Origin of the sequence: Nostoc sp. LEGE 12447 (genome assembly GCF_015206985.1) — a bacterium.
GTDB lineage: Bacteria > Cyanobacteriota > Cyanobacteriia > Cyanobacteriales > Nostocaceae > Nostoc.
Window position 1 is genome coordinate 1 of the sequence record NZ_JADEXT010000034.1, and the last position, 87,567, is coordinate 87,567.

General features: G+C 41.2%; 67 protein-coding genes and 1 pseudogene. 33 read left to right on the forward strand and 35 right to left on the reverse strand.

The features are described 5' to 3' along the window. Positions 1-209 (forward strand): annotated as a pseudogene (locus IQ274_RS26590) (photosystem II q(b) protein); the annotation flags it as partial. A 296-nt stretch (positions 210-505) separates the two neighbouring features. Here IQ274_RS26590 and IQ274_RS26595 read toward each other — a convergent pair. Then, the gene (locus tag IQ274_RS26595; RefSeq protein WP_228058383.1) at positions 506-2,809 is read right to left on the reverse strand and encodes an FAD/NAD(P)-binding protein; all 2,304 of its coding nucleotides are present in this window, start codon (positions 2,807-2,809) and stop codon (positions 506-508) included. Positions 2,810-3,178: 369 nt separating this feature from the next. Between IQ274_RS26595 and IQ274_RS26600 the strand changes: the two genes are divergently transcribed. Next, positions 3,179-3,898 carry a hypothetical protein gene (locus IQ274_RS26600; RefSeq protein ID WP_190936242.1) on the forward strand — a complete coding sequence of 240 codons (720 nt, stop codon included), beginning with the start codon at positions 3,179-3,181 and terminating at the stop codon, positions 3,896-3,898. 133 nt (positions 3,899-4,031) lie between these two features. Here IQ274_RS26600 and IQ274_RS26605 read toward each other — a convergent pair whose 3' ends face one another. The 3 genes from IQ274_RS26605 to IQ274_RS26615 all read right to left on the reverse strand — a co-directional run bounded on the left by IQ274_RS26605 (position 4,032) and on the right by IQ274_RS26615 (position 6,234). Beyond that, positions 4,032-4,919 carry a hypothetical protein gene (locus tag IQ274_RS26605; RefSeq protein ID WP_163938027.1) on the reverse strand — a complete coding sequence of 296 codons (888 nt, stop codon included), beginning with the start codon at positions 4,917-4,919 and terminating at the stop codon, positions 4,032-4,034. Positions 4,920-4,968: 49 nt separating this feature from the next. Continuing rightward, a complete protein-coding gene (locus tag IQ274_RS26610; protein WP_163938024.1) occupies positions 4,969-5,478 on the reverse strand; it encodes a hypothetical protein in 510 nt (169 codons plus the stop codon). 405 nt (positions 5,479-5,883) lie between these two features. Continuing rightward, complete coding sequence (locus IQ274_RS26615) at positions 5,884-6,234, reverse strand: histidine triad nucleotide-binding protein (protein ID WP_012408957.1); 351 nt, start codon at positions 6,232-6,234, stop codon at positions 5,884-5,886. Between the two features lie 500 nt (positions 6,235-6,734). Here IQ274_RS26615 and IQ274_RS26620 point away from each other — a divergent pair, with 500 nt between their 5' ends. The 3 genes from IQ274_RS26620 to IQ274_RS26630 all read left to right on the forward strand — a co-directional run bounded on the left by IQ274_RS26620 (position 6,735) and on the right by IQ274_RS26630 (position 9,574). Next, positions 6,735-8,681 (forward strand): amino acid transporter, encoded by a 1,947-nt coding sequence (locus IQ274_RS26620; RefSeq protein WP_194143971.1) that lies wholly within the window; start codon positions 6,735-6,737, stop codon positions 8,679-8,681. A 29-nt stretch (positions 8,682-8,710) separates the two neighbouring features. Then, positions 8,711-9,316, forward strand: coding sequence for a Uma2 family endonuclease (locus IQ274_RS26625; RefSeq protein ID WP_194143972.1), 606 nt, complete (start codon positions 8,711-8,713; stop codon positions 9,314-9,316). A 78-nt stretch (positions 9,317-9,394) separates the two neighbouring features. Continuing rightward, on the forward strand, positions 9,395-9,574 hold the full coding sequence (locus IQ274_RS26630; RefSeq protein WP_194143973.1) for a hypothetical protein: 180 nt from the start codon (positions 9,395-9,397) through the stop codon (positions 9,572-9,574). Between the two features lie 73 nt (positions 9,575-9,647). On the opposite strand, the gene IQ274_RS26635 is transcribed toward IQ274_RS26630, so the two are convergent. The 7 genes from IQ274_RS26635 to IQ274_RS26665 form a co-directional block, all read right to left on the reverse strand. Continuing rightward, positions 9,648-10,997 carry a GTPase gene (locus IQ274_RS26635; RefSeq protein ID WP_194143974.1) on the reverse strand — a complete coding sequence of 450 codons (1,350 nt, stop codon included), beginning with the start codon at positions 10,995-10,997 and terminating at the stop codon, positions 9,648-9,650. Positions 10,998-11,217: 220 nt separating this feature from the next. Then, positions 11,218-12,882, reverse strand: a complete 1,665-nt coding sequence (locus IQ274_RS26640; protein ID WP_194143975.1) for a bifunctional serine/threonine-protein kinase/formylglycine-generating enzyme family protein — start codon at positions 12,880-12,882, stop codon at positions 11,218-11,220. A 95-nt stretch (positions 12,883-12,977) separates the two neighbouring features. Continuing rightward, entirely contained in the window at positions 12,978-14,117 is a 1,140-nt protein-coding gene (locus IQ274_RS26645) for a patatin-like phospholipase family protein (protein WP_194143976.1), read from the reverse strand. Between the two features lie 296 nt (positions 14,118-14,413). Further along, complete coding sequence (locus IQ274_RS26650) at positions 14,414-15,043, reverse strand: response regulator (RefSeq protein ID WP_228058384.1); 630 nt, start codon at positions 15,041-15,043, stop codon at positions 14,414-14,416. Between the two features lie 6 nt (positions 15,044-15,049). Beyond that, positions 15,050-17,836 (reverse strand): PAS domain S-box protein, encoded by a 2,787-nt coding sequence (locus tag IQ274_RS26655; protein ID WP_194143978.1) that lies wholly within the window; start codon positions 17,834-17,836, stop codon positions 15,050-15,052. Between the two features lie 796 nt (positions 17,837-18,632). Then, positions 18,633-19,412 carry an SDR family oxidoreductase gene (locus IQ274_RS26660; RefSeq protein ID WP_194143979.1) on the reverse strand — a complete coding sequence of 260 codons (780 nt, stop codon included), beginning with the start codon at positions 19,410-19,412 and terminating at the stop codon, positions 18,633-18,635. 397 nt (positions 19,413-19,809) lie between these two features. Continuing rightward, a complete protein-coding gene (locus IQ274_RS26665; RefSeq protein ID WP_163928812.1) occupies positions 19,810-20,649 on the reverse strand; it encodes a nuclear transport factor 2 family protein in 840 nt (279 codons plus the stop codon). An 84-nt stretch (positions 20,650-20,733) separates the two neighbouring features. On the opposite strand from IQ274_RS26665, the gene murG reads away from it, so the two are divergent. After that, positions 20,734-21,807 (forward strand): undecaprenyldiphospho-muramoylpentapeptide beta-N-acetylglucosaminyltransferase, encoded by a 1,074-nt coding sequence (gene murG / locus IQ274_RS26670; RefSeq protein WP_194143980.1) that lies wholly within the window; start codon positions 20,734-20,736, stop codon positions 21,805-21,807. 38 nt (positions 21,808-21,845) lie between these two features. Further along, positions 21,846-23,162 (forward strand): hypothetical protein, encoded by a 1,317-nt coding sequence (locus tag IQ274_RS26675; RefSeq protein ID WP_194143981.1) that lies wholly within the window; start codon positions 21,846-21,848, stop codon positions 23,160-23,162. Between the two features lie 152 nt (positions 23,163-23,314). On the opposite strand, the gene IQ274_RS26680 is transcribed toward IQ274_RS26675, so the two are convergent. Next, on the reverse strand, positions 23,315-23,968 hold the full coding sequence (locus IQ274_RS26680) for a response regulator (protein ID WP_194144009.1): 654 nt from the start codon (positions 23,966-23,968) through the stop codon (positions 23,315-23,317). Further along, positions 23,968-25,233: a sensor histidine kinase gene (locus tag IQ274_RS26685; protein WP_194143982.1), complete on the reverse strand. Its 1,266-nt coding sequence runs from the start codon at positions 25,231-25,233 to the stop codon at positions 23,968-23,970. Before IQ274_RS26685 ends, IQ274_RS26680 begins: the two co-directional genes overlap by 1 nt. 375 nt (positions 25,234-25,608) lie before the next feature. On the opposite strand from IQ274_RS26685, the gene IQ274_RS26690 reads away from it, so the two are divergent. From IQ274_RS26690 to IQ274_RS26705, 4 genes are all read left to right on the forward strand, one after another. Next, entirely contained in the window at positions 25,609-26,127 is a 519-nt protein-coding gene (locus IQ274_RS26690; protein ID WP_194144010.1) for a Spy/CpxP family protein refolding chaperone, read from the forward strand. Positions 26,128-26,190: 63 nt separating this feature from the next. After that, positions 26,191-26,712, forward strand: coding sequence for a Coq4 family protein (locus tag IQ274_RS26695; RefSeq protein WP_228058385.1), 522 nt, complete (start codon positions 26,191-26,193; stop codon positions 26,710-26,712). A gap of 199 nt (positions 26,713-26,911) precedes the next feature. Further along, positions 26,912-27,154 carry a regulatory protein SipA gene (gene sipA, locus IQ274_RS26700; protein WP_163928819.1) on the forward strand — a complete coding sequence of 81 codons (243 nt, stop codon included), beginning with the start codon at positions 26,912-26,914 and terminating at the stop codon, positions 27,152-27,154. Between the two features lie 57 nt (positions 27,155-27,211). Continuing rightward, positions 27,212-27,769 carry a peroxiredoxin gene (locus IQ274_RS26705; RefSeq protein ID WP_194143983.1) on the forward strand — a complete coding sequence of 186 codons (558 nt, stop codon included), beginning with the start codon at positions 27,212-27,214 and terminating at the stop codon, positions 27,767-27,769. Between the two features lie 101 nt (positions 27,770-27,870). On the opposite strand, the gene IQ274_RS26710 is transcribed toward IQ274_RS26705, so the two are convergent. After that, the gene (locus IQ274_RS26710) at positions 27,871-31,806 is read right to left on the reverse strand and encodes a DUF2157 domain-containing protein (RefSeq protein WP_194143984.1); all 3,936 of its coding nucleotides are present in this window, start codon (positions 31,804-31,806) and stop codon (positions 27,871-27,873) included. Positions 31,807-31,972: 166 nt separating this feature from the next. Next, positions 31,973-33,556, reverse strand: a complete 1,584-nt coding sequence (locus IQ274_RS26715) for a glycosyltransferase family 39 protein (RefSeq protein WP_194143985.1) — start codon at positions 33,554-33,556, stop codon at positions 31,973-31,975. Positions 33,557-34,843: 1,287 nt separating this feature from the next. Here IQ274_RS26715 and IQ274_RS26720 point away from each other — a divergent pair. Both IQ274_RS26720 and IQ274_RS26725 read left to right on the forward strand, forming a co-directional pair. Continuing rightward, complete coding sequence (locus IQ274_RS26720) at positions 34,844-36,955, forward strand: TIGR00300 family protein (RefSeq protein ID WP_163928804.1); 2,112 nt, start codon at positions 34,844-34,846, stop codon at positions 36,953-36,955. Positions 36,956-36,999: 44 nt separating this feature from the next. After that, on the forward strand, positions 37,000-37,524 hold the full coding sequence (locus tag IQ274_RS26725; RefSeq protein ID WP_194143986.1) for a DUF2085 domain-containing protein: 525 nt from the start codon (positions 37,000-37,002) through the stop codon (positions 37,522-37,524). A gap of 20 nt (positions 37,525-37,544) precedes the next feature. On the opposite strand, the gene IQ274_RS26730 is transcribed toward IQ274_RS26725, so the two are convergent. The 3 genes from IQ274_RS26730 to IQ274_RS26740 form a co-directional block, all read right to left on the reverse strand. Then, the gene (locus tag IQ274_RS26730) at positions 37,545-38,753 is read right to left on the reverse strand and encodes a NupC/NupG family nucleoside CNT transporter (protein WP_194143987.1); all 1,209 of its coding nucleotides are present in this window, start codon (positions 38,751-38,753) and stop codon (positions 37,545-37,547) included. Positions 38,754-38,977: 224 nt separating this feature from the next. Next, positions 38,978-39,835 (reverse strand): hypothetical protein, encoded by an 858-nt coding sequence (locus tag IQ274_RS26735; protein WP_194143988.1) that lies wholly within the window; start codon positions 39,833-39,835, stop codon positions 38,978-38,980. Between the two features lie 89 nt (positions 39,836-39,924). Then, on the reverse strand, positions 39,925-41,325 hold the full coding sequence (locus tag IQ274_RS26740) for an amidohydrolase (RefSeq protein ID WP_194143989.1): 1,401 nt from the start codon (positions 41,323-41,325) through the stop codon (positions 39,925-39,927). An 81-nt stretch (positions 41,326-41,406) separates the two neighbouring features. Between IQ274_RS26740 and IQ274_RS26745 the strand changes: the two genes are divergently transcribed. Next, entirely contained in the window at positions 41,407-42,186 is a 780-nt protein-coding gene (locus IQ274_RS26745; protein WP_194143990.1) for a cysteine hydrolase family protein, read from the forward strand. Positions 42,187-42,457: 271 nt separating this feature from the next. Beyond that, complete coding sequence (locus IQ274_RS26750) at positions 42,458-42,913, forward strand: cupin domain-containing protein (protein ID WP_179075012.1); 456 nt, start codon at positions 42,458-42,460, stop codon at positions 42,911-42,913. A 213-nt stretch (positions 42,914-43,126) separates the two neighbouring features. Here IQ274_RS26750 and IQ274_RS26755 read toward each other — a convergent pair whose 3' ends face one another. Continuing rightward, positions 43,127-44,782: a B12-binding domain-containing radical SAM protein gene (locus IQ274_RS26755; RefSeq protein ID WP_194143991.1), complete on the reverse strand. Its 1,656-nt coding sequence runs from the start codon at positions 44,780-44,782 to the stop codon at positions 43,127-43,129. Between the two features lie 328 nt (positions 44,783-45,110). Between IQ274_RS26755 and modA the strand changes: the two genes are divergently transcribed. Next, a complete protein-coding gene (modA, locus tag IQ274_RS26760) occupies positions 45,111-45,905 on the forward strand; it encodes a molybdate ABC transporter substrate-binding protein (RefSeq protein ID WP_194143992.1) in 795 nt (264 codons plus the stop codon). Between the two features lie 160 nt (positions 45,906-46,065). Here the strand turns inward: modA and IQ274_RS26765 are convergent, their stop codons facing one another. Next, positions 46,066-47,013, reverse strand: a complete 948-nt coding sequence (locus tag IQ274_RS26765; protein WP_194143993.1) for an NAD-dependent epimerase/dehydratase family protein — start codon at positions 47,011-47,013, stop codon at positions 46,066-46,068. Positions 47,014-47,584: 571 nt separating this feature from the next. On the opposite strand from IQ274_RS26765, the gene IQ274_RS26770 reads away from it, so the two are divergent. Beyond that, the gene (locus tag IQ274_RS26770; protein WP_163928794.1) at positions 47,585-48,082 is read left to right on the forward strand and encodes a quercetin 2,3-dioxygenase; all 498 of its coding nucleotides are present in this window, start codon (positions 47,585-47,587) and stop codon (positions 48,080-48,082) included. 93 nt (positions 48,083-48,175) lie between these two features. On the opposite strand, the gene IQ274_RS26775 is transcribed toward IQ274_RS26770, so the two are convergent. Beyond that, complete coding sequence (locus IQ274_RS26775) at positions 48,176-48,559, reverse strand: hypothetical protein (protein ID WP_163928793.1); 384 nt, start codon at positions 48,557-48,559, stop codon at positions 48,176-48,178. Between the two features lie 305 nt (positions 48,560-48,864). On the opposite strand from IQ274_RS26775, the gene IQ274_RS26780 reads away from it, so the two are divergent. From IQ274_RS26780 to IQ274_RS26800, 5 genes are all read left to right on the forward strand, one after another. Beyond that, positions 48,865-50,847 carry an amylo-alpha-1,6-glucosidase gene (locus tag IQ274_RS26780; protein ID WP_194143994.1) on the forward strand — a complete coding sequence of 661 codons (1,983 nt, stop codon included), beginning with the start codon at positions 48,865-48,867 and terminating at the stop codon, positions 50,845-50,847. A 137-nt stretch (positions 50,848-50,984) separates the two neighbouring features. Continuing rightward, positions 50,985-51,986, forward strand: coding sequence for a glutathione S-transferase family protein (locus IQ274_RS26785; protein WP_194143995.1), 1,002 nt, complete (start codon positions 50,985-50,987; stop codon positions 51,984-51,986). 34 nt (positions 51,987-52,020) lie between these two features. After that, the gene (locus IQ274_RS26790; RefSeq protein WP_194143996.1) at positions 52,021-52,476 is read left to right on the forward strand and encodes a VOC family protein; all 456 of its coding nucleotides are present in this window, start codon (positions 52,021-52,023) and stop codon (positions 52,474-52,476) included. Between the two features lie 139 nt (positions 52,477-52,615). Beyond that, a complete protein-coding gene (locus tag IQ274_RS26795; RefSeq protein WP_194143997.1) occupies positions 52,616-53,269 on the forward strand; it encodes a glutathione S-transferase family protein in 654 nt (217 codons plus the stop codon). Between the two features lie 487 nt (positions 53,270-53,756). After that, the gene (locus IQ274_RS26800; RefSeq protein WP_194143998.1) at positions 53,757-55,190 is read left to right on the forward strand and encodes a sensor histidine kinase; all 1,434 of its coding nucleotides are present in this window, start codon (positions 53,757-53,759) and stop codon (positions 55,188-55,190) included. 17 nt (positions 55,191-55,207) lie between these two features. Here the strand turns inward: IQ274_RS26800 and IQ274_RS26805 are convergent, their stop codons facing one another. The 3 genes from IQ274_RS26805 to IQ274_RS26815 all read right to left on the reverse strand — a co-directional run bounded on the left by IQ274_RS26805 (position 55,208) and on the right by IQ274_RS26815 (position 58,051). Next, entirely contained in the window at positions 55,208-55,435 is a 228-nt protein-coding gene (locus tag IQ274_RS26805) for a hypothetical protein (protein WP_163928787.1), read from the reverse strand. A 19-nt stretch (positions 55,436-55,454) separates the two neighbouring features. Then, on the reverse strand, positions 55,455-57,737 hold the full coding sequence (locus IQ274_RS26810) for a heavy metal translocating P-type ATPase (RefSeq protein WP_194143999.1): 2,283 nt from the start codon (positions 57,735-57,737) through the stop codon (positions 55,455-55,457). A 119-nt stretch (positions 57,738-57,856) separates the two neighbouring features. Continuing rightward, on the reverse strand, positions 57,857-58,051 hold the full coding sequence (locus IQ274_RS26815) for a heavy-metal-associated domain-containing protein (RefSeq protein ID WP_114084902.1): 195 nt from the start codon (positions 58,049-58,051) through the stop codon (positions 57,857-57,859). A 389-nt stretch (positions 58,052-58,440) separates the two neighbouring features. Here IQ274_RS26815 and IQ274_RS26820 point away from each other — a divergent pair, with 389 nt between their 5' ends. Both IQ274_RS26820 and IQ274_RS26825 read left to right on the forward strand, forming a co-directional pair. Further along, positions 58,441-59,880, forward strand: a complete 1,440-nt coding sequence (locus tag IQ274_RS26820; RefSeq protein WP_194144000.1) for an RtcB family protein — start codon at positions 58,441-58,443, stop codon at positions 59,878-59,880. A 3,263-nt stretch (positions 59,881-63,143) separates the two neighbouring features. Then, on the forward strand, positions 63,144-63,599 hold the full coding sequence (locus IQ274_RS26825) for a response regulator (RefSeq protein ID WP_163929837.1): 456 nt from the start codon (positions 63,144-63,146) through the stop codon (positions 63,597-63,599). Positions 63,600-63,631: 32 nt separating this feature from the next. Here IQ274_RS26825 and IQ274_RS26830 read toward each other — a convergent pair whose 3' ends face one another. Beyond that, positions 63,632-64,756, reverse strand: a complete 1,125-nt coding sequence (locus IQ274_RS26830) for a hybrid sensor histidine kinase/response regulator (protein WP_163929836.1) — start codon at positions 64,754-64,756, stop codon at positions 63,632-63,634. 34 nt (positions 64,757-64,790) lie between these two features. Next, positions 64,791-66,125, reverse strand: a complete 1,335-nt coding sequence (locus IQ274_RS26835; protein ID WP_194144001.1) for an ATP-binding protein — start codon at positions 66,123-66,125, stop codon at positions 64,791-64,793. Positions 66,126-67,498: 1,373 nt separating this feature from the next. On the opposite strand from IQ274_RS26835, the gene IQ274_RS26840 reads away from it, so the two are divergent. Further along, on the forward strand, positions 67,499-68,221 hold the full coding sequence (locus IQ274_RS26840) for a response regulator transcription factor (protein WP_174710515.1): 723 nt from the start codon (positions 67,499-67,501) through the stop codon (positions 68,219-68,221). Between the two features lie 136 nt (positions 68,222-68,357). Here IQ274_RS26840 and IQ274_RS26845 read toward each other — a convergent pair whose 3' ends face one another. Then, the gene (locus tag IQ274_RS26845; protein WP_194144002.1) at positions 68,358-69,722 is read right to left on the reverse strand and encodes a lipid-A-disaccharide synthase-related protein; all 1,365 of its coding nucleotides are present in this window, start codon (positions 69,720-69,722) and stop codon (positions 68,358-68,360) included. Between the two features lie 234 nt (positions 69,723-69,956). On the opposite strand from IQ274_RS26845, the gene IQ274_RS26850 reads away from it, so the two are divergent. The 3 genes from IQ274_RS26850 (at position 69,957) to IQ274_RS26860 (ending at position 74,924) form a co-directional block, all read left to right on the forward strand. Further along, the gene (locus tag IQ274_RS26850) at positions 69,957-72,017 is read left to right on the forward strand and encodes a BamA/OMP85 family outer membrane protein (protein ID WP_194144003.1); all 2,061 of its coding nucleotides are present in this window, start codon (positions 69,957-69,959) and stop codon (positions 72,015-72,017) included. A gap of 402 nt (positions 72,018-72,419) precedes the next feature. Beyond that, positions 72,420-73,442 (forward strand): NADP-dependent oxidoreductase, encoded by a 1,023-nt coding sequence (locus IQ274_RS26855; RefSeq protein WP_194144004.1) that lies wholly within the window; start codon positions 72,420-72,422, stop codon positions 73,440-73,442. An 87-nt stretch (positions 73,443-73,529) separates the two neighbouring features. After that, the gene (locus IQ274_RS26860; RefSeq protein WP_194144005.1) at positions 73,530-74,924 is read left to right on the forward strand and encodes a collagen-like protein; all 1,395 of its coding nucleotides are present in this window, start codon (positions 73,530-73,532) and stop codon (positions 74,922-74,924) included. 3 nt (positions 74,925-74,927) lie between these two features. Here the strand turns inward: IQ274_RS26860 and IQ274_RS26865 are convergent, their stop codons facing one another. The 3 genes from IQ274_RS26865 to IQ274_RS26875 form a co-directional block, all read right to left on the reverse strand. Next, entirely contained in the window at positions 74,928-75,488 is a 561-nt protein-coding gene (locus IQ274_RS26865) for a nitrate transporter (RefSeq protein ID WP_163929830.1), read from the reverse strand. A 376-nt stretch (positions 75,489-75,864) separates the two neighbouring features. Further along, positions 75,865-76,065 carry a hypothetical protein gene (locus IQ274_RS26870; protein WP_194144006.1) on the reverse strand — a complete coding sequence of 67 codons (201 nt, stop codon included), beginning with the start codon at positions 76,063-76,065 and terminating at the stop codon, positions 75,865-75,867. Between the two features lie 222 nt (positions 76,066-76,287). Then, a complete protein-coding gene (locus IQ274_RS26875) occupies positions 76,288-76,863 on the reverse strand; it encodes a TIGR04376 family protein (RefSeq protein ID WP_163929828.1) in 576 nt (191 codons plus the stop codon). Between the two features lie 149 nt (positions 76,864-77,012). On the opposite strand from IQ274_RS26875, the gene IQ274_RS26880 reads away from it, so the two are divergent. Continuing rightward, a complete protein-coding gene (locus IQ274_RS26880; RefSeq protein WP_194144007.1) occupies positions 77,013-78,530 on the forward strand; it encodes a DUF3131 domain-containing protein in 1,518 nt (505 codons plus the stop codon). Between the two features lie 252 nt (positions 78,531-78,782). On the opposite strand, the gene IQ274_RS26885 is transcribed toward IQ274_RS26880, so the two are convergent. From IQ274_RS26885 to IQ274_RS26895, 3 genes are all read right to left on the reverse strand, one after another. After that, on the reverse strand, positions 78,783-79,325 hold the full coding sequence (locus tag IQ274_RS26885) for a Uma2 family endonuclease (protein ID WP_163929838.1): 543 nt from the start codon (positions 79,323-79,325) through the stop codon (positions 78,783-78,785). A 123-nt stretch (positions 79,326-79,448) separates the two neighbouring features. Continuing rightward, positions 79,449-79,877, reverse strand: coding sequence for a type II toxin-antitoxin system VapC family toxin (locus tag IQ274_RS26890; protein WP_163929827.1), 429 nt, complete (start codon positions 79,875-79,877; stop codon positions 79,449-79,451). After that, on the reverse strand, positions 79,877-80,104 hold the full coding sequence (locus IQ274_RS26895; protein WP_163929826.1) for a hypothetical protein: 228 nt from the start codon (positions 80,102-80,104) through the stop codon (positions 79,877-79,879). The genes IQ274_RS26890 and IQ274_RS26895 overlap by 1 nt, the downstream gene beginning before the upstream one ends. Before the next feature lie 230 nt (positions 80,105-80,334). On the opposite strand from IQ274_RS26895, the gene IQ274_RS26900 reads away from it, so the two are divergent. The 3 genes from IQ274_RS26900 (at position 80,335) to IQ274_RS26910 (ending at position 86,392) form a co-directional block, all read left to right on the forward strand. Further along, positions 80,335-83,109, forward strand: coding sequence for a DUF3131 domain-containing protein (locus tag IQ274_RS26900; RefSeq protein ID WP_163929825.1), 2,775 nt, complete (start codon positions 80,335-80,337; stop codon positions 83,107-83,109). A gap of 497 nt (positions 83,110-83,606) precedes the next feature. After that, positions 83,607-85,616: a glycosyltransferase gene (locus tag IQ274_RS26905; protein ID WP_194144008.1), complete on the forward strand. Its 2,010-nt coding sequence runs from the start codon at positions 83,607-83,609 to the stop codon at positions 85,614-85,616. A 68-nt stretch (positions 85,617-85,684) separates the two neighbouring features. Then, positions 85,685-86,392, forward strand: a complete 708-nt coding sequence (locus tag IQ274_RS26910; RefSeq protein ID WP_163929823.1) for a PIG-L deacetylase family protein — start codon at positions 85,685-85,687, stop codon at positions 86,390-86,392. Positions 86,393-86,431: 39 nt separating this feature from the next. Here the strand turns inward: IQ274_RS26910 and IQ274_RS26915 are convergent, their stop codons facing one another. Then, positions 86,432-86,797, reverse strand: coding sequence for a Lin0512 family protein (locus IQ274_RS26915; protein ID WP_175586713.1), 366 nt, complete (start codon positions 86,795-86,797; stop codon positions 86,432-86,434). A gap of 158 nt (positions 86,798-86,955) precedes the next feature. After that, positions 86,956-87,324 carry a cyclic nucleotide-binding domain-containing protein gene (locus IQ274_RS26920; RefSeq protein WP_194144012.1) on the reverse strand — a complete coding sequence of 123 codons (369 nt, stop codon included), beginning with the start codon at positions 87,322-87,324 and terminating at the stop codon, positions 86,956-86,958. Between the two features lie 155 nt (positions 87,325-87,479). Between IQ274_RS26920 and IQ274_RS26925 the strand changes: the two genes are divergently transcribed. Further along, positions 87,480-87,567 (forward strand): transposase-like zinc-binding domain-containing protein (locus tag IQ274_RS26925; RefSeq protein ID WP_416209853.1); only part of this gene is annotated, 88 nt, incomplete at its 3' end.

Genomic DNA, 87,567 nt, shown 5'->3' on the forward strand with positions numbered 1-87,567 from the left:
CAATGGCGTTCAACTTGAACGGTTTCAACTTCAACCAATCAATCATTGACTCTGAAGGTCGTGTGATTGCAACTTGGGCTGATGTAATCAACCGCGCTAACCTGGGTATGGAAGTAATGCACGAGCGTAACGCTCACAACTTCCCTCTAGATTTGGCTGCTGGTGATGTTGCTCCTGTAGCTCTTACCGCTCCTGCTATCAACGGTTAATTCTCAAGCATTAACTCAATTAGCTAAATAAGAAAGCGCTCTCCCACTTCGGGAGGGCGCTTTTAATTTAAGTTAGCAACAGAGGAGGTATTTACTAGATACCTCTCTAAGAATTACGGAAGTTCATCGGAAAATACTAAAAGCTGAAACCATGAGCGGGATATCAAATTAGCGAACAACTTTACAATGGTTCAAGAACCCTGGTTTATCGCGGATATAAAGAGACTGACCAACAGCCTGTAGTCATCAAGCTGCTGAAAAAGCCTTATCCCAGCTTCACAGAACTCTTGTTGGTTCTAGATATACATAGCAAAGTAATCATTGTAGATTTCCGTATTAGTCATAACTGTGATTTCTATTTGTTTCTTTTCTTCATCTGTAGCCAGACTCATGGCCGGGCTTAAGCTATCTTGGGGGATAAAATCACCACAGTATTCATTGGCCGGTACTGTTGCATTCATCTTTTGAGGATAACTCAATTTGAGATTATTCATGATTGTAATGAATTGACTACGGCTGCGTTCGCGCAGCGCTCCGTAGGAATCGTTAAATCTAGGATTAAAACGCTTTTCTTCGCCAATGGTGGAAACTGTACGTCCTTTGTAATCATGGGCGGGATATACCAAGGTATCATCTGGCAAGGTGAATAAGCGTTGTGTCACCACATCGTATAGGGTTCCAGGATCGCCACCTTGAAAATCTGTGCGTCCACAACCACGAATAAATAAGGCATCACCAGTTAATAAGTGGGTTTTGTTTACCAAATATGCTATGTGACTAGCACTGTGACCTGGTGTGAAAATTGCTTCGATCGCTACCGATCCCACATCGATGATTTCGCCACCGACAAGAGAGCGATCGGCTTTCGTGACAGCAGGATTCTGGGGAACGATCACCTGACAGCCTGTTTGTTGCCTAAGTTTGCCTGCCCCTGTGATGTGATCGGCATGAAGATGAGTTTCTAGACAATAGCGTAGCTTTAATCCTAATTCATCTAATGATTGCAAATCGCGGTCAACTTGCTCTAATACAGGGTCAACTAGAACAGCATCTCCTGTCTGTCGATCGGCAATCAGGTAAGTATAACTACTAGTTTCAGGGTCAAAGAATTGCCGAAATAGTAAGCTTGACTGGGGTATTTGTGAGCCACCATCGCCTGTTTCCTTATTTAACAGCATTGTGGGAATCGGACGCACACGTACTGGCAGCGACTGCAATAACGCTTGAGATAATTCCTGCGCCTGCACCCGTAATTCTGGAACAGCAATAGTTTCCCACAAGTCGCCTTTGCGAGGAGTTCCCAAGGTATACAGCAGTGTCGAAACATTACTGTCTGCCGTATATAAAGCACCGTGGGGATCTGCATCTAATCCTAAGCCGATGGCATTGGGGCGAATTAATCCTTGCGATCGCAAATCAGCAATTAGGGGGTGAGGCGATCGGCGATAATCTGCTGCTACCCCGGTACAATTCACTACACGGTGGACGTGTAAGACAGTATTAGCATGGGTTTTGCGCTGGCATACAGTTACGGCTACACCGTCCGGCAAAGCTTGATATTCCCGAATCCGTCCGGCAGAAATGTTAAGTTGACCAGAATCCAACATTTCAGTGACAACATCCGCCACTTTGGGGGCAATGCGGTGACGATGTACGTCCCAATAGGCTGTTAGATGACGCAAAAAGCGCTGCTGTTCCTTGGTCGGTAGTTTTTGCCAAATTTTCTGAATTATGGGACGCAGAGAATCAATTACCGATCGCCAGTCATAGCCTTGGGCAGCTGCAACTTCCACCTCGGAACGCAGCCGCCGTAACCAGCCGCGCACACTTTTTGGTGAAGTCTCTGGGGTCAAAAAGCTAGGATAAGGTTTAGCTGCTTGATGTTTTTGGGGAAATAACCCTCGTCGAGATATAGCATAAATTTTGCCCCGATGTTGGCGATCGTGCAGAGATAAAACCATATCCACCATCGTTAGTCCTGTACCAATTAGCAGCACAGGCGCATCAAGATCGAGGTCTGCTAGGGCATCGGCTGACCAAGCATTCCGCAGATAACTTTCATTATTGCTGTCTGCGCTTTTGATTGCGGGTGGTGTAGAAGGCGAGTTTCCCAACGCCAACACAACTTTATCTGCGGCAAAACAGCGACCACTACGCAGAGAGACGCTCGTGCCTTTTTCTTCAGGCTGTATCCCCACGACTTCATCAGTCAAACGTTCTAGTCGTACATCACTAGGTGCTGTGGCTTCTGCTTCTGCCAAAATCGACTGAATGTACAAACCATAGACCTTGCGGGGAATGAAGGTACTAGCATTGACTTCTTCAGGAAAAAATGACGCTAATTCGTTGCGATTGTACTGAAGCCAACGCAGCAGATGTCCGGGATCGTGAGGAAATGCACTCATGTTTCCGGCTGATACATTCAGCAAATGACAGTTGGTATTCGTGCTGTAGGCAATTCCCTTCCCCATTTGATGACTGCGCTCAATCAGCTTAATGGTGAGAGGTTGGCTGGCAGTTTTCAATAAGTGGGTAGCAACTAGAGAACCACTAAAGCCTCCGCCAACAATAGCGATCGTGGTTGAAGTCTGATCAGTCAAAAAACTAGGGTTCATGGCGATTTCACTTAAAATCGATAATCCCGCCGATTGAATAAAGTCTATTTACTAAGATTAAAGGTATTTATTTCCAACTCAGATGAAATAATTAGACTTTACTTAACTTTACTTAGTATTATTCTCTATAATAATACCTTGCTTTCAGGTATTTAACGCCTGGTTGACTGACAAAAGTCTGAGGTCAAGAAATTGAAGCAGAGAAAAAAGGAGGCGCAGACTTCCAGAAAAAATAATTTCGTCGGACTCTAACTGTTAGCTAAACACAGATAGAGGAATACAAGCGACCTCCCCCTGTTTAACGTATTGTAGATATCGTTAGTCTGCCATCTTTGACTCCGGATAATCAATAAAATGTTAAGACTTTATCATTTATTACTAGGTTCTATTTTGCTGGTGTCAATACCACTGGGAGCAAAATTTGTTCTTCCCCAATTTTCTCCACCCAAAGAGGTAAAATCCCCTGCCGTTGGAAAACTTCCCGCCTCTAATGAGGGTAATATCTGGCAGAAAATCCTGGGAAATACTGCTGCTCCCACTAACTGGCAAGTTGCCGCTTGTGAGGGAAATGCACCCCTGTTGTGTGTCTCTTCCAGAGGCAAACGTTTGGGTACAGTTGAGATTAACATTTACCCACTAACAAACAATGAGGATTTCCGAAAAAAACTCTTAGCAGCCGGTATTCCAAGTGGTTCCCAAGTAGACTACCAAAGTTCCCAATACCAAACCCAGGTATTACCAGTACTCAAGGCCTGGGTTGCAGACCACTATGCTGCATTTGCGAAAGATCGTCAGAGTCAATATGGAAAAGAGATTACTTTCTCAGCCTACCCACCGCAACCAGTACCGATTGGTAAACTTCAGGGAATCCGCTATGGCTTCGCCGGACTCAAGGAACAAGGTGGAGTAAAAGAGCAACATATCGGTCATGTTGCCTTTGATGGCAGTAAACTTTACGTAATTACTACTGCATTTGATCCAGGTACGCAGACAGGTAAGTTTGAGCAACTGGAAAATTTGGCTATTTTTCAACCTTACTTATATGCGATCGCATCCGATCTACGTTTACCCTAATGGTTATGGGGTATGGGCATTGAAAAGAGGCAGAAGGAATTGGGAATTGGGAATTGGGCATGGTTATTTTCCTTGTCCTTGTCTCCCCCTGCTTCTCCTGCCCCCTTCCTATTCCCCACCAGTCCCCATCAACCTAAATCTCAGCCACCGCCCGTTCAATCAAGCGACGTGCTAAAGTTTGCGTGCCAGTGTGTTCATAATAATTAGTAGATACATCCAAGAATGCAGCCAGGTAGTCTAACTTATCATCTGCAATATCGACAAAACTATGTAAGTTGCTAACTACCTTGTGTGGCGTTAAATTATTCGCACTGACAATACCACTCATCCAACCTTTAACTGAGTCAAAACTTTCGCCGATAAAGTTGAGTTTACTACCAGCATTGTTGCCTGGAATCACATCTTTGATATTTTGGAAAGTCGAGTTCTGTTCTAACTCATTGGGACTTGTTTGATTAATCCCAGATATGGCTTTGCTGATGAAGTCTGGGCCTAGAGGTATTAAACCATCAACACAAACTAATGCCACCATGCGGATGAGTGACTCACCACTATACTCACCTAAAGAGGCGACAAAATCGCCAATGCTGTCTCCAGGAATGCCGTTAATTTGACAGAAAGCTACCAACTCAGCCACTAACTTTAATGTCAAATCGATGGTTTGGGCTTTGTCTGGTTTGGGAGTGACAGAGTTTAAAAAACCCAATAAAGGAATTTTTTCGCCAACTTTGTTAGCTAAAGCGGCTGCACCGAGAGCTTTATCTGTACCATCAACGGTTTGATATAACCACAAAGCTGTTTGGTATCCTTGGGATTTGTCATTGAATAGATAAATCGCTCTTTCACCAATTTGTTGAATTAAATCTTCGTCGTCTTCGCCAGTGACGGTTTTAATGGTGTTGACAAAGCCGACGGTATTTTGCCACTCCCCAGGAGCAACAAAATCGAGGGACTTCAACATAGAAATAGTCAAGCCACCGGTTGGCAATTGATCGACTAAATCAACAATCGATTTGCTCACAAAAATCTCCTTACTTAGGTTTTGTTATCTTCAATCTTGGCAATCCGGCTTATTTCAGTTTAGCCAGACCATTAAGATTAAACTTCTCTAGCCAATCTGCGCGATCGCTAGCTGTAAATGACGAATCGCGGGAAAGTGCTTTTACTTGGTACTTGCCTACCAAAATTGCAGTTTGCGTCTTACCAACTTCTACTGCGGGATAACCGCCAATTTTCTTGGTGCTTTTCGAGAACTTTGCTGCTGTACTAGGTGTGCTGGTAGTATCAGAGATAGACAGCAATGCTACATCTTTACCACCTTTTTTCAACTTCGCTTCTGCAAAGCCTTTTTTCTCTTGGGTAAAGACACGCTGGTAGCCATCACCTGCACTAGGGAAAAGTTTATTAAACTCGCTACCCTGAGTTGCGTTCTTAGCCACGGCTTGACCGCGTTTTTGTTGAGTGCTTTCTTTTTGCGCCTGGTCAAAACGTCCAGGTGCTTTTGGGCTACAGGCTGTTGTCAGTAGTACCACTGACAGCAATAAAGCAGCTACCACCCTACGCCCACGATGTAAAATCATTCTTGGCTTCTCCCTATACTTGAACTTTGAGGCAATTATCTGCGCTGCTAGCAATTATTACTCGTAAAATTTACTTTTTGATAATTATTGCTTAAGTGCTTAACATACCAATAAACTCAACGCAAAAATGCCACCTTTTGGGCTACGGTGTACACGCATCTCTATACGAGATATGCAACAACGTTAGATCCTCCTAAATCCCCCGATAAATTGGGGGACTTTGACTCCTATTCCCCCCTTTTTAAGGGGAATCTAAATGCTGTGGGACAACTTTAAAAGACTTGTGTGTACACCGTAGCCCAAAGGGAGAGGCTAGCACCAAGCAGGTTTCCCCCATGAGCAAGTGGCGTGGATTTAGGAGGATCTAAATGCTGTGATTTTTTATAGATAAGCATTCAGGTTTGATCAACCAGGGGGCCAGTCTAATTGCCGTCCTCCCAAAATATGCAAATGTAAGTGATAGACAGTCTGACCACCATCATCACCAGTATTGATCACAACTCGATAACCGTTTTTCAGTCCAGCTTCTTCTGCAACACGTTTGGCTGTTAATAAAAGATGCCCCAACAGAGCATGATCCTGAGATTCAGCATCAGCTAGTGTGGGAATGGGTTTTTTAGGAATGACGAGAATGTGTACAGGCGCTTGGGGGTGGATGTCTTTGAAGGCCAGGGCTAAATTATCCTCATAAACAATATCAACGGGGATTTCCCGACGAATGATTTTGCTGAAAATCGTTTCTGTAGTTTCACTCATACCATCTACCTAATCATCTGCTAGAGATTTTAAAGGTTTTTTTCCCCAAAACCCGATAAGTATTGGTACAGTATCCACCTTTGCTCAGATGAAATTTTGCCTCGTTAAGCGTTAAGTAGAGAAAAAGACATCACCTTTACAAGAGTATGAATATAGCAATTTGGGCGCTGAAAAGCCGTAATTACACTGAGGCTAGCGCCTCAGTACTTTCTATCTTCGGTATTCGTAAATCCATCAGCACCCTTTTTGAGAACTGATGCAGATCAAAAATGCTAAGGGTACGAAAACTTTAATTCCAAAATGTCCGCATAGGATATTAATTTTTCCCAATACCGGAAGCTAAACTCGATCTTCATCCGCTAGACAACTTATATATTTTGTAAATCGGACAGGATGCTTAACCTACAATAATAATGCTATATATTTGTAGTTAAAAATTTTAATAAACCACGAAGGCTTAAAAATCACAAAGCCGGACTTTTGCAAAACAACCATATTTGATGAGTAAATCAATTGTTTCAACAAAACGGCTCGGCAGTCAGTTAATCCTCTGGTTGCTTGAAGAAGATCGACGAGAGAAGGAAGGGCCTTACCGCAAGGAAGAAGCACATCGCCAGCATCCTTGGTGGCAGGTAATGTGCTTGACTGGTGTAGATTATTTCTCCACCCTTGGCTATCAACCTGGGATTGCAGCACTGGCGGCTGGCGCTCTTTCTCCCATCGCTACCCTGATTCTAGTTTTGCTGACGCTTTTTGGAGCATTGCCAATCTATCGGCGGATTGCTGCCGAAAGCCCTCATGGTGAAGGGTCGATCGCAATGTTAGAGCGTTTGCTACCTTGGTGGCAAGGCAAATTACTTGTGTTATGTTTACTCGGCTTTGTGGCAACCGACTTTATTATTACCATTACGCTGTCGGCTGCTGATGCTACAGCCCATATTATTGAAAATCCCCTTACCCCAGACTGGTTTCACGGTCAGACGATCGCAATCACCCTAATATTAGTTGCATTACTAGGCGCAGTTTTCTTGAGAGGTTTCCGAGAAGCGATTGGGATTGCAGTAGTCTTGGTAGCAACTTATCTGCTGTTAAACTTCATTGTCGTTAGCGTCGGTGTATACCAAATTTTAACTCACCCAGGAGCGATCGCTAACTGGCAGACTGCACTTTTTGCCCGCCATTCCAATCCTTTTATCTTAATCGGTATATCTCTTTTGATATTTCCCAAGCTAGCACTGGGATTATCAGGCTTTGAGACTGGCGTAACCGTGATGCCCCTTGTTAAAGGTAACAGCAGTGACACTCGCCAATATTCCAAAGGGCGGATTCGGAATACACGCAAGTTGCTCACCAGTGCTGCTTTAATTATGAGCTTCTTTTTGCTCACCACTAGTTTTATAACCACTTTACTGATTCCAGTCGCAGAATTTGCTTCTGGGGGAAAAGCTAACGGACGCGCCCTTGCTTATTTAGCACATTTGCATCTAGGCAACGCCTTTGGCACAATTTACGATCTAAGTACTATTTCCATTTTGTGGTTTGCAGGTGCATCTGCAATGGCGGGGCTGCTGAATATTGTGCCTCGCTACCTACCACGCTATGGTATGGCTCCTAATTGGGCACGAGTAACACGACCTTTGGTGTTAGTCTACACTGCGATCGCATTTGTTGTCACAATTATCTTCAGGGCAAATGTGGAAGCCCAAGGTGGGGCTTATGCAACTGGTGTGCTTGTATTAATTACCTCAGCAGCCTTTGCAGTCACCTTATCAGCCCACCGTCACAGAGAGAAGCGGGCAAAACTGGTTTTTGCTACTATTACACTGTTATTTTTATATACCACTATTGTTAATATCATCGAAAGACCAGAGGGGATTAGGATCGCTGGGTTTTTCATTGGTGCGATCATTTTTACCTCGTTGGTTTCTCGTGTTTGGCGTTCAACGGAACTGCGAGCAGAGCGGATCGAAGTTGACGAACTTGCTGCCCAATTCCTTGCTGAAGAGAGCCAAGGAGCAATCCGACTGATTGCAAATCGGTTGAATACGGGTGATGTCCTAGAGTATTTTATGAAAGAGAAAGAGGTACGCGAGGATAACCATATTCCGCCCAACGATCCAATTCTTTTTCTAGAGATTCAGGTATCAGATGCTTCAGAATTTGCGGATATCATCAAAGTAAGAGGGGTGCAAGTTGGTGATTATCGCATCTTGCGGGCTGAGAGTGCAGCAGTCCCCAATGCGATCGCAGCTTTACTGCTGTATATTCGTGACCAAACAGGTAAGATTCCCCATGCCTACTTCGGTTGGGTTGAGGGAAATCCCATACAATATTTACTGCGTTTTATCTTGTTTGGTGAGGGCGATATTGCTGTAGTTACCCGTGAAGTACTCCGGCGGGCTGAAAAGAATCCCCAGAGGCGACCTGGTGTTCATGTCGGAGGTTGAGTAAGCATCTTGAATGATTGAAGAGGAAAATGACATATATTTCCCCAAAAACCCTTACATTGGCAGACTTTCTCTCCCAATACCGAGATAATCCCCGCTATGAGTTGGCTGATGGAGAACTAATTGACATGGAACCCACTGGGCCACACGAAACAGTGGGTGGCAAACTAGCAACCCAAATTGGTATCTACTTTGTTGCAGAACAACTCCCTTGGTTTATTCCCCGCACTTGTTTAATTTACCCCTTTGCAGATACAGCTACAGTTCGTCGCCCTGATATCGTAGTTCTTGATGAAACCGCTCTCAACCGTGAACCTCTTTGGGCGCGAGAGCCTGTAATTACGCTGGGACAATCCATTAAACTGGTGGTTGAAGTTGTTAGCAGCAACTGGGAAACTGACTATGCACGCAAGGTTGAGGAATATGCCCTCTTAGGCATTCCTGAATATTGGATTGTAGATTATCGAGGATTGGGCGGTGTGGCATTTATTGGTAAACCCAAACAACCTACTTTCATTGTCTGTCAATTGGTTGAAGACACATATACTCAACAAAAATATCGGCTAAATCAATCAATTAACTCACCGCTTTTGCCTAGTCTGCAACTTCGCTTAGATGACATCCTGCCTTGTTAACTGTAAGTGCAGAAGAACAGTGAAAAGCTTAGGTGTAGACCGTCGTAGACATCGCCTGCTTTAAAACTATCTGAATGAGTGCGATCACCTTTACGAGAGTATGAATATTCGTGGTGCGTAGGCGTAGCCCGTCGTAGACATCGCCTGTTTTTACACTATCACCAGAAGTGCGATCGCCTTTACAAGAGTATGATTAGGGATGTGATCGCCTGTTTTAAACCTATCACCAGAAGTGCGATCGCCTTTACGAGAATATGAATACTAAGGGTACGATTGCTTATTTGATACAGTTGCTAAGAATGAGATCGCTTGCTTTAATCCTATCAAAGGACTACTCACTAGCTGCTAGCTTATCAAGAATTTCTTCACAATAACTAATAACTTTGCCTGGGCTTATCGTTTTCCAATCTGACCACTGATATGAAGAATCGAAATTCTTAATTTTATCCTCTATGTTCTTCATTTCATCTTGGGAAAGCTTTCTTTCTCGACCATAACCATTGTTTGATAGTCCCCATATGATCGCTATAAATTTAATTGTAATATTTTTAATATCTGTAGACTCCATATGAATTTTTACAATGTCATCCCCATCATCAAGTGCACCTAAAGTACCTAAGAAAGCTCCTCCAGCAAGCCCACCTATTTGTGCACCGAATAATGCTCCTGCCCCTGCTCCAAGTCCTCCAGTGAGCAAACCTGTAATAGCACCGACTATGGCAGCCCCGGCAGCAGCTCCAAGTACACCACCAGTACTCGCAAGCCCTGCACCCCAACCTATCCTGGCTGCAATATTAGCTGATGATTCTATTGTTGTCTTTAACTCTTTTTTAGGTGCAGTTGGATACTCAGCAGCTACCTTATATAGTTCCTTAACATCGTGTACAAAGCCTACAATTATTGCCTGTAACTCTCTCACCATCTTATTCTTGGCTGTCTCCTGAGAGAAGGAATTCTTTTTAGTTGCTACCTGGAACTCTTGTATTTCAGTAATACAGTTAGCTAACATAGAAAGAGCTTCTGTGAGAATTTCTTTCTGTCTATTTTTAAATTCATTTAAACCTTTAGAAAATAAAGCCTGCTCTTCCGAATTTAAAACGCGGTAAATAGCGTCATAAATTTCATTTATCTTTGAAGGTTTATCCCAATGGGCATCGAAAACAATAGTATCCTCAACACCTTGTTTTTTTAACTCTTCTTTCCAGAGATTAATCCGGTTATCAACTATTTTTTGATTGCTAGCTTCTAACTGTTTGCTAGCTTGATTTAAAATTCCTATAACTTTAGGCTGAATATTTACAACCGCTTCAATTTCTTCGATATAAGTTTCATCAGGAACAACACTTAAATTTCCTACATAGAAGACGACGTTACTTTTTCCTATAGCCTGTATTGCATCTAGATCCAAATTCATTTTTTCTTCCCAAGCCTTAGGGAGTTTGTATTCAGGATTTTCATCTATTTGTTGCCGATACATATTGTATGTTTGAGCATAACGAAAACCAGGAGTGTCTATGAAATCAGCTTGAAGTCCTTGATAATAGTATGCAGTACTTTGTTTAGTAACATTTTTTTGATCGCTTACATCCCCAATAGTACTTTTCATTAAAGTTCTGATAAGAGTAGTTTTTCCCGTATTTGTGTGTCCAGCAATTGCAATGCTTATCTTTTGTGATGTCATATTTATCCTCTTGTTTTAATGAGAGATGAGTGAAATAGAAGCGTATTTCTAAAATGTCACTGGCAATTTTGAGAACTTGTAAGGATGGAAGTCTACCTAAAACAGCTTAATACTGGGGAAATTACAGCAGTGAAAAGGGTTGAAAGTCTTTTGTTATATGACTTTGTTCTGAAAATTTGTACCTCATTTACCTGCAATCTGTTGTAAAAACTGTTGGCGACTAAACGCGCACAACCCGAAAGCCGATGCAGTTTTTCTTGCTGTCGTGGGTGTCCCAATTGCGAGCAGCAGAACGGCACTTCATAGGTTCGTCCTTCCAAGAACCACCACGAAGCATTTGATTATTACTACCAACCCATGCACTGCCATCATTTGGCGCTCCCTCATAATTAAAGTGCAAATGGTCGGCACACCACTCCCAAATATTTCCGTGCATGTCATATAATCCAAAAGCATTAGGAGCAAAGCTTCCTACTGAAGTGGTTTCGTTTTGCTTTCGTCCTTTGGGTTCATCTGCAAAGGTTACGTTAGCATCGTAATTTGCTAAATCGCTGGTAATCGTTTCGCCAAAATAAAATGGTGTTGTAGTCCCCGCACGACAGGCATATTCCCATTCTGCTTCAGTGGGGAGACGGTATTTTCTTCCTGTTTTAGCAGAAAGTCTAGCACAAAATTCCATTGCTTCATCCCAGGAAACTGTATCTACAGGATGATCATTAAAGTCATGAAAATTGAAGCTAGAGGGATAGGGTTCAAGATCGCAATTAACTCTAGGTAGTTCTGCTACTAGTCTCCATTGTTCCTGGGTGATAGGGTATTTACTAATAAAGAATGGCTGAACCACTACTTCATGCAGAGGTTTTTCTTCATGGCCTCCTTCCCTTTCTGGTGAACCCATCATGAATTTGCCAGCAGGAATAGCGGCTATTTCTAAAGTGATACCATTTCCTAGATCCTCTACAAAATATTGGGCTTGACACTCTTCTAATTTGATTCTTTTTCCTTTAGTGTCAACGGTCACCACTTCATCAGGTACAAGTTTTAACAAACTTAGCCATTCTATCGGTGTCTGAAGACGTTCTTCCGGTTGTAGCTTCATCCCTGCAAGAATTGCTTGATTTACCCTGTTGCTAACACTGTGATTAAGATTTTGAGGAGGTGTGAGGGAATTTATTGATCTAGCATTTGCATGTTCTGGATCAGTTTTAGTCAACAAATAATAAAGTGTTGCAGCTAGGGCATAGACATCGGTATAACGTCCTTCTCTTTTATTCGCAGAAAACTGTTCGGGCGGGGCGTAACAGGCTGTTGCTGATTTTGTCAACTGGTTTGTTTTATTTGGAATAAAATGCCGTGCTAATCCAAAATCAATAAGTACTGCTTCATTAGTTTTAGCACGAAGCATAATGTTTTGTGGGTTGATATCCCTGTGTAGCCAGGAATTTTTATGAAGAATATTTACTGCTTTGGCAATCTGCTTGATATACCGCAATGCTTTAGTTTCTTCAAGGAAACCTTGTCTTTCAATGTGCTGTCTCAAGTTTTCCCCTTGAATGTATTCCATTACCATACATGGTACTTTGCCCCAGTTACCTCTTTCTTCCTTAAAGAAGTCTTTAAATTCAACGATATAACGTTTTATATAGAACCTATCGTCTTCTTGTATAAATGTACTCAATTCGTATAACTTCTGTATTTCATCCCAAAATCTTTTCTGATAATCATGATAATTTGCTGCTCTTAGTAATTCATCTTTTAAGGTTTTAATAACAACTTTATTATTCTGTTTGTCTCTGGCAAGATAGGTAATACCATAACCACCTTCTCCCAGTTGTTGTTCGATAATATAGCAGCCATTATTCAGTTCTTGTCCAGTTTTCCACATTATATTTACTTTAGATTATCCGACCTATTTAATAAAATAAAATTCTGATAAAATACATGTAAATAATATTTTATACATGATTATTGAAGGAATTTTTAGGTCAGTATTTTACTGATAAAATCTAATTTATTGTTTTCTATTCTCATAAATTTTCTTGCTATTTCTTGTAAATTTTCTATATTAGATTTACTGGCATCATCTAGAGCGTCATTAACATTCAATAAGTCAAGAGATACTTTTTTGTTATCTAAATCTATTTCTGGATATTGTATCTGAAATCGATAATATTGTCTGTTTTGAATACTGTTTTGCAATTTAGTTGACAATAATTGTTCCATTTGGTAATCTACAACTTCACTTTGTCCATTCAAGACCATATTAATCAGCGGGTCTATCCACTTAATTTGTCCCCAGTTATATATATCTTCAATATTCAATTTACGAGACTTTCTTCCTGTTCCTAGCGATACTACTAATATTTCATCTAAAGATATGCTTTCCCCTGTCTTCATCTTATAAGAATTTATTGTCTCTAGAATTGCAATAGAAGTTGGATTATTTGCAAATACTCCTCCATCAACTAATGTATATCTTGGCTCAGAATGATTATAGACATCAAGAGGATAAGGTTTAAAATATGTAGGTGCTGCTGAAGTTGCCAGCGCAGCCTCTTGCATTTTATAGCCTTCACATACTATACGAAAATTTTCAGAATTTTGATATTTTCGTTCTTTTTCTGGGTTACTTGTGAAGAAAAACGGTATTCTTAAGTTTGTAGCATAGCTAGGAATCAAAACTTCTGTCAATGCTTCACTTATATATGTTTCTCCTAAACACTCCTTAATGATTTCTTCTTTTCCTTTTATAGTGTATTTAGTTTGAAACAAATCCGTAGGATTTATATTTTGTATCCCTAGAATATTCAAGCCAGCTTGGACAGTTGATAATCCGATTTGATTTAGAAGATTTTTCTTTCTTCTTTGGAAGATTTTACTTCCTTGGTTTTTATATAGATCAACCAAATCTATAGCTGTAAATTGAGGTGTAGTTTTATCTTGTTTTGGTTTTGTAAGACCCAATGCCAATATACCTCCTGTTGAAGTTCCTGCAATTAAGTCAAATAACTTACATATTGGCTTTTTTGTTCTATCTTCAATTTCCGCTAAAATCATCGCTGGGACAATACCTTTAATTCCGCCGCCATCGATTGATAACACTTTAGCCTTGAAATTCATAGCATTACTCCTTAATATTTACGGTTAGTAAAATATAGTAGTTACATAATCCCAGTTTGCGAAGTTTCCCTTGCTTACACGGGCAACTTTAGCAAGTTAAGTTCAACTTCAGACTTTCGCAAACAAACGAGATCGATCGCCATCATCACTCAATCTAAATGAGTGCGATCGCCCCCTATGCATTTATGCAAATTAAAACTAAGTGATTCTACTAAGCCTAGAAAATAAGCCCAACATTGTCACTAGCGAAATGTTGGGTTTTAAACCTATCAAAATGTGAGGTCGCCAAGATGGGACTACAACCTGACAATCCCCCGATTCAGCGCGGTGACTAGGGCTTGAGTCCGATCGCTAACATTCAACTTACCGAAAATATTATTGGTATGGAACCTGACGGTACTCTCCGCAATATTAAGGACATTGCTAATCTGCTGGTTATTCTTGCCTTTGGCGATCAGGCGCAGTACCTCTAACTCACGATCGCTCAATTCCTCACTACCCATCCGCTCGGCTAGTTTGGCTGCTATAGTGGGCGGAATATATCTTTGACCTTTATGAACAGTGCGAATTGCATCCAAGAGTTCATTCGGTTCAGCGCCCTTGAGGAGATAGCCCTTTGCACCCGCCCGTAATCCCCGATAGATATCTTCATCACCATCAAAGGTAGTCAATACAACGATCCGGGCGTGTTTAAACTTAGCACAGATGGCTGCGATCGCATCAGCACCTTCCATCTTCGGCATTCGCAAATCCATCAACGCTACATCAGGTTGATGTTGATGGAAAAGTTCTAACGCTTCTCGCCCGTCGCCAGCATGGCCGATTACAGTCATATCTGACTCACATTGAAGAAACATTGTTAAAGCTTGTCCCAAGATGGGATGATCGTCAGCAAGTAGGATGCGAATGACATTGGATTGACTCATAATCATTTACTCTCGGTAGACTAACACTGAAACTTCTGTTCCCTGTCCTGGCGAACTCTGAATTGTTAGTTTTGCCCCGATGCGTTCAGCCCGTTCGCTCATAATTAAAAGACCAAAGCTGTTGATAACAGATACACTCCCTATGTCAAACCCTTGACCATCATCTTTGATTTGCAAGCTGCACTGGCTTTCTTGATACACCAGTTCAATTTGGATTTCTCTAGCTTGGGCATATTTGAAGGCATTGGTTAATGCTTCTTGTCCAATGCGGAGTAGGTTATTTTCAACATCTGGAGACAAGGGGTATATCTCGCCTATTAATTGACAGACAATATGTGTATTGGTAGGGGAAAACATCTGAGTGGCGAAGCGATTGAGAGCATTAAAAATGTCGCCGTCCTCCAATAATTGCGATCGCATTGCTTTGATCGAACGGCGTGCTTCAGTTAGCCCAGAATGAGCTAAGTCTCGCCCTGCTTTGATTAATTTCTGTGCTACTTCTATATCTGTCGTCAGTTTTCGTGAGGCGGTGTCTAAGTGGACAATAACAACGGTGAAGGCTTGTGCTAAAGTATCGTGAATTTCCTGTGCCAAGCGGTTACGTTCTGCCAATACAGTTGCTTCTTCAGCCTGCTTACGACTAGTGATATCCTGTATTGCAGCCATCCTGATGGTACGCCCACGATATGACATGACTCTGGCTCTGATCTCAGCCGGAAATGTGCTTCCATCCTTACGCAGACAAACGGTTTCATAAATTCCTTCATCTCCTGAGCGAATCTTCTGCATCACCTGTTCCCGATATTCAGGAGCAGTAAAATCCATCACACGCATACCAAGCAACTCAGAAAGTTCATAACCAAACATCTCAGCACAGGTTTGGTTAGTGTCTAAAAGTATGCCTTGTTCGGTAATAGCGATCGCTTCAAATGTTGCCTCTGCTAATAGCCGAAATCGCGTCTCGCTTTCTAGAAGCGCTACTTCTGCCTGCTTGCGTTCAGCGATTTCTCGTTGTAGCTCCAGGGTACGTTGAGTAACCTGTTGCTCTAAAACGGAATTATAATCAGCTAGGATCTTCTCTGCTTTTTTGCGTTCGGTAATATCAATACAAACAGTGAGCGCATATATTACTTTCCCTGATTCATCAAAAATTGGGGTGCTTAAAACTTCTATAGGGATAGTTTTATTAGGGTGGCGAAACTCCATATTATCAATGTGGACTGTTTTACCTGCCAAAGAATACATAATTGGTAGTTCATCAGTAGGGTATAAGTAGTCAGTTTCAGCTAGATAAATTTGATAATATTCTGCTATTTTTTCGGGTTTGATAGATGGCAATAAGTCTACGCTGATTAATTTTTGCACAGCTCGATTATTATAGTAAATTTCCCCATACGGATCGTTTATCGAAATAGCTACAGGCACAGCATCAAGAAATTGCTTCAGGCGGGTTTCACTCTGCAATAAAGCCTTATTTAAATCCTGCATTTCCGAAAATTTTGCTTGGAGTTGATCCGCCATATTATTAAATGACCTGGCTAATTCCCCCAATTCATCGGAACGCTCTATTTTTATTCTTTTTTCCCATTCACCTTGAGCAAGTGCTAAAGCTGATTTTTTTAAAGCTAGAACTGGTTCAGCAATCCACCGTAAAATCAAAACACCGACAGCTACAGCCACTATCAAAGCAACAATACACAGCACAATAGTGGTGCGGGTATTAGCATTAATTTCTTCCATGAAGTCATCTTCTGGGACGACTACCACAATTAACCAGTCAAGTCCTCGATTATCTTGAAAGGGTAAAACTTGAATAAACTGCCGCTTACCATCTATCGAGAAATATAATTGCTGTGAGCTATTAATTGACTTAAATTGATGAAATTTATTTTTTAAATATTTACTAGCAAATTGTGTTTTTTTATCATTACTATCTATAGCCAAAAATGGCTTAATTCTATTCTCTGCTAATTGTGATTCTAAATTATTTGAGCGGAAGGGCTTTTCATTAGTTGAGGTTGCTACCAATCTTCCAGATTGACGCTCGATAATAAAACTTATGCCTGTTTTAGCAATTTTTAAATTTTGCAGAAAAGTGCCAATTTTGGATAAGTTTAAATTTGAGAGTAATACACCTTGCAAATTGCCCTGTTTATCGTAAGCAGGCTGACTAGCAGCGATGTACAAGGCAATACCAGAATTATGAGGATAAATTTTACTCCAAATTGGTCTTTCTTGTGCTATCGGTTTGTTATACCAATCACGTCTTTGAGTATCATAAGGTTTGCCAAAATCTTTTATTCCCGTGCGTGTGCCTTGTTTATCAGTAGTATAAGTCCGTAAGTTATACTTAGTTGATTTACCAGATGCTCTGATTGTCAAAGAGCCATCAGGAAATATTTCTGCTGAAATAAACTCTTTATTCGTATTTGCAAATCCAATTAGACTTACTTGATTAAATACTTCTAACTGGTCAAAAAAATAATGTTCTAAGACGGTCAAATCTTGTACATCTAATTGACCAAGTTTAATAGCATTAGCATTATTCTGATTAATTTGTTGGGGAGTTTCAAGAAAAGTATGCAGATTCTGCTGAACACGCTGGCTAATTTCACTTAGTAGCCGTGTGGCAATATTATTTACTGCTTTTTGCCCATTTTTGAATGAGAGATAACCTGTTAAACTCACCACCGCTAAGATTTGCAGAATAAAAGGAATAATCAGAACGGTTCGCAGAGAAGGTTTAACGGTAAGAAAAAGAAAGTATTGAAGATATGATATTTTGTTAAACAATAAAATATTCCTTTTATTGTCAAGATTATAAAATTTATTTGAGAAATTAAACTTCCGAAAATTTTAAGTGTCTGAAGCAGAAGTAGTTCAGGCTTTTTTAACTCATCTTGCATTCACTACAGCAATTTTATTTTGATTAATAATGAATGTTTCCTTTAAGTTGTATGGTCAGCACTTTTCTTTGGATAACATATATGAATTTTATGTAGGAGTAAAAATAATTTTTGCATAATCTAGTTCTAAAAAATGCATACACAAAGATTAACCCTAAAAAATCTATCTTAGGATAGATGCTTATTTTATTTTTTAATAAGCAGAAATTATATAACTACAAGACAATCAAAACAATTTCCGCAATCATCTACGACCAAAAACTATAATTTTTTGAGAAAATTGTAATTTCCTGCATTTTCTCAGATTTTCCAACCAGTCTTAAAGGATGTTTGAAAAGTAGTTGCTTGTTATTCCAGGCTCTTATTAATCCCCCCTAACCCACGCCAGTCACTCCAGTTTGCAAGACCAGAATCAAAGTCCCCCTTTTTAAGGCAATACAGTTCACATAAGACCAAAACACTTGTAGAGACGGCGATTTATCGCGTCTCAAAAACCCAAGATTTTGTACTTTTTAAGGGGGATTTAGCAGGGTAATTTCATACGAAAAAAGAAAAATACATTTAAAAAGTATTTTTAGTAACATCAAAATATTCCAAATTTAACCAACGGTTTTTTGGAAATGAGCGTAGTAAAATTTTCAAAATATGTAGGAGTGTTTAGAAATTAATATTCTTAAATAGGGTTATTTTTCTGTTCGCCGATTAACTAACGTAGCGCTAGCTTGGTCAACAGGCATCAGCACAACTTCGTTAATATTGACATGGGGCGATCGCGTCACACAGAAAAATATCACATCAGCCACATCATCTGCGGTCAGTGGGGTCACTCCCTGGTAGACTGTTTTAGCGCGTTCAGTATTTCCGTGAAACCGCACCTCGCTAAATTCCGTTTCCACCATACCAGGGTCAACGGAAGTTACACGTACCCGTGTTCCCAACAAGTCTTGTTTTAAACCTTCAGAAATTGCTCTCACAGCAGCTTTGGTAGCACAGTAGACATTGCCACCGGGATAGGTTTGATGTCCCGCAATGGAACCTAAATTTACCACATGGCCGCGATCGCGACTCACCATTCCCGGAACAACATAACGGGAAACATAAAGTAAACCCTTAACGTTAGTATCAATCATGTCTTCCCAGTCTTGAAAGCTGCCTTCATGCAACTTGTCTAAACCACGACTTAGACCAGCATTGTTAATCAGAATGTCGATGTCAGACCAGGCAGGCGGTAGAGTAGAGATGGCAGATTCGACAGCGTTGCGATCGCGCACATCTAGCTGTAATAAATGAATTTCAGTACCAAATTCTTTAACGAGAGCATCTGCTAGCTGCTGCAAACGTTCTAACCGTCGTGCCGCTAAGATTAGTTTTGCACCCGCACCAGCGAAGATTCTCGCACAAGCAGTACCAATACCACTACTTGCGCCAGTAATCAAAATGATTTGATTTTGTAGGGAATTCATTAGGATAGTTAGAAGTGACGAGTTAATAGTTATGAATTATGAATTAGCACAAGTTTCATAGTTCATAATTTATCATCAGTCGTCTATAACTCCTAGCTCCTAGCTCCTAACTCACGCAATGTGCAACTTATTCTTAGAACCCCACTTCTATTTTTCTCCCCCACAGAGAGCTACGGTGTACACACATCTTTCTAGAAAACCAAAATCGTCGTAGATCCCCCTAAATCCCCCTTAAAAAGGGTGACTTTGAGAGGTTTTTGCCCCCCTTTTTAAGGGGGGTTGGGGGGATCAGCTTGTGGGGCAACTTTAAAAGACTTGTGTTACACCGTAGTTCCCTAGAAGAGTGGGGGTTGGGGGTTAGGTTTGAGAGAAAGTTGCACACCGCGTTAACTCCTGATTATTTCTTCACCACTTGTAGGCGCTGAGTTACCATCGTCATCCCATTACCCCGCAGGATGACAGCAGAAACCCATTGACTACCAGGGGTGGATGGTGCTTGTCCCGTTTTAAACAGTCCACCGGATGTCAATAATTGTAAATCCACAGATGTGGGGTTAAGAAATTTCTCTGGTTGGATGGTTTCCTCTAGCGCCGTTCCTAGGAGAAAATCATCGCCAAGTGGCTCTTGGACGATCGCATCAAAATTATACTTCTGACCAACTTGTACCTGTTGTGGTAATTTAATATCAATTTTGGGTGGCTTGCTGCCAGAGGTAAGTAGGGTACGTTCTGCCAAAATGTCTTGGCGGACAATTTTACCGCTTTCAATGCGCTGACGCGATTTAATCGTGGCATCGAGAGCCAAATTATTCCCACTACCGGAGGGTAAGCCAGTTATTTTCGTCTCTGTTTCGGCAATAATCCCATTGCCTTCCGATTTTGAAGATAGCAGTTTAGTACTGTATTGTAATTTAGGATATCGTTGCCAAAGTGAAACCAAAGACTTTTCTAGGGTTTGGAGGTTTAATCCATCCCCATGAGTGAAAGAGGGGCTATAGAATTGCAACACCCCTTTGACATCACCCTTGCTGGCAGCTGCATCGACTTGTGTTAACAGGTTTTTTAAATCGGTTGGTGCATTTTGAACTGTACCAGTTTGGGCTAATTGCTGTGGTGTAGTGGCTTGAGTGCGTTGCCAACCACTTGTTAAACCAAGGGTTAGCAGGAACGAAACCAGCCAAATACTGGCTGGAAATTTGAGTTGGTGTTTCACGAAAGCAGTAATAATTTTAGTCATTTGCAAGAGTTTACTGATTTGATGAGAGAAAGTCAGGAAATTGTTTTATCTTAGTTAAGCTAGACGCTAAACGGTAGAGGTTTGATGGCAAACGCACCGATACGATTATTAATAGCTGCCAGTGGGACTGGTGGACACCTGTTTCCAGCGATCGCACTGGCAGAAAAACTTCCAGATTATCAAATCGAATGGCTGGGAGTACCCAATCGGCTAGAAACTCAACTTGTCCCTAAAGAGTATCCCTTGAATACTATTGCAGTTGAAGGGTTTCAGCAAGGGTTTGGACTCTCCTCGATTCGCATCTTCGGTAAACTCGCTGGTTCGATTATAGAAGTCAGACGAATTCTCAAACAGGGAAATTTTCAAGGGGTGTTTACTACCGGGGGTTACATTGCCGGGCCAGCTGTCATTGCGGCACGTTCTCTCGGTTTACCCGTGGTTTTCCACGAATCTAACGCCTTACCAGGTAAAGTAACTCGCTTTTTTGGCCCTTGGTGTAGTGCGGTAGCCTTGGGATTTGAAGTAGCTGCTAAGTATTTGCCTCGTGCCAAAAATGTCTGTGTTGGTACTCCTGTGCGATCGCAATTTCTCAATGGGGAAATTAATTCACCTCTGGATTTAGCCATTCCTGATGGTGTTCCCTTAGTTGTCGTCTTTGGTGGTAGCCAAGGTGCAGTTGCGGTTAATAAGTTAGTGCGCGAATCTGCAAAGGCTTGGTTTGATGCTGGTGCTTATGTAGTACATTTAACTGGCGATCGCGATCCCGAAGCAGATAGTCTCAAACATCCACAGTATATAGCCTTACCTTTTTACAACAACATGGCGGCGTTGTTGCAACGAGCAACTCTTGCCATTAGTCGTTCTGGTGCCGGTAGCTTGACAGAATTAGCAGTGTGCGGAACACCAGCAATTTTGATCCCCTACCCCTTTGCCGCAGAAGACCATCAATCTTACAATGCAGACGTATTTACCAAAGCTGGTGCGGCGTTAACACTGAAACAATCGGAGTTGACGGCGCAAGTATTGCAAAGTAATGTGTTGAATTTGTTGCAGTCACCGCAAGAGTTAGCAAAGATGGGTGAAAACGCTCATGCGATCGCAGTTCCCGATAGTGCCGAAAAATTGGCGCAATTAGTGCGTGAGGTGGTGGAAACATAACGTTGATTATTTAGTATTAGAAATTTAATTTCCAAGTTATGAATATCTTATCCAGCCCAAAATTTCGCTTTACAGTAGGTTGTGCTGCCTTATTATTTGTCAGTTTAGCCAGTAGCCATCTATATACTCAGCCAAAAAATAAACAGCTAGCCCAACAAAATCAACCCTTTACTCAGCAAGAAAATTCTGCCTCACTTCCATCACAAATTTCTCTGACTACAAATTTTCAAAATCCTTTTGTTGCTCAACAAGTATCTAATGAAGTTATCGATAAGCAAAACGCTTTTTTATCTCAGCAAAATTTGCTAGCTGCATCTGCACCCTATCCAGTTGTCGATGAGTTCAAAAAATATAAATTTAGTATTAATGGCAGCCAAGTTGTTAAACCAGGAAAACTTCCAAGTAGTAAGGTTAACTTCAATCAAGGAGATTTATTAACTGTCCTAGTTAATACTAGAAAATATTTTCAAGATTACTCTTCAGAAGACCCAGATATTCTCCGTACAGGAATACTTGCAGCTCAAGGAGTAACCATACCAGATGTTCTCAACACTTTGAATTTCATGATTGCTGTGTTAAAGGAGGATATTGCTAATAACCGAGCTACTCGTTTGCAAGATCCTAACTTTATTAATACAAATTTTCGAGTTATAAAATGGTCTCCCTATAACCCAAAAAATAAACAGCAAAAACAATTACGAATTACCAAATATGCTGTCTTTACTCATCCCGGTTCTCGGAAGAAAACCTCTACTTTTAATACACCAATTTATAGCTTAAAAGACAACGCTAATAACGACAAATTCTATACAAAATACACCAAGCAGGATGTGTTGTCAGGTATTTATGAACCAGGTGGTAAAGAATTTGGAAAAGTTACCAGTCTCGCTTATCTAACCCGAAATGGTTTAGAAGAAGCAATTATGGAAGGAACAATACTAATTAATTTTACAGATGGTTATAAGGCATTTTTTAATGTAGACAGAAATAATGGAATGTCTTATATTCGCGGATTGAAGGCAACAGCACAAAAACGTTATTGGTATTTTAGAGAAGTTGATGCTATAAAAGGCTATGGATATAAAATAGATGCAAAAATTTCTATCAAACCCGGAGTTACTTTTGCTGGAGATGTTTTGAATATTGGTTTAGGTAAAGTGGTCGTAATTGAGCATACTCAAGGTGGTCGCAAACATCTGCGAATGGGAGTAATTGCCGATACAGGTGGAGCCTTTTTACCCAATCTTTATCAGCTAGATTTTTTGGCAGGTATATTTAATAATAAAAAAGAATTTGGTCAGAAAATCAGCCAATTGCCTGACTATGCTACAGCATATTTTTTAGTTAAAAAGTAAGAGAATTCAGAACAATAGATTATCCAGTAGCGATCGCCCTAGATCACAAAGACGCGATTTATCGCGTCTATTGCCTTAACCGAACCGTATTGATACCGCTACTATAATTAATTTAAAGGCTAAAATCACGAATTACGAATTATTTAATTTGGCTAATTCAAATAGGATAAATATGTATTTGCCCAAATCGCAGCTTGAGTGCGATCGCGCAGATTTAATGTGTTTAAAATATTTGTCACATGATTTTTTACTGTCCCCTCAGAAATGTAGAGTTCTTGAGCAATTTCTCGGTTACTAGCACCTGTAGCAATTAACCGCAAAACCTCTTTTTCTCTAGGAGTAAGTTCAGTTAAAGTAGATGGTACAGGTGTTGAATGGATTGGTGTACCATTAGAAAACTGAGTTAACAGCTTTTTAACTATACCTGGGCCTAATTGCGTATATCCTTTATAAACAGCACGAATCGCAACAGCTAATTCTTCTGAGGGCGTATCTTTTAATAAATAACCCATTGCCCCATTTTGTAATGCTGCTGATACATATTCATCATCATCAAAAGTCGTCAGTACTAAAATTTTAGTTTTAGGAAAACGTTTTTGAATTTCTTTCGTCGCTGCAACTCCATCCATAATAGGCATTCTGATATCTAGCAATACTACATCTGGTTGAAATTCTGCAACCAAATTAATCGCCTGTTCACCATTTTCTGCTTCTGCAACGATCTCTAAATCTGATTCTAATTCTAATAACGCTCTTAATCCTTGACGAATTAAACCTTGGTCATCTACTAACAATACTTTAATCATCATCTCAACCTCATTAAGGGAATATTAACTGTAATTTTGCAACCAGAACCAGGAGTGCTATTAATATTAAAGTCACCTCCTAATGCTAAAGTGCGATCGCGCATACTATGAAGTCCAAAACCAGTAGTATTTTGCCCTAAATCAAAACCTCTACCGTTATCCTGAATTATCAATCGCAAATTTCCTCTGATCGTAGCGAGTTCTAGTTTAACCTCAGTCGCATAAGCATATTTAGTTATATTTGTCAAAGATTCTTGAGTAATCCGGTAAATAGCAGTGTTGATTTCAGGTGGTAGAGGATATTCGAGGTTAATTTGATAAATTGGTAAAATACCATTGGAGCGATGAAAATTTTCTGCAAGGCTAGCGATCGCACGTTCTAAAGATTGCTCTTGTAAAGGATTAGAACGCATAGTAGAAACAGATTGGCGGACATCGTTTAGTGCTTTTGAACCTAATTCCTTTGCGGTTGCTAGAAATGTCTCAGCCTTACCTGGGTTAGATTGCCATAGTTTTAAAGCAGTTTCTAATTGCAGATTTAAAGCAGTGAGAGAATGTCCTAATGAATCATGAATTTCGCGAGCAATGCGGTTACGTTCTTCTAAGGTAGCTTGATTTTCAATTCGCATCGCATATTCACGGAGTTTTTCATTAGCGATCGCTAGCTTTTCTCGACTGTGCCGTTCAGATAATACTGCATTCATCATCAACAACACAAACACTAAGCTTAAGCCAAATACCAGCGACCAATTTAAGCTAAGAAATCGAAATTTTTCTTGTGCTTGTGATGATGCTTGTAAATTAAATAACTGGTATTTTAGTTGTGTCGTAAATAGGAATAATCCAAAGGATAGAGATGTAACAAATAAACGCCCAGGCAAATTAAATATTAGGCAACTGCGAGTAACTAAAATTATGTAAAGAAAAGGGAAAAGCCGAGCAAATCTTTCACCAAACAATCCAGTTGTTAAAATTAATAAAATTTCAATGGACGTGTATATCACTTTATAAGTCTGGCTACTTCTGGGCAATCTTAAGCCCATTAATGCAAAAAGTATCAAGCTATAAATTGATAGTTCAGGTAATAAATTACAAATTGACAAGTCTGGAAATAAACTACAGATTGTTAGTTCTGGAAGTTTAGGACGAAATCTCCGTAATGGAGGTGGTATAACTGCTGTCAATGCAGTGATTGCCAGTAGTATCCACTCCAGATAAAGTAGAGATGGAAAAGGATGTTTTTTAATTTGAATTGGATAATTCATTGTGGTTTACCTCAATTTATGGATAAATTATAATTTTGGAGGTAGAAGTTAAAAAGGAAGAATTAAAATTTTGAATATTTAAGTGTGTATTTCGCAGCTTCAACTTTTAGTTAAGTCAAAAATTGATAGTAAAAGTGGGCTAGGTAAAAATATACAATCAGCTAAATAAGGATTTGCAAATCAATCATCATAGAAATGTTCATTATTTATAATATATAACTCCTAACTTCCAACTCCTCACTATTTATTGTTAATCAAATTTGTCAAAATTCAATCATGACTAAAGTCATGGGTAGAACCATGACTTTCTCCTCATGTAACTAGTAAAGATAAGTTCTTATGATGGTGACAACCAACCAGGAAAAACCACAAGAAATGAAACTCAAAGCATTATCGCTAGTCGCTGGAGCGATCGCTCTAACTCTAACTGCAACCTCCTTCGCTGTTCATGCCCAAACAGCCTCTCCTTCACCCGTGTTACTTGCACAAAATCCACAAAAAGAAAGAGGCCCTTGGAAAGATTTGGGTTTGACAGATACCCAAAAAACCCAAATTCAGGCAATTCGCCGCGATAGCCGCGCCAAATTTGAAGCAGTTTTGACCCCAGAACAAAAGGCAAAATTAGAAGCAGCTAAACAAGCACGTCGGGCTGAGTGGCAAGCGCGTAAGGCTCAGGGGCAAACAGGTCAAGGTCAACGCCAACCAGGTCAACGTCGAGGAAAGGGTGGTTATGCTGACTTAAATCTGACTGAAGCACAGAAAACCCAAATGCGACAAATTCGGGAATCTGAGAAACAACAGATTCAAGCAATCTTAACGCCTGAACAGCGCCAAAAAATAGAGCAATATCGTCAAAATGCTCCTTCGCGTCGTCAACAAGGGAATCCTCAATAATAATCTTTTAAAAAATAATAGTTTTGGGGTGGGCAATGCTGCCCATCTTATCCAAAATAAATTATGATGCAACCCTTGCTTGCTTCCCCAAATCCCGCTCCTCGCCTGCAACTGGTTTTAAATTTAATCGATCGCGTTGCTGTAGCACAAGGGCGAGATGTTCCCCAAATTGTGGAAATAGAAAAATTACGTTTCCTTCCTACTGACACTTTTGGCAGAACTTGGGCAGATTTCCTCAATGAACACAATTTCCAGCCCTTTACCACCGGTAGCCGTCGTAAACAACTACATGATGGGATTCACGTCCTTACAGGCTATGGTACTGACTTAATTGGTGAAGCAGAAGTACAGGCATTTTTATTAGGAACAAAATTTAGCATCACTAATTTGATGTTGGGATTAGGACTGTTGCGAGTCATCCATAAAAACCTAAGTTCTCGACAACAATTTAGCTGGGCCAGACTCTGGCAAGCGTACCAACGCGGTTGTAATTCTCAATTTAACCCAGATACTTGGCAACCAGAATTACTATGGCACTTACCGTTGACTAATGTTCAGTCCTTATTTTCCATAGTCAAAAATTAACAAGCTTCTTGCAGAAGATGCGGAAAGGGGAAAAACTTCATCCCCTTTCCCTTTCCCTATTTTAATACTTACGCATTGACAGAAAAGACTACATCGTAGTGGCAATACCCTACAGGAAGCTGTAAAGCTTGCCACTAGGTTACTAGACTTTCAAGATAGTATGAGTTATGAGTTAATCACAACTCCTAGCTTGATTAAGATGTCTCAAGAATTCGCAATTGGTAGTAAAGTCCGTGTTGTGGCACTACCACCCTACGTCAAAACTGCTGAACCAATGCCCATGCTGCGCCCCCCTGATGTTATTCACATTGGCGAAGAAGGTATAGTCCTTGACCGCCGTCCCGGTGGATATTGGGGTATTCGCTTCGCTAGAGGAGCTTTTCTCTTAGATAGTCAATACATCGAAAGCATAGATAAACCTAGCGAATCTGACTCTAAGTGATATTTGGAGTAACTAAGAATTGTAAACTTGTGTAAAGTTGTAATTCTGGTTTGCGCCATGATTTCCCGCCGCACTTTTTTAAACATATTATTTGCCAGCTGTATTTCTTTCATCAGCTGGCTGAACTTTATACCTGCTGCTGATGCCCTGGGTGGTAAACTTCCCGCAATTAATCAACCCGCACCAGAGTTTACTTTGCCAACCAATACAGGTGATGGCAAAATTTCCCTCTCTGACTTGCGCGGTAAGTGGCTAGTTCTCTACTTTTATCCTAAAGACTTCACCTCTGGTTGTACTATAGAGGCTCGCCGTTTTCAGCAAGACTTACCCCAATACCTCGCAAAAAATACCCAGATTATTGGCGTAAGCGCTGATGATATTGATTCTCACGCCAAATTTTGTGATTCTGAAGGGCTAAAATTCCCGCTTTTAGCTGACACTGATGGTTCAGTGAGTAAAGCTTACGGTTCGTGGCTTGGCTACTTATCGATGCGCCATAGTTTTATCATTGATCCTGAAGGTGTTTTGCGCGAGACTTTTGTCAAAGTCAACCCAACTGTTCATAGTTCAGAAGTGCTGGCACGATTAGAAAAGTTACAGTCTACAGCTTCTTAGATTTCAATAAACGTGAGTTCGGCAAAAGTAAATAGACCACGCTGTAGGAGCAATTCATGAATTGCCCCTACAACGGATGTGCTTCAAATACATGAATTTCTCTATTGCCATGTTTGAAATTCATCAATAGCGCTACGAATTAAAGAAGTTATTTGAGTGCGACGGGTTTCAAAGTTGGCGGCAATATAAATCAGGAGGATGCCAACTAGTAAGCCTACAACCCATTTTAAAAAGGAGTATTGTAAACTAAAAATTACCGATTGATAGATTGTAGTAATTAAAAAAGTGGCTGTACCAATGTAGAGAAAAGCCCGCACTCGCAAAGCTAATCCAGCAAAAATGGCGATGAGGCTGAAAATTCCAGGTATCCAGGCTGTGTTTTGATTAAATAAAATTGCCCATCCACAAATTAAACCACTACCTAGCAATCTCAAAATATGGCGAGGTGCTTTGTACTCTGGTAGCCTCAGTTGGGTATCTACTTGAGCAATATAAAGCAGTGATAATCCAATTGGCGTTATATACCATAAAGTATCAGTCAGGCGTAAGGAATCAAACCATCGGTAAACAGCCCAATTAATCAACGCCACACTAACATAAGTAAAACGGATATTTTCACCTATTTTTGCTAGGAAAATGTAAAATCCAGCTGCGAGTAACAAGGTAATGGGGTAAGTTTGCAGTCTGGTTTCCCACAAAATTATCAGTGGTATGATGTAGGCGGCTTGCTGCCAAGGTTTTTTAGACCAACCCCAACTTTCCCAAGGTAGGATGTACAGAAAATAGGCTACCACACAGGCGATCGCACCATTCCAAGGAACTAACGGCCCAGCCCAAAATTTTCCCACTGCTGTCTCGCGCCAATAAACCCTCATACCGGCTACCTCTAATAAGCCAAGGTAAACCCACATTTCGGCTATGGTGATTCCTCCCAATATGCTGGGGGAAGTGCGCGAATGTCGTCCTTGAAAGATGGCATAACGGATCAAAAATACTCCAGTTGCTAATCCCACCAAACGGTTAATTGCAATGGGAAGAGGAATGGCAGCCATTAATAAGCAGCTACTCCAAGCCCAATGAATATGGGCAATTCTTTTCAATTCTTGGGGAGTTAGGCGTAAGTAGTTTTCCAGCCAAGGTGACAAAATACGGTAAGCATACATGATACTGGCACCAAGGGCAGACATGGCAATTAATCCATCACCTAATGCTCCTCCTGAAGCTTGTGACATTTGATAGAACAAAAGTTCATAAGCAGAAATGGATACGCCAATGATTCCTAAGTACAGCAGGGGTTTAAAGTTCTCGCGCCGTCGCCCTACGCCAATAATAATTAAAGCTACACCCAAAGAATACAAACCTGTCCACTCGGTGAAGGTGTTCAAACGCAGCAACACACTGAATGCACCATAAATTAATGGCAAAATGTGAAGGCTGCTAGGAAGTTTTTCTAATTGATGTCGTCGTCGCCACCACTCGCCGACAAGTTGAGTGATTAAACCTAAAGCGATATTTGCCATCGCAATTTTAATAGTTGAGCGTTCCCCAAATCCCAACACTTGGGCAATTAACAATTCTAAAGACCACCCGATGCCATAGAATGCCCAATTTGTCGGTTCTCGCCAACTGCGATAAACAATGGCTGTCAAGGTGATTACAGTGGCAGCTAAGTACAAAAATCCCGAAGTGATAAACCCTGAGTAAATCAGCACTGAGTGTAGTGTCAAACTCAACAACTCAAAAGCACACAATGCGATCGCCCATTTATCACTGGCGGCTGCATAATTAAGTGCTAATTCGTTTCCGCGTCGGCTCAAAACTGTCCTGGCTAACCATAGAATTAGGATGGCGATCGCACCTACGACAAACCAACCTCCGAGAACGAGGTGAGGTAAACCAGGTACACCCGTCCACAGCAGCGCCACGATGAAACTCAGAGCAAATCCTTCTGTAATTACCGCAGATAGTTGGTTTCGTAAATAGCGCGTATTTACAAACATTAGCCCTGTACCTACTGCCAAACCAATTAATCTGGTTCCTGGTAACTGTAGAGTAAGTACCTGGGCAACTCCCACAGCCAAGACACTCAAGTAACGGGTAGTAGTCCGACGTTCTCTAGTTGTGCAATTGGCAACACCTGTGAGAGCTATAGGCGTAACTAGCCATAAGGCTCCCAAATAAGCTTGGCTATCAGCGACACCATACCAAGATGATTCTGCATTCATCCACAATAGAAAAAAACTAGCGGCGGCTAGTCCTAAACCGATATCCCATGCACTACGTTGCCATACTCCTCCTTCTACGCTAAATCGCCATTCTGCAACCATCAGAGCTAATAAAATACTTGCCCAGACTTGTTGACTCAGGGTTGGTGCCAGGCAATGAATGGTAGAGCAAAATGTTAGCACCCCGATGATGTGAGTTAGATATACCAGGGGAAGAGATGCGGGGGAACGGCGTTGAGTGACGAATGCCAGAGTGATGGTAGAAAATAATAGATTTAGCGATCGCAATACAGGATTGACAATCGCGATCGTTGTTAAAAAAGCTCCCAGTAAGAGGGTGAGCAGTTCGCCAAATTTAGCTAATTCTCGCTTTTCGGTGCGATGTAGACTATCAGTAAGCGCCACCATCAAAATTATGTAGGGAAATAAAGCTACACCCAGCAAAGCCCAAGGTTCATTTTGAGAATTTGTGAGTTGAGTACCAGTTGCGATCGCTAATTTCTGTAAGCTATCAGGTACTAATCGCCAACCTAGCCAAATCGTCTGTAAACCGATGACGAAAACCGCAGCGAAGTCTAGCTTTAAACTGTGCCGCCGCAAACGACTTCCCACAAACCACAAACCCAAACCACTTACAGCTATTGCTTGCCAAGGATAATTTGTTACCGAAACCAGCCAGCCCAAAAACAGTAGAATCCCACCAAGTTTTTCCCAAAGGAAGAGAGATGAGGGGAATATTACAGTTACTTCCTCTGCTCCCCCTGCTCCCCTGCTCCCCTGCTCCCTACCCCCTACCCTCTCCTGTGCTAACCAAGTTACTAGCCAGCCGCAAATACCAATAGCTAATCCCAACTGAGTGACATTTACCCCAGCAACAAAAATTGCCCGCACTAGCAGCACTATCAAAGCATAAATAATTACGGCGGCAGGTAAACTAATACTTAAGCTGTTGCTATCGCTTCTATCTTCCTCACTGACAATATTAGGCTGTTGGTAATTGTGATAAATAGTAATTATAGTTGTGCCAATCATTGCCACATAGACGGCAATTAAGGGGAATCCTGGCAATTGCCAACCCCAATGCAGATAACTCAGCCCTAGAATATTGGCTAAAGGTAATTTGCCAGTACGTAAATTAGTAAAAATAGCCCGATTTTTGGAGAGTAAAACAGTTATAGCAGTGAGGGTAGTCCAGGCGATCGCAACTGCAACCAAATCCAGAGGATTTTGCCACAATTGAAAGCTATCCATTGCCCAAAAGTTTACTGGAACTAACAAAAGGGTGACAATCAGCAAAGTTTGAGCCGTCAATCTCAGGTTGTTTTGCCTAGTCGCCCAAAAGCTTAATCCCCAAAAACTCAGAGTATAAGCAAATAAAACTCCATACTGTCCCGAAGCAGGAAACCTTTCCCACTGACTCGCAGCCAGTACCCCAGAGGATACCACTACCAGAAATACCCCTAGAAAAAGTAGCCAGCGTACACTCAGTTCTGCCCCCAAGGACTGCAACATTGTACTGACAAAGTTGGGTTCGACTGTTTTTTGTTGTGGTTGTCTACGGCGGCTAGATTGTAAAACTGCTACGGGTAACTCCTGCACGGGATCAGAAGTTAAAAAAACCACCTTTGTTTTAGCTTCAGGCTGGAGTGGCAACACGACCGAACACACCAGAAACTCTTGGCATAGCTGCCTAACTTGGGTATCGGATATTAAACCTAAACGTAGCCATATATCTAGTCCTTCTAGTAACTGAGGATGTGACGATGGCAGTCTAATTTCAAATTTTAGCGGGCGCTCAAGGGGCGATGACATAAGCGGCAGCAGTATCAGTATATACTTTCAGTAGATTTCAATTAAAGTATATTTTGGTTCTAATTGTGCCACTTATTAGGCTAATTGATGTTAACTTTTAACCTAGTAACGATATTCAAATACTAACCGTCTGCTTTTAAAGCCTAGGTGCGATCGTTTCCTTGGTTTAGGTGGATTTTGTTACTTTCCACAGTAAGTTGTTTATCTGCTGTAACTTGGAGTTATAAATTTTCTCAATTCCCGCTTTTAAATAATCAGAGCAATTGAACAAGAATATGTCAGTAAAACCATTAGTAACTTCAGGTAAGCTATTCTTTTTGACAATTTGAAACTGCACCTTGGGATCAACTAAATGACCAAGCATTTGAATCGATGGAATTATGCCACCATCACTAATTAAAAGCGGTTGATTACTTTGACTAATGATGTTAGCTATTTTCGGATATTCTTGGTATTTTTCAGGGAATTGATTCCACCAAATCTTAGCTTGCAAGTTGAGACTACAAGATATCACTCCGCTCGTAATTATCATAAATACAACAAGTAGCCAGAGCTTTCTTTGCCACACTTTAGGAGAAACAGAAGTTAATTTAGTAGTAAGCAAGTAAGCAACAGCTAATTGTATGCCTAAAGTTAAGGGAAGGGTATATCGAGTAGTAGCGTAGCGCTTTTGAAAGACAAAATCCAATATGAATAGGGGAAGCCCTAGCGATCCAATCAAGGTTAAGACAAATAACCAAACTTTTTTAGGTGTGCTTCGACAAAGAATATAAATTGAGTAGAAAATTAGAGCAAAAATAATTATAACAAATGGAAGTAATGCAAACTTAATTCTTCCTGAATCACTAGGACTAATACCCAAATCAAGAAACGCGCGGCTCAAGATACCAGCCCATCTTTCAACTGATCCAAAGAACGTTTGTTTAGCATTTGCCCAAGCTACTGCTTGTGGCTGAGGGTTGGTAATAATAATCCAAAGCCAAGGTACAAAAGTTATAAACCCTGCAAAGAATGAAATTAGGTAATCAATTGTGATTTTATTCAATCGAAAGCGTTCGATTGTAATTACATAAATTCCCTGTGCAAGAGCAACCAAGGCAAAAAATATATGAGTATAAAACCCTACTACTAATGTTGCTGAATAAATCCACCAACTAACCTTTGTTTTAAGGCGCATGGCTCGCAGCATAGCGAAGCTCGACATTAAGATGGCTACTATCCATAAACTGTATGCTCGTGCTTCTTGTGCATACACGACCTCAACAGGTGAAACAGCTACCAAAGCGATGGCCATCCACCCGAATAGTGAAGACCCAAATAATTCTTCACATAGCAAATAAATAAAAGGAAAAGTGAACAGACTAGTGAATGCCGAAAAACTTCTTACCGATGCTACAGAATCACCAAAGTGTTGTACCCAAAACCTAGTCATTAAAATGTATAGCGGCAAAATCTGTGAGTCTTCTACAATAATCCCTTTAATTGTATCAATTGTATTTTTTTCAGAATTGGGATATTGGTATTTACTCAAATCTTTTATAGTAAGCAAACTACCATTGCTTAACTGCTCATTCATTTCTGACTGCATATAACCCGATATGCGTAATGAGGAGAAAACTTCATCACCCCAATAGACTTTTTTGTCAATATTGACGAAACGGACAAATACACCTATTACTAATAGGATTATGATTAAAAAACGTAACCAAAATAGAGAAGTAAGCCAGCTTTTTGACAATTGCTTTCTCATGTAGTTCTTGATCTCCTCAAAGCATGAATGAACGGGGATGGAATTTTATTCTTATCGCGATAAAAGGTTCCATCTATGTTGAAACCTAGAGTTTTTTAAAAGATATATTTATGTAGGTTGGGTGGAGTGAAACGCAACCCAACATTACCACCTCATTTATGTTGGGCTACGCTATCGCTGCACCCAACCTACAAAACTACGCTTCTCAAGGTAGACTAGGTTTAATATTCAGCTATTAAACTAATAACAAAACTGCCAAATATTTTATTTTTCTTTTTTTACTATTTGTTTTGAACATCTTAGATATAAAAGCGACAGTAAATATCTAGATATGCTCCCACAATTTAACACTCAATTAGTGTCAAACAAATTGTTTATGAATATATAAGCCAAAAGTATCCTCTATCCATAGAATGAACTTTAAAAATTTTGCAGATTTTAGCAACAAGATATCATACTAAATGCAATTGGTTATCTGTTGTTTTATAGTATAAATTAAATAATATAGAAATATGGATACGGAGCATCCTAGATTTTTAAATTTACTATTTCGCTGCATTAAAACAGGAATAAGAGAATGGATAAATGTACTGTATACTTTTAGGTCGAAGCAAGCTAGGTGCAGGTTTCGTAGAGAACTGGATTTACGCAAAGGGAAGACATTTATAAAGAGTTTTTGTCTCAGTTTCGTGAATTTTTAAAAAATTGGGATGCTCCCTATAGATATATAGCAGTCTGCTTTGATTTTTGAAATTTATTTGCATGGTTCGCGTTCGCGGAGCGTGTCGCAGACAAGCCTCTCGTAGAGAAGCGCAGCGCAAGAGGTAATAGTCAAGAGGAAAGAAGGCTCTTTAACTCGTACTTTACTTTGCAAAAATCAAATAGCATTTCTACATAATACTTGTAGCGTAGATGTAAAATACTTGTGTGAAAAATAAAAATATTTAATAAAGCTAATATTAAGATATTATAAATATACCTTTGAGTAGGATTTAAACCAAAGAATAGGTTAACGTTTGTTTAAAGCCTCCACATCTTTGCTAAAAGTAGACTCACTCAGCACTACTGAAACATTTAGATCCGCCAAAACTATCCTAATTTTGCCACCGACTCTACTTATTACCATCTTCCAGTAATAGAATTAAGGACGAAGCCTTTGTAAAGCTTTCAACTATCACAAAGATAGAAGCTGTAGTAGTAGATTTGCGCTAAATGTCAGGAAATCTAAATCTGCATCCCAAAATAGACCCTTAGTATAGTAGCATATAAAACGCTTGTAAGATTTTTATGACTTCCCGTATTCGCTTTTTGATGTGTCCTCCTGACCACTACGATGTAGACTATGTGATTAACCCCTGGATGGAAGGGAATATTCACAAATCATCGCGCGATCGCGCCGTGGAACAGTGGCAGAGATTACACCAGATCCTTAAACAGCACGCCATTGTAGACTTAGTACCACCCCAAAAAGGTTGGCCTGATTTAGTTTTTACCGCCAACGCTGGCTTGGTACTGGGTGAAAATGTCGTACTCAGTCGCTTTTTACATAAAGAACGTCAGGGAGAGGAACCTTTCTTCAAACAATGGTTTGAAGAAAATGGTTATACAGTCAATGAACTTCCTAAAGATTTGCCCTTTGAAGGTGCAGGAGATGCACTCTTAGATCGAGAAGGACGCTGGTTATGGGCGGGATACGGTTTCCGTTCAGAATTAGATTCTCACCCTTATCTAGCTAAATGGCTGGATATAGAGGTTCTCTCTTTGCGACTCATAGACGAACGTTTCTATCACCTGGATACCTGTTTTTGTCCCTTAGCAAATGGTTATTTGCTCTACTATCCAGGCGCTTTTGATTCTTACTCCAACCGCTTAATTGAAATGCGAGTCGCACCAGAAAAGCGAATTGCAATTGCTGAAGCCGATGCAGTCAACTTCGCTTGTAATACGGTGAATGTGGACAGCATTGTGATCATGAACAAAGCGAGTGAAGCTTTGAAAACCCGCCTTGCAGAAGTGGGTTTCCAAGTGCTGGAAACACCGCTTACCGAATTTCTCAAAGCTGGTGGTGCAGCAAAATGTTTAACCTTGCGCGTAACGGAACCAGTTAGGGATGAAATTCATGCCAATGTCTCGGTAGAAAGCCGAATCATTCGCATGGAAGGACACTTACTTGATGCTGGCTTAATTAACCGCGCCTTGGATTTGATTATAGATGCCGGGGGAAGTTTCCAAGTTCTGAATTTCAACTTGGGAGAACAACGGCAAAGTACCTCCGCCGCCGAGGTGAAGGTATCAGCACCATCTCATGAGGTGATGGAAGAAATCATCTCTCTATTGATTGATTTGGGTGCAGTAGATTTACCCCATGATGAGCGAGACGCGATCTTGGAACCTGTGATCCAAAATGGTGTAGCGCCCGATGATTTCTACGTCAGTACAATTTATCCTACCGAAGTCCGAATTAATGGGCAGTGGATCAAGGTAGAAAATCAGCGTATGGATGGCGCGATCGCAATTACTCAAACCCCCTCTGGCTTCGTAGCTAGGTGTAAAATACTACGAGATTTAGAAGTTGGCGAACGAGTAATTGTAGATGTACTCGGTATCCGTACTATTCGCAAAACGGAATCGCGCGAACAACGCAGTACCCAAGAATTCAGTTTCATGTCGGCGGGCGTTTCCAGCGAACGGCGCGTGGAATTGGTGGTTGAACAAGTAGCTTGGGAATTACGGAAAATCCGCGATGCTGGTGGTAAGGTAGTTGTCACGGCTGGCCCCGTGGTGATTCACACTGGTGGTGGCGAACACTTGGCCCAACTGGTTCGAGAAGGATATGTACAAGCACTGCTGGGTGGAAATGCGATCGCAGTTCATGACATCGAGCAAAATATCATGGGCACTTCCTTGGGTGTAGACATGAAGCGGGGTGTCGCAGTTCGTGGTGGACACCGCCATCACCTGAAGGTAATTAATAGTATCCGTCGTTATGGCAGCATTTCCAAAGCTGTGGAGGCGGGGGCAATTAAGAGTGGTGTGATGTATGAGTGTGTCCAAAATAATGTACCTTTTGTGCTGGCGGGATCGATTCGGGATGACGGGCCTTTGCCTGATACCCAAATGGATTTGATTCAGGCACAGGAGGAATATGCCAAACACCTAGAAGGTGCGGAAATGATTTTGATGCTGTCATCAATGCTGCACTCCATTGGCGTGGGAAATATGACTCCGGCGGGGGTGAAGATGGTGTGTGTGGATATTAATCCAGCTGTGGTGACTAAGTTAAGCGATCGCGGTTCTGTAGAATCAGTGGGTGTGGTGACAGATGTGGGATTGTTCCTGAGTCTGTTGATTCAGCAGTTGGATAAGTTGACAAGTCCTTATGTTAATAAGGTAGGTTAGGAAAACGACGAACCGCGAAGGCGCGAAGGGCGCGAAGAAAGGAAATGACAAGAGTAGCTTTCAGGGAAGAGTTTCAGGTTAATTGGGTAAGTTTGATTGCTGATTTCTTGTTAGTAGGGATGGTTTTTGGCCCGCCAATTGCTCCCTTTTTGGCTGCGTCTGGAGTGTCTTTGCTTCCTAGGATTGCGGACATCATTTATTTCATGGGTAATCATGTGTGTCCGCAACCAGCGATGGGGTTAGATTTGGCACCGCCATATATTATGGCTGTGTGTATGCGCTGTTACGGCACTGTCACGGGTTTGCTGATTACTCGCCTGCTGTATGGTTTAACTGGTGGTAAAGGATTTTACTGGTTAAGTCAGTATGGATGGAGTGGTGTGGCGATCGCCAGTGTGCTGATGATGGCTTATCCTTTAGAATTGGCAGCACAGATTTTCGGTTTGTGGAGTTTTAATAATTATCTGGTTACACCTTTTGGGTTGATTACGGGTTTAGCGTGGGGATTGTTTGCTATGCCCATTTTTCACGGGTGGCGGGGTGCTAAAACTAGTTTGGATCGATTTTAGTCTTACTCCTAATTTCTTCTTCAAATCAGTATCCCAGCAATACAAGCGGTGATAAAACCCGCCAACGATCCGCCAATCATCGATCTTACTCCCATACGAGCTAAATCATGTTGGCGATTAGGTGCTATCCCAGTAATACCGCCAATGGTAATGCCAATTGAACCTATATTTGCAAAGTTACATAAGGCGTAAGTCGCAATAATTACTGCACGTTGGGAAATTTTACCACTTTCAATTAGTGCCTTCAAATCCAAAAAAGCAATAAACTCATTGAGAATTGTCTTTGTACCCAACAAAGCCCCCACTTGCTGACAATCAGCCCAAGGTACGCCCATTAACCACGCTACGGGAGCCATAAAAATAGATAAAATCAGCTGTAATGACAGTTGCGGTAAACTCACAAATGCCCCCAACCATCCCAGGAGTGCATTTAAAGCAGCCAATAATCCTAAAAAAGCGATAATTATTACCCCAACGTTAACCGCTAGTTTCACGCCGTCAATTGCTCCGGCTGTAGCAGCATCAATTGCATTTACATAATTGGTTTTTACATCTACCTTTACTTCACCAAGCGTCTCTGATACTTCTGTTTCTGGATACAGCAATTTTGATACTACCAATGATGTGGGAGCAGTCATAAAAAAAGCAGCAATTAGGTGTTCTGCTGGTATCCCAAAAGAAAGATATGCCCCTAGTACTCCACCTGCAATTGTGGCAAAACCACCCGTCATCACGGCATGAAGTTCTGATTGCGTCATCTTCGCGATATAAGGTTTAACCATCAGTGCTGACTCTGTTGGCCCTAAAAAGATGTTACCCGCACAGGATAAAGATTCAGAACCCGATGTTTTCAACGTCTTCGTCATTACCCACGCCATCACATTTACCACTCGCTGTAAAATGCCGTAGTAATATAAGACACTGATAAAGGCAGAGAAAAAGATAATTGTTGGCAGCACTTGGAAGGCAAAGAAATGATCCTTAAAATTTTCTCCAAAGACAAATTTGGCACCAACATCAGAAAATGCTAAAAATTTGCTGACAAAATCTCCCAGAAATTTAAACACAGTCAAACCCCAAGGAGTTTTAAGAATCACGATTGCCAATGCAAATTCTAATCCCAAACCCCACGCCACTATGCGCCAACGCACTGCTTGACGATTAACCGAAAAAGCGTAGGATATACCGATAAAAACTAAGATTCCTAACGCAGAGATGGCGCGTTCCATGTTTACTCCCAAAAAGGTATCGCTAAGGCACTTGGACACAAAGCATACACAAAAATCTGCCTTATTTTGTGGCTTTGTAGTCAATTACTAGAGTTTTGATGCTGTAAACAAGAAATTAGCGATCGCAAATTCATATCTTGTTACAAATTATCTCCCAAGCCTTAGAGAAAACCCTGATGGGTTGCAAGCATTTATTCACATTGCTTTGCAAATTGTCTCTAAAATTACCCTACTCTCCGTGGGTAGCCAAAGCTGAGATGGCTACCAATGAGTGTGTAGAAATCATCTGGCGCATGTGCTGCGCCCCCTGCACAACTTGGAACTTTGCACTTATCGCTAACAGTTTGAGCGATTTTGTCAAGCTTGATAACGTGTGGTGTCATGTCCCATCCTTCGCCACCATAGCTGCTTGTGATTTTTTCAATATTATGCAAAACGACCACTTCCAGCCGCCAGCCATTGATTTTGCACTCGCCCAAGCGATAAATTTTAGACAATGCTGGATCTGATAAAGCTAGACGTAGCTCTCTTTCTATTTGCACAAAGTCAGGCTTTTCCGGCCTCATCTGCAAGTAAGCAAGCAGTTCTGCGGCTGATTTGCCAGTTCTAAAAAACACCGATGAGTAACCGTCTCCGCCAGAAACGACTCTCCAATCAACTAAGGTGAGTTCTGGTGACTGCGCCAGCGTCATAATTAGTGAGGTGTCAGCTTGATTATGCGTGCCAGTTATCCCACCATAACCACACTCAATGCCAAATTTGCGATCGCAAACACCAATAATTTGCCAGACATAATGTGCAACAGTAACTATAGGTTCATCTCTTTGTATACCCGACATAACTTCAGCATAGTTGCTCTGGTCAACATACAAATCGTAAGAACCTGGAGTATTGGCATCTCCACATGGCGCATTGATTAATTTGCCAACAAAATTGCAGTGTTCAAAGCCAAGCAGTGGATGCTGGCGCACCAAAGCAGCAAGGCGTTTAGCATCAGACGGAGCAAAAGTAGCGTTGAAATAGTAATGAGGCCCTTGGCCGCACTCATTAATTTCCCAGAACCAATCTTGAAATATACCCATACTAAAGCATCATTTTTTATCAAAACAAGTACAAAAACTAATTACTAAAAGTACGAATTTTTTGCCGCATTTCTGTATTTATTTGTCTTTCACAACCCCATAACTGTGCGATAATGTGCTTCAATTTGCGCGACGGTTTCAGACTTACGCTTTGTCTCCCATTGACTGCGATTAAATAATTCTTTTCGCAATTCATCAACGTTAATTGTGGTAACTTTACCATCAGCAACAATTTGCTTGCCATTAACCCAAGCACTATTAACAACATTGGTAGGACGGCCTAAAACCAATAAACCAATGGGGTCTGTACGCGGAAGCAATGATAAATTGGTGAGATCATAAAGTACTAAATCTGCTTGTTTTCCCACAGTAAGGGAACCGAGTTTGTCTGCCAAATTCAGTCCCTTCGCACCTCCTAAAGATGCCATTTCTACTGCTTGTCGGGGCGTAATCCAGTATTGATAATCTGAGTCTGTAATATTATGTAAAATAGAACCCATTTTGATTGCTTCTAGCAAATCTTGGGAGTCATTACTAGAAGCACCATCACAACCAAAAGTTACATTTACTCCAGATTGACGATATTTTAAAATTGGGGCAATGCCACTGCCTAAACGCAAATTACTTAAGGGATTATGAACAACTGTAGATTCAGTTTCGGCGAGGATGGCGATATCCGCATCATTTAACCAAACGCAATGAGCTAGAGTTGTGCGATCGCTCAAAAACCCGATTCTTTTCAAATGTTCTACAGCAGTACAACCATACTTTTGTTGGGCGAGTTTTTCCTGTGCCCTAGTTTCGAGTAAATGGGAGTGACGACAAAGATTATAGCGATCGCTTAACTCGATACATCCCGTAAATAAAGCATCAGTACACAATTGTATTCCCGTTGGTGCGACCAAAATATTTACACCTTCATCCGGGCGATGAAACTGTCTCACCGCCTCTTCGATAACTTCCAATGTTGCCGCAGTTGAGCGATGATAAGGTTCATGAGTTCTTGCTGATTCTCCAGATGGAATCCCTGCACTAAGGGATTCATCTTGAATTAAGGGGGCGATAAAGGCGCGAATCCCAACTTCTCTGTAAGCGCGGGTTGCAGTGGCGATCGTTTCTAACTCAAGTCCGGGAATTAACACTAGGTGATCTACTACACTCGTACCGCCAGAAAGCAAGGTTTCTACCGCAGTACCCAAGGCGCTGAGATAAACCTGTTCAGTGTCCAGGGGGGCAAAATCATACAGTTCCGCCAACCACAATTCTAAAGGCAAAACTGACATGATTCCCCGTTGCCACATCTCTGATGAGTGGGTATGGGCGTTGAAAAAACCAGGTAGCAGCAGTTTATTTTTGCCATCTATGACAGTGCCGATTACTGGTAGATTGGGGGCAATGGCTGCAATTGCCCCATCTACAATCTGTACATCTACCGTCGCATAATCATCACTGGCGGCAATTAAAACATTTTGAATAGTAAAATTTACCATATTTAACCTTGATTAAGTAATTGTATTTTCAACTGAATTTCAAGTTACAAGATAGAAAATGGTGTTGGGTATTGCAATTTTATGAATTTGCCTTTTCGGACATTGGGAGTCTCACCAAATGCGTGGACAGTGAATGATGCGATCGCAGATATCACTCGTCCTCAAAAACCCCCACAACCCGTTATTTTATCAACAGAAACTAAAACCCTGCGTTTAGACTTGGCAAAAGCCGCTATTCTCGTCATTGATATGCAAAACGACTTCTGTCACCCTGATGGCTGGTTAGCGCATATTGGCGTGGATGTAACTCCAGCACGTCAGCCGATTAAACCTTTGAATAACTTACTTCCAGAACTTCGTGAAGCAGGTGTTCCAGTCATTTGGATAAATTGGGGGAATCGTCCCGACTTGCTCAATATTAGTGCTGGTTCGCGTCATGTCTATAACCCCACAGGGGCAGGCGTGGGATTAGGCGATCCCCTACCAAGCAATGGTGCAAGAGTACTAATGGCGGGTAGTTGGGCCGCGGCAGTAGTAGACGAACTAGAACAGCTTCCTGAAGATATTAGTGTGGACAAATATCGCATGAGTGGGTTTTGGGATACCCCATTAGATAGTATCTTGCGGAATCTGGGAAGCACAACATTATTTTTTGCTGGTGTTAATGCCGATCAGTGCGTGCTAGCTACCTTATGTGATGCCAATTTCTTAGGATATGACTGCGTGTTAGTTAAAGATTGTAGCGCTACTACTTCGCCTGAATATTGTTGGCTAGCAACGTTGTACAATGTTAAACAATGCTTCGGTTTTGTCACTGACTCCCACGAGATTTTAACAGCGCTGCAAAAGAATGAGGAGTGATTAGATTTTAGATTTTTCCTTCAATCCAAAATTCAAAATTGGTTGAATGAGGAGTATTTAGTGTTTAGCAATTAGTGATTTTGTCATTTATACAACTTAAAACTTACGCATAACCCACAAAGTAGAGGCAATTAATTCATGAATTGCCCCTACCTGAAAATCTTTTTTACTGGCATTGTTTGCGTCATTTCTGACAACTCATAACTGAATATTCAAGACTAAGATTTTAGGAATTTTCATACCCATCGATAACTTTAGAGGGGATAAATAAATGTACGCTACTCGTTGTGTAATTCCGGTTATCAAGTCTCCCAAAGATTACCAAGTATATCGCATTAGTCCCAATGACTCTAATCGATTAGCAATTATTTTCGATTCGACAAATGCTAATACTTCCTTAACTTGCTGTATAGAAATTTTTGATGTCGGTGGACAAACACCGCCAAATCGCCATCAGTGGGCGGTGGAAATGTTTTTTGTCCTCAAAGGCGAAGCGATCGCTATGTGTGACGGCAAGAGTGCCACGATCAAAGCTGGAGATAGTTTATTAGTGCCTCCCACTGGGACTCATTTGATTAAAAATACTGGTTCTACTCGCTTGTATACGTTGACTGTGATGGTTCCCAATGAAGACTTTTCGGAATTGATTCGCAGTGGCATTCCGACGGAGTTAGATGCAGAAGATATGGCTGTACTGGGGAGATTCAATACTTTGATGCCCTGTTAAATTGAAGAAGAATTCAGAAGTCAGAATGGGCTAAACGCCCCGCTACCGCTAACAGGAGTCAGAATGAATCAGTGGGGGATTCAGACCCGCCACTGAATTGTTGCACCACTAAATCAAGTATTTAGTGGGGGTCTTAAACTAAAAAAGTGGAGAGTTATCTTATTCCCAGCCTATGACTGGGAATAACTAATGTGATGTTCCTTGTTTGGAGAGTTAGCTACGAACTTTTGTGAGGATTTTTTGTGAATAAAACGAAGCCGATTCTTCGTTTTTGGAACAATCTTGTGCAAACTTAATCAAATGATGTCCCACAAGTCCGACGTGAATCAAGTTTTCAATATCACCTGCTTTCAGCGCTGGCTTGGCCATTTTCCAGAAAGTCTGACGATAGTTACTAAATAAGCCTATCCGCAGCAAAATATTAGTTAAATAAGTTAAACCTTTACGGATATTAGCCCCAGAAGTGCGAGCAGGACTGTTAGGTACTTCGATGCGATTTGGATAGGTGTGTTCCATATTGTAAGCAAACCGCTCATATAAAAATTCCGGCTCATAAGCAGTTGTGATGCAGCGCCGCCACATCTCGACAACTTGCTCGTAGGGCATCAAAAACTCAACATTTGATTCCCGGCTTTCATCAAATAAAAGTCGTCCTTCTGCTTCTAACCTCCGCCATAACGGAGTTCTAGGCAATGCATGAAGTAGATTAATTGTCAACATAGGAATTTGAGATGCCCGAATAAATTCGATAATTCGGTCTGCTGTTTCTGGTGTATCTGTATCTAACCCGATAATGATTCCTGAAACTACTTCCATGCCATAGCTATTTAAAACCTGAATTGCCTTTAAGATTGGCATACTCAGATTTTGATCTTTAGAAATAGCATGGAGAGCATCTGGTTCAGGTGTTTCGATACCGCAAAAGATTGTGCAGAAATAGGCTTCGCGCATCATCTCCAGCAGTTTTGGACTTTGGGCTAGGTTGAGGGTTGCTTCACAGGCAAACTGGATGGGGTAGCCATTGCGTTTTTGCCAGTCAATCAGGTGAGGAAGTAACTTCATGGCAGCGCGGCGATCGCCAACAAAGTTATCATCGACAAAATACACTGCCCCCATATTGCCAGATTGTAGCATTGCATCTAGCTCGGCAACCACTTGCTCTGGTGTTTTCATCCGGGGACTGTTGCCATAGAGTTCTGGAATATCACAAAACTCGCAGCGATAAGGGCAACCACTAGAAAACTGCACATTTGCTAAGAAATAATCATCGATATCCAGCAAATGATAAGCTGGAGTTGGGAACTCTGTTAAAGGTAAACGTTCTTTCGTTTCAAAGCGGATTTGCCTTTGAGGACGTTCTAAGTTTTGGTCTAGATACTCGATCATGCGATCGCTAGCATCTCCCAACTCACCCAAATGTAAAATGTCAAATTCAGGATAATATTCTGGACACCCAGATACCGAAGGGCCACCCACCACTGTGATTTTCCCGGCTCGATGGGCAAGTTCATTAATTTGATTAATCTGTGGTTTTTGGATATGCATTCCACTCACAATTACCACATCAGCCCATTGGTAATCAGCCCTGGTTGCTGATTTGACATTCTCATCAATAAACCGCACTTCCCATTTTTGAGGTAAGTAGGCAGCCACAATTAAAATACCTTGGGGTGGCATAAAAGCCCGGACATTACCCATCAGTGGGTAGGCGTAATGAAAAGTACCAAAGGAGCGGCTATACTTAGGAAAGATGCAAAGAATGCGTCGATGGTTCGATGGAACGTAGCTGGTTCTCTTAGTGTTAGAAGCGGTTTTGGAATCGGCCGCTATATAAGTTGGATTCTCTAAAGACTTAAGATTTACGGTCATCGCAAATTTCACCCCAGAAGACTGAGCAGTTAATTTGACAATTTATTGACACAATTCAGTTGTAATTCCAACTAGCTTACCGCGATCTTTCAGAAGTTTTTAACCGTAAAATATAAAATTTCTCCTAGAAGGGCATGTTCGCCCTTTCTCAGAATGCAGTTTTGCAATTACGGATGCGTTTGAGTCGCCAGATTCTGGCTTATGAGTTAATTCATCTAGAATGCTTAGGAAAAAAGTAATTACCGATATAGTTGGTTATATGTTGGTATTTTGGTATTATTTTACCTAGCATCAATTTTATGGAAGAAATTTCTCAAACGCCTTTTCTATGAAAAGAAGACAAATTTTTGGCTTATTGGGTATAGCAGTTGCTGGTTTGCTCCTGGCAATTGGTTTACCGTTAGTTAATCCTTTTCCGGTAATAGCACAGTCAAACAGCACTATCCTCGTCTCCGCAGCCGCCAGCTTAAAAGAGGCACTAGAGGAAATTAAGCCTTTGTACCAACAAAGTAAATCAGATGTCAATATTACTTATAATTTTGGGGCTTCTGGTGCCTTGCAACAACAGATTGAGCAAGGTGCCCCAGCAGATATCTTTATTTCTGCTGGCAAAAAGCAAGTGGATGCCCTAGAACAAAAAGGACTTTTGGTAACAGGTAGCCGTGCTAACTTGGCAAATAACCGTCTAGTCTTGATTGTGGCTCAGGATGTTGTTGGCATCACTAGCTTCTACAATTTAACAGATAGTAAGATTAAAAAAATTGCGATCGGTGAACCCAGAAGTGTACCCGCCGGTCAATATGGGGAGCAAGTCTTAAAGAAATTGAAACTTTATAATCAGGTAAAGCCCAAATTAGTCTTTGCTAACAACGTGCGTCAAGTTTTAGCAGCAGTAGAAAGTGGTAACGCTGAAGCGGGTTTAGTTTATACTACTGATGCCAAGATTTCCAACAAGGTAAAAGTCGTAGTTGCTGCTGACGATAAGTTTCACTCACCAATTGTCTATCCAATGGCAGTAATTAAAAGCAGTAAAAATATTCCAGCAGCCAAAGAGTTTATTCAATTTTTATCTGGCAGTGAAGCCAAGACAGTACTCAAAAAATATGGGTTTCTTGTAAGTTAGCAAGAAGCTTAAGAGTTCATTTAAATAAGTGTTTTGCTGTGACTTGAGGCACTTTTAGATCCCCCTAACCCCTTTTAAAAGGGTTGGGGGATATTTTGTGCATAAGTTTTAAAGGAGAATAACCAATGCCCAATGTCCAATTCCCAATGCCCCATACCCTTTAATACAACGACTTAATCCACTGCCATTCCTGCGTTAAACCCTCTCTTAGAGAGACTTGTGGCTGATATCCCAGAATTTTCTGCGCTTTAGATACATCAGCAGCAGTGTGGCGTGCATCTCCCATCGCTTTTTCTATGTGGTTTCTTTTGATGGGTTTGCCAACGATTTCTTCAATCGTATCTAAGACTTCTGCTAAAACCACCCTGCTACCACCACCGATATTAAAAATTTCTCCCACTGCTTGGGGTGTGGAAGCAGCCGCTAAATTGGCCGCCACTATATCACCAACAAATGTAAACTCCCGCGTTTGCTGTCCATCGCCGTAAATAGGAATCGCCTCATCCTGCAAAATGGATTTAAAGAACTTATGAAATGCCATATCTGGGCGTTGTTTAGGCCCATAGACTGTGAAATAGCGCAATGATACAGATGGCACACCAAAGTTTTTGTGATACAGTCTGCACAAAGTTTCAGCCGCTAGCTTAGTAATGCCATAAGGAGAAACAGGTTCAGGGCAAATTCCTTCGTGAGTGGGTAAAGTTTCTGCATCACCATATACACTTGACGAAGAAGCAAACACTAATCTTTTCAAGTGTTTTGCATCTTTAGCCGCTTCTAGCAAAACTTGCGTAGCATTAATATTTCGTTCTGTGTAACCTCGAAAAGCCTTACCCCAGCTTGCCCTGACACCTGCTTGTGCTGCTTGATGGTAAACGACATCAACATCTTTTAAGAGTTCCTGCCAATCTAAAAACTGAATATCTGCTTCAATTAATGTAAAATTAGGTGAGCTATGTAAGTGTGCAACATTCTTACGCTTTAACATAGGATCGTAATAATCATTGAATTCATCAATCCCAATGACTTCTTCCCCTTGTTGTAGCAAGATGTCTACGAGGTGAGAACCAATAAAGCCTGCTGCTCCAGTAACGATAATTTTAGCCATGTTAGCTATTTTTTGCTATTTTCATAAATTTCTATATTCACAGGTTAGTACTTGTAATCAATAATCGTCATTACTTAAGCTTGATTTTTAATCAATTATTGTACTGTTTTAAACACAAGTATTACTTAAATAAATATACTTATAATCTAATTAATTCAAGTATATTTGTTTGGTTATTGTATGACAAAATTGACTAAGCAAATATACTAGTTGACAGAATTTAATCTTGAGAATAAAAGCAGTTGAAATTCCAATCACGAAATGGTCTTAAAATCCAATACGGTTCAGTTAGCGATAAAAACCTTAAGCTGCGTAGGTTTGGTTGAGGAACGAAACCCAACATTACCACCTTATTTATGTTGGGTTGCACTTTGCTTAACCCAACCTTGTATCTTAGAAATAGTAGTAGACCATCCCAACCTTGGTCATTATAGACCGTTTTGTAGCATGGGTTACTACAACAATATTCTAGACAGAACTTGAACAGTCGCCGGGGTCAAAGCTTTAAAGACTGAAAAATTAGATTTTTATGAGAAATTTGTAATAGAAAACATCTCAAAAGGGAATAACTATGACAGTCAATCTACAAGGAATATTACAGCAACCGGGACAAGGTTCTTCATACTGGGTGCTTGGGGATTTGTATACTTTTAAGGCAGTGGGTGAAGAAACTGGTCAAGCTTATGCTCTAGTTGAGATTACCGTTCAACCACAAAACGGTACACCTCCCCACATTCATAGTCACGAAGACGAAGCTTTTTATATTCAAGAGGGAGAATTGGAATTTCAGCTTGATGAGCAAATTATCTTAGCAACTCCTGGAACTTTTTTCCACTCTCCCAAAGGTCAACTCCACAGGTTTTCAAATATTGGTGCAAAGCCAGCAAAATTACTTTGTTGGTTCACACCAGCAGGGTTAGAGAAGTTTTTTATGGAAGTAGGTGTGCCAGCCTCAGAGAGAATGCAATTACCTAGCGTTAGTCCCGCAGATATGGAAAAAGCATTGGCTGCTGCTTCTAAATATGGTCTTAAAATTATTCCGCCGTCTGCTGTCTCTTCGCAGATATAAGCTAATATAACTATAAGCGATCGCAGTTAGACACCAAACAACAGTGCGAGAAAGTCTCAGAGGAGCGATCGCTAACGAACCTAATCAACATTTCTATTGGAGCGTTTCAATATGAAAACGCTTAAATGCTCTAGCTGCTTCTGGAATTAGCTCAATGTACCAATGCCCATTTGTTTCATCTGCAAACCAACTAATTATTGCAAGTGCTGGTTGCCCAAATTCATCATCTTTTACTCCAAAGAATTGGCTGAACTTTCCACCTAAATGACCAATTTGGCCAGAAGAGTCACCATCATATCCCGCCGCTTCAGATAACTCCCAAGTGCGTAATCTGCGATTGTCTTTCATAAAGTAACAATGCTGATACAACTTATTCAAGATAGCTTGGTGTCCCGGAGTCAATCCTTTATAAATTGAGTGGAATGCCTCTAAATATTTTTCTTCTGAAGGAATATAACGTTCAACATCTTTCAACACTCTATTCTTCCTCTTTTGATTAGAAAATTCGCTGACAATGAGTAAAATATTATAGTTTGCCCTCCCTACTTCCTTGAGGGTGGGTGCTTCTGCAATAACCTTAAAGAATCGTTTAGAGGCATTTTAGCTTCTACTTGCAGAAATGTCTTACCAAGGATACCTGTATTTAATATTACCCGGAGAAATGTATTTTATTTAACCGCGATCGCCAGTTAAGATTTTAGAACTCTTAATACCATTCTCAGCACACTAGAGGATTCATAATCCATAATCCAAATATTGATCCCAAGGAAAAGTGTTGACTTATGTGTATAGAATTTGGGCGGGAAATCTGCGGCAATCTTGACACGGCAGAGTCACGGGAATGGTTAGTTACTAACGGTATTGGTGGTTACGCTTCTGGAACTGTGGCTGGTTTATTGACGCGCCGCTATCACGGACTATTGGTAGCAGCATTGAAACCACCTTTAGGTCGTACCTTACTACTGGCAAAACTAGATGAAACTATCCTGTATGACAATCGCTCTTATTCTCTAGACACCAATCGTTGGGCTGATGGGACTGTCAGTCCTCACGGTTATCAAAATATTGAACGTTTTTCTCTGGAAGGTACAATTCCCTTATGGCGTTTTGCTGTTGCCGATGCCTTGTTAGAAAAACGGGTGTGGATGCAACAAGGTGTTAATACAACTTATGTGCAATATACTTTGCGTCGTGCCACGCAACCTCTGAAGTTGACCCTCAAAGCAATGGTCAACTACCGCGATTATCACAGCGACACCCAAAGCAATGGCTGGAAGATGTCTATTGAGGAAGTCGAACAAGGGATTTGTGTAACTGCCTATCCGGGTGCTGCGCCAGTGTATTTATTGAGTGATGGTGGTAGCGCATCTGTCGCCGACAATTGGTATTATGGCTTTGAATTGGCTGTTGAACGCTATCGGGGATTGAGAGATAAAGAAGACCATCTCCACGCTGCGACTTTTGAAGTTACACTAAATCCTGGGGAAGCGATCGCATTTATAGCCAGTACAGAAAAGCAAGCAAATCTCAATGCCGAGGCTGCACTTAAGTTACGTCGCGCTCAAGAGCAGAAGCTAACTGGAATTTGGAAAACTAATCAACCCCTCAAGACCAAGGAATCGCCTATCTGGATCAAGCAACTAATACTAGCTGCTGACCAGTTTATTGTTGACCGTCCAATGCCAGAAGACCCCTACGGTAAAACTATCATCGCTGGTTATCACTGGTTTAGCGACTGGGGACGCGACACGATGATTAGTCTACCTGGTTTGACAATTTCCACTGGTCGTCCAGAGGTAGCACGCTCAATTCTTCGCACCTTTGCCAGATACGTAGACCAGGGAATGTTGCCAAATCGCTTTCCTGATGCGGGCGATCAACCAGAATATAATACAGTCGATGCCACTCTCTGGTACTTTGAAGCAGTCCGCGCCTACTACAGTGCTACAGATGATGATACTTTGCTTGGTGAACTCTTTCCCATACTTGCAGAAATCATTGATTGGCACTGTCGCGGTACACGCTACAACATCCATCTCGATGCAGCCGATGGCTTACTTTATGCAGGCGTTGCAGGTGTACAACTGACCTGGATGGATGCCAAAGTTGATGATTGGGTAGTTACGCCCCGAATTGGCAAACCGATTGAAGTTAATGCCCTCTGGTATAATGCTTTACGGACAATGGCAAAGTTTGCCCGTCACCTTGGTAAACCACACCAAGAATATGAGGCAATGGCAGACCGGGCGAAGTATAGATTTTCTCGCTTCTGGAATGAAGAGGCAGGTTATTGCTATGACGTTCTAGACAGTCCTGATGGTGATGATGCAGCATTGCGACCTAACCAAATATTTGCTGTTTCGCTACCAGAAAGCCCGTTAACACTTGCCCAGCAGAAGAGTGTAGTGGAAGTTTGCGGGCGATCGCTGCTGACTTCTCATGGATTGCGATCGCTAGCGCCCGACCATCCTCAACATCAGGGTAAATACGGTGGTAATCAGTATCAACGTGATGGCGCTTATCATCAGGGGACAGTTTGGGGTTGGTTATTGGGACCGTTCGTTCTAGCACACCTGCGCGTCTACAAAAATCCTGAGCAGGCTCGTCAATTTTTGGAACCAATAGCTAATCATCTCACTGCACATGGTCTTGGTAGTCTCAGCGAAATTTTTGATGGTGATGCCCCGATGACTCCACGGGGATGTATTGCCCAAGCGTGGACAGTGGCAGAGGTTTTACGCGCTTGGTTTGCAACAGAGAGTTGATGCAGGGAATCTCTGGCTCTGCAAAGTCGATTTTGTCAAGAATTTTTAAGAAATTAACATCCTTCAGAAAAGGAAAGACGTAATGCTGAAGTAATCCTCAGAAGTTTATAGACACGCCCTAGTGTTAGGAGGAAATTATGCCGTCAGGAATGATGAGCAAAGGCGAATGGACAACTGATAGGACAAAATCAGATCCTAGCGGTAAGTTCAATGAAACGCCGACAACGTTTCGCGATCGCATAACCGCCGATGGTTCTAGTGGGTTTAAGGTAGAAGCAGGACGCTATCACCTCTACGTTTCCTTGGCTTGTCCGTGGGCGCATCGCACTTTAATTATGCGAGAACTCAAAGGTTTGAATGATGCCATCTCAGTCTCTATCGTTGATCCGATTATGAGCGACAAGGGATGGATGTTTTCTGAAGCACCGGGAGCTATTCCTGACTGGGTGAATCACACTCAATATTTGCAAGAGATTTATCTGAAAGCCGATCCCAAATACACAGGACGAGTTACTGTTCCGGTGTTGTGGGATAAGCAAACTCAAACAATCATCAATAACGAATCTCGCGAAATCATGCGGATGTTTGATGTAGAGTTTGGGGAATTGGCAACACAAAAAATAGACTTATACCCACGCGACCTACAGCATAAGATTGATGAAACGATCGATGCAATCTATCTGCCAATCAATGTTGGTGTATATCGTGCTGGTTTTGCGACTTCGCAAGCAGCCTATGAAGATGCGGTGACAGAACTTTTCGAGAGTTTAGATCGATGGGAAGCCATTCTGAGCCAGCAACGGTATTTATGTGGCAATCAACTCACCGAAGCCGATATTTGTATGTTTGTAACTCTGTATCGGTTCGATTCAGTATATTACGGTCATTTTAAGTGCAATTTGCGGCGAATTATCGACTATCCAAATCTCTGGAATTATCTACTAGACCTATATCAGCGTCAGCCATTCAAAGCGACTTGCAATCTAGACTATACCAAGCGCGGCTATTACATGAGCATGACTGATATTAATCCAAATCGAATTGTGCCGAAGGGGCCGCTCGTTGATTTTGACCAACAGCACGATCGCGATCGCTTCACTAAAGCGTCTCGTAGAGAAGTTATCGCTCTTTATTCATAGAAAAGAAATTGCACAATCTAATTGGAGTAACACCATGAGCCTTATATCAGGTATCCACCATGTTGCAGTGGTGACAGCAAATATAGACCGCTTTATCGACTTCTATACTGATGTATTCGAGATGCCAGTAATCTTTCAAGAGACGACTCCAGCCTTTCGTCACGCACTTCTGCTAGCTGGATCGCAGAGTGTGCTTCACGCAGCAGAGATGCCTAATAATATTCATAGTTCTGGATTGCCGGATATGTTTGGACGAGGACACATCGACCACTTAGCTTTGAATGCTCCAACCGAATCAGCATTCCAGATTATCCGCCGCAAACTCATAGATCGAGGTGTGAGTGATGGCGCGATCGCTGACCTTGGCCCAGTACTTAACTTATCATTTTCCGATCCTGATGGTATGCATATCGAAGTTTGTCTCATCGTCGATGCTTCACTCCAGGGTTTTCACCAACCGCGGCCATATCTAGAGACTATCAACCAATAGGTTGAAGTTAGCGTTAGTCCCCTTCGCTGTTTGTAGTTAATTAATAGTGCCGATTTGCGATCGCATTCAGAGAAAATAATCATGATTTATCATATTTTGCTCGCAGCCAATTGTTTTGCCCAATATAAAGGCTGTCTCTATGACTGAAATCGAAATTTACAGTGCGGCTTTGTGTCCCTTCGCACACCGATCGCGCTTAACTCTGACCGAAAAAGGCGTTTCTTTTGAAATCGTCGAAATCGACTTGCAAAACAAACCCGCCAACTTTCTAGAAATCTCTCCCTATGGCAAGGTGCCTGTCCTCAAGCATGGTGATGTTCGGGTGTGGGAATCTAGCATTATTAATGAGTATCTGGATGAAATATTTCCCGAACCACCTCTGTTACCCAAAGAGCCGATTCACCGTGCCCATGCGCGGATTTGGATTAACTTTGCTGATACCCGATTGTTCGCTGCTTCTGGTAAATTGTTACACAGCCGAGATCCTCAACCACAGGCAGGGTTATTACAAGAGTTAGCCGAACACTTGCTATTTATCGAACGTGAGGCATTTCACAAATTGTCAGATAGCGCTCCCTACTGGCTTGGGTCGGAGATTAGTCTAGTCGATCTGACTTATTATCCTTGGTTCGAGCAGCTAAATGTATTGGAGTATTTTCTAGGCTTCCAATTACCACCGGGACTAGATCGGCTCAAAAAATGGTGGGCAGCCGTAGCAAATCGTGAATCCGTGCGCTCGATCGCCAATCCTCCTAAGTTTTATATCGAACATTACGCTCGATTTGCTCAATGAGAGTAATTAGACACTAACCGTTCTCTTAAATATCATATACAGTAATCCGCATTCTTTGAATCCAAAGTTTACCAAGGATCAAGAACCAAAATAGAGAAAGATAAAGACGCGATCTCTCTAACAATAACAACATCCAGATATCATTCTCTCTCGCACTCATTAAAAAGGCTTATTGTTACCAAAATTTGCTTTGTTACCATTTTGAGGATTAAAAATATTAAGGTAATTCTCAGCAAAAATTAATTTAATTAGTAGTAAATGCATTTAGACTATTATTAGGCAAGAATTCGTGGATTTGAAGAGGGCGATAAAATAAAAATATTTAGCAATCTTTTTGGAATAGCTACACTTTTAACTGTATGTATGCAACAGAGGTAACTTCAAATCAGCTATAACTAAAGATGTAGCAGTTAAGCAGTAACTTTATATTTAGCAGTCTGATTTTATTTTTCAAACTTTATTAAACACCTAAAATGCAACCGAAACAGTGAAGCAAATCATAAAATTTGGGATAAATATAGACCCATTTTCCTTACAATCACGCCTCACAGTTGGTATTGCATCATTTTCAGCTTTGGTATTAGGTAGCCTCGCTACATGGACTAGTTGGAAAATGCAGCAAATCTTAGTTGATAGTCATAAGTATAATATAGAACAAATCGCCAAGCGTTTGCCGCAAGATGTGCAAATTTATAGTGAAATGATGCAACCGAAAACTGGGTTGCAAAAGGCTATTAATAACTTGGCAAATACCAACATCTTATTATGGTTGAAAAGTCCTGATAATAAAATTTTAGTAAAATCTGCCACTTTAGATTTGGTATCCGATACTAAAGTAGCTGAGTTAATGTCCTTGACTAAGATGCCGATTAAACCACAAGTTTACAAATTAAACGAAAGCTATTTTGTTTTATGTGGTAGTTCTGTACAAGTTCAAGGTAAGTTACTTGGTGAGTTATTTGTAGTCAAAGATATTACCCGCGAACAGAAAATGTTTCTGGGAATGGTGCAGAGTTTAACTATTATTAGTGTTTTGGCAATTTTTATTTTAACTGCTGCGATCGCATTTTACATCCAGCGTTCTCTGCAACCTCTACGTCAGCTAAATCAAATGGCTTCTGTGATTTCGGCTGAAGATTTAGGTCAATCGCAGCTATCGGTTGAAAATGCACCCAGCGAAGTTAAAGAATTAGCTCAAACTTTAACTATGCTCTTATCGCGCCTCTCTCAATCTTGGAAGCAAGAACGAGAATTTGTGAGTAATGTTTCTCATGAATTACGCACACCTTTAACTATTGTACATGGTTACTTGCAAAGCGTCTTACGAAGGCAAAATAATTTAACACAAACCCAACAAGAAGCTTTGGAAACTGCGGCATCGGAAGCTGAACGCACTATTCGTCTGCTACAAGATTTACTTGATTTAGCACGAGCTGATAATGGTTACTTATATTTTCAAATGAAATCTTATGTGCTAAATGACTTGGTTGAAGAAGTGGTGATGATGGCAAAAAAATATAGCGATCGCATAATTAAAATCGAGTCAAAAGTTGATCAAATTGAGGTGAAAGTAGACTACAGTCGCCTCAAACAAGTATTATTGAATTTGATTGATAATGCCATTAAGTATTCTGAAGCTGATACACCCATAGCTTTTAAATTAAATCAACTTGAAGATCGGGCAATTATTGAAGTTTGCGATCGAGGCTATGGAATTCCTTTGCAACAGCAAGCACGGATATTTGAAAGATTTTACCGCGTAGATGAATCCCGCTCCCATACTACTGGGGGTTGTGGTTTGGGTTTATCTATTGTCAAGACACTTGTAGAAGGTATGGGGGGTAGTGTCAGTGTGCAATCAAAGTTAGGGGAAGGGAGTACATTTACAATTAGTTTACCGACATATAGCAGTGCTATCTGAATTTTTAAAACATCCTCTCAAGAATCAGGACTTTTATAGAGGAGAAACCACCACAACTCTAGTCCAATCAAGGTTAAACCAGCGATCGCAACACCAACTTTCAAACCCAAAGGTTGCTCTATGTGGTTAAATTGACTGTTTTGCTCTGACGAGTGGGCTGGCATTTCTGCTAATGTTGCACTTGGTGTTCCGGTGAGAAGCACTAAAGCTATAAGGCTTCCCCAAAGCATTTTTTTACTGAACATTTTCTAAATTAACCTGCAATTATGAGTTAGCTTTTGGTTGAAAGTTACGCAATCTGAGGGCATTGCTAACAACAGATAGCGAAGAAAGAGCCATCGCAGCCCCAGCGATAATTGGATTGAGTAACCAACCAAATATTGGGAACAAAATTCCAGCCGCAATGGGAATACCAATGACGTTGTAAATAAAGGCAAAGAAGAGATTTTGCTTGATATTGTTGATGGTGGCATGGCTAAGTTGAATTGCTGTGACAATTCCTTGCAAATCTCCAGAAATGAGGGTGATATCGCTAGCTGCGATCGCAACATCTGTTCCTGTACCAATAGCAATTCCCACATCAGCCTGTGCTAGAGCTGGCGCATCATTTATACCATCGCCCACCATCGCCACAATTTTAGATTTTGAATTGGGGGATTTCTCTATCTCCCCTTGTAGAGATTGGATAATCGCCGCCTTTTGATCTGGACGCACTTCGGCAAATATTCGCTCAATGCCAACTTCCCCTGCGATCGCATCAGCCGTTTTACGATTGTCTCCGGTGAGCATTACTACTTCTAAACCTAACTTCTGTAAGGCTTTCACCACTGCTGCTGATGAAGGTTTCAGGGCATCGGCAATACCCATTATTCCTTGTAGTTCGCCATCTACAGCAATCAAAATGACTGTTTTACCAGCAGCTTCCCAGGCATCTTTATACTGCTGGAGACTCATAGTGTTAATTCCAAGTTCTGTTAACCAGCGTTGTGTACCAATTTGCACAAGCTGATTTGAAACAACTCCTTGGACACCACTACCTGCATTAGCCTGAAAATTCTTTACCTCTGTTAAACTCACCTCTTGAGACTGGGCGTATTTCACCACCGCTTCAGCTAAAGGATGCTCAGAATTCCGTTCCACTGTTGCTGCTAACTGTAAAAGCTTGATTTCATTACCATTAGCTGTACCGTTAACAGTCACAAAGTCTGTAACCGTGGGTTTACCCTGAGTCAAAGTGCCAGTTTTATCTAGAACGATGGTTTGAATTTTGTGTGCTAGTTCTAAGCTGTCCGCACCCTTAATCAAGATGCCATTTTCTGCACCTTTGCCCGTCCCCACCATTACAGAAGTGGGAGTGGCTAAACCCAAAGCACAAGGACAAGCGATAATCAGTACACCCACCGTTGTCATTGTTGCCAGGGTAAGGTTGCCCGTGAAATTAAACCAAATGACGAAAGTGGCGATCGCAACGGCAATCACAGCTGGTACAAACCATCCTGTAACTTGATCTGCCAAGCGCTGAATTGGTGCTTTAGAACCTTGGGCTTGTTGCACCAGTTTAACGATTTGAGCCAAAAACGTATCATTTCCGACTCGTGTCACCCGAAACTGAAACGCACCTGCACCGTTAATCGTCGCCCCAATTACCTCATCTCCTGGCTGCTTTTTGACTGGCAAACTTTCACCAGTCACCATCGCTTCATCTACTGTCGAATCGCCTGCAATCACTTCTCCATCAACTGGAATCTTTTCACCAGGACGTACCAAAATCACATCGTTGATTCTGACTTCAGCAATGGGAACATCAATTTCTATACCATCACGGATAACTCTGGCATCTCTGGCTTGCAATCCGATCAGTTTGCGGATGGCTTCAGAAGTTTGTCCCCTAGCACGATTTTCCAATAACCGCCCCAACAAAATTAAGGTAATAACAATGGCTGCAACTTCATAATAAACATGAGGTATCAAGCCCTGAACAATAAAAAATTTCGGGAAAACAGTCACAAACAAAGAATATATATACGCTGCACTTGTACCCAAAGCAATCAGCGTGTCCATTGTCGCCGTATGGCGCTTGAGGGTTTTCCAGCCATTGCGGTAAAAAGATCCACCACACCAGAAAATGACAGGTGTTGTCAGGACTAACTGTACCCAAGGATTTTGCAAGAAACTGGGAATTAAGGGGAAGTTTAGCCCAGTCATCATGGGCAACGACCCCAAAAAGAGGAAAATGCTGATTACACCTCCCACAATTACCTTGAGGAAAAGTTCGCGTTGTAATGCTTGCCTACTCGCAATCTCTGCATCATCTTCTTCAGAGAGCAATTCTTCTTGGAGTGAGTCAGAAGAGTATCCCGCAGCTGCGATCGCAGTTTGAATTTTCTCTAAACTTGCTAGAGAGCGATCGTACCTGATGGCAGCTTGTTCTGCTCCAAAGTTAACGTTGCAGTCAATCACCCCAGGAACAGAGCGAATTGCCTTTTCGATGTTGTTGGCGCAACCAGCGCAACTCATGCCTCGAAGTTTGAGTGTGAGAGTATCCATATTGGGGATTGGGGATTGGGGACTAGTGACTGGGGATTAGGGACTGGGGATTAGGGCTTGAGAATTAGGGAACAGTTTTCCCAGTACCCAATACCTAGTACCCATTCCCCAGTCCCCGTTTAAGCAACTGGATAGCCAGCAGCAGCCAACGCTTCCTTAATTTCTGTTTCTGATGCTTGAGTTTCTACACTGACAAGCTTGGTTGTTGGATCAGCCTGAACGCTAGCATTAGCATCGACTGCCTGAAGTGTTTTGGTGATGGTGCTTGCACAAACAGAACAAGACATATTGGGAACTGTGAGTTGGAGAGTCATAGATTTACGGGATAAAAATGAACAACCTAGCCAAACCAAGTTGGATGACTGAGGGATAATCGTCAACAATCAGAAATTTCTGGTTGAGAGTCCCCTTGAATTCATACTAGACTCTCTAGCCGGCTGGAGAGTCTAGAGAATTTTAAAAGTTTTTTGCTAAAGTTCAAATTCATTTACAGATGTAGTATATAAAATGCAAAGAATACAAAATACTACAAAACACTTGTTTTTCAATGCAAGTGTGTGTTATCAAAGCTATATAACCTGTTGTTTTCCCCACAATTCTGGGAAAATAACCCTCCGCACCACTTGAGACGCGGCTGCTGAACCCAAGTCTCCTACTCTCTTCACAACCAAGAGTCTTTTTTAAGGCTCAATTTGGAGTTTTCATGCAGCCAAAAAATTTAAAACGTCTCCTGCGTGCTTTAGAGCGGCAGGGTTTGGATGTAACTTACAACAATCGCACTTATTCTGTCCGTTTAGTTAATTCTCCTGATGCCCCTGTAGCAGAAGTGCTACTGCCAGAAGGCTTCCCCGTAGAAGCTAAGGCACTGAAGCAGCTAGCGAATTTGGCAAGTGTCCGCCACCCATCTGGTGGATGCGTTTGTCGTGCCTGTGCTACCCCTGACTTTCACCCAGGTGATGCGGGTGTTGCCATTGGTTCAATTGTGGAAACTGTGGGTCAGGTTATCCCTGGCGCTGTCGGTTCTGACATCAATTGTGGAATGCGCCTGCACGTTGCTGATTTGACAATCGACGAATTCATGGCAAAGCGCGACCAATTCGTCGAAAAGATGAAGGGGGATTACTTCTTTGGTACGCGTGATGTGACAATGACTGCTGACGCAATGCGATCGCTATTTCAATACGGAATTCCCGGTTGGCTGGATGCCATGCTAGATCGGCCTACGGGGAGTGTAATCAAATCTGATTTGCAGCAACTTGCCCAAGAGAGCGAACGCATCTTCTTAGGTGGTTCAATGGATGGTGACTGGAAACTTGCACCTGAAGAATTGGTTCCCGATAGTGGAATGGTACGCGATGGCGGACTGGCAACCATTGGCGGCGGCAATCATTTTGTAGAAGTGCAGCGAGTTGATAAAGTCGAAAATCGCCCACTTGCCCACGCTTGGGGAGTGCGCGAGGGACAACTGGCTTTTATGATTCACTCTGGTTCTCGAAACGTGGGTAAGTATATCGGGGGAATGTGGCGAGATAAAGCTAAGGCGACTTGGCAAAAAGGTCTGAAGTACCCTGATTCTCAGATTTTTCCTCTCTCTACACATTCTCACCCCGAATTAGTCGCCAGTTACCTGCAAGCTGAGGCAACTGCTGCTAACTATGCTTTTATTAATCGCCTGCTGTTAGCAGAACTGCTACGTCTGCGTTTACGAGAAGTATACAAAGATGTGGAAGCACCTCTAGTTTATGACTTGCCGCATAACATCACCTTGCCGGAAGGTAAAGGATGGGTAACACGCAAGGGCGCTTGTCCTGCCCATACAGGGCAACCAGTGATTATCCCTGGTTCAATGGGGGCTTATTCTTATCTGATGGTGGGTAAAGGCAATCCAGCCTTTTGTAATTCGGCCTCACACGGGGCGGGAAGAATTCGTTCTCGCTTCGACCTCAATCGCAGAGGTGCATCTCCAAATGAGGCAGAACTGGGATTAACCGGGATAGACTGCATTACCTTGCGTGAAGAACGCCGCATTGAAGAAGCACCAGCCGCCTACAAACCCATTCAGTCTGTAATTGATGTGCAGGTTGAGGCAGAAATGGTGGACGTTGTGGCGCGATTGAGTCCGGTATTGACGTTTAAAGCGTAGCCTCTAAATAAAAAGCCCCTGGTCAACCCAGGGGTATCCATCTTTATTCCCTAATATTAGAATCGCATCTGTGAAACTATTATAAATCCGTACCAATGCAATTAACGCATAAGATTGATGATTATTTTGCAATAAGTTAGATGGATTTACCCAGTGTCATCAATGCTACGGTATACACACAAGTTAGATCCAGTTTTAGTTTTATCCCAAGCGTATTGGGATAAGCCAGAAAGCCCTCAATACGGTTCGGATAAGCATTTTTCACTTTCCTTGTGGTCTGGGTAAAGGGTAAGGGGTAAAGGGGCAAGGATGTATTTAAAACCTTTTCCCTTTCCCCTTTAACCGAACCGTATTGAGAAAGCCCTCATACTGATACGTTAGAGAGACGCGATAAATCGCCGTCCTGAGAGAGAATGTACTCGTCAATTATTCCTTGACAGACCACTACCGTAGCTGTTTCGGAGAAAGGAATGGAAGTGGGATAAAAAGTCATGCCACAAAACAAGAAATCAATACTTTATGTATTTTTATTTTTTTGTATGAAACTACCATACGTAGCCTGCCTCCGTAGGGGTACGCTATCGGCATCGCTTCTTTCTCTTCACTCGATCAGAAAATAGGTTTAGCTCAGTGCTAAACCTATAGATTTAGTGCTTAAGTAGACATTTCAGATTAATTTAGACTGACTTTTCTAGCAGTTCATCTTCCTATAGACTGTATCCAAATTTCTTGAAGACTTGTACATAATAAAAGGCTTGGTTAAACCAAGCCTCTATATATACCAAGCATTTACTACACCAAGATTAATTTAGACTGACTCTTACTTTAGTTCATCTTCCTATAGACTGTATCCAAATATTCTGAAATCTGATAGCACACTTCCTGGTTACTTGTAAAAAAGAGGTTTGGCTGTGAACCAAACCTCAATAATTGCTGTGCTTAACAACGTACAAAATTAATTTAGTTCTACTCTGTACTACAGTTCATCATCCTAGAGGATGTGTATAAATATTCAGAAATTTGGTATTTCATAACTTGGTAAAAATCTTAACTAATTTTTTGAAAAAATACACAAAAAATCTACCTAAAGTTAATCCTGTTTAAAAATTTCTGGATTAGGCTAAAGACTCTAATCATCAAGGTAGATTCTGATATATCCCCTCTTTATTTTTTTCTGCTCAATTTAGTGTATAAAATATCGCCTATCAATTTACTTCTAATCTGATCAAAGTCTATCTTTTACTTATAATTTTTCAAAAAAAGACCCTGGAAGAATATCCAGGGTGCATACACGTTTTTCAGGCATTAACAGGCTGAATAATAACTTTGTAAAATAGTTATTTCTACTATCTATAGAATGATACGAATATTGATCTATATATGGTATTGATAATTTTTTGTTGCTTGTTCTATTGATATATAGTATTTAATAACACTAACAGGCATTTTTTGATGGGCTTTTCTACTTCTTTAGGATAGTGTCAAACATTATTTAACATGATATGCATATATTATTAATAGGAAGTTAGAGGAGATTTTGGAAGTAATTTTTGATTAATACTTATACATCAAGTATGAAATCTAGGGCCAATATCCTGCAAGTACTCCGTTGAAGAACCTGTAACTCCTCGCCTGATGCCTTAGAGAGGATGCGCGATATTTTTTGCCTCACTAACTTGCAATATGTTGTATGTTTCAGTTGGTTAGCATCAGTCACAAAAAAGGCATGGCTAAAAGCCATGCCCTATATATACCAAGTGTTTACCATACCTTGCTAATTTATAATTACTTTGATTTCAGTTCATCTGTCTAGAGTGTGTTGACATACTCTAATCATAGGCATGAAAAAAGGTTTAGCTGAGTGCTAAACCTTCATTGAAAGCAGTTATTCGACACACCAGAATTAATTTAGAGCTACTCTTAATTCTGGTCATCTTCCTCTAGGATGTGTACAATAATTATAAAATCTGATATCAGGCTCTATTGATAATATGGGAGTGATTTCAACCCCCTTTAGATAGATAAATATTTCAATAGATGTGATTAAAAATAAAATTGATATGCATTAATAGTCTAATTTAACAAAGCTTAAACAAAATTATTCTCAACTTTTTGGTTGCATTAAACTTAATCCGTTTCAGTTAAGAAGAATAGTAGTTGTCTATCACATTAATTCTGATAGCTGAATCAAATTTCAATTTATCTTCTTTCCTTCTTCCTTTACGCTCTTAGCGTCCTTCTCTAACGAGACGCTGTGCGTAGCTTGCTTCGATCTAGGAGTATGCGGTTTGTTCTCTTATCCCTCAAATGTAATGAGACAGACTAGTAGATTGGTTTGAGTGTAAGCGTTACTCAACAAAGTCTTGATAATGTTAGGTTCTCCTTCTCATTTGGAGACGCTACGCGAACGGGAAGCAGCAAGCTATGCGTAACTTGCTTCCCCGCAGGGGTACAAGTCGGGATAGCGTAAGGTCGCAGTGGCTCCCCAACCTACGCTAGTTTTAGTTTTTAGCGTTAACCCAAGCGTATCGTATTAAACTTCAAAAATGGCTGTAGTAAATTATATGCATTGACTCAAAATATAAAAGAAAGGGTGTGAAGTGAATGAGATGTCATAAAGCTGTATATTTTCTTTACTGTTGTTTTTGTAGTATAGAATACTCACAATAATCTCAATAGAATAATCTACAAACAAATTTCTGCATAGGTGTGGCCCGTCGTAGACATCGCGCTATAGTAAAATAGTAGATAGCCTTGGACAAAAAATGAAAAGCTACTTCTTTTGAGGAATATATCAAAAATAATCTCTTGGTTTAACCTAAACAATCGCGTCTGTATAACCAATAAAGAGTGTGTCTAAATTAGATTAAGTGCGTAAAACCTAGTACAAAATTTAACAGTTAATAACTTGAATTACTTGTTTATTTATGTTTATTTAGTATCTTTAAAATCTCCAAGCATACATAGTTCAAGCCGATACTGTTTTAAATCATCATCTGATCTTTTTATATAAAGTTATGGTGAATTTATTAAGAAAATATTCTGTAATTTTGCGTATAATCGAAAAGTATCCGCTAAACCTCTCAGCTTGAGGTCTTCTTCCCTCAGCAATTTTTGCGTGGGTAAGAATTATGAAATAGGCAAAAGTAAAACACATTAGCTAATTCTGACCGAGTACTATTCTATATGTTCGCGCGAAGCTTTGTCTGTATCTCCCTAATAGATACAGACGAGGAATCCTAATAAAATCTTCTGGAGAAGAGATGTATTTGGCACATTCATTCATGAGTGATGAAAAGCAGCAAAACTCTCACCAGCCTTTGATTTTGGCAGTGGAAGACCATGATGATAGTCTTTTGCTGATTAGTTATGCTCTTGAGTTAATGGGTTGTAGATTTATTTGTCAAACAGATTGTTCTGCAACAGTGCTGGTGGCTAAAGAATATCAACCGGACTTAATTTTGTTGGATATTTTGTTACCAGGTCTTAGCGGTATCGATGTTGTGCGTCATCTAAAGCAAGAACCCTTAACTTCCAAAATTCCAGTGATCGCAGTCACAGCTTTAGCTACCACGGAGGATCGAGAGCGTATCCTCAAGGCAGGATTTGATGATTATATTAGCAAACCCTATATGATTGAGGACTTAGAGGCTATAATTCGCCGTGTATTGGCAGGAAAATTCTCTCCTTACTCAGCTTTTGAACTTTGTCAAGATTAGCAATTCAGCAGAAAAATGTCCCTGTAAAAAAGTTAAATGTTCTTGGGTAGTTGGACAGTGAACAAAGTACCTTTACCTACTTCAGAAGCAACCTGGATAGTTCCTGCGTGCCCTTCTACAATCCTGTGGGATAAATGTAGCCCTAAGCCACTACCTGAACGTTTATTTTTGCCTTGGCGAAATCGCTCAAAAATTGTTGCCTGATCTTCGGGTGCAATTCCATATCCTGTATCTTGTACCTCAATTGTTACCGAATCTTGATTTCCTGGAAGAGGTGATGTTTCAAAAATGCGGATTGTGATCCCTCCTGTATCTGTAAATTTGATGGCATTGGCGATCAAATTGTTTAGCACTCGGCGTAGTTCCAAGCGATCGCCCATAATAATCCCAGCATTTTTAGCCAGTGGATCTAATTTACTGGTGTCTGTTGTCAGGGTCAGACCTTTTTCATTCGTTAGAGGGCTTAGTTCACTCACTACTTCTTCAGATATCTCACGTAAATCGCATACTTCCCAATTCAACGTTTTTTTACCTGCCTCGAAGCGATAAACTTCTAGGAGGGTGTTTACCATTTCCATCAAATTTTGGTTACTGCGAATCATAACTGCGATCGCCTGTTTCATTTCTGGCGAGATTTTGCAGAATGTTTCCATCTCAAACAAATTCAACATCCGATCGGCAGCTACTAAAGGAGTTCGCAAATCATGAGTCAGACGGGAAACAAAGTCTTCCCGTTGGCGAGTCATTTTTTGTTGTTCGTCCAGACTGTGCTTGAGACGTAATAGCGATCGCACTCTTGCCAGTAGTTCATCCGTATCAAATGGTTTACGAATAAAATCATCAGCACCAGCATCTAAACCTTCGACAACGCTAGATTCATGAAAAGCAGTAATCAGCAGAATTGGAATATAACTAATTGCTGGGTTATTCCGAATCCGACGCGTGACTTCATAACCATCCATCCCCGGCATCATTACATCTAACAAAATCAGATCGGGTGGAGATTTTTCAACTTGTCTCAAAGCCTTTATTCCATCTGAAGCCAAATCAATTTCATATCCCTCACTTTCTAAAATCGCTTGAACCAAAATAAGATTATCTCGAGTGTCATCAACTGCGAGAATACGATAAATTTTATTATTTTCAGCTACAGACATAATTTATAAATTTTTCTCAGTTTTTGGAAGTAATTTATAGTTTAAATTTAGGATATCCTATCGGTGCTTGCCTAGCTTGAGAAGATGACTGATGGGGATTTTTTGCTCTACCAAAAATTCCGTCGCTGTCTAATTGTAAATTAGGAGGATCATCTGCCACATTTTGTAATGTGATTTGACGCGGCAATTCAATTTTAAACATTGAACCAATGCCCAATTTGCTCTCCAGAAAAATTTTGCCGTCCATCATTCGCACCAATGAATCTACAATTGCTAAACCCAGACCAGTCCCTGGATATTTGCGAGTGATAGTTTGATCGACTTGGCGAAATGCTTCAAAGATACGTTTAAAATCTCTGGATGCTATACCAATACCTGTATCCCGAACAATAATTACTACTTGATTTGTAGGTAGTTCCTTAACTTCAACCAAAATCTCACCAGACTCTGTGAACTTAATTGCATTGGAGAGTAGATTAGTTAAAATTTGTCTGATCCGAACAGGATCGTTAAATATCAAAGGATTTTGCAAATCGGTTTGCACTAACAATGACAGCTTTTTAGCATCAGCGAGGGAACGCATTTCACCTACAGCGAGATTTACGACCTTTGATACATCAAATATTTCCGCCTTTAAGTCTAATCGTCCTATCTCCAGCTTAGAAAAGTCAAGAACTTCATTGAGTAGCATCAGTAAATGCTTCCCATTATTCAAGATGCGCTCAATCATATCTGCTTGCTGGTTACTTAGTTGACCGAACTTAGGACGCAGCAGTATTTGCGAAAAACCAATAATCGCATTCATCGGCGTTCTGAGTTCGTGGGACATAGTGGCCAAAAAATGTGATTTTAACCGTGATGCCTCCAACAGCTTAAAGTTTTGCATTTGAATCTGTTCTTGTTGTCTCTCCAACTCTTGGTTCTTACGAATGAGTTTTTCATTACTTTCTCTAAGCTGCTCTTTTGCCAAAGCCGCCTGCATTTCAGCCCGATAAATCCGAATCGCACTCCGCAAAACCTGTGCCAAGTTTTCTGGTGATATCCTAGACTTAGAGAGATAGTCTGTAGCACCAGCTTTAATTAATTCAACAGACATTTGTTCATCTCCTTGACCAGTCAAGACTACTATAGGAACTTTAATTTCCGAAAAACGTAGCCGTTGAATCAAGGTTAGTCCATCCTGGTTTGGTAAATCATAGTCGAGGAAAACACAATCATAAGCAGTACTGCTTAAGGCAGAAAACGCATCATTGCCATCGTCGACTTCAGACAATTCCATCTGAATACCTGCTATCGTCAGGGACTGACGGACTACCATCCTGTCTACTTCGTCATCGTCTACAACCAAAATTTTCAGCGTCTCTTCCATCGTTTTTTATTTTTGCCGCCAAACATAGGTTGATGTATAACATTTCTCTTTTGAGATTATCCAATTAAAAAAAAATATAAGATTTTCGGACATCTAAAATCTGTAACTTGATTGACTAAGGCGTTTAGCACAATATTCAATACTTGTTTAGTTTTGCTATCATCTTGACAAAGTTAGGTAATATGAAAGGCTTGAGGATATATCTGGCTAGATTTAAGTCGTCAGCTTTCACTCGGTGTTGATCTTGCTTTAAGGTTGTCATTACAATTACAGGAGTTGCTTTCAAAGCTAATTCTTGGGTTAAATTTAGTCTGTTGTATCCTTAATCTGTTTAGTTTGCCAGACTATTGAAATTAAACTCCTAGCAAACTACCAATAGCTTTCAAAAAACTAGCAATTAACAAATCGAAAACTATTGCTCTAGGCACAACAGACAGAACTGATATAAAGTAAAATAAAATACTTTACTAAGCTTAAACCAATTGTAAATGAGTGAGCAAGCGACCGTCGTCAGCCATTGGTGAGAGTTGCATACCATTATCGTGTACCATAAGCTTGAGCAGTTTTAACCATTAGATTTGGTTAGACCAGGTAAATAAGAAAGTGCTTCCTATACCTATTTGTGAATCACAAGTAATCCTACCTCCTGCAATTTCAACAATTTTCTTAACGATCGCAAACTTTCACAGTTTGGAAAATTCCCAAAACCTCCTCGCAAACTTTAGGAAGAATACCAAGCCCTTCTAAGCCTTTTGGCATTAAAAAGATTACTTTCCCACTTTGACTGCTGAAGGGTTTAACTTTTGAGCCATAAGTTCCCCAGCATCTGGATGCACGAGTAATTACCCCATGCAGTTGTAGTTGAATTCCTTTTGAGATGTGTCCACCATTGAGCCTGACTTTTCACGTGATAGGGAAAAGAAGAGGCGAAACCTAAACCCCTAGCCCCCAAACCTTGTAGGGTTGGGGAAGAGTTTAAAACCTCTTTCCTATAAGCAAAAAGGAATGGAAGTGAGGTTTTCCAGATCCCGTTAAAAGTCAGAACTTCGTCCATTTTTGTAAGCTTTGTTCAAAGCTTTGTACAAGATAATAAGAAATAACTAATGGAAGATGGCAACTAAAAGCTGAATTCTGAGCAAGGGAGAGCAATTTGGCATTCGTCTCAATATTTCATACTTTTTGTGCAAGTATCTATATATCTCCAGCTAGATATGTCCTCTATCTAAATATAAAAAAAGAGGAAATTTATTATTTCTAGCGATGGATGCAGACTGGTTAAAATATCATCTATCTTTGGTTTGGGGAAATAAGAGAAAGCGCTAACGAAAGGTAATACTTTGAAAGATGCAAACAGCGTAAGAGCGAGTATAGCGATGAATGAAATTAGCATTATTTTAATTGAAGATCATGACTTAACACGAATGGGGCTAAGAGCAGCATTACAGTCTCACAGCGCCTTGAAAGTAATAGGCGAAGCAGCAAATGCGACTCAAGGACTAAAACTTTTGGAAACGGCAAAGCCAGATGTAGCTGTTGTAGACATCGGTTTACCTGACATGGATGGCATTGAACTAACCCGTAAATTCAAACGCCATCAAGCTGAAACTGGTCAGACGACAACGAAAATTCTGATCCTAACAATGGATCACACTGAAGACGCTGTACTTGCAGCTTTTGCAGCAGGTGCTGATTCTTATTATATGAAAGAAACAAGCATCAGTAAATTAACTGAGGCGATTCAAGCAACTCACGGCGGTAACTCTTGGATTGATCCGGCAATTGCCAATGTGGTATTGCGGAAAATGCGCCAAGGTATTCCTGGAGAAAGCCAAAGTTCTGATAAGCCGAAGACTGTAAAAATTGAGGCGCTAGCGTCAGAATACGAGCAAGTTTTAGAAACATACCCCCTGACTCAACGGGAATTGGAAATCTTAGAATTGATTGTAGCTGGGTGTAGCAATGGGCAAATTGCCGAGAAACTCTATATTACAGTTGGTACTGTAAAGACTCATGTTCGTAATATTCTAAATAAATTATGTGCTGATGATCGTACCCAAGCTGCCGTCAGGGCCTTACGTTCTGGGTTGGTAGCATAAGGAGTGCTGGGTGAGGAGTGCTGTAAATAGATAGCGGAGCGTCTAGCTTGTGAGGATTAGAGATTGGGAAGATAAGGGAGTCGGGAAGCAAGTGGGAGAGATGAACGAGAACTAATGCCCAATGCCCAATGCCCCTTCAACTCAATCGTTCCTGTAAACATTCTGCAATGCGTAGTGCGGCTCCTGGTTTACCCATACGTCGCAGGCCATTTTCGGCAATAATTTGCAAAATATCAGGATCTTTGAATAGAGACTGGACGATCTCGGCAACTTCAGATGGTTGCTCGACTAAAATCAAAGATGATCCTAAATGACGGCTTTGAGCTTCAGCAAAGGCAGGGCTATATTGGGGGCCATTGCCGGGAATAGCGATCGCAGGTTTCCCTAAACCGATAAACTGTTCTGTGGCTGTACCTGCCATTGCGATCGCAAAATCTCCCAAATGCAAACAGTCATTATAGGATTGTTGAGTCAGCAAAAGATAAGCATTTCTTTGTTTAAATGTCAAGATATTTGGATCGGGAAGTTGGATAGGACATACCGATTCCACTCGCCAGCCTTGGGATTGCACGCTTTGGGATAAAATATTAGAGTCTAAACCAGGAGCGATCGCACCTAAAAATATCACTGTGCCAGAAGTGTAAAACACCGAATCTCGCTCCTGAAAACTTGCCATCAGCGCAGATACAGCAATCATAATTTTTTCCCAGTTGGTGTATGCCTCTGGCGGACGGGAACCAGGAAGAAGAGTCACCATTAAAGGTCTAACCGTTTCTTGCTGGTGACTATCCCGACTATAAAATTGTTGGCGTGAAAAGGTCGGTTGCAGACCATCCATCATCGGATTACCCAAATTAAAAGCGGGAATTGGCCATTGTTTTAATGTTTCCGTCGTCAGCACATCTCTAGGAAACACTGCCTTACAACGGCGACGACTCATTAACCAACGTTCCCAAGGATGGTAGACTGAACCAGAAAAGTTTTCCCAACGCGCGTCTTTGGATTTCCGTGGTAATAATCCAGCTTCATCGCGCACATAATATTCAGATTTCGCCGTACCCACAAAGGCATAATTAGCGCCACTAAAAGTTGCAAACAACAGGGGGACGATATCTCCCACAGCTAAAATCGCTCTTTTATTACCTAATTTTTTTTGAGAACTCACCCATCGGCGGACAGCTTTAATCTGGCTGAGGGTAAGTTGCAATAAACCACCGCGTACATCCCGCGCTAACTGGCGGCCATCCATATAAATAAAGCCGCCAGAAGGCATAGTGCGGACTGAACCGATAAGAGGGATATCCAACTGTTGGTAAGCACGTCCTTCACCCACCAGAGGTAAAGCAAATATCTCTGGTGGGTTTGATTGTCGTTGGAGTTCTTGCAAAATCCGAACTGCAATTACATCTTCCCCATGACCATTACTTAATACAAGTAACTGTAAAGGAGAAGTTGCAGGTTGGGAGTTAGAAGCTACAGATAAGCGGGATGAATTACTCATAAGAAACAAAATATCAAAATTAACTGTCGTTTGGGTAAGAGGTGTAAATAGGGGAAATTGGCGAATAAGCTGGAAGTTAGTATTATCGCTATTTCTTTGCTTTCCTACAACTAATGCCAAATTCTCAAAGGATGTATTGTTTAAAATTATTGGAAAAGCTTTTTAATCAAGTCTTTTAATCTAAAATCTAAAATCCAAAATTGATATAACTCCCTGTTAATTAGGTTAAATATTATGCGAGTTTCTGCTACTGCAATTTTTACTTTAGCTACTTTAGCTGCTGCCAATGTCACTCAGCAAGCAACGGCTACATCTGCTAAAACCGTTACTCCAACGCCAAAAGCCGGTAACTTGGTAGTGCCGATAATTGAAGACACTCCCACACGGATAGAGACAATTGCAACTCCTGAAACTATAGTTGCACAACAATTTTCTCAAAATTCCGTCGCCGCACAAACAGGTGCAAGCAAAAATTCCCCAGTAGTCTTAAAGTCAGCAAAAGAATTAATTTCCCAAGCCATCCTCCCTGCCTCCCCTGCTCCCCAAACCTCTGCTACTGAGAGCAATTTGGTAGTCACAGCTACAGACGTACAGGTAGTAGGAGCCAATCAAGAATTGCAATATATTATTCGTAAAGTCATTAAAACCCAGGTAGGTGGAGAAACCAGTCAAAGCCAGCTACAAAAAGATGTAGCTGCAATTTTGGATACAGGTTTATTTAGCAATGTCAGTGTGAATAGCTTTAGCACCCAAGCTGGATTGAATGTAGTTTATCAAGTGCAACCAGTAATTGTGCGGTCGCTGCAATTATCTGGTGCTAAAGTACTCACCTACCAAGTAGCCCAACAAAAGTTGCAATCTCAGATTGGAACCACCATCAGTCCTGCTGGACTCCAGCAAGCAGTAGCACAAATTAACAAGTGGTACGCCGACAATGGTTATAACTTGGCGCGGGTGCTATCAATTAAACCCAATCCGCAAGGCATTCTGACTGTGAATGTTGCTGAAGGCTTAGTGAGTGATATCAAGTTTCGCTTTGTCAACGACGAGGGTAAAACCGTTGATAGCAAAGGCAATCCCGTCGGAGGACGCACTAAACCAGATTTCCTGCAACAGCAACTCAAACTGAAACCTGGTCAAATCTTCCAAGAAAATGTCGTTAAGCAAGACATCCAACAGCTATATCGCACTGGTTTATTTGAAACAGTGAATGTTGCTTTAGAAGGAGATGCGACAAAACTTGATTTAGTCTACCAACTTAAAGAAACTGGGGCGCGTGGTGTTAACTTGGGTGGTAGTTACAATGCAGATCAGGGATTAACAGGCACAATCAGCTATCAAGATCAGAATGTTGGTGGTATTAACGATACATTAGGTGTGAATGTTGGCGTAAGTAGCCGAGACTTGCAATTTAATAGCAAATTTGTCAGTCCTTATCGGGCAACAAACCCTGATCGCTTGGGGTACACTGTGAATGGTTTTCGTAATCGGGAACTTTCGGAAACCTTTGATGACAAGATTAAGCTAGCTAACGGCGACAAAGTGCGGGAAGGTCAAATTGGTGGGAGTGTCAGCTTACAGCGACCAATTGACAACTGGAATACCTCATTAGGATTAAACTATACCCGAACTAGTATTCGCGATCGCCAAGGTAATATTACCCCAACAGATGCTCAAGGCAATCCCCTATCTGCGAGTGGAACTGGCGTTGATGACCTAACTACCGTATCCTTCACCGCCACCAAAGACCAACGAGATAATCCCCTCAACCCAACTCAAGGTTCCATTTTGAGTTTGAGTACAGAACAATCTGTGCCTATCGGTCAAGGTAATATTTCCCTAAATCGCCTCAAAGCCAATTACAGCCAATATCTACCAGTCCAGTTATTTAACACCAAACAGCCACAAGTATTTGCTGTGAACGTCCAAGCTGGTACCGTCATTGGTAATTTACCGCCTTATGAAAGCTTTAATTTAGGTGGTTCCAATTCAGTGCGCGGTTACGATTCCGGCGATGTGGGAAGTGGTCGTAGTTATGTCTTAGCTTCCGCAGAATATCGTTTTCCAGTTTTACCAATCGTAGGGGGTGTATTATTTGCCGACTTTGCTTCAGACTTAGGCTCAGGTGATACTGTATTAGGAAATCCTGCGGGTGTGCGAGACAAACCCGGCTATGGTTTTGGTTATGGGGCTGGAGTCCGCTTAAATTCACCACTAGGCTTAATTCGGGCTGATTATGGCATTAATGACCAGGGAGAAAGCAAAGTGCATCTGGGTATAGGTCAGAGGTTTTAAGTATATTCAAACTTTCTTTATGAGGCTGCGCCGGATTTTTTAACCTACTCTTTCTTCCTTTGTGTCCTACCCTTCTCTTTCGGAGACGCTACCCAAATGGGAAGCCACTTCTCTACGAGACGCTGCGCGTAGCTTGCTTCTCCGTGGAGTATGCGCTTCGTTTTTCTTACTTATATTTTATAGTTTGGCTCATTTTAATACAGAATTAGTATAAGAGGTTGTTTTAAAAGTGTTTGGCTGTGATTTTAGGCATTTATTGATTCCCCCTAACTGCTTTTAAAAAGGGGAATTTAGCGGGATTAAAAACGTTTTGCTACAAGAATACTTTTTAAACATCCTCTTAAAAGGGGGGAACCGGAATCAAATTCCTCCTGGTCAGATTGATTTAGAGGAAAATAACTGATGTCTGATTTAATGAACAAACAAATCATCCTCAAAAGTCGTCCAGTCGGCGAACCAAAAGAGAGTGATTTTGCTTTAGTAGAAACACCAACTCCCGAACCAGGTGAGGGCGAAATTCTTAGCCGTACCATTTATCTATCTCTCGACCCTTATATGCGTGGTCGTATTAGTGCAAGCGAGTCTTATGCTGCATCAGTAGAATTGAATTCTGCGATCGTGGGTGGTACAGTCAGCCAAGTAATTAAATCAAATCATACTCAATTTCAAGTAGGAGATTTTGTTCTAAGCAATAACGGTTGGCAAACTTATGCTGTATCTAAGGGTGAGACACTGCGTAAACTTGATCCCACTCAAGCACCTTTATCTTATAGCTTAGGTGTACTGGGTATGCCTGGTCTGACTGCTTATGCTGCTTTGCTTGATATCGGTCAACCGAAAGAAGGTGAAACTGTTGTGGTTTCAGCCGCCTCTGGTGCTGTCGGTGCAGTAGCAGGTCAAATTGCCAAAATTAAAGGTGCTAGAGTAGTGGGAATTGTCGGGAGTGACGATAAGCGGGACTATATAGTTAAAGAATTAGGCTTTGATGTTGGCATTAACCGCAAAACCCAAGAACTTGATTCAGCGCTCAAAGAAGCTGCACCTAATGGAATTGATGTTTACTATGACAATACAGCAGGTGTGATTTTAGAAACTGTATTGCAGCAGATCAACCTTGGGGCAAGAATTCCACTAGTAGGTTTGATTTCGGAGTATAACGCTACATCTACTCCATCAGGGCCTAATTTAATGCCATTGCTAGTCAAACGAGCTTTAATCAAAGGTTTCTTAGTTACCGATTATCAACATCGGTTTAATGATTTTTTGCGTGATGTTTCTGGATGGTTACAGTCTGGTCAGCTTAAGTATAAAGAAGATGTAGTTATGGGTTTAGAAAACGCTCCTCGTGCATTCATCGGTTTACTTCGAGGTGAGAATTTTGGCAAGCTGATTGTTAAGGTTAATGACGATCCAACAGTCAACTGAAAGGCACATCACTAAACAGAAAGGAGCAAATTGTCGAAAGTCAGCGTCAGTAGTAGATAATTCAACTAAAGTTTTAGGTGTAACTAAATGCACAATGATTTTAGGAGTAAGCTGCCACTACTGCTGACATTCTGCTTATTTACGAGCTTTTTGCCTGCCTCTGGTTCAGTTTTATGTCCAGCCGTTGCCTCTGACGAATATTATAGAGTAGCCAGAAATAATGGCAGAGATGGACGTACAGGAACCGATGGGCGATCGGGTAGAAGCGGTGAAAACCAAAACATTTTTGTTAATGGTTCACCCGTAAATCTTGATTTGTCCGGTAAAGATGGTGAAGATGGGGAAGACGGGGAACATGGCGATCGCCCTGACTGTGGTTATCAACGCAATCACGTTAGCCATGATATAAATGCACCAAATGGTGGCAATGGTGGCAATGGTGGTAAGGGAGGAGATGGGGGAGATGGTGGTTCCCTCACAGTGTATTACAGCAATTTGGCAGACTTACGAAATATTTCCGTTCGGGCAAGTGGCGGGGAAGGTGGACGTGGCGGTAGAGGTGGCAATGGTACGCAGGGTTGTCGCTGTCACAAGCGGAGTTGGGAAGTTAAAACCTGTAAAGGAACTCCCGGCAGCCCTGATTACAAGTGTACTGACAAGGTTTATCGATGTAGCGACGGTAGCGATGGGCGAGATGGCAGCGATGGTAGTGACGGTAGCCAAGGGCGCTTAGGAACTTTAAGTATTGTAAATAGCAAGGAAGCTTTGGCAGGCGATAATCCAACGGTGCAGCTAGCAATTTCGGAACTGACAAACAAACCAGTAAACCTCTCAAAGAACAAGTGGAATCTTCGCAAAGGTGCAGCTTCTCTACTTGCGCCTGGTTCTGCGATCGCAGATGATTATCGAGAGTTTGAACAGCGTCTAGAAGAAACTTTTCAAATAGTTTGGCAAGAAAAACAACCTATTACCAGCTTTGGCAATCAAGCTGTAACACTTAATTTAACTGACAACAAACAAGTAGAAGTTACTTTTGCCGAGGACTTATGGGTTGATGGTAGCATCAAAAATGAAGCTAACTTAACAACATTTACCGTTAACCATGCCATTACCAAAAAAGATGTAACCCGGTTAGCTGTAGCAGAGTTTGCCGAAGCAGGACAAAACCTCAACTTAAAAATAGTCGATTTGGCAGCAAAATCTGATGCTATTAATACTCAGTTTCGCATCAAATTCCGCGCCCAAGATAACTTGTACGGCTTTTCTGGCTACAAAACTGAATATGAAGGGGATATTCCCAACGAACTTGTGACTCGTGACTACAACCGTTTTACTCTAGCTTTAGGCAAGCTCAAAATTCCTGATTCGGCTTTACGTTCTGGTGTCAACGTTGATATTGAAGTCGTAGCAACTCGTTCTTTGGGAATACGTTCTGCCAAGCAAACTATTAGCTGGCAGGGTGCAATCCGCAAGCCTAGATAAAATTTAGGAAGATTTTTTCCCATCTGAAACCATTTGCGAAAGAATATAAGCTGCAAAATCTAGTAACTGATCCAGCAAAAAGCCAATGATACCAATGTAGAGGATCACCTGGATCATATAATCAGCATTGCCAGCTTTATAAGCTTCCCAGAGAGTAAAGCCAAGTCCTTTTGGGCCTGTTAACATTTCTATAGAAATAACTATAAACCAGGCTACCCAAATACTAACTTTCAAGGCATGAAATATATGAAATATAGCTACTCGAAAGTTATTATTCTGCCTACGAAAATGTTGCATACCAATTGCCGTATTAATAATCATCGTCCAGAGAGTTCCTAGAAAAACTACTGTAGTAGCAGCCGAGTCGCTCTCTTGAAACACTATTAATGCAATAGGTAGTAAAGCTATAGGAGGGATACTATGTGGTATTTGAAATATCAGCCTAAATAGTTGATAAATCATGCTATTCATGCCTATTAGATATCCAACAAAACTACCCAATACGGCGGCTGGAATGTAACCTACAAACAACCGTTGCAGGCTAGCTAAAATGTCTAAAAACATATATTTTCTCTGCCTCAGTTCTCATGGAAAAGATTTAGAAAATACTGTGGCAACAACACAAAGTAGCGAAGATAAAAATGTGTTAAATTACACGATCTCTTTGAAGAATACAAAATTTTTTTATCTTCTCCTTGTCGATACTTAATCAATAAAAGTTAGGTATTATTACGATGTTTTGGTAGTAATGCAAAGAGTGGTAAAACTTGACTTTAGTAAACTTTATCAGAAAAATAAATCCTGATTAGTAAATTAAATACAATTTCCAGATTTTAATTGTTTGATGATTGTAGTAAGTATGAATATGTAATACTTTTAATATTACATAAATGGCAAAATTTGTTATGAGCAATACAGAATATTTATAAAACAAGGAGTGTCAGAGATACTTCAATACTTCTCGGTTAAGCATTTTTAATTCGGAATCGGGTTTGGGGTAAAGGGTAAGGGTTAAAGGTTTTTTCTTTCCCTTTTCCCTTTCCCCTTTTCCCCTTAACCGAGAAGTATTGAGAGATACTTTATCAAGTAAAAACAAAATTACCGTCGGTAAGCCAATGCGTTGCCCGGATTTTTTACTCATGAAAAATCCGGGTATCCATTTCTTCAAAAATCAACTCTATTAGCGTTATTTCAATGCAAACAAAAAGAAAGACATGATTGGCATTTCATATAGCGCTGCGATTGGTTATACCATTTAAATCGATACTCCTAAAAATTACCCCAAGAGCCGACATCACTAAATCTTTTGAACGATTTACGTTTACCTTATAAATTTCAGTGCGTCTTTTTTATCTAGATGCGATTATTTGCCTAAATTCCGCTTCATTTGTTCTAACTCGTCTTGGGTTTCCCAGCTACGGAATTTCTCTTCTAAATCATCAAACCCACTAGAATAACCACTAGTTTTATTTGACCAGCCACTGGTTTCAAAACGCTGTTGAGTTTGCGCTTTATCACGGGCTGTTTGTGCTTCGGCTGCTTTAGCTTGAACCTCTTGTCGCCGTTGCTGGATTTTTCTTAATAGTTCTTGAGATTGGTTAATGCGTTCTTTCAGCCCTTGCATGTGTCCCCAGCGCTGATTTCCTTCGCGCAACAGGGCTGCTTCTCGCTCACCCGCCGCAGTTGCTAAATCTTCTCTGCCGGCGTTTTTGGCTTTTTGAACACGGATATGCCAACGCTGAATTTCTTGAGCGGTGGAGAGAATTTCTTCTTGCGATCGCTTCTCTTGCAATTGTAAATCTGCGATCAGCTTTAATGTGTCTTCTTCTTGCTCACGCAGCTGTTCTAGCAGCGCCTCTAACTCCAAATGTGGATTGTTACGCAAGAATTCTTCTAAACGGTTTTCTAAAAACCGACTCAAATCATCAAATAAGCCCACTGCTAGAACTCCAGAGATCGGGTGCGTGACTATTTTATTGTAGTAGTCCGGTGGACTTCTGGGTGTTAGTTAGATTTCAAAGTTGGGAAGAATGTATTTGGTGAAACTACGCAAACAACGCTGACTTATAAAATAAGGCTTTAATCAGTATGAGTTCTGATTTTCAACCGCCACCTAAGAACTTGTCCATACTAGCTTCTGTAGGAGGGGTAGTTACGGCTGTAATAGCGATCGCAATTTTAAATGGTTGGTCTAAGCAACTTTCCCAGGCTTCCATAGAAAAACCGGAAATCTCAACATCCGAAACTGCTTCACGCCAGTTGGTACAACCAAAGAAACCCCAAAACCCTGCCTCTGGTGCTGAAGCAGCTGAAATCATTGCCAGTCTTGATGCTAAATCTGTAGTTTTACCAGGTCAAGCTATTCCTAAGAACCAACTCACAGTAGCGATAATTCCATACATTGCTCCGGGAGTTGGAAAACTAACTCCAGAGGAAATGACAACGGCACGTATTGCTTGGTCATATTTCCAGCGCAACTGGAATGATGAAACTGGTTTGATCAATTCCGTTGATGGCTTTGCCTCCGTCAGTATGTGGGATCAGACAGCAGCGATCGCAGCCTTAGTTAGTGCTAAAGAACTCAATATCGTGCCTGCGGCTGAATTTGAAGCCAAAATGAGCAAAATGTTGAAAACACTGGCATCAATGCCTTTATATAAAGGGGAATTACCCAACAAGGTTTACAATGCCAAAACCCTCCTACCCGTCAATTATGGTCAACTAGAAAAACGCGAAGAAATTGGTTGGTCAGCTATCGATTTGGGAAGGATGGCAATCTGGTTGAAGATTGTCGAGGCAAAGTATCCAGAAATGCGATCGCTTTCTACAGACGTTTGGAAACATTGGCAAGTCAAGCGCATTACCAAAAATGGAAAAATGTACGGGACTGCCGTTATTAAAGGTAAAGAACAATACAATCAAGAAGGCCGCTTAGGCTATGAGAATTATGCTGCCTACGGATTAAAGCTTTGGGGCTTGAATGTTACACAAGCATTGGATTATCAGTCCAATGTTGCCTTTGTCGATCTTTACGGACAGGGAATTCCTTATGATCGCCGCGACTATAAAAACTCTGGAGCCAATAACTACGTTCTTAGCGAACCCTATATTTTAGATGGTATCGAAACTGGGTTTCAAGCTTTGCCTAAAGCATACGCCGATCGGATTTTAGCTGCTCAAGCAGGGCGTTATGAAGCGACAAAACAATTAACCGCCGTTACCGAAGACAACTTAGATCGCCCTCCCTACTTTGTTTACAGCAGCTTGTTTGTCAACGGAGAACCTTGGGCAACCGTCACAGATACCCAACAAAAACACAACGATTTGCGGTTCCTCAGTGCCAAAGCTGCGATCGGCTGGCACGTACTTTATAATACTGATTACACGCAGCAGTTATTTAATTTCGTCCAAGCTAACCTTAACTCTAAAGATGGTTGGTATAACGGCTTTTATGAGTCTATGCGTCAGCCAAATAAAGCTCTCACCGCCAACAATAATGGCGTGATTTTAGAAAGTTTGCTGTATAAACAAGTTGGACAACCACTTACAGTTTGGGCAGGAGTCAAAAGCCAGAAGTCAATCAAAAGGGCTATCAGAACACCATAAGTTACAGCTAAGATTATCAGACCATGAAAAAATTGGCGTTGCATGATAGAAGTTATCTACTGTGCAATGTCCATACCGTGTCAATACTTTTCGGTTAAGGGGAAAAGGGGAAAGGGAAAGGGTTTGAATTTCCCTTTCCCCTTTCCCCCTTAACCTTTCCCCAGACCAAAAGAGAGATTATTGGGTTTAACCGAAAAGTATTGCATACCGTGTAACTACGGGAATTTGCAATATCCATTAAGTAACGCCACTTTATGGCAAAAGTCTCTGAACGGACACTGAAATATCTGCGAATGCTAATGGTGTAACCGTTCCTTGCGTAAGAGTATATTCTTCAACATACTTACCGTTTTGAAGATTTCTGAACACAATCATCTGTTGAGCAGATAAATTTAAAACCCAATATTCTTGAATCTCAGCCGTAGCATAAATCGCAGCCTTGATCTCCAAGTCCTTGTTTAAGCTGGTTTTAGCAACTTCTACAATCCAAAATATATCTTGAGGAGCAGGATGGCGATCGCTGTAGGATGATTCTGGAAGTCGAACAATTGCAATATCAGGTTCGGGTTCCGAGTCAGATAGTGTAATGGGCCCATTGAAACGAACATCAGCTTTACCTGATAGCAATTCTTCTAAATATTTTGCACCTCGTTTTGCTGTGGTGTAGTGAATTGGGGTTTCTGGACTCATCTCAACAATTTCGCCTGCTAACAGTTCCAGATGACGACCATGCAGAATGCCCGCCTCAACCATGCGGTGATAGTCGTCTACAGACCATTTAGCCAGGGTTTTCATAGCAGAATTGCTCACAGCAGAATTGCTCACATTCTTGTGATAGACCTAGTTTAATTTTAAAAGTTGCTGGACTGTGTTTGGGACAATCTGAAAATACGATCACCATCTTTGCCTGACAACCAACTACTTGCTATCTTGCGCCCCTAACTGCTCTAACAAGTCATGAATTGATAAAACGGGTACGGTTGAACTCAAAAAACCTTGCGTATCGCGTGTCACAATAGCATCTAAACCTTGAGCAATAGCACAAGCGATTTGAACAGCATCTTCAAAATCAGCTAAACCAGATCCGAACGCTGATTTCAAGACGGCTCGATTAACAGGACAAATTACCATAACAGTCAGCGTTTCTGAAACTGCTTGCCGTGCTTGCTCTATGCTGCGCGTGTGTTTTCGGGAAATATAAAAAATATCTGTAAGTGTTGTCGCTGTGATATGTCCAACGACACGACCAGAATCAATCTCCTGAAACAACAGTTCCGCGTCTTGGAAAAATGGAGATCGCTGTAACAGAAAATCTAGGACAATATTTGTATCAATTAAAACTTTCATTAAAGATACTTGTCCACTCGTCGCTCTTCTAACATTGCAGCCACTTCTTCATCAGTCGGTGCTGGCTGGTCTGTTTTTAGCAAGCCTCGCATCCGTCTAATCGCGCTAGAGCGCTCAGGCTCAGAAATTGGCGTGTCTTGCAAGGACTCAATGATAGCGCTCACTAGTGCAAGGCGATCGCTTGGTGGTAACTTGAAGACCTGCTCCTTCAATTCTTGTAGCAACATAGACGGCTCCTATAGTCGAAGGTTTCTAACATCTAGTATGAGCGATCGCGCCTTCTATGACCAGATTTATTGACCCTGTTACAGTTCCCAAGTGCAGGTCTTATTTTTATTTTGCGATCGCACCCCATCTCAAAAATCATCAGCGATAAATACACCTCATAAATCTTGATTTAGGAATATAACTGTACAGACGCACTATGCGCTCCTAACTCCTAATTGCTTTTTTGCGTATGATATACAAACCTCCTCAACAAAAGCTGTTGAGATGGATTGCATTGTTCCTAGTTGGGACATTTCTGCAATTGTTGTTTTACATCCCGACACCAGTCTTATCCCAAAATTCCAATAGCTGTAGCAATATTACAGCCCCTCTGACACCTGAAGAACAAACTTACGCTCGTGGTGCTTGGCAGTATTTTGTCAAAAACTATCAGCCAGCAACAGGATTTACCAATTCTACAGGGGGTTATCCTTCTGGTACACTCTGGGATATGGGTAACTACCTGATGGCGTTGAATGCTGCACGCTGGTTGAATCTCACTGACCAAGCAGATTTTGATGCTCGTCTCAACAAATTTTTAACGACTCTCAGCAGCTTAAAGTTATTTGAGGATACTTTGCCCAATAAAGTCTATAACGCAGCCAATGCACAAATGGTTGATTATGGCAACAATCCCCTTGAGCGGGGTATTGGTTGGTCTGCTTTGGATGTCGGGCGAATACTTGCAGCATTTGATGTCATCCGTACCTGTCATCCGCAATATAATGATTGGCTCAAAGGAATTGTAGCGAAGTGGCAAGTGGCGCGATCGCTCAAAGATGGGCAACTTTATGGCGCTACTGTTCTCCCAGACAACAAAACGTTATTGGTACAAGAAGGACGACTCGGCTACGAAGAATACGGCGCTAGAGGTTATGGACTTTGGGGTTTTTCTGCACCCAAAGCTATTTCTTTAGAACCGTTTAAGTTAGTTGAAATTAATGGTGTACAAATTCCTGTTGATACCCGTGACTTTCAAAGCACCAACGCTAATAATTACGTTGTTAGTGAGTCTTATATCCTTGAAGGAATTGAGTTTGGCTTGCAAGGTGAGTTAGCTGATTTTGCTGCTAGGGTTTTAGATGTACAAAAACGGCGTTACGATACCACAGGGCAATTGACTGCTGTTACAGAAGATAATATCGACCAAAAGCCTTATTTTCTTTACAACACCATCTACGCCAACGGTGCAAAGTGGGCAACAATCACGGATGCTAATCAACCTTATCCACAGTTTCGTAGCATCAGCACCAAAGCTGCTTTTGGTTGGCGCTATCTTTTTCCAGAGAATGCTTATGCTCAAAAAGTTTTTGATGCTGTCAAGGATCTCCGTAGCCCTGATGATAGTGGTTACTATGCTGGTATCTATGAAGAATCCAAACAGCCTAATAAAGCTTTGACAGGTAATACTAATGGGTTGATTTTGGAGATTTTATACTACAAAGCTAAGGGAAATCACCCCTTAATTGCTTCTGGTTCTGCGAGTGTGTCTACTGGCAAACCCAGTGAAAATGCTTCTCCTGTAACACCCTCAAATCAACCAAATTCTACTGTTACGGCTCCTACTGCAACGCCTGCGGATACTCCTAAACCAACAGAAGTGGCCGTTGCACCTATTCCACCGGTAGATAGTCCCCAATCATCATCTAACCTCAAACTAGATCGATCGCTGTCGGTGATTGAACGGCGCTATGCAGAGGCGGCTTGGCGATACTTTCAAGCGAATTATCACTCCAAAAATGGGCTGATTGACGATCGCAGTGATTTCAAAGGCGCAACCCTCTGGGGACTAGGAGATTATCTCGCAGCCCTCCATGCAGCGCGATCGCTCGATATAATTACTCCCAAGGAATTTGACCAGCGCACCCGACATCTTTTAGGAGCCCTGACAAAGTTACCATTGTTTGCTGGAGAGTTACCCGGTCGGGGTTATAATACGCGATCGCTGCAACTAGTAGATTACGGTGGAAATCCAGCCCCAGAAGGAAACGGCTGGTCAGCTTTGGATTTAGGTAGAATGCTGGCAGCACTTTACAACTTAAAAACCTGTCATTCAGAATACACGGCTGCGGTAGATAAAATTGTGCTGGATTGGTCATACTTGCGTGTGGTACGCGAAGGTATTCTATCCAGTGCGACTGTCACCAAAGAGCAAGAAGGGCGATCGCTAATCCGCGTCAACCCAGAAACCCGCTTGGGATATGAAGAATATGCAGCTAGAGCTTTTCAATTATGGGGATTTAATGTTAATGGTTCTGCTGTTGGCGGAGAATATCAAACGGCCTTAGTAGAGGGAGTGAAAGTGCCAATTCAACGCCACCGCAAAGATAGCAACTCCAAAAACCAATACACAGTTAGTAATCCTTTCTTACTCTATGCTTTGGAGTTTGGACTAGACCCACAAATGCGATCGCTCTTTGAACCAATTTTTCAAGCACAAGCTGAACGTTATCGTCGCACCGGCAACCTCACAGCCTCAGCTACCACCTTGATTGATCGTAAGCCTTACACTGTCCACAGCACAATTACTGGAAAAGGTGAGTCTTGGGTGGCTTTAGGAGATGACGGTCAACCTGTACCAAAAGGGCGATTGGTAAGTACAGTAGTCGCTTTTGCCTATCATGCCCTGCTTCCAGAAAACAAGTACAGTCAAGAGTTACTGCAAGGAACGACTGACTTATATAATCCATTAGCTGGATTTTATGAGGGTTTCTATGAAGCCACAGGTAAAACGGCAGTTGGTTTCACCAGCAGCACCAACAGTATGATTTTGCAATCCTTGCTGTACAAGGTAACGAATCAACAACCTCTAATTCGTCCGACAAATGACATGAAATCTCCTTGGTGGCAAGAAATTAGTCAGGGAAATTCTGGGCGAGGTCTACCCAACACTGCCAAACAACAAACTAAGTTAATTTCTGATAGTTCTGGCAGTTACTGGGTTTCAGCTAGCGATCGACATTGAGAGAAGCAGACGCAGGAATGCAAAGATGCGTGCCTGCGTCCTCTAGCAGTTCGCCAAGTGTACTTGGCGGGGTAAGGGGGAAAGGGTTTAAATCCCTTAACCTTTCCCCTTTTCCCAGTCCTCACTTAGCATTTTTGGGTTGGCAGACTACTAGCAGTAATGTTGGGTTGGTAATAGGTTGTTAGTAATGAATTCAACTAGGGAATACTTATTCTGAAGGAATGCAGATAAAGTGGGAAGCTCTGTCTAGTCTTTACGGCGGAGCTTCCCATTTCATCGGGAATAGCCTCCAGGACTCCCTAGTTCTATTGGTCTGGATTTCCCTCCTCTTGTCAGAAGTCCTGGTTCCCAAAACCCAAATCTTTTTCTTCTCCCAAGGGGAGACGCTAAAAGCGATGCAACATATACTACCAGCTTGGTTCTCGCTTATAGCATTGATGGTTACTGAGCGTAGTCGAATCTAAAATCCAAAATCCAAAATCTAAAATAGTACTAAGATGAGTTCAGTTTCTATTAGTGATAATTCCTCAAAGTTTTCTGGTAATAGTCGCTCATTACTCAAAAAAAGAACGCTGTTATTTCGCTATCTTGCAGAAATAAATTTAATTTTTGGTATCTGGTATTTGCAATGGCGCATCACCCATTCCATCAATTTTGATGCACTGTGGATCTCTATTCCTTTGTTGATAGCAGAAATTTATAGCTATTTCGGCGGTGTGATGTTTGTGATTGGGTTATGGCGACCTTTAGTGCGACAAATTAAGTCTCTCGACCAGATGACCCCACCTTTACCCAGATCCGAATGGCCAACAGTAGATGTCTTTGTGACCTGCTACAACGAACCGCCGGAAATTGTAGAGGAAACTGCCAAAGCTGCTCTGAAAATGGATTATCCGCCAACAAAGTTACGAGTTTATGTCCTGGATGATGGTAACTCGGCTGATATACGGGCTATGACAGAAAGATTGTGTATTGAAGATTTGCAGTCACCACAACTACAACAAGAAGCAAATCGGATTGATGCAGAACACTCTTATTTGTTGCAGCGCTTAAAGGAACTAGAAAATCTGACACCTAATACTCAGGCCGCAGAACAATGGTTGCAAACATCATCATCAGAACCAGTAGTTAATCAGTTGGCTACGGAATTTGTGCAAAGCCTGCGACAATTTATTCTTTGGTTATCTCCGACTCATCAAGGTATTAGTAATTCTCTTGGAGAGACGCTACGCGATCGCCTCACTACCGAACGGAAAGCCCTAGAGGAAACTATTCGTAAGAAAGAACTCGAACTTTTGGAACTCTCCCGGTTTCGGTATATCGCTCGTCCCAAAACCCCTGGCGTAGCGCATCATGCGAAAGCGGGCAACATTAATTACGCAATTTTTTCTGGGGAAACGGCAGGAAATTTTATTGTTACTCTAGATGCCGACCACATTCCCAAGCAAAATTTTCTGAAGCGAGTTGTGCCTTATTTCTATACATATAATATTTCAACAGGAAGATACGATCAGAATAAAATTGCTTTTGTACAGACTCGCCAGGATTTTTACAATATTCCTCCAGGCGATCCTTTTGGACATCGAGCAAATTTATTTTATGGGCCACTCCAACAAGGCAAAGATGGCATGAATGCTGCGTTCTATACAGGCACAAATGCGATATTGAGGCGTGAAGCATTAGTTAGTGTAGGACTGCAAAATTTTGCTGATGAATTTGCCAAAGATGAAAAACGTTTAGATGAATTTGATTTAGTTGGTGGGGTATCGAGTAATAGCATTACAGAAGATATGAATACAGCCATGCGTCTGCATAGTGCTGGCTGGAAATCTATTTATCACAATGAACTTTTGGCAGAAGGTTTAGCGCCAGATGACCTGAGTTCTACTCTTAAGCAGCGACTACGCTGGGCACAAGGAACTATCCAAGTGCTAGTTAGGGAAAATCCCCTGACAAAATCAGGGCTAACATTTTGGCAAAGGTTGCAATATTTTAAGACGATGTATAGTTATTTCTCTGGTTTTGCAACTCTGGTGTTTATTTCTTGTCCAATTATCTATTTTTTTACGGACATTGTTCCAGTTAAAACCTACGGGTCTGACTTTGCGATACACTTTTTCCCCGCTTTTATTATCAACCGTCTCACGTTCTTAGCAGCTACCTGGGGCATTCCAGCTACAGAAGTTTGGCGTTCTGAACAATATGCGATTGCTTTATTCCCCCTGCTAATCCAAGCTGTATGGAGTGTGTTTACAGGACAAAAACTCAATTTTCAAGTCACACCTAAGCAGAGGCAGTCTGGTATTTATCTCAGGCTGGTTTGGCCACAGTTAGTTATCTTTGTTCTCACTATTCTGGGAATATTATGGAGTCTTTATCGCTTTGCAATTGGTCATCTAAATAATCCTTTGGTTCACCTAATCAATAGTGCTTGGGCTATCTATAACTTGTTACTTTTGTCTGCTATTATCCGCGCTTCTGTTTGGCAACCTCCAAAAGAAACGTAAGAGGGACATAGGGAAAAGGAAAATAACTATTAACTCCCTGATAAATTCAATGTAAAAAGAAAAAAGTAATGAACATTAATTCAGACTCAAAAAATTTTGGTCAAAGAACTGTCTTAACAATTTATGCTCATGCTGATGATGAAGTTCTACCTGCTGCTGGCACTCTCAGTCTGATGTCCAAAGCAGGATGGAATATTCTTTGCTTAATTTTGACTGATGGCAGTCTTTCCAGTTCGCCTATTAAGGGTACACGTCATCAAGAAGCGGATGCCGCAGGTAAAATCATCGGTGCAACTTACGAGTTTTATGCACTTGAGGAGTATAATTTTTCAACTCAAGCAGTGATTAAAGTTACTGAAGAAGCTATTGGGCGTTGGCAACCGGATCTAATTATTACTCATGCACCACAACCCGAAAAATATGGACATAGAGATCATGAAGTATGTGCGATCGCAGTTTCTAATGTTGCTACCCGCAAAAACATAACTTTGTGGTATTCAGCCCCGCCTGTTTTTTTGCGTGGTTTTGAACCCAACTTTTTTGTGGATATTACTTCTGTAATTGAGGAAAAAGTTGCAGCTATCGGTTGTTATGAATCAGAGGTAAACAAAGCATTTATGCAACTTGATGCCATACTGGTTCTATCTCGTTTTTGGGCACGAGAGTTGGGTCAAAAAGATGGTTACTTTGAAGCTTTTGAAATTTCCCGACAATGTGTAGATGCTAGCTTTTTTTACGCAATAGCTAATAATCACCAAGTAATTAAACACAGCTAATCGTAATTTGATTAAATAAACGTTGGGTTTTTACCTCAACTACTCATTTTCGATCAAAACTGTAACAGATGCGATCGCAATCAACATTTCATCATTTTTATCGTTGAGTTCAGGAATGGCCCGTCCTTGAACTATCATTCCCCCAGATTCTACGGTAAGAGTTTTCCGACCAAATGGTAGGACAGCTAGTACCTCTTCTTCTCTAACTTGTTCTGGATATGGCACTGCTACCTGAACTTCTATAATCATTTCATTGGGATGGCTTAAACCTGCAACTTCCCAAACACCAGGTAAAGCATTGTGAGCGATCGCATTCCGTACCGCCCTAGATGCTGCTACTGTAGGTTCTTGTCCATGCTGATCTATTCCCATCCCCATCTCAATAATCAACCGTTTACGCACCATTACTACCTCCGGTAAATTCTCCACCTTTCACCACCAAAGGCAGCTGTAGTGAGGACAGAAGGCTCAGTTGGAATACTGCATCTCTTCCTTACAATGACCCTTCACGCAAAGTCCTAGGATAAGAGCCAAACTTCTGCCTCCAACAAGAACTGCCTCCTTTAGACCAGACGTTGTAAGCGACTAAGACGCTCTGAGTAACTTTTCATCACCTGTATGGCAAACATAGGTGTTTCCTGAACGGCAAAGAGAAACCCTTCTTGATCAAGAAAACCTAGTTTAGTATCCACCTTGGCAATAGCTGTGTAATTTCTATTTTTTATTCCTACAAGTATTCCAGCACCAAAAACTTCGCCCTGCTCAATAGTTTCTACAACCTTGCCATTAACTACTATCTCTACCTCTCCTTCCAGAATGCCGTACATACTATCACCAGACTGTCCTTCTTCAAAGATGACTTCACCTGCTGAGAATGCTTCAGGAGCGGGTTGTTTTTGAAATATACTGACTGTTATTACAGGACTTAGCATTAGAGCAACCCCAAAATTCTTGGTTTTTAGACGAAACTTTTTGATAGCTTTAGGCGAACCCAAAAAAGTATACTACTTTATGTTGATTAACTCTCACTCAATCTCCACAAAATTCCTGGCGTTGCAGAATAGAAATATGAATTAGTGCGATCACTATGAAATGTCCAAGGTGTGCGTCAAGCCACATTCGCAAAAATGGTAAACAAAGAGGTAAACAAAACTACATTTGTGTGGAATGTGGTC

Coding starts and splice junctions, on each gene's coding strand:
- IQ274_RS26685 (WP_194143982.1), bottom strand. CDS start 25,233: ATGAATTATCCAATTCAAATTAAAAAACATCCTTTTCCATCTCTACTT.
- IQ274_RS26885 (WP_163929838.1), bottom strand. CDS start 79,325: ATGAAAACCCTGGCTAAATGGTCTGTAGACGACTATCACCGCATGGTT.
- IQ274_RS26900 (WP_163929825.1), top strand. CDS start 80,335: ATGATATACAAACCTCCTCAACAAAAGCTGTTGAGATGGATTGCATTG.
- IQ274_RS26830 (WP_163929836.1), bottom strand. CDS start 64,756: ATGTCTGTAGCTGAAAATAATAAAATTTATCGTATTCTCGCAGTTGAT.
- IQ274_RS26795 (WP_194143997.1), top strand. CDS start 52,616: ATGACTGAAATCGAAATTTACAGTGCGGCTTTGTGTCCCTTCGCACAC.
- IQ274_RS26600 (WP_190936242.1), top strand. CDS start 3,179: ATGTTAAGACTTTATCATTTATTACTAGGTTCTATTTTGCTGGTGTCA.
- IQ274_RS26730 (WP_194143987.1), bottom strand. CDS start 38,753: ATGGAACGCGCCATCTCTGCGTTAGGAATCTTAGTTTTTATCGGTATA.
- IQ274_RS26815 (WP_114084902.1), bottom strand. CDS start 58,051: ATGACTCTCCAACTCACAGTTCCCAATATGTCTTGTTCTGTTTGTGCA.
- IQ274_RS26785 (WP_194143995.1), top strand. CDS start 50,985: ATGCCGTCAGGAATGATGAGCAAAGGCGAATGGACAACTGATAGGACA.
- IQ274_RS26850 (WP_194144003.1), top strand. CDS start 69,957: ATGCGAGTTTCTGCTACTGCAATTTTTACTTTAGCTACTTTAGCTGCT.
- murG (WP_194143980.1), top strand. CDS start 20,734: ATGGCAAACGCACCGATACGATTATTAATAGCTGCCAGTGGGACTGGT.
- IQ274_RS26820 (WP_194144000.1), top strand. CDS start 58,441: ATGCAGCCAAAAAATTTAAAACGTCTCCTGCGTGCTTTAGAGCGGCAG.
- IQ274_RS26745 (WP_194143990.1), top strand. CDS start 41,407: ATGAATTTGCCTTTTCGGACATTGGGAGTCTCACCAAATGCGTGGACA.
- IQ274_RS26645 (WP_194143976.1), bottom strand. CDS start 14,117: ATGAATTTCAAGGCTAAAGTGTTATCAATCGATGGCGGCGGAATTAAA.
- IQ274_RS26915 (WP_175586713.1), bottom strand. CDS start 86,797: ATGGTGCGTAAACGGTTGATTATTGAGATGGGGATGGGAATAGATCAG.
- IQ274_RS26710 (WP_194143984.1), bottom strand. CDS start 31,806: ATGTCATCGCCCCTTGAGCGCCCGCTAAAATTTGAAATTAGACTGCCA.
- IQ274_RS26660 (WP_194143979.1), bottom strand. CDS start 19,412: ATGAATTCCCTACAAAATCAAATCATTTTGATTACTGGCGCAAGTAGT.
- IQ274_RS26735 (WP_194143988.1), bottom strand. CDS start 39,835: ATGGGTATATTTCAAGATTGGTTCTGGGAAATTAATGAGTGCGGCCAA.
- IQ274_RS26870 (WP_194144006.1), bottom strand. CDS start 76,065: ATGAGTAAAAAATCCGGGCAACGCATTGGCTTACCGACGGTAATTTTG.
- IQ274_RS26635 (WP_194143974.1), bottom strand. CDS start 10,997: ATGACATCACAAAAGATAAGCATTGCAATTGCTGGACACACAAATACG.
- IQ274_RS26640 (WP_194143975.1), bottom strand. CDS start 12,882: ATGTGGAAAACTGGACAAGAACTGAATAATGGCTGCTATATTATCGAA.
- IQ274_RS26910 (WP_163929823.1), top strand. CDS start 85,685: ATGAACATTAATTCAGACTCAAAAAATTTTGGTCAAAGAACTGTCTTA.
- sipA (WP_163928819.1), top strand. CDS start 26,912: ATGTCTCAAGAATTCGCAATTGGTAGTAAAGTCCGTGTTGTGGCACTA.
- IQ274_RS26770 (WP_163928794.1), top strand. CDS start 47,585: ATGACAGTCAATCTACAAGGAATATTACAGCAACCGGGACAAGGTTCT.
- IQ274_RS26840 (WP_174710515.1), top strand. CDS start 67,499: ATGAATGAAATTAGCATTATTTTAATTGAAGATCATGACTTAACACGA.
- IQ274_RS26890 (WP_163929827.1), bottom strand. CDS start 79,877: ATGAAAGTTTTAATTGATACAAATATTGTCCTAGATTTTCTGTTACAG.
- IQ274_RS26665 (WP_163928812.1), bottom strand. CDS start 20,649: ATGACTAAAATTATTACTGCTTTCGTGAAACACCAACTCAAATTTCCA.
- IQ274_RS26865 (WP_163929830.1), bottom strand. CDS start 75,488: ATGTTTTTAGACATTTTAGCTAGCCTGCAACGGTTGTTTGTAGGTTAC.
- IQ274_RS26880 (WP_194144007.1), top strand. CDS start 77,013: ATGAGTTCTGATTTTCAACCGCCACCTAAGAACTTGTCCATACTAGCT.
- IQ274_RS26845 (WP_194144002.1), bottom strand. CDS start 69,722: ATGAGTAATTCATCCCGCTTATCTGTAGCTTCTAACTCCCAACCTGCA.
- IQ274_RS26625 (WP_194143972.1), top strand. CDS start 8,711: ATGACATATATTTCCCCAAAAACCCTTACATTGGCAGACTTTCTCTCC.
- IQ274_RS26825 (WP_163929837.1), top strand. CDS start 63,144: ATGTATTTGGCACATTCATTCATGAGTGATGAAAAGCAGCAAAACTCT.
- IQ274_RS26855 (WP_194144004.1), top strand. CDS start 72,420: ATGTCTGATTTAATGAACAAACAAATCATCCTCAAAAGTCGTCCAGTC.
- IQ274_RS26740 (WP_194143989.1), bottom strand. CDS start 41,325: ATGGTAAATTTTACTATTCAAAATGTTTTAATTGCCGCCAGTGATGAT.
- IQ274_RS26695 (WP_228058385.1), top strand. CDS start 26,191: ATGATGCAACCCTTGCTTGCTTCCCCAAATCCCGCTCCTCGCCTGCAA.
- IQ274_RS26860 (WP_194144005.1), top strand. CDS start 73,530: ATGCACAATGATTTTAGGAGTAAGCTGCCACTACTGCTGACATTCTGC.
- IQ274_RS26610 (WP_163938024.1), bottom strand. CDS start 5,478: ATGATTTTACATCGTGGGCGTAGGGTGGTAGCTGCTTTATTGCTGTCA.
- IQ274_RS26835 (WP_194144001.1), bottom strand. CDS start 66,125: ATGGAAGAGACGCTGAAAATTTTGGTTGTAGACGATGACGAAGTAGAC.
- IQ274_RS26675 (WP_194143981.1), top strand. CDS start 21,846: ATGAATATCTTATCCAGCCCAAAATTTCGCTTTACAGTAGGTTGTGCT.
- IQ274_RS26680 (WP_194144009.1), bottom strand. CDS start 23,968: ATGATTAAAGTATTGTTAGTAGATGACCAAGGTTTAATTCGTCAAGGA.
- IQ274_RS26905 (WP_194144008.1), top strand. CDS start 83,607: ATGAGTTCAGTTTCTATTAGTGATAATTCCTCAAAGTTTTCTGGTAAT.
- IQ274_RS26895 (WP_163929826.1), bottom strand. CDS start 80,104: ATGTTGCTACAAGAATTGAAGGAGCAGGTCTTCAAGTTACCACCAAGC.
- modA (WP_194143992.1), top strand. CDS start 45,111: ATGAAAAGAAGACAAATTTTTGGCTTATTGGGTATAGCAGTTGCTGGT.
- IQ274_RS26705 (WP_194143983.1), top strand. CDS start 27,212: ATGATTTCCCGCCGCACTTTTTTAAACATATTATTTGCCAGCTGTATT.
- IQ274_RS26810 (WP_194143999.1), bottom strand. CDS start 57,737: ATGGATACTCTCACACTCAAACTTCGAGGCATGAGTTGCGCTGGTTGC.
- IQ274_RS26920 (WP_194144012.1), bottom strand. CDS start 87,324: ATGCTAAGTCCTGTAATAACAGTCAGTATATTTCAAAAACAACCCGCT.
- IQ274_RS26650 (WP_228058384.1), bottom strand. CDS start 15,043: ATGAGTCAATCCAATGTCATTCGCATCCTACTTGCTGACGATCATCCC.
- IQ274_RS26690 (WP_194144010.1), top strand. CDS start 25,609: ATGAAACTCAAAGCATTATCGCTAGTCGCTGGAGCGATCGCTCTAACT.
- IQ274_RS26765 (WP_194143993.1), bottom strand. CDS start 47,013: ATGGCTAAAATTATCGTTACTGGAGCAGCAGGCTTTATTGGTTCTCAC.
- IQ274_RS26720 (WP_163928804.1), top strand. CDS start 34,844: ATGACTTCCCGTATTCGCTTTTTGATGTGTCCTCCTGACCACTACGAT.
- IQ274_RS26715 (WP_194143985.1), bottom strand. CDS start 33,556: ATGAGAAAGCAATTGTCAAAAAGCTGGCTTACTTCTCTATTTTGGTTA.
- IQ274_RS26750 (WP_179075012.1), top strand. CDS start 42,458: ATGTACGCTACTCGTTGTGTAATTCCGGTTATCAAGTCTCCCAAAGAT.
- IQ274_RS26725 (WP_194143986.1), top strand. CDS start 37,000: ATGACAAGAGTAGCTTTCAGGGAAGAGTTTCAGGTTAATTGGGTAAGT.
- IQ274_RS26755 (WP_194143991.1), bottom strand. CDS start 44,782: ATGACCGTAAATCTTAAGTCTTTAGAGAATCCAACTTATATAGCGGCC.
- IQ274_RS26620 (WP_194143971.1), top strand. CDS start 6,735: ATGAGTAAATCAATTGTTTCAACAAAACGGCTCGGCAGTCAGTTAATC.
- IQ274_RS26805 (WP_163928787.1), bottom strand. CDS start 55,435: ATGTTCAGTAAAAAAATGCTTTGGGGAAGCCTTATAGCTTTAGTGCTT.
- IQ274_RS26615 (WP_012408957.1), bottom strand. CDS start 6,234: ATGAGTGAAACTACAGAAACGATTTTCAGCAAAATCATTCGTCGGGAA.
- IQ274_RS26790 (WP_194143996.1), top strand. CDS start 52,021: ATGAGCCTTATATCAGGTATCCACCATGTTGCAGTGGTGACAGCAAAT.
- IQ274_RS26780 (WP_194143994.1), top strand. CDS start 48,865: ATGTGTATAGAATTTGGGCGGGAAATCTGCGGCAATCTTGACACGGCA.